This is a genomic window from Erythrobacter colymbi (assembly GCF_002155685.1).
In the GTDB taxonomy this organism is placed as follows: domain Bacteria; phylum Pseudomonadota; class Alphaproteobacteria; order Sphingomonadales; family Sphingomonadaceae; genus Erythrobacter; species Erythrobacter colymbi.
On record NZ_MUYK01000001.1, the window covers coordinates 1 to 111602 of the forward strand.

A 111602-nucleotide genomic window follows, 5' to 3' on the forward strand; every position below is an offset into this window, starting at 1 on the left:
CCGCCCCCGAATCGCTAGTGCGCCGCTTCCGTCCGGAGCGTAAGCCCCGGGGAGGCTCGGCCCGATGGCGGAGTGGTGACGCAGCGGACTGCAAATCCGTATACGCCGGTTCGATTCCGGCTCGGGCCTCCACCTTTTTGCGATTGCGAACAAACGCCGCAAGGCCTAGGTCGCACTTGTCGGATTGCCGCTTTAGCTCAGTCGGTAGAGCACATCATTCGTAATGATGGGGTCACGTGTTCGAGTCACGTAAGCGGCACCACACGCCTCATCGCGCGGGGCGGATGTCCGGGGCAGTGGGCCAGGGTGCGCGATTTAACCTTTTTCCGTTAGCGTTATCCCAAGCTTAGGAGGACAGGTCACTTGCAGGTATCGCAGCCATATCCGAGCTCCTGCGAGCTGTCGGTCGTCATTCCGGTCTACAACGAGGAGGCCGGTCTCGACGCGCTGATCGAGCGCGTGACCGCCGCCGCCCATGCGATCTTCGCCGACCGTTACGAGCTGATCCTCGTGAATGACGGATCGAAGGACGGCAGCTGGAATGCGATCTGCCAGCATGCCGACCGCGATCCGCGCATCGTCGCGATCAACCTGTCGCGCAACCACGGCCACCAGCTGGCGCTGACCGCGGGCCTCCATCACGTGCGCGGGCAGCTCGTCTTCGTGCTCGATGCCGACCTGCAGGACCCGCCCGAACTGCTCGGCCCGATGCTGGAGCGGGTGCGCGAAGGCTATGACGTGGTCTATGGCCAGCGCATCAAGCGCCACGGCGAGACCGCCTTCAAGCGCGGCACCGCGGCGATGTTCTACCGCACGCTGGCGAGCATGGTCGACACCCACATCCCGCGCGACACCGGCGATTTCCGCCTGATGACCCGGCGCGTGGTCGACCAATTGAATGCCATGCCCGAGCGCTATCGCTTCATCCGCGGGCTCGTGAGCTATATCGGCTTCAACCAGACCGCCTTCCCCTACGAGCGTGACGCGCGCTATGCGGGCGAGACCAACTATCCGCTGCGCAAGATGATCGCGCTGGCGGTGGATGCGATCACGAGCTTCTCGGTCGTGCCGCTGCGCTTTGCCTCGCATCTGGGCATGCTGTTCGGCCTCGCCGGGCTGGCCTCGCTGGTGTGGGTCGTGGGTGCATGGATGCAGGGCGGCGCGGTGCAGGGCTGGGCCAGCCTTGCCGCGCTGACGCTGATCCTCGGCTCGGTGCAGCTGCTGGTGCTGGGCGTGTTCGGCGAATATCTCGGCCGGATGTACATGGAGGGCAAACAGCGCCCGCTGTTCATCGTCTCCGAAGTGCGCCGCCACCCCGCCGCCGCCAACGAGGAACCCGAGCCGGCGCCCGTTGCCGAAAAGCGGAACGGTGCCAAGGTCAATGAGGCGATCCGTGTCGCAGGCTGAGTTCGACGCCTATGTCGATGAATATGATGCGCAGCACGCCGCCTCGGTCAAGCTGAGCGGCGAGGACCCGGATTTCTTCGCCGAGTACAAGGCGAAGGAAGCCGCGCGGGTGATGGCCGATGCCGGCCTCAGCCCGCGGCGGATGATGGATTTTGGCGCGGGGCGGGGCAATTGTGTCGCCCACCTCCAGCGCGAATTCCCCGATGCGGCGCTGACCGCGCTCGACGTGTCCTCGCGCTCGCTCACCCATTGCCAGGCGCGCGCGATCCGGCCGCTCGAGACGGTGTGCTATGACGGGCAGACCCTCCCCTTCGGCGAGGGCAGCTTCGACATGGTGTTCACGGCCTGCGTGTTCCACCACATCCCCGAAGAGGACCACATCCGCCTGCTGCGCGAGATCCGCCGCACACTGAGCCCGCAGGGGCGCTTCATCCTGTTCGAGCACAACCCGTGGAACCCGGCGACGCGCCATGCGGTGGCGACCTGCCCGTTCGATGCCAATGCAGTGCTGATCAGCGCGCCCGAGATGCGCCGCCGGTTTCGCGCGGCGGGCTTTACCGATGTCGCACTGCGCTGGACGCTGTTCTTCCCCGCGTTCCTCGCCCCCCTGCGCCCGCTCGAGCGCTGGCTCGGCTGGCTGCCGCTGGGCGCGCAGTACTGCCTCGTCGCGCGCTGATCCCATGCTGGCCCGGCTGCTGCGCTTCGGTCTGACGGGCCTTGCCAATTCGGCTGTCGGCTGGGCGGTGATCTTCGGCGGGCTGTGGGCCGGGATGAGCGGGCTGGCCGCCAATGCCGCGGGCTATGCCGTGGGGCTGCTCCTGTCCTTCACCCTCAACCGCCGCTTCGTGTTCGGGGTGACGGGCGCGGTGTCGGTGCGCGAGGTGGCCAAGTTCCTCGCCGCCTTCGCGGTGGCTTACGGCGTCAATGTCGCGGTGCTGATAGCGGCGCAATCGGTGCTCGGCGCGGATAGCGCGCTCGCGCAGCTGCCCGCGATCGGGGCCTATATCGTGATCTTCTTCCTCCTCTCGCAATTCTTCGTCTTCAAGCCCGCCACCTCCGAATGAACCTCTCGCACATCCACTCCGGTGCGCCGCAGGGCGGCTCGCCGCGCCTGTTCGGGCTGCTCGACCGCTGGCCCGCGATCCTGCTCGTGTGTCTTATCGCGATTGCCCCGCTGCTGGTGGTGGGGATCGCCCCGCTGACCGATCTCTACGGCCACCTCGGCCGCTACGCCGTGCAGACCGAGCTGGCGCAGCGCCCGGGCTTGCAGCCCTATTTCACCTACGACTGGAAGCTGATCGGCAACCTTGGCGGGGACATTCTGGTCGAGGTGCTGCACCCGCTGCTGGGGCTCGAGGGATCGGTCAGGGCAACGGTGATGATCACGCAATTGCTCGGCGCGCTCGGGCTGCTGCTGGTCAGCCGCGAGGTGCACGGGCGCGTCACCCCCTTCGCGGTCGCCGCGATCCCGATGATCTACGGCTTCCCGTTCAACTACGGCTTCATCAACTACGCCTTGAGCATGGCGCTGGCGCTGCTCGCCTATGCCGCGTGGCTGCGCATCCGCAAGCAGGGCCGCGAGGGTGCCGCGGCGCTGTGGCTGGCGGTAAGCGGCGCGGCGATCTGGGTCGCGCATACCTATGGCTGGGCCTTCCTCGGCCTGCTCGCCGGATCGACGATGCTGGCCGAAGTCTGGACGGCGCGAATGCATCCGGTGCGCGCGGTGCTGCGCATCCTGGCTGCGTGCTGGCCGCTGCTGCTGCCGGTCATCCCGATGGTGATCTGGCGCGCCGAGAGCTCGGGCGCGGCGATGTCGGGCTGGGCGTGGCAGTTCAAGCTCAACTGGGCGATGTCGCCGCTGCGCACCTATTGGCGCGACTTCGACATCGGCTCTGTGGTGGCGGTGCTGGTGCTGCTGCTGTGGGCGCTGTTCAGCCGCACCGTGAAGTTCGAGCGGGGCACGGGGATCGCGGCGCTGCTGTGCCTCGCCTTCTTCATCGCCCTGCCGTTCCGCGTGTTCGGATCGGCCTTCGCCGACATGCGCCTGCTGCCCTATGCGCTCGCCATCGCGCTGGTCGCGATCGCGCCACAGCGGACAAACGCGAAGGCGCTGCTGGTGGCGAGCGGGCTGGCGCTGGCCTTCTTCGGGGTGCGCATGGCCTCGACCACGCAGGCCTATATCAACCAGGACCGCATCGTGCAGGCCGCCCTGCCTGCGGTCGAGCGGATGCCTGAAGGCGCGCGTGTCGTGTTCCTTTCGGTGAAGCCGTGCCGCACCCGCTGGGCGCTCGCGCCGCTCGATCACCTCTCGGGCGCGGCGATGGCCCGCAAGAGCGCCTTCGTGAACGACCAGTGGCAGCAGCCGGGCGTGAACCCCCTCAAGGTCAGCTACCCCGCCGCCGAGCCCTTCGTGCGCGATCCCTCGCATCTGGTGGTGCGCGAGGATTGCAAGGAAAGCCGCAACCGCCCGCGCCTCTCGACTGCGCTCCGGCGCCTGCCGCGCGGGGTGTTCACCCATATCTGGATCGTCGGCGATTACCCCAAGGACATGCGCGCGCCCGAGGGCTATGAGGCGGTGCCGGGCGCGGGCAAGGGCCTGCTCTTCGCGGCCAAGCCCGCCTCCTGATCCGCCAGCAAGTTCGCCAGTTTACGCCGCGCCTCGTTGCGCGACAATGGCGTGACACGAGGCGGGAGAGCGGAACGATGGATCTGGGAATTGCCGGCCGCAGGGCGCTGGTCAACGGCGGCAGCGCGGGCATGGGCAGGGGTGCGGCGCTCGCTCTGGCGCGCGAGGGCTGCGAGGTGTTCATCTCGGCAAGGGGCGCCGAAAGGCTCGAGGCGACCTGCCGCGCCATCGCTGCCGAGACCGGGGCCAAGGTTCACCCGATCATCGCCGACCATGCCAGCGAGGAGGGACGCAACACGATCCTCGCCGCGATCCCCGATCCCGACATTCTGGTGGCCACCTGCGCCCCGCCGCCCTTCACCGGCGACTTCCGCTCGGTCTCGCGCGCGGATTTCGAGAAGGCGGTGGCGACCGCGCTGCTGAGCCCGATCGACTACATCAAGGCAGTGACCGGCCCGATGGTCGAGCGGCGCTGGGGCCGGATCGTCAACATCTCCACCGGCGCGGCCAAGTATCCTGCGGCGATGCGGGTGCTCTCCGGCCCGCCGCGCGCGGCGCTCGCCAATTATTGCCACGCGATCTCCAAGGAGCTTGCCCCGCATGGCGTGACGATCAATTCGGTGCTGCCGGGGATGCACCACACGCCCGGCGCCGAGGAAGCGCTCGGCCCGCGCGCCGCTGCCAAAGGCCGCACCTATGCCGAGGAGGCCGAGGCTTTCGTCAAGGCGATCCGCATCCCCGCCGGGCGCTTCGGCGATGCCGAGGATCTGGGCGCACTGGTGGCAATGTTCTGCTCGGCCCAGGCGAGCTACGTCACCGGGCAATCGCTGGTGGTCGACGGCGGGATCGGAACCTCTACCTTCTAGGCGGCGGCCCGGTATCCCGCGCCGCGCACCAGCTTGCCCGGCCGCGCGCCGGTGCTTTCGTCGAAGCGCCGGATGACCTCGCCGGCAACGATGGTCGCCTCGTAGCCGGTCGCGCGCTGGTGCAACCGGCGGCCGCCGGCGGGCAGATCGCGCACGACTTCGGGCAGGTGCAGGGTCAGGCCATCCAAATCGATCACGTTGAGGTCGGCCCGTCCGCCCACCGTCAGCGTGCCGCGGTCGGTGAAGCCCACCGCCCGCGCCGCCTTGGCGGACAGCATGTGCACCGCCTCGGCGAGGCCGAGTTGCAGCGGCCCCTGCTTCTGCACGAACTGGGTCAGCAGATAGGTCGAATAGCTCGCATCGCAGATCGCCCCGTAATGCGCCCCGCCATCGCCGAGACCGGGGACGCAGTGCGGGTGGCGCAGCATTTCGTGCGCGCTGTCGAGCGTGGCGTTCTCGTAATTGCCGAGCGCGGCGAGGAACAGGCCGCGGCCCTCGGTCTCCAGCAGGCGGTCATAGGCGACCTCCTGCGGCGTACACCCGCGCGCGGCGGCCTGGCCCGCCATGCTCATATGCGCAGGCGGAGCATAGTCGGGCGGGTTGTCGAGCGGGAACAGCCAGCGCCAGTTGCGGGCGAGCTCGTTGAAGGGGTGGCCGGGGGTGAAATCGTCGGTAATCAGCGCCGCGCGCAGGGCGGGATCGCGCATCGCGGCGACCTGTTCGGGAATCGAAAGGTGCGCGATCTTCTCCCACGAGGGGCACAGCACGAAGGGGTGCACCGTCAGCTCCAGCCCCGCGATCAGGCCGATGGGGCGCGGCATGATCTGCGCGTGGGCGACCCCGCCCTCGGCATTGGTGCGCTCGAGCATCTCCAGCACCCGCCGCCAGCGCGGGGGGCCTTCATTGCCCGAGGCGAGAGTGAAGGTCGCAGGTCGGCCCGAGGCGGCGATCACCCGCTCGATCACGCGGTATTCCTTGTCCCACCCGACGAAGGCGTCGAGCACCACCTGAAAGGTGCCCGCGCCCGCATCCTTCATGCCGCTGGTGATCGCTTCCAGCTCGGCGATGTCGGTGTCGAAGGTCGGGATCGCCTGCCCGTCGGCGGTCTTGTGGATCGACAGGCGCGAGGTCGCAAAGCCGAGCGCGCCCGCGCGCATCGCCTCGGCGGTGAGGCGGCGCATGAGGGCGAGATCGTCATCGGTGGCGACTTCGCGCGCCGCACCCCGCTCGCCCATCGCATAGACCCGCAAGGGCGAATGGGGGAGGTAGGCGGCGACATCGATATCGCGCTTTCCGGCGGCGACCGTGTCGAGATATTCGGGGAAGGTCTCCCAGTCCCACGGCAGGCCCTCGGTCATCACCACGCCGGGGATGTCCTCGACGCCCTCCATGACGTTGATGAGCATGTCGTGATCGCTCTTGCGGCAGGGCGCGAAGCCGACCCCGCAATTGCCCATCACCGCGGTCGTCACCCCGTGCGAGGAGGAGGGGGAGAGTTCCTCGGCCCAGATGCACTGGCCGTCATAATGGGTGTGGACGTCGATGAAGCCGGGGGTGACGATCTTGCCTTTGGCTTCGATCTCCTGCGCCCCGCGCCCGAGGCCCTTGTCGATGGCGGCAACCCGTCCGCCGGCGATGCCGACGTCGCCTTCGACGAGGTCGCCCCCCGTCCCGTCGGCGATGGTGCCGCCGCGGATCACCAGATCATAGTCTGCCATGGCTCAAGCCTCTCCTCTCCCGTCCGGGATGATGCGACGGGATGCTGGGCCGCGCAAGGGCGGGGCGGCAACTCGCACTTTTGCGCTTGGCCCAAGGGCGGGTTAGAGTGGGGAATGACCAGGGCCACTCCTACGCCGCGCCGCGTTGCTCTTGCGGGCGCGAGCGGCACCATCGGCGCGGCGGTGCTGCGGCGGCTCGAGGCCGAGGAGCACCATGTGACGGCGCTGTCGCGGGGCGATTGGGCCGATCCGGAGGCGCTGAAAGCCGTGCAGCCCGCGGTCGTGATCTCGTGCATCGCCTCGCGCTCGGGTGCGCCTAGGGATGCGCAGGCGGTTGATTATCAAGCCAATTCCGATCTCCTGAAGGCCGCGCAGGCGGCGGGGGCGGGGCATTTCATCCTGCTCTCGGCAATCTGCGTGCAGAAGCCGCTGCTCGCCTTCCAGCACGCCAAGCTCGCCTTCGAGGCCGAGCTGGCGGCGAGCGGAATGGACTATACCATCGTCCGCCCCACCGCCTTCTTCAAGTCATTGAGCGGACAGGTAAAAAGGGTGAAAGCGGGCAAGCCCTTCCTGATCTTCGGCGATGGCAATCTCACCCGCTGCAAGCCGATCAGCGACGATGATCTGGCGGCCTTCATCGTGGGATGCATCGACAATCCGGCCATGCGCGGCAAGGTGCTGCCCGTCGGCGGGCCGGGGCCTGCCATCTCTTTGAAAGAACAGGGAGAAATCCTGTTCCGTGCTGCCGGGAAGCCGCCGAAATTCAAGTCGGTCTCGCCCAAGATATTCACTGTCGCCGAGCGCATCCTTGCCCTCGGTGCGCCCTTTTCGGGGTGGTTTGCCGAGAAGGCCGAATATGCCCGCATCGCGCGCTATTACGCGACCGAGTCGATGCTGGTTCTCGATCCCGCGACCGGCACCTATTCCCCCGACCTCACCCCCGAATTCGGCGCGGAGACGCTGGAATCGCATTACAGGCGCCTGCTGGAGGGGGTCTAGAGGGGGTTTGGCGGGGTCTAGCGGGGGTTGAGATGCCAGCTGGCAGGGGGCAAGGTGGCCCCTAAATGGGGCACAAAAACCGGCTGCGCGGCATAATTGAATGTGAAAACATGGGCTTGCGTGCGCCGCACCCGGATTCCCTCGGGAAGATCGCGTAATTCGACGCCAGCCTCGGCGGCCATGCGCTCGACCAGCAGGGCGAGCAGCGCGCGGTCGGGCCAGATCGCGCAGTATCGGACGCCGTCCTTGTAGGAAACGACCGTGCGGCCCGCGGCGTCCACCAGTTCGGGCGCATCATCGCTGGCGACATCCTCGCGCCAGCGGGTGACGGCAAAGCTCTCCGCCGGTTCGGCCACCCCGTCCCGCAGACTCTCGACGCGGGTGACGGTCACGCCGGTCAGATCGCGCAAGGCCCCGGGCGCGAGGCCATCGGGGATGCAGAAGCTCGCCGTCTTGCTCCCTGACCGCGGGCCCAGAAGGACGGGGCCATCGAACGCTGCGAGCTTTTCCGCAAAGCCTTGCGGAACGATCGGCAGGGTCGGCACCACGAGCATGCGATAGCCCGACAGGTCGGCCGAGGGCGCGACGATATCGACGTCGAGGCCCTTCTGGCGCAGCGCAGAATAGGCCTCGAACACCAGCTCCAGATAGCGGAAGCTCTTGCCCTGCGGCTGGATGCCGACGACCCACGCGGCCTCGTAGGAGAACACCAGCGCGACCGGCGCTTTCGCGCAGGCCTGCGGGCCGATTTCTGCCAATACCTTCGCCGCCGTGCGCACCTCTTCCGCCGCTTCGGCCTCGGAGCTGTCGGGCCGCAGGAGCCCGGCGTGCATCTGCTCCTGCGCGAAAGGCGCCTGCCGCCAGCGGAAATAGCTGGTGAGCTCGGCCCCGTGGGCGCAGGCCTCGAGGGTCCACAGCGCGACCATCCCCGGCAGCGGCGCAGGGTTGAAGCGCGCCCAGTTCACCGGGCCGGGCTGCTGCTCCATCACCCCCCAGCGCCCGTTCGAACACCCGCGATAGAGATCGTGGTGGAAGGCGGCAATATCGGGGTGGCCCTGCCGCAGGTAGGCGCGCTTTTCTGCGTCCGAGAACCAGAACTGTTCGAGGAAGCCGAGCGGGTAGCTGTCCCACGTCGCCACATCGATATCGCGGCCGACGTCGTGGTGATCGAACTCGGTGAAGAAGCCCATGAAGTTGTGGGTGATGTCGACGCCGGGGGAGTGCGCGCGGATGATGTCCACCTGCTCGCGGTTGAAGCTCGCCACCTGATCGGAAGCGAAGCGGCGATAATCGAGCCAGTGCGCGGGGTTCGCTTCGGTGACGGTGAGGTGCGGCGGATCGATCTCGGCGAAGGAGCGATATTCCATGCTCCAGAACACGTTGCCCCATGCTTCGTTCAGCGCCTGCGGGGTGCCATAACGCGCCGCACACCAGCCGCGGAAGGCACTCGCGGCGGCATCCGAAAAGCTGAGCACCGTGTCGTGGCAGCCATATTCGTTATCGGTCTGCCACATGGCGAGCGCGGGGTGCTTGCCGTAACGCTCCGCCAAGGCGGTTACGATCCGGCGGCATTCGGCGCGATAACCCTCGTGGCTGAAGCAATAATGCCGCCGGGATCCGAAGCCGCGCGGGCGGCCCTGCTCGTCGATGGCGACCATGTCGGGCATCCGGTCGACCAGCCACTTGGGCGGGGTGGCGGTGGGGGTGCCGAGGATCACCTTGAGGCCCGCGCTCGCCAGTGTTTCGATCGCACGGTCGAGCCAGCCCCAGTCGTAATGGCCCGGCTCGGGCTCGATCCGGCTCCACGCGAATTCGCCGATGCGCACGAGCGAGAGGCCCATCTCCGCCATCCGCCGCGCGTCCTCGGCCCACCATTCCTCCGGCCAGTGTTCGGGATAGTAGCAGCAGCCGAGTTTCACGCGATTGTCTCCAGCGCGATGATCCACGCGGTTTCGGGGTGGGTGAGGGGGAGCGCAAGGCCGTGGGTCATCAGCGCCGCGCCCGAAAGGACAAGCCCCGCGCGCCATGCGTCGGGATCGCCGAGGTAGTGCCGCGCGCGCGGCGGCCACGGCTCGGGCAGGGTGACGCGGTAGCGCGCCTGCGGATCGAGGCCCGCGAGCCTGACGGGTGCGGCATCGAACACCGGCGAAAAGGCGGTCTGCGCGACGAGGGCGAGAGCCTTGTCCTCATGGGTCACCATCATGCCGGTGACGTTCGGATCGGGATGGGCAAGGTGATGCAGATCGCCCGCGTGCAGCACGGAGCGCCATTGCTTGTAGAGCGCGATATGGGCGGCAAGGCTCTCTCGCTCCTTGTCGGTCATGCGGGCGGGGTCAGCCTCGACCCCCATGTGCCCGAACACCGCCACCTTGGCGCGGAAGTCCATTGCGAGGCGCCGCCCGGTGATCGGATTGGGCGAGGGCCCGACATGGCTGCCGAGCACTTCGAGCGGCATGAACCGGCTCCATTCGCGCATGATCCGGATGCGCTCGATCGCGTCGTTGTTGTCGGAGGGCCAGAACCGCTCGATCCGTCCGAGCAGCCCCATGTCGATCCGCCCCCCGCCGCTCGAGCAGCTTTCGATCATGGTGTCGGGGAAGTCCGCGCGCAGCTGATACCACATCATGTCCAGCCGTCCGCTATGCGTCCCCAAAGCAGGCAGCGGGAACAGGCGGCGGTTGTGGTCCCACTTGAGGTAGGCGATGTCGTTCTCGCGCAGCAGCCTGGCGATGCATGCCTGGATGTGGTCGCCCACTTCCGGCCTGGTGAAATCGAGCACCAGCTGGTTGCGCTCCGTGGGGCGCGGCAGGCCGGGTTCGTGCAGGCACCAGTCGGGATGCGCGCGGTAGAGGTCGCTGTCGGGCGAGACCATCTCGGGCTCGACCCACAGGCCGAAATCCATGCCGAGCGCCTTCACATGCGCGATCAGCGGGCCGAGGCCGTTGGGGAAGCGGACCGGATCGGGTACCCAGTCGCCCAGCCCCGCGCGATCGGAGCTGCGGCCCTTGAACCAGCCGTCGTCGAGCACGAAGCGTTCGGCACCCAGCATCGCGGCGTCCTCGGCGAGGCGCATCAGGCGGGCCTCGTCGAAGTCGAAGGTGCAGGCTTCCCAGGTGTTGAAGTGGACGCGGCGCTCGCGCGGGGGATTGTGGGGATGGCGGGCCAGCCGCGCGCGGGCGTGGGTGTGAAAGGCGCGGGTGAGGGTGGCTGCGTCCGGCGCCCAGACGATCAGCGCTTCGGGCGTGTCGAATATCGACCTGCCCTCCACGCCGACCGGGGTCTCGGCGACCAGCACGGCGTCGCCATCGTCATTGCGCTCGATCCGCACCTCGTGATCGCCGGTCGCGGCGATGTGGAAGCCGAGCTGCGCGCCGGTCTCCGCGTCGTCGAAGGCCAGCCAGTCCCCGCCCGCGAAGCCCGACTTCCCCCCGCGCGAGGCCCATGAGAGGCCCGCGCGGGTGACGGGCAGGCGCTCGGCGCGCATATCGTCGGCCCAGCGTCCGGCGAAATGGGTCACGTGTCCGAACCCGCGCGGCAGGGGCAGCAGCAGCGAGGCGCAGCGGGTGGTCACAACCCCGCGCTCGTCGATGGCGCGCGGCCCGGTGTCGATGAATTGCGCGCGGGTGCGGATCACGTCGCCTGCGTCCATCGTCCAGCTGATCCGGAGGTGGGTCTCGAGCGCCTCGTCCTTCCAGTCTGCCCAGATCGTCCGGCGGTCGGGGGTGGTCTGGAGTGTCAGCTCCCTCCAGCGCGGCGTGACCGGCTGGCCGTGCAGATCGAACTCCGCCAGCAGCGGCCCGCGCCAGCCGGTGCGCGGATCGGGCAGGAGGCCGCCGGTGGGCGGCACATCGGGCTGGTTCTCGTGCCGGCCCCGTGCAGCGGCAGCGGCCAGCGCAACTAGATCTTCGTCATTGGGCAGGCGCGCGCCGAGGTGGAGCAGCGCCAGTGCATCCCCCCGCGCCATCCAGACCACGCTGGTGCGCTCGCCATCGAGCCGTGAAAACCGAGGACTGCCGTTCAATTCCCTCTCCCGCGCCGGGGACAATTATCGCCTGCAAGGCTTGTCCGGCCCCCGCCAATGCGCTGTAACCGCCGCGAGAGAGAGGGGAAAGCATACAATGTCGCAAGCCATAACCGGCGGGAGCATGGTCCAGATCGCGGTCTGTCTGGGGGTGACCGCGGCGATCGCACTCGTCACCTGGCTCACCATCAGGCGCGACCGGCACGACGGGTCGGACAAGGACGTCTATCTGGCGGGCAACAAACTGAGCTGGCTGTTCGTCGCGGGCGCGATCACGCTCACCAACCTCTCCACCGATCAGCTTGTCGGCATGAACGGCAACCAGATGCTGCTGCTCGCCTGGTGGGAGATCAGCGGGTTCGTGGGCCTGCTGATCCTCGCCTATGTGTTTGTGCCGATCTACTACCGCGCCAGAGTGACGACCGTGACCGAGCTGCTCGAACAGCGCTACAACGGGGGCGGCATCCGCACGCTGGTGTCGGCGCTGTTCCTGTTCGGGATGGTGCTGATCTACCTTCCCGCAGGGCTCTATTCGGGCGCGCTGTTCCTGAAGACCGCCGGGATCGACTTCGATCTGCGGGTGCTGGCGGGGGTGCTGGGGTTGATTGCAGCGGCCTACACCATGGCGGGGGGGCTGCGTGCGGTCGCGGTGATGGAGACCTATTCGGGCATCGGCGTGCTTGCAATCGCGGTGCTGGTGGTTGTGCTGGCGCTGAACGCGGTCGATTGGGACATCGCGCGCGGTGTTCCGGCAGAGCGGCTGACGATGGTGGGCGCGGCTGACAGCCCGATCCCGTTCCACACCCTGTTCACCGGCATGATCTTCATCCAGATCTTCTACTGGTCGACCAATCAGCCGATCACCCAGAAGGCGATGGCCGCGCCTTCGGTGAAGGAGGCGCAGAAGGGCGTGCTCGCCGCCGCGGTGGTGCGCATCCTGATCATCCCGGCGATTGTCGTGATCCCGGGCGTGGTCGCCTTCCAGCTGTTCGGCGACATCGACGATGCCGCCTATGGCAGGCTGGTGGGCGAGGTGCTCCCGCCGTGGCTCTCGGGCGTCTTCGCCGCTGCCATCGCGGCTGCCGTCATCGCCCACACCGCCGCAGTGATGAACGCGGCGGTGGGGCTCTATGCGGTCGACTTCCACGACAAGTTCATCCGCAAGGTTTCCGACCACCGGCAGCTGTCGCGCACGGTGACCGCGATCCTGACGGTCACCTCGGTCGCTCTGGTGCCGGTGTTCGACAACGCCAAGAGCATCATCAACCTGCTCCAGCAATTGAACGGCCTCTCTTCGATGCCGATCCTCTCGGCCTTCATCGTCGGGCTGCTGTTCACCGGCGTGGAGAGCCGCGCGGCCATCGTCGGCGTGGTGTGGGGCTTTGCGCTCTATGCGCTCTACAGCTTCGTGCTCGAGCCGGGCGGCATGATCGGGCTGCACTATATCGACTTCATGGTGGTGACGCTGGTGACGAGCGTGATCGCGGCGCTTGCCTTCAACCGCCTGGCGCTGGGCGGGCGGGTGCGCTTCGCCCCGCGCGAGGTGTTCGCGCAGCTGGCAAGGCCGCGGCCCGAGGAAGAGGTCTTCACATGACGCTCGACCTCGCCCGTCCGCACCGCCGCCATAACCCGCTAACGGGCGGCTGGGTGCAGGTCTCCCCGCAGCGCATGGGGCGGCCGTGGCAGGGCGAGACGAGCGAGCCCGATCCGCCGCCGCCCGCCTATGATCCGGCCTGCTACCTGTGCCCCGGCAACACCCGCGTCGGCGGCGAGGCGAACCCGGCTTACGAGGGCGTCTACGTCTTCGACAATGATTTCCCCGCGCTCGCCGACGAGGCGGGCGGGGAAGTCTCGCCCGATCCCCTGTTCCGCGCCGAAGCCTCGGGCGGCGTGTGCCGGGTGATCTGCTTCTCGCCCGATCACGGCAAGTCTCTGCCCCTGCTCACCCCCGCCCAGCTGCGCGCGGTGGTCGACACCTGGGCCAACCAGACCGCCGAGCTGGGCGAGCGTTTCGCCAGCGTGCAGGTGTTCGAGAACAAGGGCGGACAAATGGGGTGCTCGAACCCCCATCCCCACGGGCAGGTCTGGGCGACCGCGCATGTGCCGCAGGAAACCGCGACCGAGGACGCGACCCAGCGCGCATACCTTGCCGCGCACGGCCGCCCGCTGCTTATCGACGTTGCGGAGCGCGAGGCAGAGGGCGAGCGGGTGGTGGAGGCCAACGCCGACTGGCTCGCCATCGTCCCCTTCTGGGCGGCGTGGCCGTTCGAGACGTTGGTGTTGCCGCGCTTTGCCGTCCAGCGCCTGCCGGATCTCGCCGCCAGCCAGCGCGACAGCCTTGCCGCGATCCTCAAGGCGCTCACCACCCGTTACGACAACCTGTTCCGCACCAGCTTCCCCTATTCGATGGGCTGGCATCAGGCACCTTTCACGCAAGGGCCGACGGAGCACTGGCAGCTCCACGCGCATTTCTACCCGCCGCTGCTGCGCTCGGCCTCGGTGCGCAAGTTCATGGTCGGCTACGAGATGCTCGCCGAGCCGCAGCGCGATCTCACCCCGGAGCGCGCGGCAGAGATGTTGCGTTCTGTCAGCGGCCTGGTGCATTACCGGGATTAGAGCACTTTCCGACCAATGCGGGTCACCCTGACGGAGCCGATTTTGGCCCAGCGCAAGGAACGAGGAGCGAGCCATGCTGACGCATAGTGAGCGACGAGCGACGCCGCGCTGGGCCAAAATCGGCCCGCCCCTGCGGGGTCGCGTCAGGAAGCCCGCTGGCTTCGTCGTGACGCTTGCCCGGGGGCCGAAGGGCCCGCGCTGCGCGCCACTCCTGTCCAGCGGGCTTCCTGACGCGATCAGGGTGACCCGCATTGGTCGGAAAGTGCTCTAACCAAGGGACGTATTTCACATGGATCGCCGCGAGAGACTGATCGCCCGCGCCCGGCAGGGCTTCCGGCTGGCCTATGGCGTGGAGCCGACGCGCTTCTTCGCCGCGCCCGGGCGGGTCAACCTGATCGGCGAGCATGTCGACTACAACGAGGGCTATGTCCTGCCCTGCGCGATCGACCGCGAGACCATCGTCGCCGCCGGTCCGCCCGCGCCGCAATCGAAGGAAAAGCTGTTCGAAGCGGTCGCGCTCGACATGGGCGACATGGCCAGCGCGCGCGACAGCTTCGATCTGGTCGCGCCGATACGTCCGGGCGAGAACAACTGGCAGAACCATGTGCGCGGGGTGGTGCAGGCGCTGGGGCGCTATGGCCACCGGGTGCGCCCGATGCGGATCGCGGTGGCGGGCGACGTGCCGATCGGGGCGGGGCTGTCGTCCTCGGCCGCGTTCGGCGTGGCGGTGGCGCTGGCGTGCTCGGACTATTCGGGCCTCAGCCTCGCGCCCGAAACCCTCGCCAAGGTCGCGCAGCTGGCCGAGAACGATTTCGTCGGCTGCGCCTGCGGGATCATGGACCAGATGGCCTCGGCCGCGAGCGTCGCCGATCACGCGCTGCTGCTCGATTGCCGCAATCTCCAGACCCTGCCGATCCCGATCCACGCCAGCCTTGCGATAACGGTGATCGACACCGGCATCCGCCGCAGCCTCACCGAAAGCGCCTTCAACCAGCGCCGCGCCGAATGCGAGGCGGTGGCGGCGCATTTCGGGGTGAAGGCGCTGCGCGATCTCGACTGGGACACGCTGCTGCGCGCCGAGCCCGATATCGACCACACCCTGTTCCGCCGCGCGCGCCATGTGGTGACCGAGATGGACCGGGTCGAGCCCATCGCCATCGCGCTGGCGCAGGGCGATACCGCGCAGCTCGCCGAGGTGATGCGCGAGGCACATATCTCGCTGTCGCAGGACTTCGATGTCTCGCTGCCGCCGATCGACCGGCTGGCGCAGATGGTGTCCGAAGGGCTGGGCGATGCCGGGGGCGTGCGGCTGACGGGGGCGGGCTTCGGCGGGTGCCTCGTTGCGGTCAGCACCCACGAGGCCGCGGAGGCGATCGACGGCGCGGTGGCGCGCTACAACGCCGAAGCCGATCTTCCCGCCCGCGCGGAGGCCTATCGCCCGGCCGGCGGAGCCGCGCCGATCGCGGTCGGCTGAGCGGTTTCAACGCGCTGCCCGCGCTTGGGTGATTTACAGATATAAAAATATCTTTATATGCTCCTCGTCACAATGGTGCTCGAGGACATCTTCAAGGCGCTGGGCGATCCGACCCGGCTGCGCATTGCCCGCCTTCTGGGGGCGATGGAGCTTGCCGTGGGCGAACTCGCGCAGGTGCTCGGCCAGAGCCAGCCGCGCGTCTCGCGCCATGTCGGCATCCTGTGCGACGTCGGCCTTGCCGAACGCCGTCGCGAAGGCAGCTGGGTGTTTCTGCGCCAGAGCGAATCGGACAGCGCGGTGATCGCCGCGGTGCAGGACCTGCTCGCGCTCGCCGAAACCGCCGAACCTGACTTTGCCGCCCTGTGCGAGGCCGATCGCAAGAAGCTCGCCGCGATTCGCGATGCGCGCGAGGCCGCGGCCGAGACCTATTTCGCGCGCCACGCCGGCGAGTGGGACGAATTGCGCGCGCTCCACAGCGCCGATGCCGAGGTCGAACGCCGCCTCGCCGAAGCCCTCGCCGATGCGCCGCTGGGCGCGCTGCTCGACATCGGCACGGGCACGGGCCGCATGGCCGAGCTCTTCGCCGAGCAGGCCGACCGCGTGGTCGCGCTCGACAAGAACCTCGAAATGCTGCGCGTCGCCCGCGCCAAGCTCCAGCACCTGCCCGCCAGCCGGATCGAGCTGGTGCAGGGCGATTTCGCCGACCTGCCCTTTGCCGATGCCGGGTTCGACACGGTGATCCTGCATCAGGTGCTCCACTTCGCGCCCGATCCCGCCCCCGTGCTGGCGGAGGCTGCGCGGGTGCTGCGCGGCGGCGGGCGGATCGCGATCGTCGACTTCGCCAGCCATGACCGCGAGGAGCTGCGCACCCGCCACCAGCACGTGCGGCTCGGCTTCTCCGACCGGCAGATGGCCGAACTGCTCAAGGCCGCCGGCTTCACCGCCAGTCCGCCCACCGCGCTCGAAGGTGGCTCGCTCGTCGTCAAGATCTGGACGGCCAAGCGCCGCGCCGCCGCCCCCTCCTCCAAGTCCCCCGCTCTGGAAACCGCGAAATGACCCCCACGCTGAACCAGCTCCACGAATACCGCACCGCCACCGACACGCCGCTCTTCTCCGGCCTGCCGGGCGATGTCGCGGTGAGCTTCGAATTCTTCCCGCCCAAGAGCGAGAAGATGGAAGAGCAGCTGTGGGATGCGGTGACGCAGCTGAAGCCCTTGGGGCCGAGCTTCGTCTCGGTCACCTATGGCGCGGGCGGATCGACCCGCGAGCGCACCCATGCGACGGTCGCGCGCATCATAGCGGAAGGCAAGCTGCCCGCCGCCGCGCACCTCACCTGCGTCGCAGCGAGCAAGGCCGAGATTCACGAGGTGGCTGAGCAGTACTGGGAAGCGGGCGTGCGCCACATCGTCGCGCTGCGCGGTGACGCGGGCGAGCCGGGCGCGCCCTTCACCCCGCACCCCGAAGGCTATGCCAGCGCCGCCGATCTGGTCGCGGGTCTCAAGGCCATCGCCCCGTTCGAGATCTCGGTTGCCGCCTATCCCGAGACGCACCCTGATGCGCTTTCGCCCGAGGCCGACATCGACAACCTCAAGCGCAAGATCGACGCCGGGGCGACCCGCGCGATCAGCCAGTTCTTCTTCTCGGCCGAAACCTTCTTCGCCTTCCGCGACAAGTGCGCGGCCGCCGGGATCGACGCGCCGATCCTGCCGGGCATCCTCCCCGTCACCAATGTCGCGCAGGCGCGGAAATTCGCGAGCGCCTGCGGGGCGGCGATCCCGGCGTGGATGGATGGCCTGTTCGAAGGTCTCGACGAAAAGCCCGCCGCGCGCCAGCTGGTCGCAGCGACGGTCGCCGCCGAGCTGTGCCGCCGCCTCTATGCGGGCGGGGTGCGCGACTTCCACTTCTACACTCTCAATCGCCCCGAGCTCGCCTATGCGATCTGCCACATGCTCGGGAAGCGCCCCGTTTCGGAGAACGTCGCATGAGCGCCCGCGCACAACTCCAGGCCGCGGCGAAAGACCGCGTGCTGATCTTCGACGGCGCTTTCGGAACGCAGATCCAGCTGCGCAAGCTCTCCGAGGAGGATTACGCCGGATCGCTCGGACTGCCCGCCGACCAGAAGGGCAACAACGACATCCTCGCGCTCACCCGCCCCGATGTGATTGCGGACATCACCCGCGCCTATTTCGACGCGGGTTCGGATATCGTCTCGACCAACACCTTCTCGGCGAACCGCATCAGCCAGGCCGATTACGCCGCCGAGGCGCTGGTGCGCGACATCAACCTCGCCTCCGGCAAGATCGCGCGCGAGCTGGCGGATGAATATGCCGCCAAGGACGGCAAGCCCCGCTTCGTCGCGGGCGCGATCGGGCCGACCAACAAGACCCTCTCATTGAGCCCCGACGTCGAGGATCCGGGCTACCGCGAGATCGACTTCGACGAACTGGTCGCGGTCTACAAGGAACAGGCCGCCGCGCTGGTCGAGGGCGGGGTGGATTTCATCCTGATCGAGACGGTGTTCGATACATTGAACGCCAAGGCCGGGATCATGGCGGTCAAGCAGCTCGAGCGCGATCTGGGGCGCGAGGTGCCGCTGATGATCTCGATGACGCTGACCGACCTGTCGGGCCGCAACCTCTCCGGGCACACCGTGGAGGCGTTCTGGTACGCGGTGAGGCACGCAAAGCCCGTCACCATCGGCCTCAATTGCAGCTTCGGCGCCGAGCAGCTGCGCCCGCACGTCAAGGTGCTCTCGCAGATCGCCGATACGCTGCTGCTGATCTATCCCAACGCGGGGCTTCCCAACGAGCTCGGCGAATATGACGAGCTGCCGGACACGACCGCGGGGCTGGTGAAGGACTGGGCGGATCACTGCCAGGTCAACATCCTCGGCGGGTGCTGCGGTTCCTCGCCGGCGCATATCGCCGCCATCGCCAAGGCGGTGGCGAACAGCGAGCCGCGCGCCGTGCCCTCGCCCGAACCGGCGATGAAGCTGGCGGGGCTGGAAGCCTTCATCGCCGCCTGACCTCACCCTCCCCCGTCATCCCCGCGCAGGCGGGGATCCAGCTTACCTCCGACCGACAAGCTGGACCCCCGCCTACGCGGGGGTGACGAGAAAAGCGAAAAGACCATGACCCAACCCTCCTCCTCCCGCTTCATCAATATCGGCGAGCGCACCAACGTCACCGGCTCCGCGGCGTTCAAGAAGCTCATCATGGCGGGCGACTACCCCGCCGCCGTGGAAGTCGCGCGCCAGCAGGTCGAGAACGGCGCGCAGGTGATCGACGTCAACATGGACGAGGGCCTGCTCGATGCGGTCCACGCGATGACGACCTTCCTGAAGCTGATCGCCGCCGAGCCCGACATCGCCCGCGTGCCGGTGATGATCGACTCATCGAAGTTCGAGGTGATCGAGGCGGGGCTCAAGTGCGTCAGCGGCAAGCCGATCGTCAATTCGATCAGCATGAAGGAGGGCGAGGAGGCCTTCCTCCACCACGCGCGCATCTGCATGGATTACGGCGCGGCGGTGGTGGTCATGGCCTTCGACGAGACCGGACAGGCCGACACCAAGCAGCGCAAGGTCGAGATCTGCAAGCGCGCCTACGACCTGCTCGTCGCCGAGGGCTTCCCCCCTGAGGACATCATCTTCGATCCCAACATCTTCGCGGTGGCGACAGGGATCGAGGAGCACAACAATTACGGCGTCGATTTCATCGAAGCAGTGAAGGAACTGCGCGAATTGTGCCCGCACGCGCATTACTCGGGCGGTCTCTCCAACCTCTCCTTCAGCTTCCGCGGCAACGAGCCGGTGCGCCGCGCGATGCACTCGGTGTTCCTCTACCACGCCATTCCCGCGGGCCTCGACATGGCGATCGTCAACGCGGGCCAGCTCGACGTCTACGACCAGATCGACCCCGCGCTGCGCGAGGCCTGCGAGGACGTGATCCTCAACCGCGACCCGGACGCCACGGAGCGCCTCATCGCCCTCGCCGAAAGCTTCAAGGGCAAGTCGGTCGCGGATGAAAAGGCCGCCGAGGAATGGCGCGGCTGGCCGGTCGCCAAGCGGCTCGAACACGCGCTGGTCAAGGGCATCGACGCCCATATCGTCGAGGACACCGAAGAGGCCCGCCAGTCCGCCACGCGCCCCATCGAAGTGATCGAAGGCCCGCTGATGGACGGGATGAACGTCGTCGGCGACCTGTTCGGCTCGGGCAAGATGTTCCTACCGCAGGTGGTGAAGTCCGCGCGCGTGATGAAGAAGGCGGTCGCCCACCTCATCCCCTTCATCGAGGCCGAGAAGGACCTCCTCCCCGAGGAGGAGCGCAAGGCCAAGGGCAAGATCATCATGGCGACGGTGAAGGGCGATGTTCACGACATCGGCAAGAACATCGTCGGCGTCGTGCTCCAGTGCAACGGCTACGAGGTGATCGACCTTGGCGTCATGGTGCCCTGGCCGACGATCCTCGCCGCGGCGAACGACAACAAGGCCGACATGATCGGGCTCTCGGGCCTCATCACCCCCTCGCTGGATGAGATGGTCACGGTCGCCGAGGAAATGCAGCGCGCCGGCATGACCATGCCGCTGCTGATCGGCGGGGCGACCACTTCGAAGGTCCACACCGCGCTGAAGATCGACCCTGCCTATGAAGGCCCGGTGATCCACGTGCTCGACGCGAGCCGCGCGGTGGGGGTGGCCTCCAAGCTCCTCTCCGACACCCAGCGCGACGATTACGTCAGCGAAGTCGCCGACGAATACACCCACGTCCGCGATGCGCGCGCGGGCAAGAGCGCGAGCGTGCTGCTCAGCATCGACGAGGCGCGGGCGAATTTCTACGACGCCTTCCTTTCGGACAAGCCCGCCCCGCCCGAACAGCCGGGCCTCCACGTCTTCCCCGACTGGGACTTGGCGCACCTCAGGGACTTCATCGACTGGACGCCGTTCTTCCGCGCCTGGGAACTCCACGGCAACTACCCCGCGATCCTCAAGGACGAGGTGGTGGGCGAGACCGCGACCCAGCTCTTCGCCGATGCCAATGCGATGCTCGACCAGCTGATCGCCGAAAAGTGGCTCACCGCGCGCGGCGTCGCGGGCCTGTGGCCCTGTGCGCGCGACGGGGACGATGTGACGATCCACCTCCCCGAAACCGAGGAGCACGTCCGCCTCCCCTTCCTGCGCCAGCAGGTCAAGAAGAGCCGCGACCGGGCGAACATGTGCCTTGCCGACTTCATCGACCCGGCAGGCGACTGGATCGGCGGCTTCGCGGTCGGGATCCACGGGATCGACAGCCACTCGGCGCGCTTCCAGGCCGACAAGGACGACTATTCGGACATCCTCCTGAAGGCGCTCGCCGATCGCTTCGCCGAGGCCTTTGCCGAAGCGCTGCACCAGCACGTGCGCACCACGCTGTGGGGCTATGCCCCCAACGAGCAGCTCACCAACGAGGCGCTGATCAAGGAAGAATATCGCGGCATCCGTCCGGCGCCGGGCTATCCGGCCTGCCCCGATCACAGCCTCAAGCCGATCCTGTTCGACCTGCTCGATGCGCCCGCCAATGCCGGGCTGACCCTCACCGAAAGCTTCGCCATGTGGCCGACTGCCGCCGTCAGCGGCTTCTATTTCGGCCACCCCGAAGCTGAATATTTCGGCGTCGCCCGCGTCGGCCGCGACCAGCTCGAAGACTATGCCGCCCGCCGCGGGGTGAGCGTCGAGCAGGCCGAGCGCTGGCTGCGGCCCAATCTCGACTAGGCTGGCGAGGACGCGGGGACGCGCCCCGCGCCGTCAGGACGGGGTGTAGGTGCCCTGCGTCCAACCCGTCTCGGGATCGCCGCACCATTCGGTGGTTTTGTCCGCGATGGTGCAATAGACCCGCAGGTGGGTGCCGTCGCTCGCGTTCCAGACGGTCGCCGAAACCTGGCTTCCGGGGGCGGAAAACTGCCCCGTCACCCAGCCATTGCCATCGTTGCAGCGTTCGGTGACGGTGTAGCCGTCGGTCGAATAGACGCGGATATGCAGTTGGCCTGCGGTGTCGAACCAGCTGACGGTGGCCGTGCTGATCGGGAAGTTCGGATTGTCGCTCATCGTTCTATCCCCCTGATTTTGGCGAATCTTGCCAAGGGGTTGGAGGATGACGCATCGTTGCAGGGCTGACAACAGGCGGGGCTTCGGGGACCAGCGGGGCGCGATTGATCGCGGGGGCTTTTGCAGGGATAAGGCAGGGATGATCCGCCGCCTCCTCGCCGCTCTGGCTCTCGTTGCCGCCCCCGCCGCCGCGCAGGAAACGCCGGCGCCACCCGCGAGCGTCGTAGTGGCCTTCGACCGCGAGACGATCCGCCCGCTGATCGTCGAAGGGCTGGCGAGCAAGGAAACGGGCCGCAAGCTCGAGGCCAATGATCCGGTGCGGATCGCCTCGATCTCCAAGCTGATCATGGCGCTGACCGCGCTCAGGCTGGCGGACGAGGGCAAGGTCGATCTTGATCGCGATGTCTCGGACTATCTCGGGTGGAAGGTGCGCTCGCCCTACTTCCCCGATGTGCCGGTGACGCTCGGCCAGCTGATGTCGCACCGCGCAGCGCTTTCGGGCACGGCGGATTACATCATTCCCTTGGGCGAGAGCCTCGAAGCGAAATTCGCTGACCCTGCCTCGTGGCGCGAGGGCGTGCGGCCGGGCGGGCGCAATGATCCCCTGCGCCGGCCCGATCCGCTGGAGTTCCTCTATTCCAACCTCGGCGCACCGCTGGTGGCGACCGTGCTCGAAGCGGCTTCGGGCGAGCGCTATGACCGGCTGGTCGAGCGCCTGGTGTTCGCGCCGCTGGGGGTGAAGGCCTGCCTCAACTGGATCGGCTGCGATGCCGACATGGCGGCACGCGCGGTGACGCTCTACCGCGACACCGGCGAGGTGGCGAAGGATGGCCCCGCCGACCTGCCGCCCGCCTGCACGATCCCCGTGGCGGAAGGGCAGGCGTGTGACCTCGACGCCTATGTGCCCGGCACCAATGCCTCGATCTTCAGCCCGCAGGGCGGGGTGCGGATCGGGATGATGGACCTCGCGAAGATCGGGCAGGCTATTCTTTTCAAGGACGGGTACTGGCCAGCCAGCGCCGACAATGTGCTGAATGACGTCACCGAACGCGGTGAGACGAAAGGGCAGGAATTCTTCTGCCATTACTGGATGGGCGTTCAGTACATCAATCGCTTCCCCGGGCGCTGCAAGGACGGTCTGTTCGACAGGACCGACGTTCCCGAGACCGACGCTGTCGGCCATTCGGGCGAAGCCTATGGGTTGCAATCGGGCCTGTGGCTGTTGGCTGGCGGCGAGACAGGGCTGGTCTACTTCACCACGCAGGTCCCGCCTCCAGCGGGCGGCGAGGATACCGGCGGCTTTACGGACCGGGAAAAGGCGCTGATGGCGCGGGCGTCTATGGTGCCGTTCGACAAATAGAACTGTTCGTGCTGAGCTTGTCGAAGCACCGCCCTTCTTGATCCTCTCGTGGTCCTCGAAGGAAAAGTGCGGCCCTTCGACAAGCTCAGGGCGAACGGACGTTTTTCTAGGCCTCCGCCTTCACCCTTGCGTCCAGCCGCTTCAGCAGCGGGGTGACCATCGGCACGGTCAGCGTCGTGCTCGTCACCGCCATCAGCAGCAGCGCGGTGAAGGCTTCGTTCGAGATGATGCCCTTGTCGAGAAGCACATTGGCAAAGATGATCTCGATCAGCGCCTTGGTCTGGAGCAGCCAGCCGATCACGCTCGCCTCGCCCGGACGCCAGCCGAGCAGCTTGCCCGCGATCTGGACGCCGAGCAGCTTGCCGCTGACCGATGCGGCGAGCAGCAGTGCGGCCGCGCCGAACACGGCGAGCCCGCCCACGTCCCACTGGGTCCTGAGGCCGGTCGAGAGGAAGAACACCGGCATGATCGTCAGCAGCACGGTGTTGCGGAAGCGGTCCATCGCCTCGTGCCCGAACCACTTGGCGTCGAGCACCACGCCCGCGAGGAACGCGCCGACCATGTAGTGCAGGCCCGACCAGTCCGCGCCGAAACCGACGACGGCGAGCCAGATCAGCCCGACATACCAGCGGTCGTCCTCCTTGAGGCGCACCATCAGCTTGCGGATCAGGTAGGCGGCGATTGCGAAGCCGACGAGGAAGATGCCCTGCCGCTCGATCCGCGCCCAATCGAGCAGGATCAGCGCGAGCACGCCCCAGATCGCGACATCGTCGAGGCTGGCATAGCGCAGGATGCGCTGGCCGAGCGGCTCGCGCAGGATGCCGAGCTTCTCCATCAGCAGGGCGAGGATGGGGAGCGCGGTGACCGCGCAGGCCATGCCGATGCCGAGGATGATCTGCCAGGTCGAACCCTTGGGGCCGATCCAGCCCGGCCCGCTCGCGAGCAGGATCGCCGCCGCCGCGCAGCCCAGCGCCATCGGGAACAGCAGCGCGCAGGCCGCCGTGACGCTGCTTTCCGCGCGGCGCTCCCAGGCGAGCTTGAGGTCGAGTTCGAGCCCCGCGACCCACACGAACAGCATCACCGCCCACCAGGCGACGCCGTTGAGCGCGCCGATCACCTCGGGCTTGAAGACGAAGGCGTAGTATTCGGGATAGGCAGCGCCCAGTACCCCCGGGCCGAGCAGGATGCCGCCCACGATCTGGACCACGACGAGCGGCATCCAGTATTCGGTGTTGAGCAAACGCCATACCAGCCACGGAGCGGCGAAGATGATCGTCAGCGCGATCAGATAGACTTCCGTGGTATTCATCCCGCGTTCACCCATAAAACCGCGCGTTTCCGCCCGCAATTGCGTTTTCCACACGGCAAACCGGCGTTCGCCCGATTGACGCGATGCAGCAATTCGGACAGGGCAGGGGCGTCTTCCGCGGCAGGAGTGATTCTGGCGCGGGCAGGCGAGCGGGAGAGCCCGATGCCTCTGTCAAAGGGGGCAAAGGCGCCGAAGGAGCAACCGCCCCGGAAACTCTCAGGCCACCGGACCGCTCGGCTGCATGACACTCTGGAAAGCGCTGCGGGCTTCGGCTTGCGGCCACCGAAGGGGAGGCGGGCCATCGAAGAAGGCCCCGCCGAAGCTCTCAGGTCACCCGACAGAGGGGGCAGTATCAGGGCGGCGCGTTTGCGCTGCCGGACTGCCGTATTCTGCCGGGGATTTTCCGAGTGAGCGACCACGACACCGAAGACCATCTCGAAGACATCCCGCTGGAGGCGCTGCCTCTGGATGCCTGGCACCGTGCGCGCGGTGCGCGGTTGGTGCCCTTCGCGGGCTACGAGATGCCGATCCAGTACGAAGGGATCGTCGCCGAGCATAACTGGACGCGCGAGAGCGCGGGGCTGTTCGACGTGTCGCACATGGGCCAGCTGGTGCTGTCCGGCCCCGGGCTCGACGAAGCGGTCGAGGCGGTGTTGCCGATCGACCTTTCGACGCTGAAGCTCGGCCAGCAGCGCTATTCGCTGCTGCTCGATGAAGAGGGTGGGGTGCTCGATGACCTGATGGTCTCGCGCTGGCCCGAGGCGCTCTATCTGGTGGTCAACGGCGCGACCAAGTGGGACGACATGGGGACGCTGCGCGAGGCACTGCCCGACGACATCACCATGAACTACCTCGACGAGCGCGCGCTGCTCGCGCTGCAAGGCCCCAAGGCGGCGGATGCGCTCGCCCGCCATGCGACGGGCGAATATCCGCTCTCGGCGCTGACCTTCATGAAGTTCGGTCGCTTCCGGATCGCAGGCCACGACGTCACCATCGCCCGTGCGGGCTATACCGGCGAGGACGGGTTCGAGATTTCGCTCCCCGCCGAAGCTGCCGCCGAGATTGCCGACCTGCTCTGCGGCGAGCCGGAAGTGAAGCCCATCGGCCTCGGCGCGCGGGACTCCCTGCGGCTCGAGGCAGGCCTGCCGCTCTACGGCCATGATCTTTCGCCCGAAACCTCGCCGATCGAGGCGGGCCTTACCTTCGGCATCAACAAGCGCCGCCGCACCGAAGGTGGCTATCCCGGGGCCGAGCGGATCAACCGCGAGATCGTGGAGGGCACAGCGCGCAAGTGGGTCGGCCTCAAGATCGAAGGCCGTCTGCCCGCCCGTGAAGGTGCGGAAGTGTTCAGCGGCGCGGAGAAGATCGGCACCGTTACCTCCGGCGGCTTCTCGCCCACGCTCGGCGCGCCCATCGCCATGGCCTATGTCGCCAGCGAGCACGCCGCCATCGGCACCCAGCTCGAGGTGGAAGTGCGCGGCAAGCGCCTCGCCGCCACCGTCTCGCCCACACCTTTTGTCCCGCACCGCTACCACAGGGGGAACTGACTCATGCGTTACTACACTGACGAACACGAATGGATCGAAGTCGAAGGCGACATCGCGACTGTCGGCATCACCGACTACGCGCAGGGCCAGCTTGGCGACATCGTCTTTGTCGAACTGCCCGAAGTCGGCGCGATGATCGAGCAGGGCAAGGACGCGGCCGTGGTCGAGAGCGTCAAGGCCGCCTCGGACGTCTACGCCCCGATCACCGGCGAAATCACCGAAGTGAACCCCGCGCTCGAGGAAGACCCGGCGCTGGTGAACAGCGCGCCCGAAGACGGCGGCTGGTTCTTCAAGATGACCATCGCGGACGCCGGCGAGCTCGACGGCCTGATGGATGAAGACGGCTACAAGGCCTTCCTCGAAGGGCTCTGATCCCCCTCGCAACCTCTCCCAACCGAGGCTGAACACCCATGCGCTACCTTCCTCTCACCGACACCGACCGGCAGGACATGCTGGCGAAAATCGGCGCTTCGACCATCGACGACCTGTTTGTCGACGTGCCCGAAGTCGCCCGTCTCGACGGCCCGATCCGCGGGTTGCCGATGCACGCGAGCGAGATGGCGGTCGAACGCCACATGAAGGCGCTCGCCGCCAAGAACCTGGTGGCGGGCGAAGTGCCGTTCTTCCTCGGCGCGGGGGCCTACCGCCACCACGTGCCCGCGAGCGTCGATACCATCATCCAGCGCGGCGAGTTCCTGACCGCCTACACGCCCTACCAGCCGGAAATCGCGCAGGGCACGCTGCAGATGCTGTTCGAGTTCCAGACGCAGGTCGCGCGGCTCTATGGCTGCGCGGTGGCGAACGCTTCGCTCTATGACGGCTCGACCGCCTGCTGGGAGGCCGTCGCGATGGCGACCCGTGTCACCAAGCGCAAGCGCGCGGTGCTCTCGGGCGCGCTCCACCCGCATTATGCGCAGGTGGTGAAGACGATGGCGCACTTCACCGGCGACACCATCGCCGACGCGCTACCTTCGATCACCTCCGATCCCGAGCTCACTGGCCTGATCGGGCGGATCGACGAGGAGACCGCCTGCGTCGTGGTGCAATATCCCGACATCCTCGGCCGCATCGCTGACCTCGCCCCGATCGCCGAAGCCGCCCACGCCAAGGGCGCGCTGCTGGTGGTGGTGAACACCGAACCCGTGGCGCTGGGGGCGATCAAGGCGCCGGGCGAGATGGGCGCGGATATCGTGGTGGGCGAAGGGCAATCGCTCGGCGTCGGCCTGCAATTCGGCGGGCCCTACCTCGGCCTCTTCGCCGTGCGCGATCCCAAGCACGTGCGCCAGATGCCCGGCCGCCTGTGCGGCGAGACCACCGATGCCGAGGGCAAGCGCGCCTTCGTGCTCACCCTCTCGACCCGCGAGCAGCACATCCGCCGCGAGAAAGCGACCAGCAACATCTGCACCAACTCGGGGCTGTGCGCGCTCGCCTTCACCGTCCACATGACGCTGCTGGGCGAGAAGGGCCTGCGCGAGCTGGCGGCGGAGAACCACCGCCTCGCCTGCCTCGCCGCCGACCGGCTGGCCAAGGTGCCGGGCGTGGAAGTGCTCAACAACGCCTTCTTCAACGAGTTCACCCTGATGCTGGGCGGCAAGCCCGCGCGTGAAATCATCCGCGACCTCGCGGACCGCGGCGTGCTCGGCGGGGTGTCGCTCGGCCGGCTCTATCCGGGGGTCGAGGCGCTGGAGCACGCGCTGCTCGTCGCCGTGACCGAGACCACCACCGAAGAGGATATCGAACGCCTCGCCACAGAGCTCGAAGCCGCCATCAAGGAGACCGTGTGATGAACGCCCCCAACAAGAGCGGCTGGAAGCCCGAAATGCAGGTCGCGGAGAGCGGCTTTCTCGGCGGCCCCGTCACGACCACCGGCAACCGCGGGCTTATGCTCGAGGAGCCGCTGCTGTTCGAGATCGGGCGCGCGGATGTGACCGGCGTCGATCTTCCGGAAGTGGACGCCAGCGCGCCGACCCGTCTCGGCGGGCTGGAGCGCTCGGACGCGATCGGCCTCGTCGGCCTGACCGAGCCCGAGACCGTGCGCCACTACACCCGCCTCAGCCGCCAGAACTACGGGATCGACCTCGGCTTCTTCCCGCTTGGCTCGTGCACGATGAAGCACAATCCGCGTTTGAACGAGAAGATGGCGCGGCTGCCGGGCTTTGCCGACATCCACCCGCTCGCGCCGCAGTCGAGTGTTCAGGGCGCGCTGGAGGTGATCCATCAGCTCGGCCACTGGCTGTGCACCCTCACGGGAATGCCCGCCGTCGCCATGAGCCCCAAGGCGGGCGCGCACGGCGAGCTTTGCGGCATCCTCGCGATCCGCGCCGCGCACGAGGCCCGCGGTGACGCGCGCGAGGTGGTGCTGGTGCCCGAAAGCGCCCACGGCACCAATCCCGCGACCGCCGCCTTCGCGGGCTACCGCGTCGAGGACATTCCCGCGACCCCCGAAGGCCGCGTCGATGTCGCCGCGCTGAAGGCCCGCCTCGGGCCGGACGTTGCGGGGGTGATGATCACCAACCCCAACACCTGCGGCCTGTTCGAGAAGGACTTCCGCGAGATCGCCGATGCGGTCCACGCGGCGGGCGGCTACGTCTATTGCGACGGGGCGAACTTCAACGCCATCGTCGGCAAGGTGCGCCCGGGCGACCTTGGCGTCGATGCGATGCACATCAACCTCCACAAGACCTTCTCGACCCCGCACGGCGGCGGCGGGCCGGGTTCGGGGCCGGTGGTGCTCTCCGAAGCCCTCGCGCCCTTCGCTCCGCTGCCCTTCATCCGCCAGGGCGAGAGCGGCGAGTTCTACCTCGTCGAGGAAGAGAACCGCGAGGAACGCGGCCCCAGCTTTGGCCGCATGACCGCCTTCCACGGCCAGATGGGCATGTTCACCCGCGCGCTGACCTACATCCTCAGCCACGGCGCGGACGGCCTCAAGCAGGTGGCCGAAGACGCGGTGCTCAACGCGAACTACATCCTGCGCAGCATGGAGGACATCCTCGATGCGCCCTTCGCGGGCAGCGGCCCCTGCATGCACGAGGCGCTGTTCTCGGACAGCAACTTCGCCGCCGGGCTTTCGACGCTTGACGTGGCCAAGGGTCTGATCGACGAGGGCTATCACCCGATGACGGTGTACTTCCCGCTGGTGGTTCACGGCGCGATGCTGGTCGAGCCGACCGAGACCGAGAGCAAGGCCGCGATCGACCAGTTCATCGCCGCCTTCCGCGGCGTCGCGGAGCGCGCGCTGGCGGGTGACGAGGCGTTGAAGCAGGCCCCCTACTACTCGCCCCGCCGCCGGCTGGACGAGGCGGCTGCCGCGAGGAAGCCGAAGCTCGCTTACGAGGGGTAAGCTCTTTTCCCCTCCCCTCGGGGAGGGGGTAAGGGGTGGGGGCTCGACGCCAGCATGGACGCGAGGCCTTACGGCCTCGCTCCCCCATCCCCGACCCTTCCCCGAGGGGAAGGGAGAATCTGGCGAGGTTCTAGTTCTTAGGAGGGGCGGGCAATGTGTCCGCCCCTTCTGCGTCCGGCTCCACCACCAGGCGGAACTGCCTGAGGTTCACGATCGCCACGTAGAACCCGACCACCGCGAGCAGGCTCGATCCCAGCACCGCGAAGCCTGCACCCTGCGCGCCCTTCCAGTCGATCGCCATCTCGAGCATCAGCAGCGCGAGTATCGTCGGGAACAGGCGCGCGAGGAAGGCGACATGCGCCTTGCCCGCCGAGATCAGCAGGCTTTCAAGGCTCGCGCCGACCAGCTCGACCGCGCCCGCGATGGAGAGAATGATCATCGCCCAGTAGAAGCCGGTGAACTTCTCGCCCGCGATCAGCGCAAGACCCGGGCGGCCGAACAGGATCGCGGTCACCACCGCGGCCGTTCCGGCAATCGCGGCGATGTTGGCCATGCGCCGCGCGATCTCCACCGCCCCGTCGCGCGATTGCACCAGCTCGGGCAGGATTGCCTTGGAGATCGTCTGCGCGAGCGCAATCAGCGCCACGCCGAGCTGGTTGGCGATCCGGAAACCGCCCGCGAGCGAGGCCCCGCCGAAGGTGCCGACCAAGAGGATCATCACCTGCTTGCCCGCCACAGCAAGGCTGCTCAACAGGTTGGTCGAGACGACGAAGCGCCACACCCCGCCATAGCGCGCGGGGATCGCCTTGAGGCTGACCGAGGCAAGGCTCACCGGCTGCACCCGCACCGCGACGAACCACAGGGCGAGCGCCGTGCCGACTTCGGAGGCGGCGAAGGCGAGGATGAAGCCGGTGACGGTCGGCATCAGCCACCACGCCAGCGCCGCGCCGCCAGCACGGATGATCGGCTGCACCGCCTCGGCCCAGGTCGCGCGGCCATATTCGTCGTGCAGGCGCAGCATCCCCGTCGGCGTGGTCCGGATCGTCAGCACCGAGATCACGCAATACCAGAAGGTCAGCCACATGAGGTCGGGCGGCACGTCGAGCCACAGCGGCGAGGTCACCACCAAGAGGGCCGAGGCGGCGGTGCCGATCACCATCGAGAGCAGGTCGAGCGCCACGGCAAAGCCCGTCGCCTCGCGCGCGCGTTCGATATCGACGCCGGGGTTCTCCGGGTCCGCGCCCCAGCGGACGATGAACTGCCAGGTCTGGAAACTGGAGAAGCCGGTGATCGCCTGACCCAGCGCGATGATCAGCGCCATGTAGCCGAAGCCCTCGGTGCCGAGCGTGCGCGCGGCGATGGCGAGGTAGACGAGGCTGAGCACCGCGTTGAACCCGCGCCCGCCCAAGAGCCAGCCCATGTTGGCAAAGACCCGCTTCATGATGGGACCGGCGCGGCTTTCAGCTTACGGCCGTTGCGCGCGCGGCGGGCAGGGGCGGGTTGGGCATGGGCGCGGCCTTAGCCGCAAAGCGGGCCTCTCGCCAAGTGCGGATCGCGAATCGCTCGCAAGCCTTGCGGCGAGCCGTTGACGGTGGGCTCAGGCGGGGCAGCGCCGGCGGGGCAAGATGATCCCGGTGGAGCGCGGCGCTTCATCCTGATCGTAGCGCACAAGCAGCCCCGCATCGGCCCCTTCACCATCGAGGGATAGCTCCATCCGCTGGGTCCAGGTGTCGCCTTCGCCCTCCATCGCGAGGTCGATGTCGATGGTGCCGGGCGCGCTCTGGGTTGCCGCCGTCACGGTGCCGCGGCTCTCGTAGAAGGTGATGGCCCGCGGCCCGATCTCCATCCGCATGTCGGACGCCGGATCGCAGGTGCCGGTCCCGGCATCCCACACGCCGTGGAAGGCTGCGGGGATCGTGCCGGGCTCGGTTGCCTCGGCGGGAGGCTCGGTGACGGCGACCTCGGTGGCGGCAGGTTCCGGCGCCGGTGCGGTTTCCTCCTCAGTCTCCTTGCCGCCGCACGCAGCAAGGACGAGCAGGAAAGGGGCAAGCGTCAGGCTTGGAGCAAGTCTCGTCACTTCGTTTCCTCCGGCTTCACCAGCACATTGCGCTCGAACAGCAGGCTCATCACCTCGGTGCCCATCCAGAACGGGGCGTAGGGCGGCGGAACCCCGCGTTCCCACGCCATCATGCCGGTGAGCGTACCCGAGGTGTGCGGCACGATCGGCATGGCGGCGGCAAGCTCGGCGTCGGCATAGGCTTCGTCGGCGGTGATGATCGTCCAGCCGTCCTTGCGCAGTTCGGCGACGAGATCGGTGATGAACAGCGCGGAGAGATCGGTCTCGTGCAGCAGCATGACGTGCGGCGGCGAGCGGCCGAGGGTGCGGCGGGCGAGGGCATCGTGATAGGCGATCCCAGACATCTGCGATTGCAGGTAGAGCTTGCGGAGTGCGGCCATGTCCATCGCGCGGCCCGCGTTCTTGGCGTCGATGGTCAGCTGTTCGAGATGCCAGTCCGACCCGTCGGCGGTGACATAGCCGTTCCTGAGGCCCCGCGCCGCCAGACCCGCGCGCACCGCATCGCGCTTCGCCGCATCGCGCCCGCCCTCGTCGAGGAAGGGGAAGCGGAACCACGGGCGGTATCCCGGGCGACCCTTGAGCCACGCGGCGGCCCGGTCGAGATCGGCGAGGTAATCGGCGGCCTCGGTCTGGTTGAGGTGCCAGTGCGAATGGCTGTGGTTGGCGATGACATGCCCGGCCGCGACATAGGCCGCGATCCGGCGCTCGCCCCCCGCGCCGTCGGGCGTGTCGAGATTGCCGGTGGTGACGAAGAACGCCGCTTGGCGAACGCCCGCCTCGCTCAGGGCCGCGATCAGGCGCTTCGAGCGCTCGTCAGGGGTGAAGAAGGCCCCAGCCCCGCGCGGCACATCGTCGAAGGTGAGCGCGATGCGCTTAGCCTGCGCTTGCAGCGGGGCGGCCAGCACCAGAAGGGCGGCCCACAGCATCAGGATCAGCGCACGCAAGCGCCTCACCCCATCGTCGGGATGACGAAGGCGTTGCTGCCATCCCCGCCGCCGTCGGGCCAGCGCTGGGTGATCTTCTTGTTCTTGGTCCAGAACCTCAGGCCCTCGACGCCGTACTGGTCGATGTCCCCGAAGCCCGAACGCTTCCACCCGCCGAAGCTGTGGTAGGCGACCGGCACAGGGATCGGCACATTGATGCCCACCATGCCGACATTCACCCGCGCGGCGAATTCGCGCGCCGCGTGGCCATTGCGCGTGAAGATCGCGACGCCGTTGCCATACTGGTGCTCGGAGGGCAGGCGCACGGCCTCCTCGAAGTCCTTGGCGCGCACGATCTGGAGCACGGGGCCGAAGATCTCCTCCTGATAGGAGCGCATCTGCGGGGTGACGTGGTCGATCAGCGTCGGGCCGACGAAGAAGCCCTTTTCGTGGCCCTGCAGGCTGAACCCGCGCCCGTCGACGACGATTTCGGCGCCCTCTTCCTCGGCGGTGGTGATCCACTGCTCGATGCGGGCCTTGTGCTCGGGGGTGACGACGGGGCCGTAGTCCGCGTCCGGATCGGTCGAGACGCCGATGCGCAACTTGGCGATCGAGGTGAGGAGCTTTTCCTTCAGGCGCTCCGCCGTGTCCTCGCCCACTGGCACCACGACGGGAAGCGCCATGCAGCGCTCGCCCGCCGAGCCAAAGGCCGCGCCGGTAAGGTCGGTGACGACCTGGTCGAGGTCCGCATCGGGCAGCACGATCCCGTGGTTCTTGGCGCCGCCGAAGGCCTGCACGCGCTTGTTGTTCGCCGAACCGCGCGCGTAGATGTACTGCGCGATGTCGGAAGAGCCGACGAAGCTGATCGCGGCGATATCGGGGTGGTCGATGATCGCGTCGACCATCTCCTTGTCGCCGTGGATGACCTGCAGCAGCCCTTCGGGCGCGCCCGCTTCGAGGAACAGCTCGGCGAGGCGCACCGGCACCGAGGGGTCACGCTCGGAAGGCTTCAAGATGAAGGCATTGCCCGCCGCGCAGGCCATGCCGAACATCCACATCGGGATCATCGCCGGGAAGTTGAACGGGGTGATCCCCGCCCCGATGCCGAGCGGCTGGCGCATCGAATAGACGTCGATCCCCGGCCCCGCGCCATGGGTGTATTCGCCCTTCATGATCTGCGGCAGACCGCAGGCATATTCGATCACTTCGAGCCCGCGCTGCACGTCGCCGCGCGCGTCGGGCACGGTCTTGCCGTGCTCGCTCGCCAGCATTTCGGCGAGGCTCTGCATGTTTTTCTCGACCAGTTCCTTGAAGGCGAACATGATCCGTGCGCGGCGCTGCGGGTTGGTCGCCGCCCAGCCGGGCTGGACGCGCTTGGCGGTCTCCACCGCACGGGCGAGCAGCGCGGCATCGCCCAGCGCGACCTCGGCCTGGACCTCGCCGGTCGAGGGGTTCCAGATGGCGTGCTTGCGGGTGGGGGCGGGGGTCTCGCCGACGATGAAGTGGTCGATCTGACGCATGGGAAAGTGTCTCCTGTCTGGCGCCTCCCATGCCCCCCGAGGCCAGCGCTTGCAAGCCTTGCGGCTCCCCTCAAAAGTGCTGGCATCCGTGCGTGCGGCGAGGCACTGTCGCGCCGCGACGAGACGAGCGAAGGGGTGCATGATGGGCAGGGCAATGCGGTGGATGGCAGGCGCGGCGGCGGTGCTGATGGCAAGCGGCGCGCCCGCGCATGAGGGGCACGCGGTGCCCGATTGCCCGATCCCGCGCATCGTCGAGGGCAGCCTCGAGACCATCGGCACCGGCTACACCTTCACCGAAGGCCCGGCGTGGGACGGGACGCGGCTGATCTTCAGCGATATCCCGGGCGACACGGTCTATGCCTATACCCCGGGTGAGGATGCGCCCGAGGTGCTCTACACGCCTTCCGCGATGGCGAACGGCCACACCTTCGACCGCGAGGGACGCCTGCTCAATGCCGAGCACGGCAGCGGCGCGCTCACCCGCTGGACGCCTGAGGGCGGGCGGCAGGTGGTGGTCGAGGCGTTCGAGGGGAAGCATTTGAACAGCCCCAACGACATCGCGGTGCGTAGCGACGGGGTCATCGTCTTCACCGATCCGCCCTACGGCCTTCAGGCGGGCTATCAGGGCGTCAAGCGTCCCGACGAACTGGGCTTCTCGGGCGTCTATGCGCTCGACGAGGCGAAGGGGCGGATGGTGCTGATCGACGGCACGCTCGAGCGACCCAACGGCGCGGCCTTCTCGCCCGACGAAAAGACGCTCTACGTCACCGATTCCGCCACCCAGAAGGTCTGGGCCTACTCCATCGCCGCCGACGGCAGCGGGTCGCGCAAGCGGCTGGTGATCGACGTGACCGACGAGACCAAGCAGGGCCGCGTCGATGGCGTGCGGGTGGACAAGGACGGGCTGGTCTATGTCACCTGTCCGGGCGGGATCTGCGTGGTCGATCCGAAGATGGGCACCGTCATCGACCGGCTCGAGACCCCGAAGCGCGCGACCAACCTCGCTTGGGGCGGTCCGGAGCTGTCCGACCTCTACATCACCGCGCAGAGCGACGTGTACCGCGTGAAGACCCGCGCCCACGGGATCGGCTCGTCGAGCCGGCGCTGACCTGACTCCCCTCCCGCTTGCGGGAGGGGGTGGGGGTGGGGCGAGGCCGCCGGCCTCGCACGTGGCCGCTGGCATGGAGCCCTCGGCTGCGCCTTCGGGCCCCACCCCCGGCCCCTCCCTGAAGGGAGGGGAGATCTACTCCGAAGGGATCAGCGTGATCGCGGTCTGGCGGCCGTCGATGAAGCGCACGCTCGCGCCGTCGAAGAAGGCGTCCTCCTCGGTGCGGAAATCGACCTTCTGGCCGCCCCATTCGGGCACCTTGGCGTAAGACGTGAGCTCGATCGACCATGCGGTGTTCGGCCGGATCGGGCCGCTCCCGCGCGTGTCGGCCTTCTGGTTGTCCCAGAAGCCGATGCTCGGACCCGCGCCGTGACCGTGATAGCCGATGGGGTGCGAATAGATCGACGGGTCGAGCCCCGCCGCGATCGATTTCTCGCGCGCTTCGGCCAACGCCTCGTTGCCCGAGCGGCCCGGCTTGAAGGCAGCGCGCAGGAAATCCTGCACCTTGTTCGAGTTCGCCAGCCCCGCCCGCAGCCCCGCAGGCGCCTCGGTCTCGCCGGGCTTCAGCACATAGGCAAGGTGCTGGGTATCGGTGTTGAGCCGAAGGTAGGTGATGCCGAAATCGGTCCAGAGCAGATCGCCCGGCTGGATCACTTCGTCGCCCTCGATCATCCCCTCGCGCCCCTGCCGCTGGATTGCGATTGAAGGGTGGAACCACGGGGTGAGGCCGAGCTGCATCAGCCGGTCGCGATACCACCACTGCACTTCCTCGGCGGTGGTGACGCCGGGGGTGATGACCTTCCTCGAAAACGCCTCGCCGATCACCGCGTGGGCGATGCGGACCACGGTGGGGTAGATGTCCATCTCGGCGGGCGTGCGGGTTTCGAGCCAGCGGATCGCCAGCCCCTCGCCGCTGGTGACGCGCTCGTGCAGGGCGGGCGGGAGCGCAGCCATGAACTTGTCGTACTGGCTCAGTGTCATGCCGTCGGCGAACTGGTAGAGGTCGGAGGAGTTGATCGCGATCTTCTGCGGGTTCCGCGCGGCGATGATCTCCGCGACTGCCTTCCACTGGTCGGGCTGCTGGTCGGGGTTCCACGCCGGGGCGAACAGCCCGCCGAGGCCGTAGCGGCTGACGGTGAGGCGCTCGACCGGCTTGCCCTCGCCCGGATCGTGGAAGATCAGGATCGTCCGCCGCCGCGCGTGCATGTTTTCCGCGTCGAGCATGGTGGCGACCACCGGCTCCTCGAAATATTCGCGCGCGACCAGCAGCCACAGGTCGATCCCCTCCGCGCGCATGATCTGCGGGATGATCGTATCGAGCCGCTCGGCGAGGATGCGGTTCTCCAGCGCCGCGCGCTCGCGGGGGGCGAGGATCGCGGGGAGGGCAGGGGCGGCCTGCTCGGTCTCGGTAAGCGGCAGGGGCGCGTCAGCCAGCGCGGGCGAGGCCGCGAGCGCTGCCGCCAATACGAAAAGATGCCGTCCTGTCATGCTGTCGCCCCTCGTCCTCATGCGCCGACAGTGGCGGAGGGGTGGCGCGGGATCAAGCCTCGGCAGGCTCGCTTCCGTCGTCGAAACCGATGCGTTCGGCCGCCGCGCCCGACATGATGAAGCCGATGGGCCGCTCGGTCTCTTCCTGAAGGTGGGCGATCAGGCTCGCGGTGCGGGCGAGGAGCGAGATGCCCTTTAATGCCGCGAGCGGGAAGCCCGCGTCGAGCATCACGGCAGGGATCGCGCCGTTGACGTTGATCGGCAGCGCGCGGCCGATCGCCTCGGGCAAGACCTGCTCGATGGTGCGCAGCATGGCGATGTGCTTGCCCTCCATGCCATGCTCCTTTGCCAGCGCCAGCAGCCGGTGCGCGCGCGGATCGCCGCCCGAGTGCTGGGGGTGGCCGAAGCCGGGGATCGCCTTCTTCTGGCTGCGCAGTTCCTTGAGCGCAGCGATGGCGGTGGCGGCCGCGTCCTGCCCTTCGGCGTCGGCGACGACCTGCGCGTAGAACTTGCCGGCGACCTCGGCGCTGCCCAGCACCACGCTGCCGCAGCCCAAGAGCCCCGCGGCGACCGCGCCGTGGAAGGCTTCCGGAGCCGCGGCATAGGTCATGCGGGTGGCGACGACAGAGGGTACAAGGCCATGCTCGGCAATCGCGCAGAGCACCGCATCGGCGAGCGCCTTCTGCGGCGGGCTGGGCATGGTGCCGGTCACCAGCAGCCAGAAATAGGAGGTGAAGTCGACATGGCCGATCACCTCGCTACACAGGTCGAGCCCGCGCACGGTGATGCTCGTCGCATCCGAAGTGCAGATCGAGGTCACCGCGTTATCCTGCTTGCCGATGCGCATGGGGTCTGGCCTTTTCGTTATTCGAAGTTGATTTCGATATGCGAAGAATATAGTGTCACATCCATACCAAGGCAAGCAGATGGGATCAGAGCGATGACAGCAAGGCCGCTCGCAGGCGTTACCGTGATCGAAATGGGCACCTTCATCACCGGCCCTGCCGCCGGGATGCTGCTCGCCGATCTCGGCGCGGACGTCATCAAGGTCGAGCAGCCGGGGACGGGCGATCCCTTCCGCAGCTTCAAGGGCGAGCTCTACTCGCCGCACTTCCAGACCTACAATCGCAACAAGCGCTCGGTCACGATCGATCCCAAGAACCCCGAAGACCTCGCTGTGCTCGACCGGCTGGTCGAGGATGCGGACGTCTTCATCCAGAACTTCCGTCCTGGCGTGGCGGATCGGCTCAAGGTCGATGCGGCGCGGCTCCAGGCGATCAATCCGGCGCTGGTCTATGCCTCGATCTCGGGCTTCGGCAGCGAAGGCCCGGAGCGGGACCGCCCCGCCTTCGATACGGTCGCGCAGGCGGCGAGCGGCTTCCTGCGGCTGCTGGTCAATCCCGAGCACCCGCGCGTCGTCGGCCCGGCCATCGCCGATGCCATGACCGGCTTCTACACCGCATTGGGCATCCTTGCCGCGCTCAACGAGCGGCACATGACGGGCAAGGGCCGCGTGGTCGAAACCTCGATGTTCGAGGCGATGTGCCACTTCAACCTCGACGATTTCACGCACCTGTTCTCGGCCGATCAGGTCATGGGGCCCTATTCGCGCCCGCATGTCAGCCAGAGCTACGTCTTCCAGTGTGCGGACGGCAAGTGGCTCGCGCTGCACATGTCCTCGCCGCCGAAGTTCTGGGAGAACCTTGCCATCGCGGTCGGCCAGCCGGACATGCTCTCCCTCCCCGCCTTCGAAAGCCGCGACGCGCGCATCGCGCATTACGAGGACGTGGTCGCCTTCCTCGCTCCGATCTTCGCGGGCCAGCCGCGCGATCACTGGACGGCCGAGCTGACTCGCCTCGAAGTGCCCAACTCGCCCGTCTACGACACCACCGAGGTTCTCGCGACCGAGCAGGCCAAGGTGCTGGGCATCGAGGTGAGCGATCCGGACGGGCCCAAGGGCACCTTCCGCACCATCCGCTTCCCTGTGTCCTTCGACGGCGCACGGATGGACAGCGTCACCGCGCCGCCCCTATTGGGGGCCGACGACGCGGCGATCCGCCGCTCCATCGAAAGGCCGGTGCATGGGATCCGCAGGGGCTGAACAGGTAGCCAAAGACCCGGAGTTCCTCTCGACGCTCGAGCGGGGCTTGCGGGTGTTGAAGGCCTTCGACGAGGATCATCCCGAGATGACCCTCTCCGAAGTCGCCGCGCGCACGGGCCTGCCTCCCGCCGTCGCGCGGCGCTGTCTGATCACGCTGGTCGAGCTCGGCTATGTCGGCCAGCACGAGCGCAAGTTCCTGCTGCGCCCGGCGGTGCTGACGATCGGGTCGGCCTTCCTTGCCTCGATGCAGATCGAGCAGGTGGTGCTGCCGCCTTTGCAGGCCTTGCGCGACCAGACCGGGGACAGCGCCAGCCTCGCCGTGCTGTCGGGCACGGACATTCTCTACGTCGCCCATGTCTCGACCGACCGGCGATTTCGCGTGGCGGCGGGGGTGGGGACGCGCTTTCCGTTCCACGCGACCTCGCTCGGCAAGGCGATTGCCGCGCACCTGCCGGAGGGCGAGCGCGCAGACCTGCTCGCCGGCGCGCCCTACCAGCGCTTCACCGAACGCACCGTGACCGAAGGCGCAGCGCTTGCCGAAAGGCTCGCCCTGATCGCCGAGCGCGGCTACGATTCCGCGCTGGACGAGCTCGATTACGGGATCGTCTCGGTCGCGGTGCCGATCTTCGGCCAGGGCAGGCGCGTGATCGCGAGCATCAACTGCTCCACCTCCACCACCCGCATTTCGCAGGATGAACTGGTCCGCACGCGCCTCCCCCTGCTGCGCCGCGCAGCGGGCGAGATCGAGGCTGCGCTCAAACGCTGGCCCGCGCTTGAGGCGAGCCTGCGACCCTGAGGCACGCACCCGCCGCTCTGGTTAACCCGGCCGCCTTCAATGTTATCCCCAACTGGTAAGCACGTATTGGTCACGTGCTTGCAATAAAGCCCGCGCGGTCTAGGTTCCCTCCCCTCAGGGCCGCAGGGGCAGCGGATAGGGGTGCGTTTTTGCTGCGAATTCTGGTGAGATGGGTCGGGTTGCTGATCGCGCTGGGGGCCGGTCTGGGCGCGGTGTCCGCGCGTGCCCAGGTGCTCGTCCCCTCGGTCGTCGAGGAGCTCCGGCTGGTCACCGCCGATGACGGCGCGGCCACCTTCATCCTGCGCTTTTCGCCCGCAGAGCCGCGCTTTGCCACCATCGACCGCAACCCCACCCGCCCCGAACTGGTGATGGCCACCACGCTCAAGACCGGGCGCGTTCCCAACCGGCAGAGCTTCCGCGGGCTGGTGCGCTCGCTGCTGTTCGTGACCGAGGGCAGCAGCCTCGTCCTGCGGTTCGACACCGCGCGGCCCGCGACCATCAAGGCCGAGAAGGTCGGCAACAATTCGGTGCAGGTGCGCATCCAGCAGGTGCCCGAGGACGAGACCATCGGCGCCCGCCCGATCGGCTCGACCGGAGAGGAAGTTCTCCCCCAGCAGCAGCTCTCGCAGGTCCCGCAGGACAGCTACGCGCCGGGCGATTCCTACGAGATGGTGTTCCTCAAATATGCCGATGTCTCGGAAGTCATCGGGCTGCTGGCCGAAGGCATCGAGATCGCGCCCAACGACGTTTTCATCCGGCGCGAACCCGGGTTCGGCTCGCCCGGCAGCAACCAGCAGGGCAGCTTCATCGGCGTGCCGCAGCAGCCCGCGAGCGAGCAGGTGCCGCTGGGCAAGAATTTCGGCAACGGCCTGTCCGTCGACCGCCGGCTCAACGCGATCTGGGTCACCGGCTCGCCCGAGCGGATCGAGCGCGTGAAGCGCCAGATCGCGCTGATCGACGTGCCGGTCGACAGCGTGATCCTCGAGACCCAGTTCGTCGAGCTGACCGAGACCGGCGCGCGCAACCTCGGGATCGATTTCGCCAACCAGAACGGCGAGATCGCCGTGGGCGATCTGACCACGGGGTCGTTCCTCCCCTTCGGGATCAACCCGACCGACATCCTGCCCTCGGCACGGTTGCAGGCGGCGATCCTCGCCCAGATCCAGAAGGGCGAGGGCCGGATCGTCTCGCGCCCGCGGATCGCTGCGCAGAGCGGGTCGACCGCCAAGATCATCACCGGCGATGCCCTGCCGATCCTGACCTCGATCCAGCTCTCGGGGGTCAACGGCGTGTCGCAACAGGTGCAATACGTGAACGTCGGCGTGACGCTCCAGATCGCGCCGCGCATCAGCAGCGATGGCTACATCACCTCGAAGATCTACGGCGTGGTCTCGAGCGTCACCGGCTTTTCACAGGGCTTTCCCACCATCAGCCAGCGCGAGGCGGAGACCAGCGCCTCGGTGCGCGACGGCGAGACCTTCGTGATCGGCGGGCTGACGCAGGAGAACGTCCTGACCACCAAGTCAAAGGTGCCGCTGCTCGGCGACGTGCCGGTGCTGGGCAATCTGTTCCGCAACGAACGCTCGACCACGTCGAAGACCGAGCTCTACATCGTCATCACGCCGCGGATCGTGCGGCACCGCCGGTTCGATCCCGACAGCACTGCGGCGGAAACGAAGCCGGAGGTTCCGGCAGAGTAAAGGCGCGCCTTACCACGGCTGTTCACCAGAGCAGCGCAGAAAGCCGGACGATGGCTGTCGGGAGCGCGCCCGAAAGTCCTGGCGCATGGCCGCGCGATCTTAAGTAATGTCCGGTTATCTAACGATAATTCCGCAAAATTTCCTATCGACATTCCCGTTTGCGCTGATACCAATCAGGAGTCGGTTACTACCCGGGGGGGCAGTGATCGGGGCACTCTAGTATGGAGAGATCACACATGAAGAAGACAGCCATGGCCGCGATCATCGCGTTGCCGTTCATTGCGCTCGCCGCGCCCGCGCAGGCGCAGCAGGCCGGCGAGAAGATCGCCGGAAGCTACATCTGCGTGTTCGACAACAGCAAGGTGTCGCGCGGCAACGTCAATGCCGAGGCGCAGCGCTCCGCGCAGGCCGCACAGGGGCAGGTCAAGCACGTCTACAGCGTCGCGGTCCGCGGCTTCGCGGTCAACGCGGCCCCGCAGGCGATCGAGAACATGCGCAAGAACAACCCCAACATCGCCTATTGCGAGCAGGATCAGGTCGTCACCCAGATCCAGACGCGCGGCGGCGGCGGTGGCGGCACCACCACCCAGCCTCCGCAGGAAACGCCCTGGGGCATCGCCCGCGTCAACGGCGGGCGCGCCGGCAGCTTCGCGACGGCCTGGGTGATCGACGGCGGCATCCAGCTCGACCACCCCGATCTCAACGTCGATGTCGCGCGCTCGCGCAACTTCACCGGCCGCGGCACCGCGGCTGACGAGAACGGCCACGGCACCCATGTCGCCGGCACCATCGCCGCGCGCGACAACGGCATCGGCGTGATCGGCGTCGCGCCGGGCGCACCGGTGGTGGCGGTCCGCGTGCTCGACCGGCGCGGTTCGGGCTCGGTTTCGGGCGTTGTCGCCGGGGTCGACTATGTCGCGCAGTTCGGCCGTCCGGGCGATGTCGCCAACATGAGCCTCGGCGGCGGTGCCAGCACCACGCTCGACAATGCGGTGATCAACGCTGCGGCGGGCGGCGTGCGCTTCGTGCTGGCGGCAGGCAACGAATCCACCAACGCTGCCAACTCCTCGCCGGCGCGCGCCAACGGGCCGAACATCTTCACCATCTCGTCCTTCGCGATCGGTGACAACTGGTCGAGCTTCTCGAACTTCGGCAACCCGCCGATCGACTATGCGGAGCCCGGCTCGGCGATCAAGTCGACCTGGATCGGCAGCGGCTACAACACCATCTCGGGCACCTCGATGGCGACCCCGCACTTCGCCGGGATCCTGCTGCAGGGCGCCCCGGGCAATGGCGGCCGGGTCAACGGCGACCCCGATGGCAACCCGGACACGATCGGCGTCGTGCCCTGACCATCCGCACACCGGAATGACATGGACAAGGGGTCGGCGCGAGCCGGCCCCTTTTTCTTCGCCCGCCCGCAGCATCGCGGCCCCGTGTCCCCGCCGCCACACTCCCGGAGTTTCGCATATCGAAGTTGACTTCGCATTGCGAATTCCATAACCAACCAGTCAGGGAGGGGTCGCCATAAAAGCGGCGCGTAATCGCGCGCACAGGGGAGAGACGTATGAAGTTTTCGGGCCTGAACCGCGCGGGTAGCGCGCTCGCGAGCACCACCGCCATCGCTGTCGCCGCGCTCGCCGCCGCGCCGCTTGCCGCGCAGGATACCGCCGCCGAACCCGCCGCCGAGACGAGCGAGGAAATCGTCGTCACCTCGCTGCGTCGCACCACCGTGCTGCAGGACACCCCCGCCGCGGTCACCGCCTTCGATTCGCAGGCGATCAGCAATGCCGGGATCGAGCGTCCGGCCGACTTCATCGCGCTGACCCCCAACGTCAACATCGTCGAGACCCAGAACGCGGGCAACGCCTTCGTCATCATCCGCGGCATCACCCAGAACCGCAACTCTGAGCCTTCAGTCGCGGTGATCGTCGACGGCGTGCAGCAGGTGAACCCGGCACAGTTCAACCAGGACCTGTTCGACATCGAGCAGATCGAAGTGCTCAAGGGCCCGCAGGGCGGTCTCTACGGCCGCAACGCCATCGGCGGCGCGATCATCATCACCACCAAGAAGCCGACCGACGAAGTTTCGGGCAACATCACCGCCGGGATCGACAACGGCTTCGGCTATTTCGTGCGCGGCGGCATCAGCGGCCCGCTGGCCGACGGCGTCAAGCTGCGCGTGGCCGGTTCGTGGTATGACACCGACGGTTTCATCCCCAACACCTTCCTCGGCGAGGATGCCGATCCGGTGCAGGATTTCTCGCTGCGCGCGAACCTGCTGGTCGATGCCAGCGACCGCCTGACCTTCGACCTGCGCGGCAGCGTCAACCAGCTGCGCACGCAGGGCTTCTACTACAACATCGTCAACGACGTGAACACGGTCGCCCCGGTGCGGGTGAACAACGCCGGGCAGGACGACCGCGACATCTACAACATCGCGCTCAAGGTCGAATACAAGGGCGACAATGCAGTCCTCACCTCGGTCTCGTCCTACGACACGCTGAGCGAAATCGTTACCGGCGATGCGTTCAACTTCCTGCCGATCCCGGAATCGCTGCTGTTCCAGTTCTTCGGCTTCGACATCAACCAGAGCCAGTATCTGAACGTGAAGGCCTTCAGCCAGGAAGTCCGGCTGGCCTCGCCCGACGATGACCGCAAGTTCAACTGGATGGTCGGCGGCTATCTGATCGACACCACCCGCTACATCTCGACCGGGAACCTGATCGACCGCGGCTTCGGCGTCACCCCGGTGTTCCGCAGCCCCTCGACCAACCCCAACAACCCGCAGCTGACCTTCCTGGCCGACGGGCAGGAGAACTTCGCCTGGGCGCTGTTCGCCAATGCGGGCTACGAGTTCAACGACCAGCTGCGCATCGACGCCTCGCTGCGTTACGACCGTGACCGCCGCCAGCAGACCACGCTCACCCCGCAGCGCTTCCTGCCGGTGGTGCCGGGCGTGCCGGTCGCGCAGAGCGGCGAGGTCCGCAAGGTCGTGTTCGACGACTGGCAGCCCAAGATCACGCTGACCTACGAGCCGAGCCCCGATCTCACCATCTACGGCGGCTATTCGCGCGGCTTCCGTTCGGGCGGCTTCAACCAGACCGGCGTCGGTGCCGAGGCGCGGCGCGCCGGGATCGTCGGCGTGGGCGACATCTTCCAGGCCGAAACCGCCGACACCTTCGAAGTGGGCGCCAAGGCCCATCTCGGCCCGGTCCGCCTCGCGGCGGCGGCCTACACCACCAAGTCGAAGAACGGCTATTTCTTCGTTTTCCTCGCCGACAGCTCGACCCAGAACCTCGGCAACATCCCCGAGACCCGGATCAACGGCTTTGAACTGGAAGCGACCGCGGAGATCGTCCCCCACCTCGATGTCAACGCCGCGCTCGGCTACACCGACAGCGAGATCAAGGCCTTCCCCGATGCGAGCGTGATCGGCAACGAGGCGCCGCAGATCTCGCGCTATACGCTGAACCTCGGCGCGCAATATGCCGGGCCGATCAGCGACACGGTCGATGGCCTGCTGCGGATCGATTACCGCCGCACCGGCAAGACCTGGTGGGAGCCGTTCAACACCACCGTGCGCCAGCCGGTCGATATCGTCGATGCGCGCGCAGGGATCACGCTCGATAGCGGTGTCTCGGTCACGGCCTTCGCCAGCAACCTCTTCAACGAGATCTACAACGCCGAATTCTCGCCCGGCGGCTTCGTGTTCCGCGCGCGTCCGCGGCGCTACGGGATCGAATTCGGCTACAAGTTCTAAGGAATCACAACGATGACCAAGGTGCTGGTGCTCTACTATTCGAGCTATGGCCATATCGAGGCGATGGCGGCGGCCGTCGCCGAGGGGGCGGCCTCCGTCCCCGGCACCGAGGTTGCCGTGAAGCGCGTTCCCGAATTGGTGTCCGATGAGGTCGCCAAGGGTGCCGGGATGAAGACAGACCAGCAGGCTCCGATTGCGACCCCGGATGAACTTGCTGGTTATGACGCTACCATCTTCGGCACCCCCACCCGTTTCGGCAACATGGCCGCCCAGATGCGCAACTTCCTCGACCAGACCGGGGGGCTGTGGTTCCAGAAGGCGCTGGTGGGCAAGGTCGGCAGCGTGTTCGTCTCCACCGCCAGCCAGCACGGCGGGCAGGAGACGACCATCACCTCGTTCCACACCACGCTGCTGCATCACGGCATGGTGATCGTCGGCCTGCCCTATACCTTCGCGGGCAATTCCGAGATGGGCGAGATCAGCGGCGGCACCCCCTATGGCGCATCGACGCTCGCTGGTAATGATGGCAGCCGCATGCCGAGCGACAACGAGCTTGCCGGCGCGCGTTTCCAGGGGGCTCACGTGGCGCAGATCGCCGCCAAGCTCGCCGCTTGATTATTGGGGAATGAGGGAAACCACACGATGACGAAGATTCTGGCCAACCGCCTGCACCACACCGCCTATGTCACCAAGGACCTCGAGGCCACGCGGGCCTTCTACGAAGACGTGCTCGGCTTCCCGCTGATGGCGACCTACTGCGAGAAAGACGAACTGTTCGGCAAGGAGCGCACCTATTGCCACGTGTTCTTCGAGCTGGCCGATGGCAGCGCGCTCGCCTTCTTCCAGTTCGCCGATCCCGAGGACCAGGCCGAATTCGGCCCCGACATCCCCTCGAGCCCCTTCATCCACATCGCGCTCCACGTCGATGCCGAAGGCCAGGCCGCGCTGGCCAAGCGGATCGCCGATGCCGGGATCGTCGAGCCGCAGACCTATGTGCTCGAGCACGGCTATTGCCGCTCGCTCTATGTCACCGATCCCAACGGGATGATCCTCGAATTCACCCATGACGACGAGCGCGCCGCACCGCTGGACGCCGAGCGCCGCGCTTCGGCCCATGCGGAACTGAAGCGCTGGCTGGCGGGCGATCACCACAACAACAACCCGTTCCGCGCCGCCGAAGCGGCATGACGAACGGGGGGCGTGTGCGAGGGCGAGATGCTGGCCGCGCGCACCCCTGATCCGGGCTCCCTGTGGCATGGGGAGGTGGCCGTGGCAGGCGGCCGCCTCCCCATTGCCATGTCGGGAGAGGGCCCGCCGCTGATCCTGCTCCACGGCTGGACGCTGGATCACCGCATGTGGCGCCCGCAGGTCGAGGCGCTGGGCCAGAGCCACTTCCTCGTCATGCCAGACCGCCGCGGGCAGGGCCGCGCCAGCGCCCCGCCCGATCTGGCGCGCGAGGCGGAGGACGTGATCGCGATTGCCGATTTCCTCGGGTTCGAACGCTTTGCCCTGCTCGGCCTGTCGCGCGGGGCGGTGGTCGCGCTCGATGTCGCGCGCAAGCACGCCTCGCGGCTCACCGGCCTCGTCGTCTCGGGCGCGCCGCTCCCGGCGCTGGTGCCGCGCGAGGAGGTGCTCGACCTTGACCGCTACCGCAGCCAAGTGCGGAGCGGCGATATCGCGGGCTTCCGCAGCGAATGGGCGCGCCATCCCCTGATGCGCACCCACAACCCCGATGCCGCCGCGCTCGCCGCCGAAATGCTTGGCCGTTATGACGGGCGCGATCTGCTGCTCGGAGGGGGAGAGGCCCCGGGCCTCCCGCGCGAGGCGCTGGCGATGCTGCCGATGCCGGTTCTCGCCATGACCGGCGCGCACGACACCCCCTGGCGCCGCGCCTGCGCCCGCGCGCTCGCTACGGTCGCGCCGCGCGCGCGCCACGTCGAAATTCCGCAGGCAGGCCACCTCGCCAATGCCGACAACCCGGCCGCCTTCAACGCGGCTGTCGCCTCCTTCCTGCGCGCCTGCGCGTCGAGCCCACGCTAACGTTTCGAAAGAGAGAGAACCATGCTGCTACCGACCTCGCTCGTGGGCTCCTACGCCCAACCCGACTGGCTGATCGACAAGGAAAAGCTCAAGGGCCGCTTCCCCCCGCGCGCGCGCGCGACCGAGCTGTGGCGGGTCGATCCGGCCTGGCTCGAAGAAGCCTTCGACGATGCCACCCTGCTGGCGATCCGCGATCAGGAACGCGCCGGGCTAGACATCATCACCGATGGCGAGATGCGGCGCGAAAGCTACTCGAACCGCTTTGCCACCGCGCTCGAAGGGGTCGATCTCGACAATCCCGGCGTGGCGCTCGACCGCAGCGGCGAGCCCAACCCGGTCCCGCGCGTGACCGGCAAGATCCGGCGCAAGCACGCCGTGGAGACCCGCGACGTCGAATTCCTGCGCGCAAACACCGACCGGATGATCAAGATCACCGTGCCCGGCCCGTTCACGATGGCCCAGCAGGCGCAGAACGATTTCTACAAGCACGAAGCCGAAATGGCGCAGGACTACGCGGTCGCGGTCAATGCCGAGATCAAGGACCTGTTCGCCGCCGGGGCCGATATCGTCCAGATCGACGAGCCCTACATGCAGGCGCGGCCCGAAAAGGCGCGCGAATACGGCCTCGCCGCGCTCGAGACCGCGTTCGACGGGGTCGAGGGGCGCACGGCGCTGCACATCTGCTTCGGCTACGCCGCGCTGATCCACGAGCGTCCACAGGGCTACAACTTCCTGCCGGAACTGGCCGGCTCGCCGGTGCAGCAGATTTCCATCGAGACCGCGCAGTCCAATCTCGATTGCAGCGTGCTCGAAAGCCTGACCGGCAAGACGGTGATCCTCGGCGTGCTCGACCTGTCGACGCATGATATCGAGACCCCCGAGGAGGTCGCCGCGCGCATTCGCCGCGCGCTGCCGCATATCGCGCCCGAACGGCTGGTGATCGCGCCCGATTGCGGGCTGAAATATCTGCCGCGCGAGGTCGCTTTCGGGAAGATGAAGGCGATGGCCGATGGCGCCGCTATCGTGCGCGGGGAACTGGCATGAGCCGCTTCCTCACCACCCATGTCGGCAGCCTGCCGCGCCCCGAGGCGCTGCTCGATCTCGTCTTCGCGCGCGAGGGCGGCGAGGCGGTGTCGGAAGAGGCCTTCGACGCCGCGGTCGAGAAGGCGACCGCCTATGTCATCAAGCGCCAGATCGAGGCGGGCATCTCCATCGTCAATGATGGCGAACAGTCCAAGCCCTCCTACGCCACCTATATCAAGCACCGCCTGTCCGGCTTCGGCGGCGAGGCGGGGCAGTATGAATTCGCCGACCTCGAAGCCTTTCCCGGCGCCAAGGCGCAGGTGTTCGGCAACAAGGGCCGCGCGCGGCGCTCGGCTCCGGCCTGCACCGCGCCCATCACCGTGATCGACATGGAAGCGCCGCGGATCGACGCCGAGCGCCTCAAGCGCCTCGCGAACGGCCACGCCACCTTCATGTCCGCCGCCAGCCCCGGCGTGACCGCGCTGTTCTTCCCCAACCAGTACTACGCCAGTGACGAGGAATATGTCTTCGCCCTCGCCGAAGGCCTGCGCCACGAATACGAGACCATCGCCGCCGCCGGCATCACCCTGCAAGTCGATTGCCCCGATCTCGCCATGAGTCGCCACGTGCAGTTCACCGACCTTTCGACCGAGGATTTCCGCAAGCGCATCGGCATGAACATCGCCGCATTGAACCATGCGGTGCAGAACATCCCCGCCGAACAGCTGCGCATGCACCTGTGCTGGGGCAACTATCCCGGGCCGCACCATTGCGACGTGGCGCTCGACGAGATCGCCGACATCGTGTGGAGCGCCAAGCCTCAGACCGTGCTGCTCGAAGGTGCGAACCCGCGCCACGCGCACGAATTCGCCTTCTTCGAAAAGCACCCGCTGCCCGAAGGCAAGATCCTGTGCCCCGGCATGGTCGAGCCGCAGAGCCCCTATATCGAGCACCCCGAACTCATCGCCCAGCGCATCGGGCGCTATGCCGATCTGCTCGGCGCCGACCGCGTGATGGCAGGGGTCGATTGCGGCTTCTCGGTCCACGCGGGCAGCAATGCGCTCGATCCCGAGATCGTCTGGGCCAAGCTTGCCGCACTCGCGGAAGGCGCGGAAATCGCCAGCAAGAAGTATTTCTGAAAAAGCCCACCTTGCCCGACACGCGCGGGCAGGGCTAACACCGGCGGCGATGGACGCGACAACCCGCCCGATCGCCGTGCAGGCGTTGCTGGTGCAGGGCGGAACCGTGTCCGAAATCGGCCCCGGCGACGTCGCGAATTTTGCCGGGCCGGGCTTCGTCTGGCTCCACTGCGAAGGCATCGGCCACGGCGAGAACATGGACGTGCCCGATTACGTCCCGCCGATGGCCGCCAATGCTCTTGTCGCGAGCGAGACCCGCCCGCGCTGCGACGAGGTCGATGACGCGGTGCTGATCAACCTGCGCGGCACGGCCTTCGACACGATGCAGGATTCGGACGGGCTCGTCTCGATCCGCCTGTGGGTCGAGGGCAAGCGCGTCACCTCCGTCAGCCGCCACCGCCTCGCCGCGCTCGGCAAGGTCGAGAACGCGGTGCGAGCGGGCCGCATTACCGACGGGGGCGATTTCGTCTCGGCGCTGGCGCAGGCCATATCCGTGCAGCTCGATCCGCAGGTGGCCGACCTGGGCGACGAGCTCGACGATTGCGAGGGGATGCTCGACGGCGGCAATGTCTACGAACTGCGCCGCAAGATCGCGTGGATCCGCTCGCAGGCGATCGTGCTGCGGCGCTTCGTCGCGCCCGATCGCGATGCACTCGGGCAGATGGCGCAGCTCGAATTCGACTGGATAAGCAAGGAAGACCGGATGCATCTGCGCGAGGCGGCGGACCGCTTCGCGCGCATGGCCGAGGAGCTGGAAGCCGTGCGCGAGCGCGCCGCGCTGCTCCACGAACAGCTGACCGACCTGCGCGCCGAGATGATCGACCAGCGCAGCCTCGCCATCGCGGTGGTCGCCTTCATCTTCCTGCCGCTGACCTTCATCACCGGCCTGCTCGGCATGAATGTCGAGGGCATCCCGGGCGCGAAGGAGCCCTGGGCCTTCTGGGGCGTGGTCGCCTTCTGCGTGCTGATCGGCGCGGGCGTCTCGGCGTGGTTCGCCTGGAAGCACTGGCTCGACGGGTAGGCGCTGCCGGTTACTTCAGGATCAGAGGGGCGAGCACCGGGGCCATCAGCATCTCGAATTCGAGATTGGTGGCCGAGACGATGTTCTCGACGATGCGCCCATCCCTGAGCCGTGCGACGTGGGTCTCGTCGAACAGGATGACGCGATTGGTGGGCTCGATCCCGAAATAGGCACCGGCGTGGCGCTGGCGCGAATGGAAGCGGGTGACGACCCGGTCTCCGGCGGCGAACTGGTCGATGATTTCGACCGGGCTTTCGGCGGGGAAGGCGGCGACGAAGCCGGTGATGGTGGCCTTGTACTCCTCCGCCCCGTCGATCGGGCCGGTGGGCTTGAGGCCGGTGATCCCCTGCACATCGGGCGCGAGGGTGGCGTCCGCCGCGGCCAGATCGGCGGTGCCGAGGAATTCGGTGATGAAGCGGGTGACGGTGGCGAGATTGGCGGCTTCGGTGGCGGTGGGGGCGAGGGTGTCGGGCATGGCTGTGCTCCTTGGCGAGGCTCTCCTGCGCGCCGCTGGGGCGGATGCGGGGAAGGGGGCAAGGCTGGCCGATAGCAGAGCATTGTGACCGTGACGCGACACGGGAGGCTCGGTATCGGCAGGGTGCCCGACACGCAGCTTCGCGCAGACCCCCCCCTAGACCCCCGCCAGACCCCCTCCAGCCTCGCCTCGCTACCGTCTAGCGCGGTCTCGCCCCCTGCCAGCCTGCCACTCGCACGGCCGTTTCACGTGAAACACCACTCCCGGCAGGACCGGCGCAGGAATCGGATATTGACCGCCCGCCCGGAATCATGGCAAGCGCCGCCCACCGCAGAACGCGGGTGTAGCTCAATGGTAGAGCAGAAGCTTCCCAAGCTTACGACGAGGGTTCGATTCCCTTCACCCGCTCCATTCCCCTACGGGTCATTCCGCGGCTTCCGGTTCCGTTGTCCTCGCTGCGCTCGTTCAGCGTCGCGCTGCGCGCGGCGCTTCCACCCGCTCCAACTTCCGACATTGCAGGCAAGTAGGCTAAGCGTCAGCACCCCAGCTGGTCGGCGAGGTTGGTGAGGCTTGTTGCGGACCATTCCCAAGCCTGTTCGTGGTGCGCATCGGGGGCGGGGGCGCCGCCGTATTCGTCGGGGCGGTCGACATAGGCGCACAGCAATCCGCACGCCCGCGCGCCGGCAAGGTCGCCGTGATGCGCAGCGACGAGGCACAGCTCTTCCGGCGCCAGGCCAAGCACTTCGGCGGTGTGGAGATAGGCGCGGCGGTCAGGCTTGTAGGCTCCGCTGACCTCGGCGCCGAGGATCGCGTCCCACGGCAGGCCGGCGCGGCGGGCCATTTCCAACAGCAGCGCGATGTTGCCGTTGGACAGGGTCACGATCGGGAAGCGCGTCTTGAGGCGGGTCAGCCCCGCGAGAGTATCGGGCCAGGGATCGAGCCGGTGCCACGCGCGGTTCCACTCGGAAAGCAGGCCCTCGTCCAGCCCCGCCGGGTCGGCGCCCCATTCGCGCAAGGTGGTCTCGAGCATCTCGCGGTGGAGCACGTCCAGCGGCACGAAGGCGCGGCCCGATTTCCGCATCCCGATCATCGCCGCGATATACTGCGCCCGCCAGGCATCGGCGAAGGCGGCGGGATCGCGCTCGCCGAGGCCGATCTCCTTGAGAAACAAGGCCGATTCGCGGGTGATGCTGGTGCGCCAGTCGACCACCGTGCCGAACACGTCGAAGGCGAGCGCCTTGGGCAGCATCACTCGGCGATCCGCTTGGGCTTGCCGATCGCCTCGGCCGCGATCGCCTTGGCGGTGAAGGGCAGGCGGTGCCACTGCTTGGCCGAATAGGCGCGGGTCTGGTCGTAGGCGTGGGGTGAGGCCGGGTCGGTCGATTGCGAATAGCTCAGGATCGCGTCGGCGACCGGGCCCTTCTCGTCGAAGCCGACGATCTGGATGTAGCTCGTCCCGTGGCGCGGGATCAGCTTGCCGTTCGCGGCGCGGTCGGACTCCTGCATGTTGAGGATGCCGAGCCAGCCCGGGCCGTCGTGGATCGGGATCGCCTCGTTGCCCGCCATCACCAGCTGTTCGTCGCCCCAGCGCGAATCGAGCGCCATGCCCTGCTGTTCCATGGTCGTGACCACCGATTCCAGCGCGGCGAGCAGCTGCGCGGCATTGTCGCCCCCCGTGCCGAGATCGCGCGGGGTGCCCACCGGATCGGCCGGATCGAAGGGCACGGCCCACAGCCCCTTGATCCCGCCGATCGCCTGCCAATAGGCACGGAACAGGCGCGCGCCGCGGCTGTCGGCTTCGAAGCGGCGGTCCCACTTGGCGAGCACCGCACAGCCCCTTGCGGCGGCGCCCTCGGCTTTGTCGCACAGGGTGAGCAGTTCGGGGAGGACCAGCTCCGCCGCGAGGCTCTTGTTGGCAAAGGCGTGCGCCTCGGCCCGGGCGTGGTCGATCTTGCCGCCTGCCACCAGCGCCGCGGTTTCCGTGAAGTTGGAACGGGTGCGCAAGGACCGTGCGGTCGCATACTTGCCGAGGATCGGCGACAATTCGCGGTGCGGGAAGGCGGGGTTGCTGATCCAGTAACTGTCGTTCGAATTGGTAAGCCAGCTCTTCACCACGGTCGCCGCCTGATCGCTCGCGGGCATCAGGCCGGGGACAGGCGTGCCGGCGGCGGCGTCCCAGTCGCAAGCGGCCTTGCTGCCATCGAGCAGGATCGCGAATTCGGCAAACAGCCCGGCGATGGGCGTGGCGCAGGTCTTGGCTTTCGCCGCCGAGACATTGGGGACCGCGGTCACATCGGCGTGGAGCGCGTCGCCGTAGCGGTCGGCGGCGATGGTGTTGACCCAGGGGATACCGAGCGTCTCGCTGACGGCGGCCTTGATCTCGCCGACGTTCTTCGCTTCGCCGATGCGCAGCCAGGTCTCGATCCCGCGCTGGTTGCCGCGGTTGGCGTCCTTGAGGGCGAAGGCGGTCTGCTTGCTCCAGGTGATCCCGCGGTCGGGCACGATGAAGACCGGGCCCCAGCGGGTGGAATACAGCGTGCGGGTCACGGGCGCCGCGCCGCCGGGCATGGGGACGGTGACGGTCTGCGCCGCCATGGCCTCGCTCTTGCCGTCGACCATGTAGCGGGTGGGATCGGCCGGATCGATCGCCAGCTGGTAGAGCGTGAAATGCCGCGCCTCGGTGACGGTGTGGGTCCAGGCGACATCCTTGTTGAAGCCCAATGTCGGCATGGGCGTTCCGGCCAGCCCGACGCCCATCACCTCGTAGCCATCGGGGCCCTTGACGTGCATCTGCCAGAAGCGGCTCGGGCCCTTCCACGGGAAGTGCGGGTTGCCGATCACCATGCCGCGCCCATTGGCGGTGACATCGCTGCCGAAGGCCCAGCCATTGCTGCCAATGCCGAGCTCCTTGGGATCGGGCATATTGATCGCGACCTTGGGCGCGGGGGTGCCCGGAGGGGCGGCATTGGCGATCGCGGGGGCGAGGTTCAGCGAGCTCGCCAGCAGCATCTGCTTCTCGTTGAGGCGCAGCATGTCGTCGGTCGTGATCGGGCGCACCCAGTCCTTGCCCCGGCACGCGGCGGGGATGCCGTCCGCCCCCGCATCGCGCAGGAAGCGGTTGTAGCCTGCGACATAGCCCGCCATCAGGTCCTGCACCCGCGGTGTCAGGCTTTTGGCGCCTGCGCGCAAGGCGTCGAGATCGATCACCGAGCGGAAGAACACGTCGGAGGAGAGGTTGTCGACCTCCTCGAAGCCGAGCACGGCCTTGCCGTCCGGGCCCCAGAACCGCGACCTGTCGCCCGCCACGGTGGCGAACTCCTCGGCCAGCATGCACAGGTTGTCCTCGGCATAGGCATAGGCGACCCCGTAGCCGACGCCGCGCCAGTCGCGTGCTTCGATATGCGGGATGCCGAAGGTGGTGCGGGTGATAGTCGCCGCATAGCGCTTGCCCGCAAGGGCTTCGCTCGCCGGGGCCACCACAAGCGCCGCGGCCGTCGCCGCCCAAACCGCCATCCGCTTCATTGTCTCTCTCCCGTCACCCGCTTCGGGTTGCGACGGGAAACCTATCGGGCAGGCGCGCAAAAGGAAAGGGGCGCCCCGCCGCGCTGGCAGGACGCCCCTTCCTTGTCGTCAGAGCCGGATCAGAACGATGCGGTGACCGAGAACACCACGGTCGCATCCGAGATCGAGTTGCCCGCCAGCGTCGCGAAGTTCGGACGGATGGTGGCCGCTTCGGCTTCCGAGATGTCGGTGTCGACATAGGCGGCCGACAGGGTCAGGCCCGAGATCGGCACGATGTCGATGCCGAGCAGCCAGTCCCAGTAGGTCCCGGTCGGCGCGACGCTGGTGCCGTTGGGGCCGAGGCCGGGGTTGCCGTCCGAATAGCCGATGTGGGCCTTGAGGGTCACCGGCGCGCCGTCGATGGCGTAGGTGGCATCACCCGCGAGGTAGAGGTTGTCTTCCTTGTCGCCCGGATCGACGGTGGGGCCGACGGGGTCCCAGTTGCCCAGCGCTTCCTGGGAGGGCGCGTAGGCGACGGTGCCGGTCAGGCCGATCGGGCCCACAGTGCCCGAAAGCTTGGCGTAGAGTTCGGCGAAGTCGGTGTTGTCTGCGCCGCTCGGGTACATGTACCAGGTCAGGCCCGCATCGAGCGTGCCTTCGCCGACCGGCAGCTTGAAGCCGGCGACCAGGTCGAGCTCCATGTTGGCGCCGCCGAAGGTGCCCCAGCCCGCGAGGTTCGAACCCCAGGTGCTGACATAGAAGCCGCTTTCGTGGGCGATGGTGAAGCCGCCCTGCACGGCAAAGCCTTCATCCGACTGCGAGACACCGCGGAAGCGGTAGTCCGACACGATCGCGGCCGAGCCCGAGATGGTGATAGCGGGGGTGTCTTCTTCCTGACCGGTGGCTTCGGCAAGGTTGATCGGCGCGATGGCCGGGGTGCCGAGGGCGGTTTCGGAAACGGTGATTTCGGTTTCGGTTTCAGCGGCCGGGCCGACGTTGGCGGCGGTTGCCTCACCAGCGAAAGCGGGCGTGGCAAAGCAAGCGGCGAGAGCGACAGCCGAGGCGGCCGATGCGAAACGAATGGACATAAGGAACGCTCCATGAAGAGGTTTGGATCGTTCCACCTGCGCGGCGTGCAGGACTTTTTTTCCGAAAGACTCGGGTTCCCGTCACGTCGCTGACATAATCCTCCATGCTGCACCTGCGCACAAAGGTTATGTGAAAGGCGTATCTGATATTAGGTTGTTGCGTGGCTTTCGTGCCACACCTTGGAATATACCTAAGGCGGGGGCGGGGCGGGGTCGATACGTCAAGCATCCACCCCCGCCGCGCGCCGTTCCGCTGCGGGCCTAGGCGCTCTCGCGCAGGCTCTCCATGTCGATCACGAAGCGGTATTTCACGTCGCTCGCCTCCATCCGGTCATAGGCGGTCTCGATGTCCTGCATCCGGATCACCTCGATATCGGGGAGGATGTTCTTCTCGGCGCAGAAATCGAGCATTTCCTGCGTCTCGGCGAGCCCTCCGATGCCGCTGCCGGTGAGGATCTTGCGCCCCAGCAGCACGCCGGTGTGGATTTCCGGCATCGGCCCGATCAGCCCGACCAGCACCTGCACCCCGTCGATCCGCAGCAGGTGGAGATAGGGCACGACATCGTGGCGTACGGGAATGGTGTTCAGCACCATGTCGAAATAGCCGCGCTTGGCCTTCATCGCGGCCTTGTCCTCGGTGTTGAGGAAGGCGTGGGCACCCAGCTTCTCGGCATCGGCGCGCTTGCTTTCCGAGCGGCTGAGCACGGTCACTTCCGCCCCCATTGCAGCGGCGAGCTTCACTCCCATGTGCCCGAGGCCGCCGAGCCCGGCGACCGCGACCTTGCTACCCGGCCCGACCTTCCAGGTGCGCAAGGGGGAGTAGGTGGTGATCCCCGCGCACAGCAGCGGAGCGGCCTCGGCCATCGGCAGGCTGTCGGGCACCTTGAGAACGAATTCCTCTCTGGCCACGATCCGCTCGGAATAGCCGCCGAAGGTCAGGCTGCCGTCGCGCCGGTCCTTGCCGTTGTAGGTGCCGGTGTTCCCGCCATTGAGGCAGTATTGTTCGAGGTCCGCCTCGCAATGCGCGCATTCGAGGCAGGAATCGACCATGCAGCCGATCGCCACCCGGTCGCCGACCTTGTGGCGGGTCACGCCTTCGCCGACGGCGGTGACGGTGCCGACGATCTCGTGCCCGGGGACGATGGGGTAGGTGGTGAACCCCCAGTCGTTCCTCGCCGAGTGGAGGTCGGAATGGCAGATGCCGCAATGGCTGATCTCGATCAGCACATCGTCGTGGCGCAGGCCCCGGCGGGTGATTGCCATAGGCCCCACGCCGCTATCTGGCGCGGTCGCGCCATAGGCTTTGGTGGGGTATTCGTTGGTCGCGGTGGCCATTGGAATTTCTCCTCGTCATTGCGAGCGGAGCGGCAGCGAAGCTGGCCTATGGGCCAACCAATCCATGGACCTTACCGACTTCGTGCTTGGAAAGGTCCATCGATGGATTGCCACGTCGCCTTCGGCTCCTCGCAAAGACGACGTGGGGAGAGGTTGAACTACTTCGGCGGCATCCGGATCGCCCCGTCGAGCCGGAACTGGTGGCCGTTGATGTAGCTGTTGCGCGCGATCTCGAGCACCAGCGAAGCGAATTCCTCGGGCTCGCCCAGGCGCTTGGGGAAGGGGACGGAGGCGTTGAGCTGCGCCCACATCGGCGGGTTCCTGTCCTTCATCCCCAACATCAGCGGGGTGGCGAAAATGCCCGGCATGACCGAATTCACGCGGATGCCGAGGTCCATCAGATCGCGCGCCATCGGCAGGACGAGGCCGTTCACCCCCGCCTTGCAGCTGCCATAGATCACCTGCCCGATCTGCCCGTCCTGCGCCGCGACGCTGGCGGTGAGAATGATGCACCCGCGCTCGCCGTCGTCGTTCACCGGATCGGCGTTGGCCATGCCCAGCGCCGAGATGCTGGCAATGCGGTAGCTGGCGACGAGAATGCCTTGCGCGCCGAAGGCATAATCCTCGGTCGAGAGGCGCTTGTAGGCCCCGCTTTCCTTGTCCCACCCGAGGGTCTTCCCCCGGCGGCTCGCCATCGCGCAGTGGAGCGTCACGCGTTCCTGCCCGTGGGCGGCGCGGGCGGCGGCAAAGCCTGCCTCGACGCTGGCCTCATCCATGATGTCGACATGGTGGAAGGTGCCGCCGATCGCCTTGGCGTGGGCCTCGCCCGCCTCGCCGTTGATGTCGAAGATCGCGACCTTGAGGCCCGCATCGGCAAAGGCCTGCGCGCTCGCCTTGCCGAGGCCGCTCGCCCCGCCGGTGACGACCACGGCCATGCCCGGTTCGAGTTTCATGCTGCTGTCTCTCCCTTGTGTGTTTTGCCTGTGGCTAGGCCTTTCGCGGCCCCCGCGCTAGCTCTCCAATTGCAGCATCGCACGGTCGCCTGATTGTCATGGAAGCGATTTACGGGACGGCCCAGACTGACCGAGGGGCCTTCCACATGATCCGATCATTTCACGCCGCCACGCTGCTCGCCGCCGCCGGGATGCTGACCGCCTGCGCCACCGTTCCCGCCATCACCGGCGACCCCGCCGTCACCGTCACAGCGCGGGCCGAGACCCCGCCCGTAGGCACGGCGCGCGAGGATGCGGCGGACGATCCGGCGATCTGGCGCAATCCGGCGAACCCGGCGGCGAGCCTCGTGGTGGGCACCGACAAGAAGGGCGGGCTCTACGTCTATGATCTCAAGGGCGCGCAGAAGCACTTCATCCCTGCGCCCGGCCTCAACAATGCCGACCTGATCGAGCTGTCTGACGGCCGCGTGCTGGTGGCGGCGAGCGACCGCAGTGACCTGACGAAGGTGCAGTTGTTCCTCGCCCTGCTCGACACGGCGAGCGGCACGCTGAAGCCAGCGGGTAGGATCGTGGTCGGCCCGGGCGAGGGCTACGGCATCTGCATGGTCAAGCCTGCGGGGGCGGGCGGCATCGTCGCCTTCAGCGCGCCCAAGGGCGGGACGATCTACAAGACCGTCATCACCGGGGCGAACGGGGCCTTCGTGGGCACCACCACCACCCTCGCGCAGATCCCGACCCAGACCGAAGGCTGCATCGCCGACCCGCGCACCGGTACGCTCTATATCGGGGAGGAAGACGCAGGCATCTGGGCGATAGACACCGCGACCGGCGCCAAGCGGATGGTCGCGCCTGTCGACAACAGGATGCTGGTCGCCGATGTCGAAGGTCTCGCCATCGCGCCCGAGGGCACGAGTGGCGGCTATCTCGTCGCCTCCAGCCAAGGCGACAATGCCTACGCCGTCTTCCGCCTGCCCGAGGTGACGCCGGTGGGCCGCTTCCGCATCGCGGCGGGCACTTTCGGCAGCGTCGAGGAGACCGACGGGATCGAGCTCGACAACCGCGATTTCGGGCCGGACTTCGCAGGCGGGCTGTTCATCGCGCAGGACGGGCAGAACGCGCCCAAGGCGCAGAACTTCAAGTTCGTGCGCTGGGACGAAGTTCTTGCTGCCCTTGGCGAGCGGAAGTAACCCCCTGCCATGACTCTCCCGATCGCTTCGTCCGACCGCCGCGGCTTCCTCGGCGCCACCGCCTCCGCCTTTGCTGCCCTCGCCGCGAGCGGGTGCATGAGCCGCACGGCCGGCACCCCCGCCACTTCTGCGGCGCGGCCGGCGGCCGGCGGCTTTGCCGGGTACGGCGCGCTCAAGCCAGATCCGGCCGGCTTCCTCGATCTGCCGGAAGGTTTCTCTTACCGCGTCATCTCTCGCCTGGGTGACAGGATGGACGACGGCGGCACCGTGCCCGACCGCGCGGACGGCATGGGGTGCTTCGACCTCGGGCCAGATGAAAACGGAAACCCCGAGATCGCGCTGGTGCGCAATCACGAATTGCAGCCCAAGCATGACGCGGGCGGGCCTATCGCCAAGGGCTATGGCAAGCGCGAGGGCGCCTTCGTCCCGGGCGGTACCACCACCATCGTGCTCGACGCGAAGACGCTTGCCGTGAAGCGCCAGTTCCGCAGCCTTGGCGGCACGATCCGCAACTGTTCGGGCGGGGTGACGCCGTGGGGCAGCTGGCTCACCTGCGAGGAAGCGCCGACCGGCCCCGGCCAGCCCTATGGCGATGGGCTCGAGCAGAACCACGGCTGGGTCTTCGAAGTCCCCGCCGCCGCGAAGGGCCTCGTCGATCCGGTGCCCCTCAAGGCGATGGGCCGCTTCAACCACGAGGCCGCGAGCGTCGATCCGGCGACCGGCATCGTCTATCTGACCGAGGACCGCGACGACGGGGTGCTCTACCGCTTCCTCCCCAAGACCCCCGGCCGGCTCGCCGAGGGTGGTCGTCTGCAGGCGATGGCGGTCGAGGGGATCGCCGATACCCGCAACTGGAACAGCCCGGCGATGGCGGTGGGCAAGCCCTACCGCGTGAGCTGGGTCGATCTCGACGAGGTCGAGGCACCCAAGGACGACCTGCGCCAGCGTGCGGTCGCCAAGGGGGCGGCGCTGGTGGCGCGGGGCGAGGGTCTGCACATGGGCGTGAAGCGCGGGCAGTCCGAAGTCTTTGCCTGCTGCACTAGCGGCGGGGCGAAGCAGCTCGGCCAGATCCTCAAGCTGACGATCGGCGGCGCAGGCCAGCCCGATACGGTCACGCTGTTCTTCGAGAGCGAGAGCACCGAACAGTTCAACTTCGGCGACAACCTCACCGTCGCCCCCTCTGGCCACCTGATCGTGTGCGAGGACCAGTACACCGACGTTGTCGACAACCACATCCGCGGCATCACCCCCGATGGCCGCGCCTACAACCTCGCCAAGCTGCACGCGCAGACCGAGCTCGCCGGCGCGTGCTTCTCGCCCGACGGGCGTACGCTGTTCGTCAACGCCTATGGCCCGGCGGCGACGCTGGCGATCTCGGGGCCCTGGGCGGCGTAAGCACGGCAGGTGGACGGTTTTCTTCTGGCACTGCTGCTGGTCTTCGCGCTCGCTTGCGGCGGGCGTGACCAGCGGATGGTGGCGCAGTGGGCCGATACGCTGGGGCAGAGCATGCAGCTGCTCACTGTGGCGGTGCTCTCCGCCTGCGTGAGCGCGGGCGTCATGGCCTATGTCGGTGCGGAATTCGCCGCGATGCTCCCCCGCAAGGCCGCGCAGATGCTGGTCGCCTTCGCGCTCGCCATCGCCGCAGCCGAGCTGGCGCTGCCGGTGCGGCAGAAACCCGCGAAGGAGCCGACCCGTTCGCTCGCCGCGCTCGGCATCGTGCTGCTCGCAAGGCAGATCGGGGACGGGGCGCGCTTCGCCGTCTTCGCGCTCGCGGCGTGGGCTGCGCTGCCGCTGACCGCCGGTCTCGGCGGGGCGCTCGGCGGCGCGGCGGCTGTGTCGCTGGGCTGGGGCGCGGGCAGCGCTGCCCTCGCGCGGCTACCCCTGCGCGCCATCCGCCTCGCGCTCGCCCTGTGCCTCGGCATCGCGGCGCTCTTTATCGGCATGGATGCCCGTTTCGCCGCGTCCTGATCGCCTGAAGCGATTACCGTCCCCAAGCTTTTGCCGAAACCTGATCCATGTTCGCGCATTGCTTTAACGACCATATAGGCGGCGTAACTGCTGCTTCCCCTCCAGCAAAGGAGCCACACATGGCCAATACCAAGGACAATTCGAAAGCCGCGCTTGTCGCGGAGCTCAACGGCCTCCTCGCCGATCACTTCGCGCTCTACATCAAGACCAAGAACTTCCACTGGCACGTCAAAGGCCCGCGCTTCCACGATCTGCACTTGCTGTTCGATGCGCAGGCGACCGCGGTGCAGGGCCAGATCGACGTGATCGCCGAGCGCGTGCGCAAGCTCGATGCCGATACGCTGACCTCGGTCGGCAGCGTGGCAAAGGCGAGCGCGATCAAGGATCAGGACAAGACCTCGCTTTCGGCCGAAGAGATGATCGCCGAGCTGATGGCCGACAACCAGGCCGTGGTCGCGCGCCTCAAGGCGATGAAGGACCTGACCGAAGAGGCCGGCGACAATGCCACCGACGGCCTCGTCGACGACTGGACCGACATGGCCGAGGAACGCGTGTGGTTCCTGCGATCGCTGCTCGCCTAAGCGCACCGCCCGCATAGCTATCCATGAAAGGGCCGTCCCCATTGCCGGGGGCGGCCCTTTTGCTATCAGGGCAGGCATGGGTGACATCACGATCTTCGAAGGCGCGAACCGCACGGCGGTGGCCGGCTGGCTGCTGGGGCGGCTGAGCGAACAATCCAGCGGGGGCGGCGCGATCACCATTCCGGGCGGCTCGACCCCCTTCCCGATCATCGCCGCGATGATCGAATATGGCGGGATCGACTGGGCGGACTGGGAGGTGTGGCCGAACGACGACCGCATCGTGCCCGAGGATCACGAGGCCTCGAACACCGGCAAGATCCGCGAGATGCTCGCTCCCGCCGGCGCGCGGATCGTGGCACTGGCCGAGGACGCCGCTCCGCCGCATTTCGCGCTGACCTGGCTCGGCATGGGGCCGGACGGGCACATCGCCTCGCTCTTCCCCAACACCGACCCGCAGGTGGACGACGCGCAGGTGGTGCGCCGCCTGACCCCCGATCCCCTGCCGCCCCATGCGCCGTTCGACCGGATCACGCTGACTATCCCCGCTCTGCTCGCGACCGACGCGATCCTGTTCACCCTCGGCGGCGCTGCGGACAAGCGCGCGGTGTTCGACGCAGCGGCGCGGGGCGAGCATGACCTTCCCGTCGCCCGCCTGCTCGCCGCGGCCCGCGCGCGCGGCATCCCGGTCACGGTCTTCGCCTGAGCCGATGCAGAACCTCCTCCCCGCCCCGCTCCACCGTGCGCTGATGCCGATCGCCAATTGGGTGCGGCACCATTGGCGGCGCTGGCGCAGGACACCGCTGGCGGGGGTGAGCGTGATCGTCACCAATCTTGCGGGCGATGTGCTGCTGCTCAAGCATTCCTATGGCCCTGCGGTGTGGAGCCTGCCGGGCGGCGGGCTCGGCCGGGGCGAGGATCCGCTCGAGGCCGCCCGCCGCGAGGTGCGCGAGGAACTCGGCGTGGAACTGGCGCGGATCGAGCCGGTCGGCGTGATCGAGGAGGAGCTGTCCGGCTCGCCCCACACCGCGCACATCTTCGCAGGCGTCTGCGATCGCCAGCCCCGACCCGACCGCCGCGAGGTACTGGAGGCGCGGTTCTTCCCCTCTCACTCGCTCCCCGAGCCACTGGGCCGCACCACCCGCAACCGCATCTCGGTGTGGCGGGCGAGGGGCGTGGGTTGATCCTAATCTCCCCTCCTCTTCAGAGGAGGGGCTGGGGGTGGTGGCGCGGCGCGTCAGCGTCGCGCGTGCCATACGGCACCACCCCGCTGCGACTAGCGAGCAAGCTCGCAAGTCTCGCGACCCTCCTCTAAAGAGGAGGGCGAAACCGGGCTCACAGCAGCCGAAGCTGCGCTTCATCCCTGGCCGGCTTGTCGTCCTCCGCGCCCTCCAGCCCCGACAGCGTCAGCCCCATCAGCCGGATCGGCCCGCGCAAGGGTAACTCGGCCTCCAGTAGCGCGCGGGCGAGCCGGGCGAACTCCTCGCGCCCGTTCACGTAATCCGGCAGCGAGGTCGCGCGGGTCATGATCTGGAAATCGGTGAACTTCATCTTGAGCGTCACCGTCCGCCCCCGCGCCTGCGCCGCCTCGATGCGCTCCCACACGATGGCGATGATGTTCTCGAGCGTCTCGCGCAAGGCGGCGCCGCTGCCGATGTCCTCCGAGAACGTCCGCTCTCCGCCGACCGATTTACGGATGCGATGCGCGGCGACCGGGCGCAGGTCGATGCCTCTCGCCGCGCGGAACAGGTAGTCCGCCATGCTGCCGAAATGCTGGCGCAGGAAGGCGATGTCCTTGGCTGCGAGGTCCGCGCCGGTCGCGATGCCGAGCTTCTGCATCCGCTCCTCGGCCTTGGGGCCGACCCCGTGGAACCGCCGGATCGGCAGCCCCGCGACGAACTGCGCCCCCTCGCCCGGGCGGATCACGCACAGGCCATCGGGCTTGTTCTGGTCGCTCGCGAGCTTGGCGAGGAACTTGTTGTAGCTCACCCCCGCGCTCGCGGTCAGCCGGGTCTTGGCGCGGATTTCCTGCCGGATCAGCTCGGCGATCCGGGTCGCGCTGCCGATGCCGAGGCGGTCGTCGGTGACGTCGAGATAGGCTTCGTCGAGGCTCAGCGGCTCGATCACCGGGGTGTAGTGCTCGAACACCCGGCGGATCTGGCGGCTCGCCTCCTTGTAGGCATCGAAGCGCGGGCGCACGAAGATCAGCTCGGGGCACAGGCGCTGCGCCGTGACCGAGGGCATGGCGCTCCTCACCCCAAACTTGCGCGCCTCGTAGCTCGCCGCCGCGACCACCCCGCGCCCGCCCGCTCCGCCGACCGCGACGGGCTTGCCCTTCAATTCCGGATTGTCGCGCTGTTCGACGCTGGCGAAGAAGGCATCCATGTCGACATGGATGATCTTGCGCAGCCCCAGCTCGCCCGCGCGCGCATCATCGCCGGTATCTGACGGAGCCCGATCACTCATGCCTTGCAAATAGAACCTTGCATCGCCTGAAGGAACTGTTGCTGGAACCATTCACTCCAGATGCCATTTTGTGCAGATGCGAAAAGAACAGTGGTCTTCCGGCGAGCCGATGGGCAAGGGGCCCGCGATGGCAACCTCTCTCGCCTCCCCTCCTGCCGCGAATCCGTCCGCCCGCAAGGCGCTGGGTGAGCGCGAGCTGATGTGGATGATGGCGATGCTGATGGCGCTCAATGCCTTCGGGATCGACGCGATTCTCCCCGCGCTCGATTCGCTCGCCGCCGATCTTGCGGTGCCGGGCAACGACCGGCAGTTCGTGATCGGCGTGTTCCTGCTCACCGGCGGCATCGGCTCGCTGGTGCCGGGCGCGCTGGCCGACCGCTTCGGACGGCGGCCGATCCTGCTGGGCTCGGTCGCGATCTACATCGTCCTCTCGCTGCTCTGCGCGCTCGCGCCGAGCTATGACGCGCTGATCGCGGTGCGCGCGGTGCAGGGCTTCTTCGCCGCCGGGATCGTCGCCCTGCCGCCCGCGATCATCCGCGACCGCGTGGGCGGCGACAAGATGGCGCGGATGATGAGCCTCATCTTCGTGATCTTCCTGATGGTCCCCGCGATTGCGCCCACCATCGGCGAGGGCATCCTCCAGACCTTCGGCAGCTGGCGCGCGATCTTCGCCGCGATGGTGGGTCTCGGCCTGCTGATGGGCACCTGGGTCTTCATCCGCCTGCCTGAAAGCCTGACCGAGGCGAACCGCCAGCCGATCGAGGTGCGCCGCATCGCCCGCAACATGGGCCGCGCGCTCACTCTGCCGAGCACCTTCGGCTACGTGATCGGTTCCGCATTGGTGTTCGGCGCGCTGTTCGGCTTCATCAATTCCTCGCAGCAGCTCATCACCGAGACCTTCGGCGCGGGCGACATCTTCCCCAAGGTCTTCGCGATCTGCGCCGGATCGATGGCGCTGGCCAGCTGGTCGAACTCGCGCATCGTCGAGCGGTTCGGCGCGCGGCGGGTGAGCCACACCGCTCTGTTCGGTTTCATCGCCGTGAGCGCGGCACAGGTGATGTTCGCCTTCCAGCCCGAAGAGAGCCTGTGGCAGTTCGTGCCCCTGATGGCGATCAACATGGCGCTGCTCGGCTTCATCGGCAGCAATTTCGGCGCGATCGCGATGAACCCCTTCTTCGAGACCGCCGGTGCGGCAAGCAGCGCGCACGGCTTCGTGCGCATGACCATGGCCTCGCTGCTGGGCGGGGCGATCGGCTACGCCTTCGACGGCACCGCGCGCCCGCTGGCGCTCGCGCTGCTGGCAAGCGGCCTTGCCTGCCTTGCTCTGGTGCTGTGGAGCGAGAAGGGCAAGCTGTTCGGTCCGTCGGATGCGGAGCTTTCGCGCTAAGCCCCTTGCTCGTCATTGCGAGGAGCGATGCGACGCGGCAATCCATCGTCCGCCGTCACCCGGCCGCACCATCGGTTCATGAATTGCTTCGCCGGCGGCTCGCAATGACGAAGTCTAGGCGTCCACCCCAAGCCTCCGCCACGCCAGCCCCGCGAACTCGCATAGCAGTGGTCGCGTATCGCGCGGGTCGATGATGTCCTCGACATTGAAGCGCTCGGCGCTGCGGAAGGGCGAGGTTACCTTCGCCAGCCTTGCGCGGATTTCTTCCAGCAGCGCTTCGGGATCGTCTGCGGCTTCCAACTCCGACTTGTAGGCGACTTCCAAGCCGCCCGCGATTGGGAGCGAGCCCCAGTCGCCGCTCGGCCAGCAATAGCGGTATTGATACCGCTCGGCATTGCTCATGGCGCTCCCGGCGATACCATAGGCCCGGCGCAGGACGACGCTGGCGAGCGGCACCGTCGCCCGGTAGATCGCGTTCATCGCATTGACGCCGTAGCGGATCGTCCCCGCCATTTCCGCCTCGCGCCCGATCATGAAGCCGGGGTTGTCGACGAGGTGGACGATCGGCAGGCGGAACTGGTCGGCGAGCCTTACGAACCGCTCGACCTTCTCGGACGTCTTGGCCTCCCACGATCCGCCGAGGTAGCTGGGGTCGGAGGCGATGACGAAGACCGGCCAGCCATCGAGCCGCGCCAATGCGGTGATCGCCGCGCGGCCCCAGTGCTTGCCGATCTCGAACACGGTGCCGTGGTCGAAGACATGATCGAGACAGCGGCGCATCGAATAGACCTGCTTCTCCTCGCGCGGGACGAGGGAGAGCAGTGCTTCCTCGCGCCGGTCGGCAGGGTCGCCGGTTTCGATGCGGCGGGCGGGCTGGCCGACATATTCGGGCATGAAGCTCAGGAAATGCCGCGCCCGGGCGAAGGCCTCGGCTTCGCTGGCGACCTCGTCATCGACCACGCCGTTGCGGGTGTGGATCGCGCTGCCGCCGAGGGCCTCCTTGGCCTCCTCATGATTGGCCGCGCCGCCCTTGTAGGCGTCCCCCAGCCCGTCGACCACCGCAGGCCCCGCCGCGAAGATCTGCGAGAGGCCCTTCACCATGACCGAATAGTGGCTCGCGACCGTCCGCGCCGCGCCGAGACCTGCCGTGGGGCCAAGCGCTAGCGCCACCACCGGCACGGTGTCGAGATTGGTCACCACTTCGCCCCAGCCGGGCACCGCGGGGATATAGGTCGCGCCGATCTGCTCGAGCGTCTTGACCGAGCCGCCGCCGCCCGTCCCGTCGATCATGCGGACGATGGGCATCTTGAGCTGGTGCGCCATCATCTCGGCCTGCACCATCTTGCGCGCGATCCCCGCGTCCGCCGCGCCGCCGCGGATGGTGAAATCGTCGGCGGTCGCGACCACGGGGCGGCCATTGATCAGCGCCTTGCCGAAGAGGAAGGGGGCGGGGGTGACGCCTTGCAGATCACCGTTGGCGTCATACTTGGCGCTGCCTGCGATCTTGCCGATCTCGCGGAAGGAGCCCTCGTCCACCAGCGCCGCGAGCCGCGCGCGGGCATCCATCTTACCCCGCCCATGCTGGCGCGCCACCTTGTCCGCGCCGCCCATCTGCTCGGCCAGCGCCTCGCGGCGGCGCAGTTCTTCGAGTTCCTTGGCCCAGGTCATTCCCTCTCCCCAACCCTCGTCATTGCGAGGCGCCGCAGGCGACGCGGCAATCCATCTCCGGACGGTGCGCCCTGTAGTGAGGTCAGGTGATGGATTGCTTCGCTCACGCTCGCAATGACGAAAAGAGGGTGACCCCTATCGTCATCCCAGCGGAAGCTGGGACCTAGGGCCTCGTGGTGCTGCGCTTGCTGCCCTAGGCCCCAGCTTTCGCTGGGGTGACGGGTTATTCCGAAGCAGGCACCACCCGGCACAGCACCGCCTCGACCTGCACCTGCCCGCCCGCGCTGACGGCCAGCCCCTCGACCACCCCGTCGAAGGGCGCGGCAAGAGCGTGTTCCATCTTCATCGCCTCGAGCACCATGAGCCGCTGCCCGGCGGTGACCGTCTGCCCCTCGGCGACATCGACCGCGATGACCTTGCCCGGCATTGGAGCGATGATGGCGCCGTCGGCGGCGGAGGCTGCTCCCGACCCTCGAATATCCTTCCGAAATTCGAAGTAGAGGCCCTCGTCAAATATGGCGACAGTCTCACCGGTGACGTAATGCAGAACTGCGTTGTCACGCTTGAAACTCTTGCGATCAATCAGCTTGCTTTCCGAGCCGTGGTAGAGAACCACGGTCTCACGCGACGGCGCGTTTAACCGCAGGCCCGTTCCCATCCCTTCGCGTTCCGTGTCGTCAACTCCGTCGAGATAAAGCCGCGCAGCCATTTCCCAATGGGCATCCGCAGGCTCCATCTTCGGAATGAGGGCATCCTCATTGTCCTGAATGAAGGATGTCGTGAGCTTGGCGTCATAGAAATCGTCATGCTCAAGCGCGTTGCCGAGGAACGGGGCGTTCGAACGAACCGGCCAGATTTCGGTCAGCCGCGTCAGTGAAGCCAAATTCTCGATAGCGATTTCACGCGTGCTGCCATGCGCCACCAGCTTTGCGATCATCGGATCGTAGAAGGGCGAGACGGTGTCACCTTGCTCGACACCCGTTTCGATCCTGATCTTTGCATCGGGCCAGAGATCGAGGTGGTCTTGATTGAGGTCCAGCCACTCCAACCGCCCCGTGCTCGGCAAGAACCCCTTCGCCGGGTCCTCCGCATAGAGCCGCGCCTCGATCGCGTGGCCGTTGATCTTGAGGTCTTCCTGCTTGAGCGGGATCGGCTCTCCGCTCGCGACGCGCAGTTGCCATTCGACCAGATCGACTCCGGTGATCTCCTCGGTGACGGGGTGCTCCACCTGAAGCCGGGTGTTCATCTCCATGAAGAAGATGCGGTCGGCGCGCAGGCCCTCGCTGGCATCGGCGATGAATTCGATCGTGCCTGCGCCCTCGTAATCGACCGCCTTGGCCGCGCGCACGGCGGCGGCGCAGATCGCTTCGCGGGTCGCTTCGTCCATGCCGGGGGCGGGGGCTTCCTCGATCACCTTCTGGTGGCGCCGCTGCAATGAGCAGTCGCGCTCGAACAGGTGGACGACGTTGCCGTGGCTGTCGCCGAAGACCTGTACCTCGATATGGCGTGGCGAGGTGATCCACTTTTCCAGCAGCACCTCATCATTGCCGAAGCTGGCCTTGGCCTCGCGGCGGCAGGATTCCAGAGCAGCCACGAAATCCTCGGGCGCATCGACCTTGCGCATCCCCTTGCCGCCGCCGCCCGCGACGGCCTTGATAAGCACGGGGTAGCCGATCGCCCCGGCCTCCTTGGTGAGGCGCTCGACCGACTGGTCCGAACCGTCATAGCCCGGCGTCACCGGCACGCCCGCCGCGCGCATCAGCTGCTTGGCCGCGTCCTTCAGACCCATCGCGCGGATGCTCGAGGGCTTGGGGCCGACCCAGATCAGGCCTGCATCCAGCACGGCCTGTGCGAAGTCGGCGTTCTCCGAGAGGAAGCCGTAACCGGGGTGGATCGCATCCGCCCCGGTCTGCTTGGCTGCCGCGATGATCTTCGCGCCCACCAGATAGCTTTCGGCCGCGGGCGAGGGGCCGATGTGCACCGCCTCGTCGGCGCTGCGCACATGCAGCGCCTTGGCGTCGGCGTCGGAATAGACCGCGACCGTCGCCACGCCCATCGCGCGCGCGGTGCGCATGATCCGGCAGGCGATCTCGCCGCGGTTGGCGATCAGGAGCTTGGTGATCATTGTGCCGGTGCCTCCGGCGCGCCGAGGCGCTCGCATTCGCTGGCGGGCTCCATCGTGAAGCTGGTGTTGGCGACTTTCCACACACCCTCGCGCTTCACGAGGCTGAGCGAGTCGATCCCGCAATGCGTGGTCTTGCCCCCCGCCATGAAGCGATACGGCCCCCACACCTGCGCCATGTCGCCATCGACCAGCACGGTTGAGTAGACCATCCCCTCCCACAATCCGGGCGGGGACTTGAGCCAGTTCTGAAGGTGCTGCGCGACCGGAACGACGATCACCTCGGGCGCGGCGGGGTCCATCCGGTCGTGGATGTAGATCATGCCGGCCGGGTCCATCGTCGCGGCGAGCGCGGTCTTGTCGGGACTGGCGAGCGCGGTGAAGAACGCCTCGGCGGCGGCGATGACGTCGGCCTGTTCCTTGGCGGTGTCCTGTGCGGCGAGCGGCGCGGCGGCGAGGGAGGCGGCGGCTGTGAGAAGGATTTTCATACCGCCTCGCTAGCCCACATTCTTCGTCATTGCGAGCCGCAGGCGAAGCAATCCATCGACTAACCTCGCGTCCCGCACGACCGCAATGTCGTGGATTGCCGCGTCGCCTTCGGCTCCTCGCATTGACGAGGTTTAGCCCTTAGGCCGGTAATCCGCGATGCCCCAGTGGATCCCGCCCTCGGGCATCTTCTCGCGGTTGAGCACAGCCGAAAGGAACGCCCGCACGCCGTAGAGCGCCTTCTCGCCGCGGGGCACATAGGTGCGGCTGTTCCACGCCTCGGGCCCGCGGGCGCGGACCTTGCGGCCGATCGCGCCGTAGATGCGCGCGGCCGAGAGCACCGCCCAGCGGCTGCGGAAGGGGAGCTTGGCCGCGCCCACCCGCGCCGCCGCCTCGTGCTTCTCCACCAGAGCCACCAGCCGTGCGGCCATTTCGGCGAGTTCCTTGCGGTGATGCGGCTTGGTGTGCTGGCCGGGCTCGATGTCCTGCTCGACCAGCCACTCGACCGGCAGATAGCAGCGCCCGGCCGCGTCATCCTCGACGATGTCGCGGGCGATGTTGGAAAGCTGGAAGGCGAGGCCGAGATCGTTCGCGCGGTCGAGCGTCTCCTGATCCTGCGGCGAGACGCCCATCACCACCGCCATCATCACGCCGACCGCCCCCGCGACATGGTAGCAGTAGCGCAGCATGTCGGCCTCGGTGCGCGGGCGCCAGTCTTCGGCGTCCAATTGGAATCCGGCGATTACGTCCTCGGCCATCTGCGGGGTGAGGCCGACTTCGGCCGCGACCACGCCGAGCGCGTCGAAGGCCGGATCGCCCGTCGGCTGGCCTTCGAAGGCGAGGGCGGTGAGGCGGCGGATGTGGGCGAGGCGGTCGGCGAGATCGCTCTGGTCGCCCAGTTCGCCGCCCAGTTCCTGGTTGTCGGCGATGTCGTCGGCGCGGCGGCACCAGGCGTAGAGCAGCCAGGCGCGCTCGCGGGTCTCCTTGTCGAACAGCCGCGCGGCCGCCGAGAAGCTCTGCGAGCCGTGCTTGATCGTCAGCCGCGCATGCTCGACCAGCGCGGCGCGGGTGGCTGCATCGACCGCCATGCGCGTGCCTACAGCTCCTCGGCCTTCATGCGGAAGATCGGGGTGTGGGGCACATAGGCGGCCATCTTCTCCAAGAGATCGGGGCAGGTCTCGGCCGCGATCAGGATGTTCTGGTGCGCAGGGCGCACGAAGCCGACCTCGGCCATCTTGGCGTTGAAGGCGAGCAGGTGGTCGTAGAAGCCGAAAGCATTGAGCAGGCCCACGGGCTTGGAGTGGTAGCCCAGCTGCGACCAGCTCATCGCCTCCCACAGCTCGTCCATCGTGCCCACCCCGCCGGGGATGGTGACGAAGCCGTCCGACAGGTCGGTGAAGCGCTGCTTGCGCTCGTGCATGCCCGAGACGGTGACGAGTTCGTCGCAATCGTGGTTGGCGACTTCGGCCTTCACCAGATGCTCGGGGATGATGCCGATCACCTCGCCGCCATTGTCCTTGGCACCCTTGGCGACCGCGCCCATCAGGCCAAGCTTGCCCCCGCCATAGACGAGGCCGATGCCCCGGCGGGCAAGCTCCGCGCCGACATCATGGGCGAGCTGGATGTAACGCGGATCCTCGGGCGAGGCCGAGCCGCAATAGACAGCGAGGCGTTTCATGCTTGATCCTCCCCTGCAAGGAGAGGGGGACCATGCGGAGCATGGTGGAGGGGCGAGCAGGCCATCGTCTTCATTCTTTCATCGCAGATTTGCACCAGCCGCCTAACCACAGCCTCGATATCTTCAAGCACAAGTTTCGCCGGAATGCGCGTGGTGGCAATTCCGTTGTCCCGAAGGAACTGCGAGCGGGCGGCGTCCTTGGCGATCACCGGGGCACTGTCGTGCGCTCTGCCATCCACTTCGATCGCCAGTCGCGCCTTGGAGCAGAAGAAATCGAGTACGTAGATCCCGGCAGGGTGCTGTCGGCGGAACTTGTGGCCGCCCGGGCGCGTACGCAAGGCTTGCCAAAGGGCGATTTCTGGCGGGGTCATTTCAGCGCGGAGCTTGCGGGCGAGTTTGACGGTGTCCTTCTGGCCTCTGATCATAGCTCGCCCCTCCACCACCTTCGGTGGTCCCCCTCCCCTGAAGGGGAGGATTACCGTACCGCCAAGTCCTCCAGCATCAGCCCCGCGGTCGCCTTCGCGCTGCCGACCACGCCGGGAATCCCTGCGCCCGGGTGCGTGCCCGCGCCGACGAGGTAGTAATTGTCGATCACGTCGTCGCGGTTGTGGCCGCGCAGCCAGGCGCTCTGCCACAGCACCGGCTCGAGGCTGAAGGCGCTGCCCATATGGGCGTTGAGGTCCTGCTTGAAGTCCTTGGGTGCGTAGCTGAACTTGGTGACGATCCGCGAGTGGATGTCGGGGATCAGGCGCCGTTCCAGCTCGTCGAGGATCATCTTTTCGAGACGCGGGCCGACCTGGTCCCAGTCGAGCGGCATCTTGCCCATGTGGCTGACGGGGACGAGCGCGTAGAAGGTGCTCTTGCCCTCGGGCGCCATGCTCGGGTCGCTGACGGTGGGGTGGTGGAGGTAGATCGCGAAGTCCTCGGGCACCACGCCGTTCTTGTAGATGTCGTCGAGCAGGCCCTTGTAGCGCTTGGCGAACAGGATCATGTGGTGCGGGATGCCGGGCCAGGTGCCCTCCAGCCCGAAGTGCACCACAAAGAGGCTGGGCGAGAAGCTCTTGCGGCCGAGGCTCTTGGCCATCTGCTTGCCGCGCGCGCTCTGCGACATCAGGTCCTTGTAGGAATGCATGATGTCGGCGTTGCTGGCGACGGCGTCGAAGCGCTGGCGGAAGCCGCTCTTGGTCTCGACCTCGGTAGCCTTGGTGCCGAGCGTGTGGACCTGCATCACCGGATCGCCGATGCGGACCTTGCCGCCCAGGCGCTCGAAGTGGCGCACCATCCCCGCGATCAGGCGGTTGGTGCCGCCGCGCGCCCACCACACGCCGCCGTCCTTTTCCAACTTGTGGATCAGGGCGTAGATCGAGGAGGTGTTCATCGGGTTGCCGCCGACCAGCAGCGTGTGGAAGCTCAGCGCCTCGCGCAGCTTCTCGTTCTCGACATAGCTCGAGACCATCGAATAAACAGAACGCCACGCCTGTTCCTTGATCAGCGCAGGGGCGGCCTTGAGCATCGACTTGAAATCGAGGAACGGCTTGGTCCCGAGCTTGAGGTAGCCTTCCTTGTAAACCCGCTCGGAATATTCGAGGAAGCGCGCATAGCCCGCGACATCGGCGGGGTTGAGCTTGGCGATCTCGGCGTTGAGCTGCGCCTCGTCGTTCGAATAGTCGAAGTTGGTGCCATCGGGCCAGTTGAGGCGGTAGAAGGGCATGACCTTCATCAGCTCGACATCATCGGCGATGTCGTGGCCGGTGAGGCCCCAGAGTTCCTTGAGGCAATCGGGATCGGTAATGACCGTCGGCCCGGCGTCGAAGGTGAAGCCGTCCTGCTCCCAGAAATAGGCGCGCCCGCCCGGCTTGTCGCGGCTTTCGATCACCGTGGTCGCGATGCCGGCCGATTGCAGCCGGATCGCCAGCGCGAGGCCGCCGAAGCCAGCGCCGATCACGCAGGCGGTGCGGCCTTCGTAGCGCTGCGCGATGGCAGGGTTCACGCCCTTGCCGGGCGTAAGGTTGAGCTTCGCATCGGCGTTCATGCCGGGGTCTCCATGTTGAGAGGCTTGCCTGAGGAAAACAGCGCGCGGATGGCGCGGGGGATAGCTACGGGCGGCTTGCCCGTCAGGATGCGCAGCCGGTCGGGCCAGGTCGAGCGGCCGGCGTAGAAGCGCTCCACGAGATTGCCTTTCAGTGCGTAGAAGTGTTCGAAAACGACCACGCGCTTGCCCGGTTCCGCGGCCTCGAACAGCATGCGGCTGAGCATCCGGTAATAGGCGGTGGCGCGCCAGTGGCGCTTGGCACGGCGCGCGCAGAAGGCGGCGAGCTCTGCGCCCGTCAGCTGCGGGCGGCGCGCGATCAGGCGCGCGATGGCGAGCGCATTGTCGACCGCGAAGGGCAGGGTGTAGCTGGTCAGCGGATGCGAGAAGCCCCCGCGCGCGCCCGCCAGCGCGACGCCGGGGATCGCGACCTCGGCGGTGGCGGCAGCGAAGTCTCCGCCAGAGATCACGGGCAGGATTCCCGCCTCCTGATCGATCACTTCGCCCTGCCACCCGTTGCGGTGGGCATATTCGGCGACCCGGCCCTTGAGAATGTCGGCGTCCATCTTCGGCTGGTCGGCATAATAGGTGTCCTCGATGAACACCTCGTCTTCGCTGAGCGGCAGGACATAGACGAAGCGGTAGGCCTCGCCATTGCCGTGAGGAGCCACCTGATCGACGCTCGCATCCATGATGACGGGGCGGGTGAGGCCGTGCGGCTTGGCGCACTTGAAGTGCTGGCCGAGGAACACCTGCCAGCCCCCGGCGAGCGCCTTGGAAGACTTGAACGGGCGGCAATCGATCACGCGCTTTGCCGCGACGCGGGTGCCGTCCGAGAGCGTGACGCCGTCCGCATCGAGGCTGGCGGCCTTGGTCTCCAGCATGACGCGCTCCGCCGGAAGCTCGGCGACCAGCGCGCGGTGGAACTCGGCGCTGGCGAGCGAGCGGTAGGAGGTCGGCAGGGTGCGGCCATAGGCGGGGAAGGTGATGTCATAGCCCTCGTCCCAGCCGTTGAGGGCAAAGCCTGCCATCAGCGCGCGTTCGCGTTCGGGAATGTCGGTTTCGAACCAGCTCCAGCGGTGGTGCCCGCCAAGTGTCCGCCCCGCCTCGATCACCACGAAGCGGCAATCCGGCGCATGGCGATGGAGCGCCAGCGCGATCAGCCCGCCTGCCAGTCCGCCGCCGACGATCACGACGTCATGCGGGGCAGCGTCAGGGGTGCCGGGGCTTTGCGGGGAATCGACCATCGTCCCCCGCCCTAGGGCAGGTGTGCCCGATGGGCAATCGAATGCCACGATTGCGATGTTGCAACATTACGCGGAAACATTAGAGCGGCCCTGCGTTTCGCCCCCGAATTCACTTGCCCGAGGATCGCACCCCATGAACCCCCGCACCCTTGTCGCTCCGCTGGCGCTCGCCACCGGTCTTGTCGCCGCGCCTGCCTTTGCCGGGGAGGCTGAAGCCGAGGCCGAGGCCGAGGCCGTCGTTGCCGCCGAGGAAGCCCAGCCCGCCGCGCCCGCCCCTGCCGCGCCGCCGCCCTTCGCTTTCGCCAAGCCGGTGTTCGACAAGACCTGGGCAACCATCGGCCTCGGGGTCGGGATGGTGCCGAGCTATGCGGGCTCCGACGATTACATCGCCTTCCCCCTGCCGCTGATCGCGGGCCGCGTCGGCGGGGTGGGGATCGCACCCAATGGCCCGGGCTTCGTGCTCGACCTCAATTCGCCCAAGCCCGCGATGGGGCCGAGGAAGGGCGCGCGCATCGCCTTTGGCCCGGCCTTCCGCTTCCGCAACGATCGCAACAACCGCATCTCCGACGAGGTGGTCGCGCGCGCGGGCAAGCTCGATGCAGCGCTCGAGGTGGGCGGCAATCTCGCGGTCAACATCCCCAACGTGGTCAAGCCTTTCGACCAGCTCGGCATCGGCGTGCAGGCGCGCCGCGACGTGCTGGGCGCGCATGGCGGCTGGGTGATCGAGCCGCAGGTCAGCTATCGCGCGCTGCTGGGCAAGGGCTTCACGCTGCAAGCCCAGGCAAGCGCCGAGTTCGTCGACGACAGCTTTGCCGATTACTACTTCACCGTCAGCCCCGCGCAGGCCGCCGCGACGGGCCTCGCGCAATACCGCGCCGACGGGGGATTGAACCGCGTCGGCACCACCGCGATCCTCGCCTATGATCTCGACCGCAATCCGCTGAACGGCGGGTGGAGCCTTAACGGCGTGGGCGGCTATTCGCGGCTGATCGGCGATAGCGCCGACACGCCCTACACCTCGGTCAGGGGCGACGCGAACCAGTTCATCCTCGGTCTCGGGGTCGCCTACACCTTCTGAGGGCGCGCACTCTTGCCTTGGGTCCCTCCTCGCGCCATCACGCTAGGCCGAGACCCAAGGGGAGAGACCGCATGAATACGATCCGCAAGGCGCTGGCCGCCGGCACCGCTCTGGCCGCCACGCTGCTCGCCGCCGCGCCGGCGCTGGCCGAGACCGTCGCGATCCGCGCCGGGAGCGTCATCACCGATGCCGCCGCCGAGGCGAGCGGCCCGGCGACGATCCTTGTCGAGGACGGCAAGATCGTCTCGATCACCCCCGGCCACAGCGTAAAGGCCGACCGCGAGATCGACCTCAAGGGCAAGACCGTGCTGCCCGGCCTGATCGATCTCCACACCCACCTCACCGGCGATCCGGGCGGGGACTTCTGGAAGGAAGCGGTCGAGCCCGAGGAATGGGGCGTGGTCGTCGGCGCCAAGAACGCGCGCATCACCGCGCTTGCGGGCTTCACCACCGTGCGCGAAGCGGGAAGCGGGCAGGAGACCGCCTTCTCGCTGCGCCGCGGCACCGCGGAGGGCCTGATCCCCGGCCCGCGCATCGTCGCCGCCGGCCCTGCGCTCTCGATCATCGGCGGGCACGGCGATACCAACGGCTTCACCCCCGAGGTGAATGCGCTGCTCGACACCGGCTTCAACTGCACCGGCGTGGTCGAATGTGCGGCCAAGGTGCGCCTCGCCAGCCAGAACGGCTCGGACGTCATCAAGATCACCGCGACCGGCGGTGTGCTGAGCCAGCAAGGCCGCGGGCTCGAGGCGCATTTCACCTTCGACGAGATGAAGGCGATCGCCGACACCGCGCATTCGCTCGGCCTCAAGGTCATGGCCCACGCCCACGGCGCACGCGGGATCGAGCAGGCGGCACGGGCCGGGATCGATTCGATCGAGCACGGCACCTATCTCGATGAAGCCGCCGCCAAGGTGATGCGCGAGAAGGGCGTGGTGCTGGTGCCGACGCTGATGGCGCTGGAGGGCGTCAGCGAGGGGCTGGGCAAGGGCGTCTATACCCCCGTGGTCGAGGCCAAGATCCGCGCAGTGCAGCCGCTGATGAACTCGCTCGTTTCCCGCGCGCGGCAGTACGGCGTCACGGTCGTCTTCGGCACCGATGCGGGCGTCTACCAGCACGGCCGCAATGCCGAGGAGCTGGGCCTGATGCGCAAGCAGGGCATGACCGACCGCGAAGTGCTCGCCAGCGCCACCACCGGCGCTGCCAAGGTGCTCGGCATGGAAAGCCAGATCGGCCGCCTCGCGCCGGGCTATTCGGCCGACATCATCGCGGTGAGCGGCGATCCGCTCAAGGACGTGACCGTGCTCGAGAAGGTCGATTTCGTGATGGTGCGCGGCCGGGTGATTGAATGAGCGCTGGCGCCCTCATCCCCGACCGGCGCACGATCCTCGTCGCGCTCGGCATCACGATTGTCACCGTCGCCATCCTGCTCGCCATGGGCCGCACGCCGATCTGCGAATGCGGCTATGTCAGCCTGTGGCACGGGCAGATCAACGATGCCGGCAACAGCCAGCACATCGCCGACTGGTACACGCCGAGCCACATCATCCACGGCATGATCTTCTACGCCCTGGGCTGGTGGCTGTTCGTGAAGCGCGGTCTGGGCGGGGCGAACGGTGTGCGCTGGGGCTTCCCGCTCGCGGTGCTGCTCGAGGCGGCGTGGGAGGTGCTGGAAAACACCCCGATGGTCATCAACCGCTTCCGCGCGGTGACCGCCAATTTCGGCTATTCAGGCGATAGCGTGCTGAACTCTGCCGCCGATATCGGCTGGATGAGCTTAGGCTTCTGGCTCGCCCTGCGCCTGCCGGTGCGGGTGACGGTGACGCTGGCGATCATCGGCGAGCTGTTGGCGGGCTATGTGGTGCGCGACAACCTGACGCTCAATGTCATCATGCTGCTGTTCCCGCTCGATGCGATTGCCGACTGGCAGGCTGCGGGCGGGGTCGCCTAGCCGCTAGCGCGCCTTCATCGCGGCGAGCTCGGGCCGCGCGGCAATCGCTGCGATGGTGTGCTGGCGCGCGGCTTCGGCGACGCTCGCGCCCAGATGCCAGTCGAGGATCTGCATCCCTTCCGGGATCGGCGGGATCAACAGCGCATCGGCCTTGGCAAGCGCGCCGCCGACACCCGCTTCCGAGCCGACCACCATCGCGCGGCTCATGATCTCGACGAGGCTGGGGAAGGGCCGCGCGGGCTTGCGGCGCAGCACAAGGTCGCGAAACAGCTCCCACGGCGTGCGCACATCGCCATAGCGCGCCTCGATCCGCCATGCCGCCCCGGCATTGGCGTGGAGCGCGACCACCACGTTGGGCCCTGCTTTCGCCGCGCGCATGATCTCCACCGGCACATTGTCGAGCACGCCGCCGTCGATCAGCACATCGCCCTCGGGCGTGACGAAAGGCGGGAGGATCGTCGGCAGGCTGCCCGAGGCGCGCACCGCCTCCCACAGCGCCCCGCGGCGGTGGACATGGACGCGGTTGGTCGAAAGATTGGTCGAGACCGCGAAGTAATTGAACGGCAGGTCGGCAATGTCGGTCTCGCCGTAGCGCATCCTCAGTTGCGCATCGAACACCCGCGGATCGAGCAGCGAGTGCACCGGGATCGTCACCCGCCGCATCGCGCGCTGGGTGATGAACATCTCCTGCAATTGCACGAGCGTTTCCTGCGCAGTGAGGCCCTTGGCGAGCGCGCCGGCCATCGCCGCGCCCGCGCTGGTGCCGCCGTAGAAATCGATCGGTACGCCTTCCTCGATCAGCGCCTGCATCACGCCGATATGCGCGCAGCCGAGCGCGCCGCCGCCCGCCAGCACCACGCCATTGGCGCGCCCCGCGATGAACCGCGCGACGCGGGCGAGGCTCGCGGGGGCATCCAATGCGATGTGGTGGTGGAGCTTGACCCCGCGCGCATCGAGCCACCGGCCCGAGCCGCTGATCGCCGCGTTCTCGCGCTCGCGCCACAGCACCAGCGTGCGGTCGTCCGGGCGGAAGCGGGGGGGGGCATAGTCCTCGAGCGGAGAGAGCGCCGCCTCGCCGCCCGCCAGCGGGGCGATGAGCAGCAGATCGTCGGCATTGCGGGCGATGGCGCGGTTCCAAGCCTCGTCCGCGCCGCCGAGCAGCAGGATCCGCGCGCCGGAGGCTTCGAGCTGCGCGATCCAGCCGCCGAAGGCCTCGCCCGCGAAGTCGAGCCCCGCGGGCGCATCGGCGGGGACGATCAGGCGCACGGCTTCATAGCGGGCGAGCTCTGCGGCGAGGCGCTGCGGGAGGCCATCGGGAATGGCGCTCGCCCCGGCAGGCAGCAGCGCCACGACCCGCCCGGGCTTTGCTGCCAGCGCGGCGGACTGCGCAGTGGTGCGCGCCAGCCGCCGGGCGATCTCGGCGAGGATCGCATCGGCGACCTCGCGGTGGCTGTCGGTGACCGCACGCCAGCTCTCGCGGGTGAGGGCATAGACCGTGCTGTCGCGCGCCGCGCGGACATCGGCGGTTCGGGTGCCCCCGGCGAAGAAGGCGAGTTCGCCCACCGGTTCGCCCGCCTCGATCTCGGCCACCACGCGCTCGCCCGCGTCGGCCGCCGCGATCAGCACGTGGAAGCGCCCGGTGGCGACGATGTAGAGCGTGTCGGCCTCCTCGCCGCGCCGCACCAGCAGCTCGCCGCCGCGCACGCTCACCAGATGCGCACTCGCCGCGAGCGCCGCGCGCGCGGCTTCGGGGAGACCGGCGAAGGCCTCGACCTGAGCCAGAACCTCTCCGGCCTGCCTGCCCCCGGCTGCGCTCACTTGCGGCAATCCCCCTTGTTCCCCCGCGAATCCGCGGGTCCTGCGCGAGCCTAGCCGAAAGCCCAAGCGACGCAATTGGCGCGCCGCGGGCCGATCAGGCGGGTTTTGCGAAAGGATGCGCGGGCAGGGCCCTGTAACCTCGCACGGCGTGGCAGCGAACCGGAGCGGTCACGCTTTCTGCCGAACGGGGTCTCTCATGGAATTCACGCAAGCCCGCACCATCCGCGCGATCGCCGCGCTGCTGATCGTCGCCACCATCACCCAGAGCGTCTACACCGCGCTCTATGTCGCCAAGCTGGATGTGCCGCGCCAGCTGCTGTGGGGCACCGAGGGCGTGCTGTTCCCGCTGCTCGCCGCACTGGCCGCCTCGGCGATGGCGCGCGGCGGGCGGCTTGGCCTGGCCTTCGCCGCCATCGCCTTTGCCGCGGTGCTCAACCTCGTGCAGGTGGGCGTCGGGCTGACGCTGTTCTTCCCCTTCGGCGATGCCGCCAAGGCCGATCCGGCGCTCGCCCCGCTGGCGGGTGCGGTCGTCGCCTTCGCCTTCCTGGTCTATAACGCCGCCAAGCTGCTGCTGGGGCTGGCGGCGCTGCTGACGGGCCTTGCGCGCGTGTCGCAGGGCGGCAAGCTGCTGGGCGGCGCGACCGCGCTCGTCGGAGGCCTCGCGATGCTGGCCAATGGCGCGACCATCGCTGCGGGCAGCAAGGTCTTTGGCGAGCTCCCGCTCGCAGGCGGCACCGGCGTGCTGGCGACGCTGCTGCTCGCCCTGTGCCTGCCCGCCGCAACGCGCGAGACCTGACAGGCCCCCCGCCTCTGGCCACACGTCCGCCGATGGCCTATCGTCCCCGCCAAGGCCCGGCGCATCACGACCGGGCCGCAAGGGGAGGGGCATATGCTGACCGAGCGCAGGCGCGCCCTGCTGGTCTTCAACGGGATCGGCCTGATCGCCACCGCCGTGCTGGCGGGTTGGCTCTATTTCTTCTTCACGCTGGGCGCGATCGACCTGTGGCCCTTCGTCACCGACGTGCCCGTGGCGATCCCGGGTGACCGGCGCGCGTGGAACATGGCGCACCTCGAAGGCATCACCAACGGCACCATGCTGATCGCCATCGGTGCGGCGGGCGGATATCTGAGGCTGGGCGACCGGGCGCAGGGCGTGCTGTTCTGGGCGGCGCTCGCTTTCGGCTGGCTGTTCACCCTGCCCGCCATCGCCAACGCCCTGTTCGGCACCCGCGGGCTGGAGTTCGGCGGTGGGCCGTTCGCGGGCGACGTCACCATCAACAACATCATCTTCCTCGCTGGATGGCCCGCGATGATCGGCGTGCATCTCGCGGTCGCCCTGCTGCTGTGGGGCGCCTGGCAGCATCACCGCCACGGGAGCGGGCAATGACCGCGCCGATCCTCGTGCGCCGCATCCCCTTCGCCTTCGACGAGGGCATCGCCCCGGTCTGGCACACGCAGCGGCCCGAATGGAGCCACATGGTCAACGGCGCCTCGCTCGCCATGCCCTATCTCGAGCCCTTCCTGATCAGGACCGTCACCGAGGCGCTGAAGCAGGTCGACGATCCCGCCCTCAAGGCCGACGTCCACGGCTTCATCGGGCAGGAGGGCGTCCACTTCCAGAGTCACCGCCGCTACAACGAGATATTGAAGCGCCACTACCCCGAGCTTGAGCAGGTCGAGGCCGCGATGGAGGCCGATTACCGCCGCTTCCAGAAGCGCAGTCTGAAGTGGCGGCTGGCCTATACCGCCGGGTTCGAGACCATGACGATGGGCATCACCGAATGGCTGATCCGTTCGCGCCGCCAGCTGTTCGCGGGCGCCGACAGCGCGATCGCCTCGCTGGTGCTGTGGCACATGGTCGAGGAGACCGAGCACAAGAATGTCGCCTGGGATCTCTACAACCACCTCTACGGCGACTGGCGCGGCCGCGCATGGGGGCTGGTGTGCGGGACGGTGCATGTCGCGCTCGCCAGCCGCAAGGGCTATGCCGCGATGCTGAAGCGCGACGGGCTGTGGCGCAATCCGGCGAGCCGCCTGCGGCTGTGGGCGATGGTCGCGCGCTTCCTGATCCACGCCTCGCCCGCGATGCTGCGCTCGCTGATGCCGGGCTACCACCCCGCCAAGGTGCGCGATCCGGCCTGGGTGGCGCATTGGGCCAGCGCCTATGCGGGCTTGCCCGAGGGCAGCATCCCGCTGCTCGACACCGCCGATCCGGAGATACCGGCGCGCCTTGCGTGAGGGGGCGGGGCAGAAAGGTCTTTCTTATACCAGGTTAGCGTGCAATCTTTCCCGCCATGGGGCGCATCTTTCAGACCTTCGCTTTTATCCTGTTGGCCGCCGGAATGCCTGCTTTTGCAGCGGTTAAGGGCGAGCCGTTACCGGGTCGGAAGCCTGCTGCCGAACAGCAAAACAGCCAGCCGTCTGCGACAACAGAGCAAAGGTTGGAGCGACTGGAGAAGGAACTGGCCGACGCACGGTACCAGCGGGACATCGCGCAAATTCACGCCGATCTGATCGACCGACAGACCAGCTGGTTTGAACTTTTGATTGCTGGATTTGCAGCCGTTATCTCGGTTGTCGTGATCTACTTTTCATTTCGGTTCAGTAAAGCTGCAGTCGCTGAGGCCAAGCAAGAGGTCATTGAGTATAAAGAAAAATTGGACTAACGGGTCGAAAGCGTCAAAGCCTTGGCCAAGAACGTTGAAGCGATCGCCGCGGAGGCAGAAACCAAGCTGGAAGCGCTGCGAGGTCATGAACAAACTGCCAAGCAGATTGTGGCCAATTTACCCCCCAATGAAACGCCCGCTGACGAAAAAGATCGCCAGACTCTGCGCGACATAGCGCGCGAAGCATTGGCGAAGCCGCGCGGTGAACGGTCGGTGGATGATTACCGAGCGCTCGTAATGGTTGCGATGTTGGATAAAGACTGGGAGGCCATGGAACGTCGTGCCGGCGCGATGACCTATATCTTCGAGGATGCCGACCCAGAGAGCTTGGCTTTTGCATATTTCCGGCGCGCCCATGCACTAAGCGAACTCGGTCGAGATGCTGAGCTGCTCCAAGCTCTTGATGACTTTGTTGCTCGCTTTGGCGATAGCTCGCTACCTGATCTGCAAAGGCAAGTCGCCATAGCGTTGTTTAACAAGGGCGTCACGCTTAGCCAACTCGACAGGTCAGAGGATGCCATTGCAACCTTCGACGATGTTCTGTCCCGATTTGAGGGCAGCTCTCTACCTGTGCTACAGGAGCAAGTGGCCAAGACCTTCTTGAACAAAGGTGTCACACTCGGCCAACTCAACCGGCCGGAGGATGAAGTTTCCGTTTACGACGAGTTACTCACCCGCTTCGGGGACAGCGCCCTGCCTGCGCTTCAGGAGCAAGTGGCCAAGGCGCTGGTCAACAAAGGTATCACTCTCGGCCAGCTTGACCGGTCGGAAGATGAAATTGCTGTTTACGAAGAATTACTCACCCGCTTCGGGGATAGCGCCCTGCCTGCGCTTCAGGAGCAAGTGGCCAAAGCACTGATTAGCAAGGGCATCTCGCTCGGCCAGCTTGACCGGGCCGAGGATGAGATTGCTGTTTATGACGAGTTACTCACCCGCTTCGGGGACAGCGTCCAGCCTTCGCTTCAGGAGCATGTGGCCAAAGCACTGGTCAACAAAGGCGTCACTCTCGGGGAGCTTGAGCGGTCCGAAAATGCAATTGCTGTTTATGACGAGGTGCTAGCCCGATTCGGGAAAAGTACATTGCCGGCGGTTCAGGAATGGGTGGCTGTAGCGCTGATCAATAAGGGAAGCAGGCTTGCTAAGCTTGATCAGTTCGAAAACGAGATTGCTGCCTACGATGAAGTAGTAGTTCGGTTTAGTAATAATCCTTTGCCTGTGCTCCAAGAACGCGTTGCCATGGCGTTAGTCAACAAAGGAGTGACGCAGGATCAGCATGATCGACCAGATCATGCGATTGCTACCTATGACCAAGTGCTAGCCCGATTTGGAGGCAGCGCGTTGCCAGTGCTTCATGATTGGGTGGCCACGGCGCTGATATACAAGGGAGTTGCATTAGGCAATCTTAAGCAGTTCGAAGATGAGATTGCTTTATATGACGATGTTGTAAACCGTTTTGGAGATAGCAAACTGCCGACAGTGCAGGAGAAGGTGGCCATGGCGCAGGTCTACAAGGGGGTCACGCTAGGCCAGCTTGAACGATCCACAGATTCCATTGCGTCTTTTGACAGTGTTTTGACCCGTTTTGGAAGCAGCGAACTGCCTGAGTTGCAGGAATGGGTGGCTAAGGCGCACTATAACAAGGCGTGCGTCTTTGGAAGGGGAGCCGATCTAGCAAATTGCATCGCGGCACTGGATCAATGGCGCATTTACGTTGGCAGATTGGATTGCGATAAAATTGCGAAGGATACCGATTTCGATCGTGTGCGTGACGATCCGCAGTTCATCGCCTTCCTTGCAGAAAATGGTTGCGCCCCTCCGCCCAAGCCCAAGCGTCAACGCAAGCCTCGTAAGCCCAGTGCCTAGTCGGCACCCGCCTCTCGACACCCCATCCGAATCCCTCTAATCCCTCGCCCATCCCCGGGGAGCACGCTTGTGCTGAGAGGGGCGGTTAGCATCGCCCGACCCGTCGAACCTGAACCGATTAGCATCGGCGGAGGGAGTGGGCTGGTCGCTTGAACCATGGGCCCGCGCTCTATCCGCCATGAGGAGAGAGAGCATCATGGCCGACATCAACAGCCCCGTCGAAATCGGCGTCACCACCGGGCCTATCCGTGGCAGCCGCAAGGTTTACGTGGGCGCGCGCACCGGCTCCGGCATCCGCGTCGCCATGCGCGAGATCGATCTCGAGGGCGGCGAGCCGAGCGTGCGGGTCTACGACACCTCGGGCCCTTATACCGACCCCGCCGCCACCATCGACATCAGCGCCGGGCTTGCCCCGCTGCGCCGCGACTGGATTCTCGCGCGCGGTGACGTGGAGGACTATGACGGCCGCGAAGTGAAGCCGGAGGACAATGGCCGCCTCGGCCCCGACCGTTCGGGTGGCGTCCCGCAATATCCCAACGCGATCAAGCGGCCTCTTCGGGCCAAGGCGGGGATGAACGTCAGCCAGATGCACTACGCCCGCCGCGGCATCATCACCCCCGAGATGGAATATGTCGCCGAGCGCGAGAACCTCGGGCGCGAAATCGCTGCCGACCTGATCCGCGACGGCGAGAGCTGGGGTGCGGAGATCCCCGATGTCATCACCCCCGAATTCGTCCGCAGCGAAGTCGCGCGCGGCCGCGCGATCATCCCCTCCAACATCAACCACCCCGAAAGCGAGCCGATGGCGATCGGGCGCAACTTCCTCGTCAAGATCAACGCCAACATCGGCAACTCCGCCGTGGCGAGCGATGTGGCGAGCGAAGTCGACAAGATGGTCTGGGCGACCCGCTGGGGCGCGGACACGATCATGGACCTCTCAACCGGGCGCAACATCCACGACACCCGCGAATGGATCATCCGCAACTCGCCCGTGCCGATCGGCACCGTGCCGATCTATCAGGCGCTTGAGAAGGTCGGCGGCATCGCGGAAGAACTCACCTGGGAAATCTTCCGCGACACGCTGATCGAGCAGGCCGAACAGGGCGTCGACTACTTCACCATCCATGCGGGCGTGCGCCTCCCCTACATCCCGCTCACCGCCAAGCGCGTCACCGGGATCGTCAGCCGCGGCGGCTCGATCATGGCCAAGTGGTGCCTCGCGCACCACAAGGAGAGCTTCCTCTACGAGCATTTCGACGAGATCACCGAGATCATGAAGGCCTATGACATCGCCTATTCGCTGGGCGATGGCCTGCGCCCCGGCTCGATCCGCGATGCCAATGACGAAGCCCAGTTCGCCGAGCTCTACACCCTGGGCGAGCTCACCAAGCGCGCCTGGGAACAGGACGTGCAGGTGATGATCGAAGGCCCCGGCCACGTGCCGATGCACAAGATCAAGCAGAACATGGAAAAGCAGCTCGAGGCCTGTGGCGAGGCGCCGTTCTACACCCTCGGGCCGCTCGTCACCGACATCGCGCCGGGCTATGACCACATCACCAGCGGCATCGGCGCGGCGCAGATCGGGTGGTACGGCACGGCGATGCTCTGCTACGTCACCCCCAAGGAGCACTTGGGCCTGCCCGACCGCGACGATGTGAAGGTCGGCGTGGTCACCTACAAGCTCGCCGCCCACGCCGCGGACCTCGCCAAGGGGCACCCCGCCGCACAGGTGCGCGACGATGCACTGAGCAAAGCTCGCTTCGAGTTCCGCTGGCGCGACCAGTTCAACCTCAGCCTCGACCCCGAAACCGCCGAGCAATATCACGACCAGACCCTCCCCGCCGAGGGCGCGAAGTCGGCGCATTTCTGCTCGATGTGCGGGCCGAAATTCTGCTCGATGAAGATCACGCAGGAAGTCCGCGACTTCGCCGCCAAGCAGAACGCCGGGATCGAAACCTTCGTCGCCAGCGAGGAAGAAGCCGAGAAGGGCATGGCCGAAATGAGCGAGAAGTTCCGCGAAGTCGGCAACCAGCTCTACGTCGGCGCCGGCGACCGCGAGCACGACTGAGGCCTCCTTTCCCCCTCCCCCCGGGGAGGGGGTACGGGGGTGGGGGCTCCACTGTGCGAGGGAGGGGCAAGGGATCGGACGCCGAGCCCCCATCCCCAACCCCTTCCCCCAAGGGAAGGGGCTTGATAGGTTCCTCTTTGAAGGGGGAGGGAAGCCACCATGCACCACGCACACATCACCCGCGCCGCTGCCGCTCTGGCGCTCGCGCTGGCCGCCACTGCCGCCCATGCCGGCGAGCCCAAGCAGGCCATCATGCCCGAGAACGCAGAGGCCCGCGCCTTCCAGGAGGCGGTGGGCTTCTCCGACGCGGTGATCCACGGCGACACCATCTACCTTTCGGGCGTGGTCGCCGCACCGCGCGAGGGCGAGACCAGCCTCGTCCCCGCCTACGAACGCGCCTTCGCCCGCCTCGACGCGACCCTCAAGCGCCTCGGCGCGAGCTGGGACGACGTGCTGGTGTTCGACACCTTCCACGCGGGAAAAATGAGCGCGCAGCTCGACGATCTGGTGACGGTCAAGAACCGCTACATCAAAGCCCCCTTCCCGGCCTGGACCGCGGTGGGCGTGACCGAGTTGTACGAGCCGACCGCGGTGACGGAGATCAAGCTGACGGTGAGGAAGCCGGGGTGAGACTTTTGATGCGTTTGGATCGTTGCACTTTCGAGCAAAATCGAGCAGGCTAACATGGTCCCCCTTGTCTGAAGGCGTTTATGCAGATCGAAGCCAAAACAGTTCGTCCTGAGCAGCTTCTGCTTGATCCGAATAATTATCGATTCCATGATTTGAATGGCTATAGACCAGTTAGTCGTGCCAGATATGCTGAACAGGGCGTGCAAGATCGCGCACTTCAATTTCTGAGAGATACGGCATCATTCGATCTTAATGCACTTCGAGACTCTATTATTTCAAATGGATTTGTCCCATTTGAACAAATTGTAGTCGAGACTTATGATGGCGAGGGTGATAATGCTCGTTACGTGGTAGTTGAGGGTAATCGGCGCACGGCTGCAATCAAAACTATCTTGGCTGACTGCAATGGTGGTGGATTGGATCTTTCCAAAGATGTTGTTGATACGCTACAGCAATTCACAGTCATTGAAATTGTCGGCACTGATGCTGAGCGGGCTAATTACCAAAAAACCCTCATGGCAATACGGCACGTTGCGGGTATTCGTGAATGGGGCCCCTATCAGCAAGCGCGACTTGTTGTTGAAATGTACGACAAAGAAGAGGGGGCATTCGGTCCAGTCGCGCAGCGCATAGGGATCAATGCTAGAGAAGTGGCTCGCCGATATCGTGCTTCAAAAGCGCTAGAGCAGATGGAGAAAGACGATGAGTATGGCGATCGAGCTGATCCGAAATTATATGCATTCTTTCATGAGGCGGTGTCGCAGCCGAAAGTCAGAGAGTGGTTGAAGTTCTCCGATGAAACGTACGCTGCTGAAGATGCAGAAGCGCGAAAGTTGTTTTATGAACTTCTGACCCCTCGCGAGATTGATGGAGCGAAGCTGCCTCCAAAGCTCCAGAGTGCCAACCCGCAGGTCCGGCAGTTGAAAGATATTGTCGACAAACCAGTTCCATTGAAGGTTCTTGCTGATCCTGAGCGAACTTTTCATGATGCACTGAAGTCGGCTGAAGCTGAAACTTCCTCCGATGAAACAGGTCTACTTGAGCACGCTATTGGCGTCGCACTTAACTCCCTAAAGCAGCCTAGTATCGATGCCTGGCTTAGCCCTGATGAGGATGCCAAAGCTCTCTGGACCGAGTTCGTGGCTTTGGTCGATAAGGTTCGTGCCTTTATGCAACAGCAAGCATGAAGCTTCCATTAGTTGTAGCTAGTCTGGAGGAAGAGATCGGCCTTAATGGCGGCCCACGAGACTTGCAGCGTGCAATCGAAGCAGTCTTGGTGTCTAAGCATGGACTTCCACCAATTCAATCTGCGGAGCATGCTGATCGTCTGAAGGACCGAATTGCAAGCTTCATTTCCGAACGTGAGGCTACAACTCTCGATGCGGGTGGAAGCCCAGTACTTCGAGTTATAGGTTCTGTTAGTACCTTAGTGGCAGGGTTTTGCTATCCATTGCCTGGCGAGGACCCAGAATTAAACTTAATGAGAGCAAGGCGAGCTCACGTCAGCGCTATTTTCGACCGCATGAGGGCATTGAGTTTCGCGGAATTCGAGAAGTTCGGCGCTCGCTTTCTGCGGGAACTCGGTGCAAGAATCGGACGCGTTACCCCTCAGAGTAATGATCAGGGAATCGATTTTTATGGAGAATTCTCACTCAGGCAAGTGCATGCGGCGCCGGAGCCTTTCCTTGTCTTAGCCAAAGAGGTGCGCTTATTGTTTGCGGGTCAAGCAAAACACTATCCAAACAGATCGATAGGACCATCCGAAATAAGAGAGTTAATTGGTGCCTTGACTCTTGCTAGGACAAAGACCCACTCCTCCGATGGGGTTGATATTTTCAAAGATCTATCTATTAGACCATTTACACCCGTAATGGCGCTAATTTTTACTACAGGAGAGCTGACAAGTGGGGCTGTGAGATTGTCAGAAGCTGCTGGAATTATCGCAAAGACTGGACTTCAGCTTGCTGTTTTCCTCGCGGATAGGGGTGTCGGGTTAGTAGGGGGCGAAGGAAACCAGAATTTTGATGAGCACGCGTTTCTAGATTGGCTTCACGCTGACGCTTGATTGCGCACCGAAACGCAAAGCGACGAGCTCAATTATTGGCGCACGCCCCCCTTTCCTACACCCCCCTTGCGAGTCATCCTCCCCCGATGACCCGCGCTTCCTCCCCCCGCTCGCCCCGGTCTGCAACCCGCAGCGCTCTGCGTGCTGTGCCGGACGCCCGCTCCGGCTCCGCCGATCCGCCATCGCGCCACGACAGCTGGCCGCTCGATCTGCAAGCCGCGTTCCTGCGCGCGCTCTCGGCGACGCACTCGGTCTCCGAGGCGGCAAAGTCGGTCGGGCGGTCGCGGCAGTCGGCGTACCGGCTGCGCTCGCGGCTGAAAGGCCAGCCCTTCGATCTCGCGTGGGAGGTGGCGTTCCACCATTCCTATGACGTGCTCGCCCATGCGGCGCTCGACCGGGCGCTGAACGGGGTCGAGGTGCCGGTCTATTACAAGGGCGAGCTGGTCGACACCTATCGCCGCTTCGACGAGCGGCTGACGGTGGCGCTGCTCGGGCGCTTCACCCTGGGCGGCAATCCGGGGTTCGGGCGGCTGGGACCGATGGCCGAGCGCCATGCGCGCGATTTCGAGAGCCTGCTGGCGAAGGTCGCGGCCGGCGAGGCGGTGGAGACGGGGGCGCGCTCTCCCGAGGAGCCGGGCGAGATCGAGGCGATGCACCGCTTCGTGCCCGGATCGCATTCCCGCGCCGATCCCCACTGTCCGTCCGGCTGGTCGGACGAGGAAATTATGAAGACATTACAGGAGAATGGCTGGACAGAGTGAGGCGGACACGGTGTCCGCTTTGTCCGCTTCGCTGTCTTTGTATTGCGACCCTGCCTCCGCAGGGTCGTCCTCGGCGCTGTTCCCTTCGCTCCGCTACGGGGCGCCTGCGGCTCGGCCGCGTGGCCTCGCGGTCGCTGGCGCGACCGGTGGTGTTGGTTTTGCGACCCTGCCTCCGCAGGGTCGTCCTCGGTGCGTTTCGATCCCTGCGGGATCGAGCACCTGCGGCTCGCGCGCGTGCGATCGCGGTCGCTGCGCGACCGAGATGGTTCGCGTTGCAGCTCGCTGCGGGTGGTGTCGTGGTGGGGAACCCCGGTTGGTGCTCTGGTTTAGTGCGCGCAGGCCCGGTCGTCGCACACTCTCTTCTCCCCTACACGAGGAGAGACAGCATGACCGATCGTGATCCGATACCGCCCGGCACCCAGCGCTCCGGCGTGCGGCCCGAGGGCGTCAGTGCGGCCGAGGACGCCCGCAACCGCGCCAACCAGGATGCGGCGCGCCGGCCGGGGGTCGATGCGAACAACGCGCTCGATCACCGCGGGCACATGACCGCGACCCCGCACGAGGGCAGCGCCTACCAGCCCCTGCGCGTAGGCTCGGGCGAGCAGCGCCAGCGGGACGAGGACAGCGCCTATGTGCTCGATCAGGGCGCGGATGCGGATGATGGCGAAGGGGTCAGCCGGCGCGGGCCGGGGCGCACGCATGGCGATGCACGGCGCGAGACGGAGTCGGCCCCCGGCGGCGGGAGCGTCTACCGCCCGCTCGCCGATGATCCGAGCAATCTCGAGGAGCGCGAGGACAGGCCACGCGACAATCCGGCGGTGCCGGTCCGGCAGGGCACGGGTGACAGCGGCCCGGGCGAACAGATCAGCGAGCGCCCCGAACACAACGACCCGCGCGGCATGCCGGGTGAGACGGGACGGGGGTAGCGGGTGGCTGATCTTGAACGCCACTCGGCGCGTAGCGCTGCAAGCCCGAACGGGCGCCCGCAGCGACGCGTCCGCAGGGCGTGTGAGCGAGAATTTCGCGCGCCGGATGGCGTGCGGAACACCAGTTACGCTGCGCGCTCGATCCGGTTCCGCCCGCCCTGCTTGGCGGCGTAGAGCGCGAGGTCGGCGCGGGTGATCAGCCGGTCGGCGGCCTCGTCCGCGCGCCGTCCGGCGAGGCCGAAGCTGGCGGTGAGGCGGTAGGGGCCGGCGGGCGTGATCAGCGGGGTGTCGGCAACGGCCACCCGCAGCGCCTCGATCCGGGCGGCGAAGGTGGCAAGGTCGCCGGTCTGCGCGGCGATCAGGAACTCCTCGCCCCCGATCCGGGCGACGAGCCAGTCGGCGGGGAGCATGCGGCGCAGCATGGCGGCGAAGTGGACGAGGCTCGCGTCCCCGCCGTCATGGCCGAGGCGGTCGTTGACGCGCTTGAAGTAGTCGATGTCGGCAATGGCGAGCGCGATCTCGCCCCCGCCGAGCGACCACTCGGCAAGCCGAGCCATCGCGGCGCGGCGGTTGGCAAGCCCGGTGAGCGCGTCCTGCAGGGCGAGCTGCTCGAGCGCGCGGCGGGAGCTCTCGAGCCGGAGGGTGAGCGAGGCGATCCAGCCGAAGGCAAGGCTCGCCACCACCAGCGGGATGAGGACCGCGAAGAACATGGTGCCGGCGTAGTCGACCGTGCCGAACAGGGTGAAGGAGAGGTGCGCAAAGCAGGCCGAGGCGAACACCGATCCGCCCACGACCAGCGCTCCCGTGCGCCACAGGCGGCGGCGCAGGGCAGGCGGAGCGCCGGTGGCGGCGCGCAAGGCGTGGGGCGGTTGCATCGCGGACGGCAGGATATCGCAGAGCCCTCGCGATAGTCTTAACGCGTCCTTGCGGTGGGCCGATTAGGTGAATGGGGGAAGACGTGCTATATCCTCTCCCGCTGACGTCGAAATTTGCGACGGACTTCGAAATTTGCGCTCCGCCGCCTGGGCTTCTGCCCCCCGGCGTAAACCAGACGACGACTTCCTTTCATCGGACGATACGACGCACGATCCCCTCGCATGTCGCGGGCGGGAAACCATTGTTCTTGAAAGGAACACGCCATGAGCAAGACCGGAACCGTGAAGTTCTTCAACACCGAAAAGGGTTACGGCTTCATCCAGCCCGACGATGGTTCGTCGGACAGCTTCGTCCACATCACTGCCGTGCAGGCAGCGGGCATGAACTCGCTCGATAAGGACCAGCGTCTGAACTACGAACTCGAGCGCGGCCGCAACGGCAAGGAAAGCGCCGTCAACCTTTCGGCTGCCTGAGGCACCGATCCGGAGCGGGGCGCGCCGAGTCGCGCTCCGCTCCCTGCTGCCCGCTACGCCTACCGAATCCCGCCTCCCCCCTCCCGTGGCAGGAACCCCCGATGGCCCAGACCTACGAATTCTACTGCGAGCGTGCCGACGAGGCCGCCGCCCACGCCGCCAAGGCGACCCTCGAGAATGTCCGCGAGCGCGAGTTGCGCTCGGAAAAGACCTGGCGCGGCCTTGCCGAACATGCCCGCAAGACGATCGAGGAGCGCGAGAAGGCCGAAGTTGCCCGTGCCGCGCGCCGGGCGGGCGAGGACCTTGCCGACTGAACGGCTCGCCGGATAGCGCTGGAAAGCGGCCATGCGGCTCCCCATATTCTCTTTGGGCAACAGGACACTGAAGCCAAAGGAGACGATGCCATGAGCACGATGCAGTTCCAGTTCAACACCGACAGTTCGGTGATGGGAACCCGGGATGTGGCCCAGCGAATCGAGGCGCAGGTGCGCCAGCGCCTCGCGCGCTTTGCCGACCGCCTGAGCCGGGTGGAGGTGCACGTCTCCGACGTCAACGGCCGCAAGCATGGCGCGGACGACAAGCATTGCACGATCGAGGCCCGCCCCCGCGGCAGTCGCCCGATCGGCGTGACCGGCAAGGCGGCCGATGTCGATGCCGCCGCGCGGATCGCCGCGAGCACGATGGCCGAGCGGCTCGAGCGCATTTTCGGCAAGAGCGCGCGGCACCGCCGCGACCCTTCGCCCGACAAGCAGATCTGATCGCGAACCGGCGGGCGCGGGGGGCTGGCTAGAGCCCCTTGCGCCCGAACACCTGCGCCCGCAGCCCGCGCCCGCTGACGCTCGGCAGGCCGGGCTGGCTCGGCGTCGGCGCGATCACCGGCGGCGGAGGGGGCGGCGGCGGCGGGGTCATATCGTCCTCGCGGCGCTGGCGCACCTCGAACGTGCCGCCGATCCCCTCGGCCAGCTTGCGCTTTTCGGCCCATTCATTGGCGAGCGCCATCTTGGCGTCCTGGTCCTCGGGCATGATGGCGGCGGGGAAGGCACGATCCTCGAAGACATTGGCGTCGGGCACATGATCGGGCGCGACATAGCTGTGCGCGAGGTGCTTGAGCGGCACGAGCTCGTAGAACGGCATGTCACGCGGCTCGCCGTCGCCGATGTCCGCGCCCTTCTCGTGATGCAGCACCCGGTAGGAGAGGCTGCGATCCTCGGGGCCGAAGGTGTCGCCGTCGGGGATGACGTAGCCGTTCGGCATGGTCGCCACCCGCAGGAAGGCGAAGATCGTCTCGAAGTTTGCGGCCCAGGGCAGGACGTTGGGCTGGATGATGATCTCGCGCCCCAGCCAGTGCCGCGCGCCGAAGGTGCGGATGCCGACCAGCGCGTCCTCGCCGGGCGCGGGGCGGGGACCATAGAGGTAGGGGTGGATGTGCAGCGGGCCGGGGGCTTCGCTGTCCTCGGCCATGCGGTCGAACAACTCGCCGCCCATCAGCATGTCGGACTGCGTCCAGTGCACCGCGACCGGCATGGCGTGTTCGGTCACGATCCGCGCCATCAGCGCGAGAACCGAGAGCCGCCGCGCGAACTGCGCCTGGGTCGCACCCTCGCGCCGCTGGCCGATCGCCTCGAACATCGCGGCAAACTTGGGATCCTCGTCGACCCCGGCGAGCACCCCGTGCGAGACTTCGATCAGGATGTGGCTGTAGCTGCGGGCGATCCGGTCGCGGATGTCGGGTGTGGCGATGCCGGTGAAGGCTGAGGACAGCGCCGGACGGAACAGGTCCGCGTTGCAGGGGCGATCCAGATATTCGAAGGTCACCATCAGCTCCTCCGCGCCGTTGAACAGGCGGTAGAAGCGGCCCGGATTTGCCTCGGGAATGTTGAACTGCGCGCCGCTGCGCATCCCCTCGATCCGGGTATAGGCGCGCATCATCGCTTCGAGATCGGCGATCGGCCGGTCGAACATCAGCGCGGCCTGGATGCGGTTGGGATAGAGCATGGCGGGAAGGGGCCCGGGGCAGTGGATGGATGCTCGGAGCCTTAGGCGAACAGGGTTAAGACCGGGTTGAGATCAGCCCCGTGCGCCGGTGATCCCGCATTCCGCCAGCAGGCTCTCGGCCGCCTTGCCGACTGCGAAGAACCCCGCCTTGGCGAGCGGCCAGGTGGCGCGGTCGAGATCGCCGAGGAGGGTTACGACGCGGCCTTCGGCGGCAAGCGGGGCGAGATCGGGCCACAGCGCGTCGCGGGTCCATCCGGCGGGGAGATAGGGCAGGGCTATGCGCTCCACCCCCGCCTCGGCCAGCAGCGGGGCGAGCGGCTCGCCCGCACGCCATTCGACGGCGGTGCAGGCGAAGGCGGCGGCGGCTTCGGTGAGGCCGTGGGTGAGCGCGCCTTGCGCGAAGGCCTTTGCATGATCCCCAAGCGCACCCGGAGAGCGGGCCTCGGGCCGGGCGGCGCCGATCACCAGCGCAGGCGCGGCAGGCAGGGCGAGCGGGGCATGATGCGCGGCCTCGTCATGCAGCAGCAACGCGAAGGGCCGGGCGAGGTCGGCTGCGGTGACGGGACGGGGCAGATCGAGCTTCTGGCGTCCGTATTCCTGCGGCTCGTCCAGCGACTGGGCCTCGTCGCCCGCCAGCCCGGGCGCGTCGAGCGCGCCTCCCGGGCGGCCGGCGGTGTAGCGCGCGATGTTGTCGGCGCGGGCGAGGTAGTGCTTGCCCTTGGTATGCAGCCCCGCGACCCAGCGCCACGACAGCGTGTTCGAGGCGGCGTCGGCGTCCATCAGGTGCCGCAGGAAGAAGTCCGACCCCAAGCGCCAGTCGAGTTTCAGGGTGAAGATCCAGATGCTCGCGAACCACATCCGCGCGTGGTTGTGGAGGTAGCCCGTTTCCACCAGCTCCATGGCCCAGACGTCGAAGGCCTCGATCCCGGTGCGGCCCTCGGTCGCTTGCGTATAGGCCTTGCGCAGGCCCGCATTGGCTTCGAGCGCGGCGAGGGCACTGTCGCGTCCCTTGCGATAGTCGTCCCAGATCGCGGGGCGCTGTTCGAGATAGCCCTTGAAGTAGATCCGCCAGAACACCTCGGCGATGAACTTCTCGGCAGCGCGGGGGCTGTGCTGGGCAAGCACCGCATCCAGCACCTCGGGCTCCCCGATCAGGCCCGCGTGAAGCCAGGGCGAAAGCTGGCTGACATTGCCGCGCCCGCCCTCGCGCGGGCCGTCATCGGCATTGCGGGTTTCGGCATAGCGGCGGCCGGCGGCGGGGAGAAATCGGGCGAGGCGGGCAAGCGCGGCCTCGCGGGAAGGGGTAAAGTCCATGGGCGGGCAATGCCTTGGCGCGCAGCCGGTTCCGGCCTATTCTTGCAACCGAGGAGAGAACCGATGCAACCCCGCCACCTGCCGCTCGCCATGCTCGGCCTCGCGCTTGCGGCCTGCACTCCTGCCAAGGACGACGGGATCGACCCCAAGGGCAAGGCCTTCGATGCGGTCGCCCCCGAGGAGGCGGTGACGATGCTCGGCACCGAGCCGTTCTGGAACCTCGCGATCAAGGGCGAGGAAGGCGTGTGGACCACCCCCGACAACCAGACCGGCACCGGCTTTGCCGTGAAACGCTTCGCCGGGAACGGGGGGCTGGGCTTCTCGGGCGAGGTCGCCGGCAAGCCGCTCACCGCCACGCTCACCCCCGGCGATTGCAGCGACGGGATGAGCGACCGGCGCTTCCCCTTTGTCGCCACTATCGCTTTGGGCGGGGAGACATTCGCAGGCTGCGGCTATACGGACAGGCAGCCGTTCAGCGGCCCGGCAGCCCCCTAGGCTGCACGGCAACAGGGGAGAGACAAGCGATGACCAGCACGGGGACCATGACCGGAGGCTGCCTGTGCGGCGCGGTGCGCTACACTTGCGAGAGCGACCCGCTGCTGTGCGTCACCTGCCACTGCAAGAACTGCCAGAAGCAGGCGGGCAGCGCGCTTTCGGTGATCGTCGGCGTGCCCGAGGCGGCGGTCAGCTTCGAAGGAACGCTCAAAACCTACAACGACACCGGCGACAGCGGGGCGACCGTGCGGCGGCAGTTCTGCCCCGAATGCGGATCGCCTGTCTTCACCCGCGTCGACACCCCGCCGGGGATGATGTTCATCAAGGCCGGGACGCTGGACGATACCAGCATCCTCAAGCCCGCCTTCCACTGCTACGCCAAGAGCAAGCAGGACTGGGTCGACCTGGGCGACACGCCCGCCTTCGAGACGGTGCCGCAGGGGCTGTGAGGCCCCCGCAGCCCTCTTAGAACAGCCCCGGCAGCTCGTGCTGGGCCGGCCCCGGCCGCCGCGGCTGGAGCGGTTCGCGCTCGGGCAGGTCGGCGCCGGCGAACTTGCTGTCGCTCTGCGTCGGCCCGGCGACCGTGTTAGCCGTGCGGCTGCCGGAAATCGCCGTGCATCCGCGCCCGCCGAGGAAGTTGAGCGCCGCCGCGATCGACGCCTCGCGCGGATCGCCGAGCGGGAAGCCGATGTCGTCCCCCGCGCGGCAAGTGTTGGGCATCACGCTGGCAAGGCCGGTGTAGTAGTCGCCCTGGCCGTTGGCATTGACCGTCCGGAACGCCACCGCCCGCACGCGCAGGTCGCAGGAGGCAAGGTCGAAGCCGAACTGGCCGACCGGCTTGCCGAAGGAATTGGCCCCGACCAGCGCGAGATTGTTGCCGACATAGGGGATCAGCGAGTTGGCGACGAGCTCGCTCGCCGAGGCGCTCGATCCGGTGGTGATCACCGCGACCTTGGTGGGGGTGATGGCGTTCGCCTCGGTGCGGAACTGGCGGGTGCTGTTCTCCGATGCCTTGGACGGGCGCAGCTCCTCGCGGCTCCACACCTGTCCGACGCGGCCCGCGCCCATCAGGTCGCCGAAGGTGTCCGCCACGCTGACCAGCCCGCCGCCGTTGTAGCGCAGGTCGATGATCAGCTCGGTCACGCCTTGTGCGGCGAACTGGCCGAAGGCGGTGCGCAGCTGATTGGCAGCGTCCGAGATGATGAAGGTCCGCAGGTTGATATAGCCGACCCGCTTGCCGCCATCGTTGAGGATCAGCGCGCCATAGCGGTCGGATATCGGATCGAGCGCGAAGTCGGTCTTGGTGACGCTGCGTTCCTGCACCGCGCCGCCTGGCTGGACGAAGCGCAGCACGCGGGTGAGGCCCGCGGTCGACGGGCCGAGCGCATCGGCCACGGCCTGCGCCCCGCCGCTCGCGAACAGGCTCGAGACCGACACCAGCGTCGTCGCCGAGGTGCCGATCGCGGTGATCTCCGTCCCGCGGTCGAGCCCGGCGGCAAGGCCGTTCGCGCCTTCATAGGCCTCGACCACGAACAGGCGGCGGTTTGTGGTGTCGTAGGACAGGCGGATGCCGAAGCCGGCCGAGGAGCCCGAGTTGATCAGCGCGTTCTCTTCCGCGATCGAGGTCGAGAAGGTGAAGAACCGGTCACGCCCGGCCGCGCGGGCCGGGGCGACGCGGGCGTCGAGATAGTCGTCGAGATTGGTGAAGGAGGCCGGGTTCGCCGTCGCCAGCAGATCGGGGAAAAGATACCACTCGTTGAGCACCTGGTCGGCGAAATCCTGCCGCGCGCGCAGCGAGCAGGCCGCGGTGGTCGGCGTCGGGGTGGGGGTGACCCCGCCGGTCGGCGGCCCGGAGGACGATCCGCCCCCGCCGCCGCAGGCGGCGAGCTGGAGTGCCAGGACGAGGCTGAGAGCGGTGCGTGCGGGCTTCATAAGTGGGTGCAACTCCGGGGGTTTATGGCCGGGTCACGGTGCGACCCGGAAGCGCAGGGATGCCTCGGAGACGGGCCAAGAGCAATCCGCCCCCGTAAAAATCCCCAAGAGTCGCTCGAAAAGCGTGACCTTTTTGCCTGCATTTGCAGGGTTTTCCGCAGAAACAGCGAAAAACCCCCCTGCGCAGTCTCGTATCGCGTCTCCGAACGCACTAGCACGAGGGCAAGGACCTGACAGAATCATGACGGATTTCCCCGCCTGGCTCGCACCCCATGTGCCCGCCCCTGCCCGCCATCCCGGCCTCGCGATCGCGAAGCTGGGGTCGGCGCAGTTTGTCGCGCGCGGCGGCTTTGCGCTGACCAGCCCCGCGTTCCGCAGCGGGGAAGAGCTCGACGCGAGCTTCACCGCGGCCGAGGAAGATGCCGTCGCCCCGCCGCTCGAATGGAGCGCGCCGCCGCCGGGCACGCAGGAACTGGTGCTGGTGGTCGAGGATGCGACTGCGCCGGGCGCCGAGCCTGCCTGCCACTGGCTTGTCTGGGGCCTCGCAGGCCAGCGCGGCAAGCTGCTCGAAGGCGAAACCCCGCCGCGCACCGGCAAGAACGCCGTCGGCAATTCCGAATGGCTGCTGCCGTCCCCGCCCGAGGGCGAGACGCGCCACTACCTGTTTCAACTTTTCGCGACCGAACTGCCGCTGGTGCTGATGCCCGGCGCGGGACGGGCGGAACTGCTCGCATCGCTGCAAGGGTCGGTCACGGCCTGCGCGGTGCTCCACGCCACTTTCACCGGGGGCGGGGAAGATGACGATGCGGACTGGGAAGACGATGATTTCTGATCAACCTGCCACTGACATAAGGGAGTAGAAGATGGCTGGAACGACCAACGCACTGCAGAAGCCGGTTACGCTTTCGGGTGATCTCGAAGCGGTGATCGGCAAGGGCCCGATGACCCGCGCCGAAGTCACCTCGAAGGTGTGGGAATACATCAAGGCCAACGGCCTGCAGGACAAGACCGACAAGCGCCAGATCAATCCCGATGCCAAGCTCGGCGCGGTGATCGGCAAGGACCAGATCTCGATGTTCAAGATGACCGCTGCGGTCTCGAAGCACCTGAGCTGAGCCTGACGGCATAGGGGCTCCGGCCCCGCATCAGCGGCGCGCGATCCGGTAGGGTCCGCGCCGCTTTTGTTTTGTCTCGCCCTTCCACGAGAGGGCGATGGTGCCCTGTTCGAGCAGCGCGTCGGCGGCGGCGTGAACCGCGTCCATCTCCGCCCGCCAGTCGCCCTGCGACCCGGCAAGGCGGCGCGCGGCCTCGCTCGGGCAGATGGTCCCGCCCTCGGCCCGTTCGCCGAGCAGCGCGAGGATCGCCTCGGCCGGCGTCATGCCTCGGGCGCGCGGCCGCGCAGCGGCAGGCACTCGCCCACCCACAGCGCGAGCCCAATGATCACCGGCTGCGCGAACATCCGCGGGATGTGGTAGCCAAGCCCGAGCCCGCCGTCGTAGCGGGCCAAGTCGATCAGCATGTGGTTGATGTTGGCGGGCCACACGCACAGCGCATAGAGCGCCAGCCCCCACCCTGCCGCACGGCGCAGCGGCTTGGAGACAGGCTGCACCAGTCCGATGCTTCCGAGGATCTCCGCCACCCCCGTCCACAGCACCACCGCCTCGGGAAAGGGCACGCCCGGCGGCATGATGGTAAGGAACGGCGCGGGCAGGGCGATATGGATCACCCCGGCGGCGAAGTAGAACGCCGCCAGCAGCCAGCGCAGGACGGCGCGGATCATTCGCCCGGTTCCCAGCCCGGAGGCGCCAGCACGAAGCCCGCAAAGTCGAAGCCCGGCACCACCACGCAGGAGACGAGGCTGTAGCCGTGCGTGCCCTCGCCATAGGGCCGCGCCGCCTGCCATTCGCCCGGTGCCACGAGGCCCTGCAACCGCTGGCCCGCGGCGATATCGCTGCCGAGGATCACCGAGCGGGGCGGGCCTGCATCGGTGGCCGAGAGCCGCAGCTCGACCGGGTCGCCAGCCTGCCAGATCCACAGCTCGGCCGCATCGACCGTGTGCCAGTGCGATGCTTCGCCGGTGCGCAGCAGGAAGATGATCGCGGTCCCTTGCGCGCGGCCATCCGGCCCCGCCTCGCCGCGCCACGTCTCGCGATACCACCCGCCTTCGGGATGCGCCGCAAGGCCCAATTGTTCGATCAGCTTGCCCGCGCTATCCATGCCCTAGTCCTTGCCTGTTTCGTCACCTGCCGGTGCAGGCGCTCTAGCTTCGGGAGCTTCCCCCATGCAACTCTCCGCGCCCTCCCGCCTCGCGATCATCGCGGCCCTGATGCTGGCGAGCCCGCTCGCCGCGCAGAAGGCCAAGGCCCCGCCGCCGATCGATGATGCCACCGCGACCGCCACCGCCAATGCCGCGCTCGAAGCCGCGCCGGTGTTCGACGGGCACAACGACGTGCCCAACCAGCTGCGCGACCGCGTGGCGAACCAGATCAACGCCTTCGATTTCGAGGACACCTCGGACACCGGCCCGACCAACCCCGATGGCCGCGCGATGCAGACCGATCTCGCGCGGCTGAGGCAGGGCAAGGTCGGCGCGCAGTTCTGGTCGGTCTACGTCCCCTCCAACCCCGACGAGCCCGAGGCGGTGCAGCAGGTGATCGAGCAGATCGACGTCACCAAGCGGCTGATCGCGAAGAATCCGCAGGCCCTGCGCTATGCCGTCAACGCCGATCAGGTCGAGCGCGCGATGGCGGACGGCAAGGTCGCGTCCTTGCTCGGTATGGAGGGCGGCCACTCGATCGGCTCGAGCCTCGCCGTGCTGCGCCAGCTCTATGCGCTCGGCGCGCGCTACATGACCCTGACGCACAATTCGAACACCCCCTGGGCCGATGCGGCGGTCGATATGCCGAAGTTCGATGGTCTTTCCGATTTCGGCAAGGACGTGGTGCGCGAGATGAACCGGCTGGGGATGCTGGTCGATCTCAGCCATGTCAGCGAGGCGACGATGATGGACGCGCTCGACGTTGCCAAGGCGCCGGTGATCTTCAGCCACTCGGGCGCGCGGGGCGTGTCCGGGCATCCGCGCAATGTGCCCGACTCCGTGCTCGCGCGGCTGCCCGAGAACGGCGGGGTGGTGATGGTCGTCGCGCTCCCCGGCTTCCTCAACGAGGAGCGCCGCCAGTGGTTCGCGGTGCGATCGGGCGAGGAGGCGCGGCTGAAGGCGCTGTGGCAGGGGCAACCCGCGAAGGTGACCGAGGCGTTGGCGGCGTGGGACGCGGCCAACCCCGAGCCTGCCACGACGATCAAGCACATGGCCGACCACATCGACCACATCCGCAAGGTCGCAGGCGTCGAGCATATCGGCATCGGCGGGGACTTCGACGGGATGCCGAGCGGCCCCGTCGGCTTCGAGGACGTGCGCGGCTACCCGCTGCTCTTCGCCGAACTGGCGAAGCGCGGCTATTCGCAGGCCGAGCTCGAGATGATCGCGAGCCGCAACATCCTGCGCGTCATGCGCGCGGCCGAGGCCTATGCGGCGAGCGTCGCCGAACAGCCTCCGATCGAGACGCTGATCACGCCGCCCGCCGCGAAGGCGGAGTAGGGGCCTAGGCTCAGTGGTGGGCGTGGGCGAGGGCGGGTATGATCCAGACGAGGCTCATCGCGATCACCGCGAAGCCGAGGCTGAAGGCCAGCACATAGCGCAGCCCCGTGTTGGTCACCGCGCCGCGCGCGGCATCTTCGTCGATGCGGATGGTCTCGTTGCGATCAGCCATTAACGCTCTCCCCGTTATTGATTGACGTTAGGGAATATGTTTCCGTAACGTCAACCAATCGTCAAGAGGCGCAATCGTTCCCGAGAGGGCTGGTGCGGCGAAAGATTTCGAAAGTCAGCCCGCCGGTTTGAGTTCGCTGGCGAGCTTGAGCACCTCGTCGCCGTCGTCCTGTTCGATCAGGTAGGCGGGGTTTTCCTTGTCGCCGTTGCGGGTGATTTCGGAGCCTTTGATCTTGCGGGTGACCTTGCGTTCGTAGCGGTCGCGGATCGTGCCGGTCGCGGTGCCATCGCCCCACGACCAGCTGACCTTCTGCCCCTTGCGGAAGGTGTCGCTCATCGCTCGCCCGAGATCTTGGGCGCGCCGGCATCGGGATCGCCGGCGGTGATGCCATCGGTCGAACTGTCCGCGCCCACGCCCTGTTCGCGGACGGCCTCGTCGCGGCGCTCGACGTTCATCTGGCTCTCCACCGGGTCCTGTGTCAGCGCGCCGGTCACCCAGATCACGGTGAGCGCGATGATGGCGAGCGCGAGGCTGATCCCCAGCACCCAGCGCACCACGCCTTCATTGCTCCCCGCCTTGGCGTCAGTCTCGTCGAAACGGGGGCGGGGTTCGGGTTTCTGCATGAAGGTCTCCTGCTGCGATGGACAGGGACTATCCCGCGGCCGCGAAAATGGTTCGCCGCGCTATGTAAGGACGGGGCGGAAACGGGGCAGGACGAGGCCTGCCTCGGTTCAATCGCGCAGCAGTTCGTTGATGCCGGTCTTCGAGCGGGTCTGGGCGTCGACCGTCTTGACGATCACCGCGCAATAGAGGCTCGGCCCCGGCGTGCCATCGGGCAGGGGCTTGCCCGGCATCGAGCCGGGGACGACGACCGCATAGGGCGGCACGGCGCCCATGTGGACCTCGCCCGTCGCGCGGTCGACGATCTTGGTCGAGGCGCCGAGATAGACGCCCATCGACAGCACCGCGCCCTCGCCCACGCGCACGCCTTCGGCCACTTCCGCGCGCGCGCCGATGAAGGCGCCGTCGCCGATGATCACCGGCTCGGCCTGAAGCGGTTCGAGCACGCCGCCGACCCCCGCGCCGCCCGAGATGTGGACATTCGCCCCGATCTGCGCGCAGGAGCCTACGGTGGCCCAGGTATCGATCATGGTGTTCTCGCCGACGTAAGCGCCGATGTTCACGAAGGAGGGCATCAGCACCGCGCCCTTGGAGATATGCGCCCCGCGGCGAACGACCGCGCCGGGGACTACGCGAAAACCGGCTTCCTTGAAACGGTTGTCGCCCCAGCCGGCGAACTTCAGTGGCACCTTGTCATAGGCGGGGGCCCCTGCCGCGCCGCCATCCATCACGCGGTTGTCGTTGAGGCGGAAGGAGAGGAGCACCGCCTTCTTGAGCCACTGGTTGACCTGCCAGCCGCCATTGCCGTCAGGCTGGGCGACGCGCGCCTCGCCGCTGTCGAGCAGCGCGAGCGCGGCGTTGACGGCCTCGCCGACCGGGTGGCCCGGGGTGACCGAGGCGCGGTCTTCCCATGCGGCTTCGATGGCGGTGATCAGGTCAGCACTCATGCGCGGTCTCCAAAACGCCCGAATTCCGTTCGTCCTGAGCTTGTCGAAGGACCGTCTTTCCTTCGAGAGCAGCGCATGAAGAGAAAGTGCGGCCCTTCGACAAGCTCAGGGCGAACGGGAATGGGTCAGAAATCGGCCTCGCCGTAGCCGCGCGGCAGCCTCGCGGCAAGCGGAGGCTGCAAGACGAGGGGCGGCATACGTAAGCCGCCCCGACGCTCGTGCCTTATGCTGGCATACCTGCCGCTATGGCGAACTGGTACGCCCGCTCGGCGAGCGGCCGGACGCGGTCGCTCATCGCCTGGGCGTGGGCGGAGGAGGCGGTGCCGTCGATCACCCGCTTCTTGATGCCCTGCATGATCCCTGCGAGCCGGAACAGGTTGTAGGCGAAGTACCAGTCCATCGGCGGCACGGGGAAGCCGGTGCGTGCGACGTAGCGATCAACCGCTTCCTGCTGCGACGGGATGCCGAGCGCTTCCAGGTCCAGCCCCAGCAGCCCCGCGCGGCCATCCGCGGGGTTGTGCCAGTTGAGCATGAGGTAGCTGAAATCGGCGATCGGATCGCCCAGCGTCGAAAGCTCCCAGTCAAGCACCGCGATGATCTTCGGTTCGGTCTTGTGGAAGATCACGTTGTCGAGCCGGTAGTCGCCATGCACCACGCTCGAGCCATGCTGCGGCGGAATGGTCTGCGGGAGCCATTCGATGAGCGCTTCCATCTCGGGCATGTGCTCGGTCTCGGAGAGCTTGTACTGCTTGGTCCAGCGGGTGATCTGGCGCGCGCAGTAATCGGTCGGTTTGCCGTAGTCGCCCATCCCGATCTTGTCGGGCTCGCGCAGGTGGAGCTCGGCCATGGTGTCGATCAGCGCATGATAGATCGCGCGGCGCTCGTCCGGGCTCACACCGGGGAGCGCGCCGTTCCACAGCGAGCGGCCATCGGCCATGCTCATCACGAAGAACTTGGAGCCGAGAACTTCGGGATCTTCGCACAGACCGAACGTGCGAGGAACGGGGAAGCCTGTCGGGTAAAGCCCTGACATTGCTGCATATTCCCGGTCAACCGCATGGGCGCTGGGCAAAAGTTTGCCGAACGGCTGGCGGCGCAGCACGTAGCTCGTTCCGGGCGTGTCGATCCGGTAGGTCGGGTTCGACTGGCCGCCCTTGAACTTGGTGTAGCTGATCGGGCCTTCAAAGCCCTCGACGTTCGCCTCGAACCACGCGGTGAGCGAGGCCAGGTCGAGCGCGTCCTTCTCGGTCACTTCGACCGTGCCGACCATTTCCTTGTCGAAATCGATCTGGGGAGCGTCAGTCATCAGTCGAACACCACCACCGTGCGCGCGGAATGCCCCCCGCGCATCGTGTCAAAGCCTTCGTTCACCTGGTCGAGCGTGATCCGCTCGGCGATGATCGTGTCGAGATCGAGCAGCCCGCGCAGATAGAAATCGACGAGGCGCGGGAGGTCGACGGGGAAGTGGTTCATCCCCATGATCGCGCCCATCAGCTTCTTGCCGCTGAGGAGGTCGAAGGCGCCGAGCCCGACCTTGCAGTCCAAGGGCATCATGCCGAGGATCACCGCCGTGCCGCCGCGCTTCAGCGAAGCCACGGCAAGATCGGCCGAGGCCTGACGGCCCACCGCCTCGATCCCCCAGTCGACCCCGCCGCCGCTGATGGCGATGATCTGCTTGGCGGCGTCTTCGGCCAGCGCATCGACAGTGTGCGTCGCGCCCAGCACCTTGGCGAGCTCGCGCTTTTCGGCAAGCGGATCGGCGGCGATGATCTTGCCCGCGCCCGCGATCTTCGCGGCGTTGATCGCGGCAAGGCCCACCCCGCCGCAGCCGACCACCAGCACGGTCTCGCCCGGCGTCACCTTGCAGGCGTTGAAGATCGTCCCCGCGCCGGTCGTCACCGCGCAGCCGAGCAGCGCGGCACGGTCGAAGGGCATGGCCTTGTCGATCGCGACGCAGGCGTGCTCGTGGATCAGCATCTGCTCTGACAGGGCCGAGAGGTTGAGCATCTGGTTGACCGGCGCGCCATCGGCAAAGGCGATGCGCGAGGCCTCGCCCTTGGCGCGGCGGGTGTCGCCGCCGAGGCACAGCGCCATGCGGCCCGTGACGCAGAACTCGCAATGGCCGCAGAAGGCCGAGAGGCAGGAGACGACGTGGTCGCCCGGCTTCACGGTCTTCACCTCGGAGCCGACCGCGCGGACCACGCCTGCCGCCTCGTGCCCCGGGATGCAGGGCAGGGCGTGGGGATAGTGCCCGTCGATGAAGTGCAGGTCCGAATGGCACAGCCCGCAGGCCTTGGTGTCGATCAGGACTTCATGCGGGCCGGGCTCGGCATAGGTGACCTCGGCGATGCGCAGGCCCTGTCCGGGGGCTTCGAGAATGGCGGCTTTTGCCATGATAATTCCTCACCCCTCCCGCTTGCGGGAGGGGAGCGAGACTTGGGCTTGCCTCGCAAGTCCTAGTCGCAGCGGGGTGGGCCTTCCTCGCGGTTGGCCCGTGCCCACCCCCGCCCCCTCCCGCAAGCGGGAGGGGAGTTTAGTGTCAGCGCGCCACGCCCATGTCGCCCGAGCTGAAGCTCTGGCCGTCATTGGCAGCGCGCCCGTGGTTGCCGCGCAGGGCGTTGGCCGTCGGGCCGGCGACCGGCGCGTGCTTGGCGAACTCCATGTGGGCGATCGAGCGGGCGTGGACCTCGTCCGGGCCGTCCGCCAGACGCAGGGTGCGCTGGTGGGCATAGGCCGAGGCGAGGCCGTAGTCTTCCGACACCCCGCCGCCGCCATGCGCCTGGATCGCATCGTCGATGATCTTGAGCGCCATGTTGGGCGCCTGCACCTTGATCATCGCGATTTCCTGCTTGGCCGCCTTGTTGCCGACCTTGTCCATCATGTCGGCGGCCTTGAGGCAAAGGAGGCGGGTCATGTCGATATCGATGCGGGCACGCGCGACGCGCTCTTCCCAGACCGAGTGCTTGTAGACCGGCTTGCCGAAAGCCTCGCGCTCCTGCAGGCGGCGGCACATCTTGGCCAGCGCCTCTTCGGCGACGCCGATGGTGCGCATGCAGTGGTGGATGCGGCCCGGCCCGAGGCGGCCCTGCGCGATCTCGAAGCCGCGACCTTCGCCGAGCAGCATGTTCGACACGGGAACGCGCACGTTGACCATCTCGACTTCCATGTGGCCGTGCGGGGCATCGTCATAGCCGAAGACGGGGAGGTGGCGGATGATGTTCACCCCCGGCGCGTCGATCGGCATCAGCACCATCGACTGCTGCGCGTGGCGCTGGGCCGAAAGGTCGGTCTTGCCCATCACGATCGCGACCTTGCAGCGCGGATCGCCGAGGCCCGACGACCACCACTTGCGCCCGTTGATCACGTAGTGATCGCCGTCCCGCTCGATACGGGTCTCGATGTTCGTGGCGTCCGAGGAGGCCGTGTAGGGCTCGGTCATCAGGAAGGCCGAACGGATTTCGCCGTTCATCAGCGGACGCAGCCACTCTTCCTTCTGCTCGCGGGTGCCGTAGCGGTGGAAGACTTCCATGTTGCCGGTATCGGGCGCCGAGCAGTTGAACACCTCGCTCGCCCAGCCGATGCGGCCCATTTCCTCGGCGCACAGCGCGTATTCGAGGTTGGTGAGGCCCGGGCCGTCGAACTCGAAGGTCTCGTCCACATGGTGGTGGCTGTCGTTGCGCGGCGGCATGAACAGGTTCCAGATGCCCGCTTCCTTGGCGAGCTTCTTCTTGTCCTCGATGATCTGGATCACCTTCCAGCGCCCGCCCTCGGCGTCCTGCGCCTTGTAGACATCCATGTTGGGGCGCACGTGCTGCTCGATGAAATCGCGCACGCGATCGCGCCAATAGGCCTGGCGTTCGGTGGGTTCGAAATCCATGGGGGTGTTCCTCTCGTCCTTATTTGCAATCGAATCTGGATGCGACCGTGGCACGGGGCAGCGCCCCCGCCAAGCTCTCTTTTGTGGTGCGTCAGGCGCCGACCGAATGGCCCTCCGGATCGGCACGGGCGGCTTCGGCGAGCGGGTCGGGCTTCCTGCGATGGGCGAGCCGTTCGAGCCGTGCCTCGTGCTCCGCGCGGCTGATCGGGAAGCGGCCGAGCCAGAAGGCCGAGACCAGCGCCAGCCCCACGCCCGCCGCGCCGAAGCACAGGATCAGGCGCGCCAGCACCTCGTCAGGCACCGTGCCGGGGGCGGAATTGGTGGCAAGGCCGGCAAAGGCGATGATCTGTCCGGTGACGAAGATCCCCGCCCCCGTCGCGCACTTCTGCACCAGCCATCCGCCCGAGAAGAACGAGCCCTCCGCGCGCCTTCCCGTGCGCTCCTCGAAGGCCTCGACGATCTCGGCCATCATCGAGGTCGCCGAGACCAGCGAGACGACGCCCAGCGCATTGGCGATGAAGACGAAGGCATAGAAACCTGCGGTCGAGGCGTTGCTCCCCGCGGGCGGCCAAAGCCCGGCCAGCAGCAGGCCATAAGGCATGATCCCGATCACCGCCGCCGCCACCGCGCTCAGCGCCGCGCTGCCGTTCTTGCCCCAGCGCCGGTGCATCGGGCCGACGATCACGAACATCAGCACCACGCTCGCGAACAGAACCAGCGGGTAGAACACCAGCTGCGATCCCGACAGCTGCCACACGAACAGGTTTAGGTAGTTCGAGATCGAGAAGGTCATCCCCTGCGCCACATAGGCGGCGAGCCCCCCGGCGGCGAAGATCAGGAAGCTCTTCTCGGAGAAAGCCTCGACGATCTCGGCGAAAGCGCCCTTGAAGGTGAAGTGCTCCGGCTTGTGGTCGGGCAGGCGCGCGACCAGCGGGTGCAGGCCCGCCGCCGATCCGATCACCGAAGCCGCCATCAGCACCGCGCCGAAGATGCCGAAGGCCTGATAGCCCTCGAGCGAGAGCATCCCCTCCGGCCCCGGCATGAACACGGTATAGGCGAGGATCATCATCCCCAGCCCCCCGATCCACCCCGACAGGAAGCGGTAGCGGAACAGCGTCGTGCGCTCGTCATAGTCCTGCGTCAGTTCGGGGACGAGCGCGATCGAGGGCACCTCGCAGGCCGACAGCAGCACGCGCACCGCGATCGCGATGCCGACCAGCCCTGCGAAACTCGGGGCCGCGCCGCCGGGCGGGCTCCACAGCCAGACCCACAGCATCGCGAGCGGCACCGGCGCGGCATAGAGCCACGGCAGGCGGCGGCCCCAGCGGGTGTAGGTGCGGTCCGACAGGTTGCCGATCAGCGGATCGACCACCGCATCCACCAGCAGCGCGATCAGCAGCGCCAGGCTGACGAGCGCCGCGTCCATCCCCAACACCTGGTTGTAGAAGATCAGCAGGAAGAACGAGAAACCATTGTCCTTCACCCCGAAGGCGACCGAGCCGAACCCGGTGAGCACCTTCACCCGCATCGGCAGCTTTGCGGCAATCGGACCTCCGGCTACCGGCATGCGCGCGCGCCCTTGCTGGCGGAGTTCCGGCCCAAGTTTCTCTCCCACGGCTTGTCTGTTCTTGCGGTCAAGCTAGCCCCATTCCGCCCCGCGTCAATGGCCGCGGCAGGGTGACGTTACGGCATCGGGCGCAATGCCCCGAATGCGCGAAGGACGCTTGCAGGCAGGCGCAAATTGATCCTAACGTAAGCGTCAAGTGAGAGACACGAGAGAGGAGAGTCGGCATGGCCGATCTTGAGCAATTCCGCACCGAAACCCGCGCGTGGCTGGAGGCGAACTGCCCGCCCGAAATGCGCGAGCCCGTGCGCGGCGAGGACGACATCTATTGGGGCGGCCGCCGCGCGACCTTCAAGAACGACGCGCAGAAGGCGTGGCTCGAAGCCTGCATCGCCAAGGGCTATACCGTCCCGATGTGGCCCAAGGAATATGGCGGCGCTGGCCTTTCTGCGCCCGAAGCCAAGGTGCTGCGCGAGGAAATGGGCCGCATCAACGCCCGCCCGCCGCTCAGCAGCTTCGGCATCTGGATGCTCGGCCCGGCGCTGCTCCACTTCGGCACCGAAGGCCAGAAGCAGCGGTTCCTCAATGAAATCGCGCGCGGCGAAATCCGCTGGTGCCAGGGCTATTCAGAACCGGGCTCGGGCAGCGACCTCGTTTCGCTCCAGACCTTCGGCGAGGACAAGGGCGATCACTGGGTCGTCAACGGCCAGAAGATCTGGACCTCCTATGCCGATCACGCCGACTGGATTTTCTGCCTCGTCCGCACCGACAAGGAGAACAAGTACGGCGGCATCACCTTCATGCTGTTCGACATGGCAAGCGAAGGCGTCACCACCAAGCCGATCAAGCTGATCTCCGGCTCCTCGCCCTTCTGCGAGACCTTCTTCGACAACGTCGCCGTGCCCAAGTCCTACGGCGATGACGTGCCGGCTTATGTGGGCACCATCAACCGCGGCTGGGACGTCGCCAAGTATCTCCTCGGCCACGAGCGCGAGATGATCTCGGGCGCGGACGGCGGCGAGCGTCAGGCGGCGATCGGCGCGGCGATGAAGCGTCATGCGGCGAAGACCGGCGACGACATCGATCCCGTCCTGCGCGCGGAACTGGCGATGTTCGATGTCGATGCGCTCGCCTATGCCGCGATGGGCGAGAAGTTCCTCGACGAGATCAAGGTCGGCAAGGCGCACCCCGCGCAGCCGAACATGATGAAATACGCCGGGACCGAACTGAACAAGCGCCGCCACGAGCTGATGATGGCGGTCGGCGGCAGCCGCGCGCTCGAATGGGAGAGCGAGGCGACCGAGGGCGGCAAGCCTGCCAAGAACTGGCTGCGCACCAAGGCCAACTCGATCGAGGGCGGGACGAGCGAGGTGATGCTCAACGTCATCGCCAAGCGCATCCTCGACCTGCCGGGGGCTTGATTTAAAACAATAATGCATCGTCATCCCCGCGAAGGCGGGGATCCAGCTTGCTTGCGAAGATCGCTGGACCCCCGCCTGCGCGGGGGTGACGGGATAGGAGGAGGGAAAAATGCCCCTGTATCACAACGAAGATCAGGCGATGCTCGCCGATACCGCGCGCGGCTTCATCGCCGAGGAAGGCAATATCGCCAAGCAGCTGCGCCACTGGCGCGACCGCAACTGCAAGGACGGCTTCGGCCACGCCTTGTGGAAGCAGATGGCCGAGATGGGCTTCACCGGCATGCTGGTGGAGGAGGCCGACGGGGGCCTCGGCATGGGCCATGTCGAGGCGGGGATCGTGCTGGAAGAGATTGGCCGCAACCTCACGCCCTCGCCGTTCCTGACCTCCTCCGTGCTGGCCGCGACCGCGCTGAAGCACGGCTCGGCCGACCTCAAGGGCCGCTACCTGCCGGGGCTGATCGCGGGCGATTCCGTGTTCGCCGTCGCCATCGACGAGACCGCCAAGCACCGGCCCGAGCGCATCACCACCCGTGCCGAAAAGTCGGGCAACGGCTTCAAGCTGTCGGGTGCCAAGAGCTTCGTCATCCAGGGCGCGAGCGCGGACATGATCGTGGTCGCGGCGCGCACCAGCGGCGCTGACGATGATGCGGACGGGATCACGCTCTTCGCCGTCCCCAAGGACGCGGCGGGCATGAGCCATGACAGCGTGCGTCTGGTGGACTCGTCGATGGCGACCCACACCAGGTTCGACGGCGTCGAATTGGACGGCGATGCCGTGATCGGCGAGATCGACGGCGGGCGCGCCGTGCTCGATGCGATGCTGCTCGCAGGCCGCGTCGGCGCGGCGGCCGAAGGCGTCGGCGTTGCGCGCGGGGCGATGGACATGACGGTCGACTACCTCAAGCAGAGGAAGCAGTTCGGCAAGCTGATCGGCGAGTTCCAGGCGCTCCAGCACCGCGCCAGCCACCTCTATTCAGAGGTCGAGATCGCCCGCGCGGTCACGATCAAGGCGCAGCAACTGCTCGACGGCGGCTCGACCCATGCCGAGCTGATGGCGAGTGTCGCCAAGGCCAAGGTCGCCAAGACCGCACGCCTCGCGGTGCAGGAAGGCGTGCAGATGCACGGCGGCATCGGCATGACCGACGAATACGACATCGGCCTCTACATGAAGCGCGACCGCGCGCTGGCGGAGTTCCTCGGCGATGCCTTCTACCACGCCAACCGCGTGGCGGAGCTGAGCGGATACTAGGCCAACATCGTCTCCCCGGACTTGATCCGGGGCCCCGCTTCCTTCCTGCGGCGGGGACAAAGTAAGCGGGATCCCGGGTCAAGCCCGGGAAGACGGAGAGATTCTAAATGGACATTCAATCACTTTTCAGCCTCGAAGGCCGCATCGCCCTCGTCACCGGGGGCAGCCGCGGGATCGGCAAGATGTTCGTCGAGGGGCTCCTCGCGGCGGGCTGCGCGCGGGTCTATATCTCGGCGCGCAAGGTCGAGCAGATGCAGGCGACCATTGACGAATTTGGCTCCGAATTCGGCGCGGATCGCGTCATCGGCATCCCCGCCGACCTCTCGCAGATGGACGGCATGGTCGCCCTCGCCAACGAGCTGAAGGCGCGCGAGAGCCATCTCGACATCCTCATCAACAACGCGGGTGCGGCCTGGGGCCAGCCCTATCTCGAGTTTTCCGAGGCCGGCTGGCACCGGACGATGGACCTCAACGTCAAGACCCCGTTCTTCCTCACCCAGAAGCTCCATGATCTGCTGGTCGCGGGCGGCAAGCAGGGGCATCCGGCCAAGGTGATCCACGTCTCCTCGATCGACGGGCAGCGGATCAACCCGTGGGAGACCTACGCCTACCAGGCTTCGAAGGCAGGCGTGATCCAGCTCACCAGGCGCATGGCCGCGCGGCTGATCCAGGACAATATCGTGGTGACCTCGATCGCGCCGGGCGCGTTCCCGTCCGAGATGAACCGCGCCGCCAAGGACGCGCCCGACGCCTCGGCCTCGGGCATCCCCGCCAAGCGCATCGGCACCGCCGAGGACATGGCGGCCGCCGCGATCTACCTGTGCAGCCGCGCGGGCGACTATGTGGTGGGCGAGACGCTGACGGTCGACGGCGGCGTGGTCAACGCGCACCTGCCCAACCACTTCGCCGACCCGAGCGGCGGCGGGCACTGAGCCTTCCAGCGCTGACAGGCAAGGGGCCGGGAGAGCGATCTTCCGGCCCCTTTCGCATGCGCCAGCGGCCCAAGCGGCCCG

104 protein-coding genes, 3 tRNA genes and 2 riboswitches are annotated in these 111602 nt (G+C 67.1%); of the genes, 65 read left to right on the forward strand and 42 right to left on the reverse strand.

Annotation, left to right across the window (positions count from 1 at the left end):
* Positions 1-58: 58 nt before the first annotated feature.
* From BZF57_RS00005 to BZF57_RS00035, 7 genes are all read left to right on the forward strand, one after another.
* Positions 59-132 (forward strand) — tRNA-Cys (locus BZF57_RS00005).
* A 54-nt stretch (positions 133-186) separates the two neighbouring features.
* Positions 187-262: transfer RNA gene (locus BZF57_RS00010), tRNA-Thr, on the forward strand.
* A 101-nt stretch (positions 263-363) separates the two neighbouring features.
* A complete protein-coding gene (locus BZF57_RS00015) occupies positions 364-1407 on the forward strand; it encodes a glycosyltransferase family 2 protein (protein WP_086733325.1) in 1044 nt (347 codons plus the stop codon).
* Complete coding sequence (locus BZF57_RS00020; RefSeq protein WP_086733327.1) at positions 1394-2083, forward strand: class I SAM-dependent methyltransferase; 690 nt, start codon at positions 1394-1396, stop codon at positions 2081-2083. The genes BZF57_RS00015 and BZF57_RS00020 overlap by 14 nt, the downstream gene beginning before the upstream one ends.
* 4 nt (positions 2084-2087) lie before the next feature.
* Positions 2088-2471 carry a GtrA family protein gene (locus BZF57_RS00025; RefSeq protein ID WP_162290922.1) on the forward strand — a complete coding sequence of 128 codons (384 nt, stop codon included), beginning with the start codon at positions 2088-2090 and terminating at the stop codon, positions 2469-2471.
* Positions 2468-4033 (forward strand): hypothetical protein, encoded by a 1566-nt coding sequence (locus BZF57_RS00030; RefSeq protein WP_086733331.1) that lies wholly within the window; start codon positions 2468-2470, stop codon positions 4031-4033. The genes BZF57_RS00025 and BZF57_RS00030 overlap by 4 nt, the downstream gene beginning before the upstream one ends.
* A 77-nt stretch (positions 4034-4110) precedes the next feature.
* Positions 4111-4899 (forward strand): SDR family oxidoreductase, encoded by a 789-nt coding sequence (locus BZF57_RS00035; protein WP_086733333.1) that lies wholly within the window; start codon positions 4111-4113, stop codon positions 4897-4899.
* Here BZF57_RS00035 and BZF57_RS00040 read toward each other — a convergent pair.
* Complete coding sequence (locus BZF57_RS00040) at positions 4896-6617, reverse strand: N-acyl-D-amino-acid deacylase family protein (RefSeq protein ID WP_086733335.1); 1722 nt, start codon at positions 6615-6617, stop codon at positions 4896-4898. The two genes, BZF57_RS00035 and BZF57_RS00040, sit on opposite strands and share 4 nt — an antisense overlap.
* Positions 6618-6731: 114 nt before the next feature.
* On the opposite strand from BZF57_RS00040, the gene BZF57_RS00045 reads away from it, so the two are divergent.
* Positions 6732-7616, forward strand: a complete 885-nt coding sequence (locus BZF57_RS00045; protein ID WP_086733337.1) for an NAD(P)H-binding protein — start codon at positions 6732-6734, stop codon at positions 7614-7616.
* A gap of 17 nt (positions 7617-7633) precedes the next feature.
* On the opposite strand, the gene BZF57_RS00050 is transcribed toward BZF57_RS00045, so the two are convergent.
* Both BZF57_RS00050 and BZF57_RS00055 read right to left on the reverse strand, forming a co-directional pair.
* Positions 7634-9535, reverse strand: a complete 1902-nt coding sequence (locus tag BZF57_RS00050) for a beta-galactosidase (RefSeq protein WP_086733339.1) — start codon at positions 9533-9535, stop codon at positions 7634-7636.
* The gene (locus BZF57_RS00055; RefSeq protein ID WP_143738263.1) at positions 9532-11637 is read right to left on the reverse strand and encodes an alpha-galactosidase; all 2106 of its coding nucleotides are present in this window, start codon (positions 11635-11637) and stop codon (positions 9532-9534) included. The genes BZF57_RS00050 and BZF57_RS00055 overlap by 4 nt, the downstream gene beginning before the upstream one ends.
* A gap of 97 nt (positions 11638-11734) precedes the next feature.
* Between BZF57_RS00055 and BZF57_RS00060 the strand changes: the two genes are divergently transcribed.
* From BZF57_RS00060 to metH, 7 genes are all read left to right on the forward strand, one after another.
* On the forward strand, positions 11735-13231 hold the full coding sequence (locus BZF57_RS00060) for a sodium:solute symporter family transporter (protein ID WP_240505795.1): 1497 nt from the start codon (positions 11735-11737) through the stop codon (positions 13229-13231).
* Positions 13228-14253, forward strand: coding sequence for a UDP-glucose--hexose-1-phosphate uridylyltransferase (locus BZF57_RS00065; protein ID WP_086733346.1), 1026 nt, complete (start codon positions 13228-13230; stop codon positions 14251-14253). The genes BZF57_RS00060 and BZF57_RS00065 overlap by 4 nt, the downstream gene beginning before the upstream one ends.
* Positions 14254-14542: 289 nt before the next feature.
* Entirely contained in the window at positions 14543-15727 is a 1185-nt protein-coding gene (gene galK, locus BZF57_RS00070; RefSeq protein ID WP_086733348.1) for a galactokinase, read from the forward strand.
* Between the two features lie 72 nt (positions 15728-15799).
* Positions 15800-16783, forward strand: a complete 984-nt coding sequence (locus BZF57_RS00075; RefSeq protein ID WP_086734538.1) for an ArsR/SmtB family transcription factor — start codon at positions 15800-15802, stop codon at positions 16781-16783.
* Complete coding sequence (gene metF, locus BZF57_RS00080) at positions 16780-17712, forward strand: methylenetetrahydrofolate reductase [NAD(P)H] (protein ID WP_086733350.1); 933 nt, start codon at positions 16780-16782, stop codon at positions 17710-17712. Before BZF57_RS00075 ends, metF begins: the two co-directional genes overlap by 4 nt.
* Positions 17709-18752, forward strand: coding sequence for a homocysteine S-methyltransferase family protein (locus BZF57_RS00085; protein ID WP_086733352.1), 1044 nt, complete (start codon positions 17709-17711; stop codon positions 18750-18752). The genes metF and BZF57_RS00085 overlap by 4 nt, the downstream gene beginning before the upstream one ends.
* A gap of 105 nt (positions 18753-18857) precedes the next feature.
* Positions 18858-21473 (forward strand): methionine synthase, encoded by a 2616-nt coding sequence (gene metH, locus BZF57_RS00090; protein WP_086733354.1) that lies wholly within the window; start codon positions 18858-18860, stop codon positions 21471-21473.
* Positions 21474-21506: 33 nt separating this feature from the next.
* Here metH and BZF57_RS00095 read toward each other — a convergent pair whose 3' ends face one another.
* The gene (locus BZF57_RS00095; RefSeq protein WP_086733355.1) at positions 21507-21806 is read right to left on the reverse strand and encodes a fucose-binding lectin; all 300 of its coding nucleotides are present in this window, start codon (positions 21804-21806) and stop codon (positions 21507-21509) included.
* A gap of 139 nt (positions 21807-21945) precedes the next feature.
* On the opposite strand from BZF57_RS00095, the gene BZF57_RS00100 reads away from it, so the two are divergent.
* On the forward strand, positions 21946-23166 hold the full coding sequence (locus tag BZF57_RS00100) for a serine hydrolase domain-containing protein (protein ID WP_162290923.1): 1221 nt from the start codon (positions 21946-21948) through the stop codon (positions 23164-23166).
* 106 nt (positions 23167-23272) lie between these two features.
* On the opposite strand, the gene BZF57_RS00105 is transcribed toward BZF57_RS00100, so the two are convergent.
* Positions 23273-24475: a cation:proton antiporter gene (locus BZF57_RS00105; protein WP_086734540.1), complete on the reverse strand. Its 1203-nt coding sequence runs from the start codon at positions 24473-24475 to the stop codon at positions 23273-23275.
* 140 nt (positions 24476-24615) lie between these two features.
* A riboswitch (glycine riboswitch) is annotated at positions 24616-24717 on the forward strand.
* Between the two features lie 165 nt (positions 24718-24882).
* On the opposite strand from BZF57_RS00105, the gene gcvT reads away from it, so the two are divergent.
* From gcvT to gcvPB, 4 genes are read left to right on the forward strand one after another with little or no spacing between them, the layout of a single operon-like run.
* The gene (gcvT, locus tag BZF57_RS00110; protein WP_086733359.1) at positions 24883-26022 is read left to right on the forward strand and encodes a glycine cleavage system aminomethyltransferase GcvT; all 1140 of its coding nucleotides are present in this window, start codon (positions 24883-24885) and stop codon (positions 26020-26022) included.
* Positions 26023-26025: 3 nt separating this feature from the next.
* Positions 26026-26394 (forward strand): glycine cleavage system protein GcvH, encoded by a 369-nt coding sequence (gene gcvH / locus BZF57_RS00115; RefSeq protein ID WP_086733361.1) that lies wholly within the window; start codon positions 26026-26028, stop codon positions 26392-26394.
* Between the two features lie 38 nt (positions 26395-26432).
* A complete protein-coding gene (gcvPA, locus tag BZF57_RS00120; RefSeq protein WP_086733364.1) occupies positions 26433-27806 on the forward strand; it encodes an aminomethyl-transferring glycine dehydrogenase subunit GcvPA in 1374 nt (457 codons plus the stop codon).
* Positions 27806-29362 (forward strand): aminomethyl-transferring glycine dehydrogenase subunit GcvPB, encoded by a 1557-nt coding sequence (gene gcvPB / locus BZF57_RS00125; RefSeq protein WP_086733366.1) that lies wholly within the window; start codon positions 27806-27808, stop codon positions 29360-29362. The genes gcvPA and gcvPB overlap by 1 nt, the downstream gene beginning before the upstream one ends.
* 130 nt (positions 29363-29492) lie before the next feature.
* Here gcvPB and BZF57_RS00130 read toward each other — a convergent pair whose 3' ends face one another.
* From BZF57_RS00130 to BZF57_RS00145, 4 genes are all read right to left on the reverse strand, one after another.
* The gene (locus tag BZF57_RS00130; protein ID WP_086733368.1) at positions 29493-30803 is read right to left on the reverse strand and encodes a lipopolysaccharide biosynthesis protein; all 1311 of its coding nucleotides are present in this window, start codon (positions 30801-30803) and stop codon (positions 29493-29495) included.
* Between the two features lie 156 nt (positions 30804-30959).
* Positions 30960-31439, reverse strand: coding sequence for a hypothetical protein (locus BZF57_RS00135; RefSeq protein WP_086733370.1), 480 nt, complete (start codon positions 31437-31439; stop codon positions 30960-30962).
* Positions 31436-32383: a polysaccharide deacetylase family protein gene (locus BZF57_RS00140; RefSeq protein WP_086733372.1), complete on the reverse strand. Its 948-nt coding sequence runs from the start codon at positions 32381-32383 to the stop codon at positions 31436-31438. The genes BZF57_RS00135 and BZF57_RS00140 overlap by 4 nt, the downstream gene beginning before the upstream one ends.
* Positions 32384-32388: 5 nt before the next feature.
* The gene (locus BZF57_RS00145) at positions 32389-33882 is read right to left on the reverse strand and encodes a CoA-acylating methylmalonate-semialdehyde dehydrogenase (RefSeq protein ID WP_086733374.1); all 1494 of its coding nucleotides are present in this window, start codon (positions 33880-33882) and stop codon (positions 32389-32391) included.
* A 139-nt stretch (positions 33883-34021) separates the two neighbouring features.
* On the opposite strand from BZF57_RS00145, the gene BZF57_RS00150 reads away from it, so the two are divergent.
* Positions 34022-34990 carry an SMP-30/gluconolactonase/LRE family protein gene (locus BZF57_RS00150; protein ID WP_162290924.1) on the forward strand — a complete coding sequence of 323 codons (969 nt, stop codon included), beginning with the start codon at positions 34022-34024 and terminating at the stop codon, positions 34988-34990.
* 135 nt (positions 34991-35125) lie between these two features.
* Here BZF57_RS00150 and BZF57_RS00155 read toward each other — a convergent pair whose 3' ends face one another.
* Positions 35126-36478, reverse strand: a complete 1353-nt coding sequence (locus BZF57_RS00155; RefSeq protein ID WP_086733377.1) for a M24 family metallopeptidase — start codon at positions 36476-36478, stop codon at positions 35126-35128.
* A 52-nt stretch (positions 36479-36530) separates the two neighbouring features.
* Positions 36531-37325, reverse strand: a complete 795-nt coding sequence (locus tag BZF57_RS00160; protein WP_086733379.1) for a citryl-CoA lyase — start codon at positions 37323-37325, stop codon at positions 36531-36533.
* A 93-nt stretch (positions 37326-37418) separates the two neighbouring features.
* Here BZF57_RS00160 and BZF57_RS00165 point away from each other — a divergent pair, with 93 nt between their 5' ends.
* The 11 genes from BZF57_RS00165 to BZF57_RS00215 all read left to right on the forward strand — a co-directional run bounded on the left by BZF57_RS00165 (position 37419) and on the right by BZF57_RS00215 (position 50061).
* On the forward strand, positions 37419-38579 hold the full coding sequence (locus tag BZF57_RS00165) for a CaiB/BaiF CoA transferase family protein (protein ID WP_086733380.1): 1161 nt from the start codon (positions 37419-37421) through the stop codon (positions 38577-38579).
* Positions 38560-39375 (forward strand): IclR family transcriptional regulator domain-containing protein, encoded by an 816-nt coding sequence (locus tag BZF57_RS00170; protein ID WP_086733382.1) that lies wholly within the window; start codon positions 38560-38562, stop codon positions 39373-39375. The genes BZF57_RS00165 and BZF57_RS00170 overlap by 20 nt, the downstream gene beginning before the upstream one ends.
* Before the next feature lie 149 nt (positions 39376-39524).
* Entirely contained in the window at positions 39525-41075 is a 1551-nt protein-coding gene (locus BZF57_RS00175) for a type II secretion system protein GspD (RefSeq protein WP_143738265.1), read from the forward strand.
* Positions 41076-41311: 236 nt separating this feature from the next.
* Entirely contained in the window at positions 41312-42427 is a 1116-nt protein-coding gene (locus BZF57_RS00180; protein ID WP_240505796.1) for a S8 family serine peptidase, read from the forward strand.
* Positions 42428-42642: 215 nt separating this feature from the next.
* The gene (locus BZF57_RS00185) at positions 42643-44838 is read left to right on the forward strand and encodes a TonB-dependent receptor (protein ID WP_086733388.1); all 2196 of its coding nucleotides are present in this window, start codon (positions 42643-42645) and stop codon (positions 44836-44838) included.
* A gap of 12 nt (positions 44839-44850) precedes the next feature.
* Complete coding sequence (gene wrbA / locus BZF57_RS00190) at positions 44851-45453, forward strand: NAD(P)H:quinone oxidoreductase (protein ID WP_086733390.1); 603 nt, start codon at positions 44851-44853, stop codon at positions 45451-45453.
* A gap of 27 nt (positions 45454-45480) precedes the next feature.
* Entirely contained in the window at positions 45481-46026 is a 546-nt protein-coding gene (locus BZF57_RS00195; protein ID WP_086733392.1) for a VOC family protein, read from the forward strand.
* A gap of 81 nt (positions 46027-46107) precedes the next feature.
* Positions 46108-46878, forward strand: coding sequence for an alpha/beta fold hydrolase (locus BZF57_RS00200; protein ID WP_162290925.1), 771 nt, complete (start codon positions 46108-46110; stop codon positions 46876-46878).
* A gap of 21 nt (positions 46879-46899) precedes the next feature.
* Positions 46900-47922 carry a 5-methyltetrahydropteroyltriglutamate--homocysteine methyltransferase gene (locus BZF57_RS00205; protein ID WP_086733396.1) on the forward strand — a complete coding sequence of 341 codons (1023 nt, stop codon included), beginning with the start codon at positions 46900-46902 and terminating at the stop codon, positions 47920-47922.
* Positions 47919-49040, forward strand: coding sequence for a cobalamin-independent methionine synthase II family protein (locus tag BZF57_RS00210; protein ID WP_086733398.1), 1122 nt, complete (start codon positions 47919-47921; stop codon positions 49038-49040). The genes BZF57_RS00205 and BZF57_RS00210 overlap by 4 nt, the downstream gene beginning before the upstream one ends.
* 49 nt (positions 49041-49089) lie before the next feature.
* Positions 49090-50061: a zinc transporter ZntB gene (locus tag BZF57_RS00215; RefSeq protein ID WP_086733400.1), complete on the forward strand. Its 972-nt coding sequence runs from the start codon at positions 49090-49092 to the stop codon at positions 50059-50061.
* Positions 50062-50071: 10 nt separating this feature from the next.
* Here BZF57_RS00215 and BZF57_RS00220 read toward each other — a convergent pair whose 3' ends face one another.
* A complete protein-coding gene (locus BZF57_RS00220; protein ID WP_086733402.1) occupies positions 50072-50536 on the reverse strand; it encodes an ester cyclase in 465 nt (154 codons plus the stop codon).
* 337 nt (positions 50537-50873) lie between these two features.
* Here BZF57_RS00220 and BZF57_RS00225 point away from each other — a divergent pair.
* A tRNA-Gly gene (locus tag BZF57_RS00225) sits at positions 50874-50947 on the forward strand.
* A 124-nt stretch (positions 50948-51071) separates the two neighbouring features.
* On the opposite strand, the gene BZF57_RS00230 is transcribed toward BZF57_RS00225, so the two are convergent.
* The 5 genes from BZF57_RS00230 to BZF57_RS00250 form a co-directional block, all read right to left on the reverse strand.
* On the reverse strand, positions 51072-51785 hold the full coding sequence (locus tag BZF57_RS00230) for a haloacid dehalogenase type II (RefSeq protein ID WP_086733404.1): 714 nt from the start codon (positions 51783-51785) through the stop codon (positions 51072-51074).
* Entirely contained in the window at positions 51785-54058 is a 2274-nt protein-coding gene (locus tag BZF57_RS00235; protein ID WP_086733407.1) for a penicillin acylase family protein, read from the reverse strand. Before BZF57_RS00235 ends, BZF57_RS00230 begins: the two co-directional genes overlap by 1 nt.
* 119 nt (positions 54059-54177) lie before the next feature.
* On the reverse strand, positions 54178-55125 hold the full coding sequence (locus tag BZF57_RS00240; protein WP_086733409.1) for a TorF family putative porin: 948 nt from the start codon (positions 55123-55125) through the stop codon (positions 54178-54180).
* Between the two features lie 261 nt (positions 55126-55386).
* On the reverse strand, positions 55387-56460 hold the full coding sequence (locus BZF57_RS00245; protein ID WP_086733411.1) for an NAD(P)-dependent alcohol dehydrogenase: 1074 nt from the start codon (positions 56458-56460) through the stop codon (positions 55387-55389).
* Between the two features lie 158 nt (positions 56461-56618).
* On the reverse strand, positions 56619-57413 hold the full coding sequence (locus BZF57_RS00250) for an SDR family oxidoreductase (protein WP_086733413.1): 795 nt from the start codon (positions 57411-57413) through the stop codon (positions 56619-56621).
* A 146-nt stretch (positions 57414-57559) separates the two neighbouring features.
* Here BZF57_RS00250 and BZF57_RS00255 point away from each other — a divergent pair, with 146 nt between their 5' ends.
* The 6 genes from BZF57_RS00255 to BZF57_RS00280 all read left to right on the forward strand — a co-directional run bounded on the left by BZF57_RS00255 (position 57560) and on the right by BZF57_RS00280 (position 62330).
* Entirely contained in the window at positions 57560-58600 is a 1041-nt protein-coding gene (locus BZF57_RS00255; RefSeq protein WP_086733414.1) for a phytase, read from the forward strand.
* A 9-nt stretch (positions 58601-58609) separates the two neighbouring features.
* A complete protein-coding gene (locus BZF57_RS00260) occupies positions 58610-59995 on the forward strand; it encodes an alkaline phosphatase PhoX (RefSeq protein ID WP_086733415.1) in 1386 nt (461 codons plus the stop codon).
* A gap of 9 nt (positions 59996-60004) precedes the next feature.
* Positions 60005-60568, forward strand: coding sequence for a hypothetical protein (locus BZF57_RS00265; protein ID WP_086733417.1), 564 nt, complete (start codon positions 60005-60007; stop codon positions 60566-60568).
* Between the two features lie 119 nt (positions 60569-60687).
* Positions 60688-61149, forward strand: a complete 462-nt coding sequence (locus BZF57_RS00270; RefSeq protein WP_086733419.1) for a Dps family protein — start codon at positions 60688-60690, stop codon at positions 61147-61149.
* A 76-nt stretch (positions 61150-61225) separates the two neighbouring features.
* A complete protein-coding gene (locus BZF57_RS00275) occupies positions 61226-61852 on the forward strand; it encodes a 6-phosphogluconolactonase (RefSeq protein ID WP_086733421.1) in 627 nt (208 codons plus the stop codon).
* Positions 61853-61856: 4 nt separating this feature from the next.
* Entirely contained in the window at positions 61857-62330 is a 474-nt protein-coding gene (locus BZF57_RS00280; protein ID WP_086733423.1) for an NUDIX hydrolase, read from the forward strand.
* A 151-nt stretch (positions 62331-62481) separates the two neighbouring features.
* Here BZF57_RS00280 and dinB read toward each other — a convergent pair whose 3' ends face one another.
* Positions 62482-63612: a DNA polymerase IV gene (gene dinB, locus BZF57_RS00285; RefSeq protein ID WP_086733426.1), complete on the reverse strand. Its 1131-nt coding sequence runs from the start codon at positions 63610-63612 to the stop codon at positions 62482-62484.
* A gap of 127 nt (positions 63613-63739) precedes the next feature.
* Here dinB and BZF57_RS00290 point away from each other — a divergent pair, with 127 nt between their 5' ends.
* Positions 63740-64999, forward strand: coding sequence for a multidrug effflux MFS transporter (locus BZF57_RS00290; protein ID WP_240505797.1), 1260 nt, complete (start codon positions 63740-63742; stop codon positions 64997-64999).
* A 114-nt stretch (positions 65000-65113) separates the two neighbouring features.
* Here the strand turns inward: BZF57_RS00290 and BZF57_RS00295 are convergent, their stop codons facing one another.
* From BZF57_RS00295 to crtY, 8 genes are all read right to left on the reverse strand, one after another.
* On the reverse strand, positions 65114-66667 hold the full coding sequence (locus tag BZF57_RS00295; RefSeq protein WP_086733430.1) for an acyl-CoA carboxylase subunit beta: 1554 nt from the start codon (positions 66665-66667) through the stop codon (positions 65114-65116).
* Between the two features lie 223 nt (positions 66668-66890).
* Positions 66891-68792, reverse strand: a complete 1902-nt coding sequence (locus BZF57_RS00300) for an acetyl/propionyl/methylcrotonyl-CoA carboxylase subunit alpha (protein WP_086733432.1) — start codon at positions 68790-68792, stop codon at positions 66891-66893.
* Positions 68789-69277 (reverse strand): nuclear transport factor 2 family protein, encoded by a 489-nt coding sequence (locus tag BZF57_RS00305; RefSeq protein WP_086733434.1) that lies wholly within the window; start codon positions 69275-69277, stop codon positions 68789-68791. Before BZF57_RS00305 ends, BZF57_RS00300 begins: the two co-directional genes overlap by 4 nt.
* A 132-nt stretch (positions 69278-69409) precedes the next feature.
* Positions 69410-70363 carry a phytoene/squalene synthase family protein gene (locus BZF57_RS00310; protein WP_086733436.1) on the reverse strand — a complete coding sequence of 318 codons (954 nt, stop codon included), beginning with the start codon at positions 70361-70363 and terminating at the stop codon, positions 69410-69412.
* An 8-nt stretch (positions 70364-70371) separates the two neighbouring features.
* Positions 70372-70953 carry an LOG family protein gene (locus tag BZF57_RS00315; protein WP_086733437.1) on the reverse strand — a complete coding sequence of 194 codons (582 nt, stop codon included), beginning with the start codon at positions 70951-70953 and terminating at the stop codon, positions 70372-70374.
* On the reverse strand, positions 70950-71378 hold the full coding sequence (locus BZF57_RS00320) for an endonuclease domain-containing protein (protein WP_086733439.1): 429 nt from the start codon (positions 71376-71378) through the stop codon (positions 70950-70952). The genes BZF57_RS00315 and BZF57_RS00320 overlap by 4 nt, the downstream gene beginning before the upstream one ends.
* A 50-nt stretch (positions 71379-71428) precedes the next feature.
* Positions 71429-72985, reverse strand: coding sequence for a phytoene desaturase (locus tag BZF57_RS00325; protein ID WP_240505798.1), 1557 nt, complete (start codon positions 72983-72985; stop codon positions 71429-71431).
* Positions 72982-74229 carry a lycopene beta-cyclase CrtY gene (gene crtY / locus BZF57_RS00330; RefSeq protein WP_086733441.1) on the reverse strand — a complete coding sequence of 416 codons (1248 nt, stop codon included), beginning with the start codon at positions 74227-74229 and terminating at the stop codon, positions 72982-72984. Before crtY ends, BZF57_RS00325 begins: the two co-directional genes overlap by 4 nt.
* 133 nt (positions 74230-74362) lie before the next feature.
* Here crtY and BZF57_RS00335 point away from each other — a divergent pair, with 133 nt between their 5' ends.
* The 3 genes from BZF57_RS00335 to BZF57_RS00345 all read left to right on the forward strand — a co-directional run bounded on the left by BZF57_RS00335 (position 74363) and on the right by BZF57_RS00345 (position 77258).
* The gene (locus tag BZF57_RS00335; protein WP_162290926.1) at positions 74363-75307 is read left to right on the forward strand and encodes a MipA/OmpV family protein; all 945 of its coding nucleotides are present in this window, start codon (positions 74363-74365) and stop codon (positions 75305-75307) included.
* Between the two features lie 71 nt (positions 75308-75378).
* Positions 75379-76659, forward strand: coding sequence for a metal-dependent hydrolase family protein (locus tag BZF57_RS00340; protein ID WP_086733445.1), 1281 nt, complete (start codon positions 75379-75381; stop codon positions 76657-76659).
* Positions 76656-77258 (forward strand): DUF2585 family protein, encoded by a 603-nt coding sequence (locus BZF57_RS00345; RefSeq protein WP_086733447.1) that lies wholly within the window; start codon positions 76656-76658, stop codon positions 77256-77258. The genes BZF57_RS00340 and BZF57_RS00345 overlap by 4 nt, the downstream gene beginning before the upstream one ends.
* A gap of 3 nt (positions 77259-77261) precedes the next feature.
* On the opposite strand, the gene BZF57_RS00350 is transcribed toward BZF57_RS00345, so the two are convergent.
* Entirely contained in the window at positions 77262-79076 is a 1815-nt protein-coding gene (locus BZF57_RS00350; RefSeq protein ID WP_143738267.1) for a patatin-like phospholipase family protein, read from the reverse strand.
* 196 nt (positions 79077-79272) lie between these two features.
* Between BZF57_RS00350 and BZF57_RS00355 the strand changes: the two genes are divergently transcribed.
* From BZF57_RS00355 to BZF57_RS00405, 11 genes are all read left to right on the forward strand, one after another.
* On the forward strand, positions 79273-79872 hold the full coding sequence (locus tag BZF57_RS00355; RefSeq protein ID WP_086733451.1) for a thiamine biosynthesis protein ThiC: 600 nt from the start codon (positions 79273-79275) through the stop codon (positions 79870-79872).
* Positions 79873-79965: 93 nt separating this feature from the next.
* The gene (locus BZF57_RS00360; protein WP_206073170.1) at positions 79966-80463 is read left to right on the forward strand and encodes a styrene oxide isomerase; all 498 of its coding nucleotides are present in this window, start codon (positions 79966-79968) and stop codon (positions 80461-80463) included.
* Entirely contained in the window at positions 80460-81314 is an 855-nt protein-coding gene (locus BZF57_RS00365) for a metal-dependent hydrolase (RefSeq protein WP_162290927.1), read from the forward strand. Before BZF57_RS00360 ends, BZF57_RS00365 begins: the two co-directional genes overlap by 4 nt.
* 56 nt (positions 81315-81370) lie before the next feature.
* Positions 81371-81742: a hypothetical protein gene (locus BZF57_RS00370; RefSeq protein WP_086733455.1), complete on the forward strand. Its 372-nt coding sequence runs from the start codon at positions 81371-81373 to the stop codon at positions 81740-81742.
* Between the two features lie 21 nt (positions 81743-81763).
* Complete coding sequence (locus BZF57_RS00375) at positions 81764-83605, forward strand: tetratricopeptide repeat protein (RefSeq protein WP_086733457.1); 1842 nt, start codon at positions 81764-81766, stop codon at positions 83603-83605.
* Between the two features lie 45 nt (positions 83606-83650).
* Positions 83651-83760, forward strand: a riboswitch (TPP riboswitch).
* 41 nt (positions 83761-83801) lie between these two features.
* Positions 83802-85673, forward strand: coding sequence for a phosphomethylpyrimidine synthase ThiC (gene thiC / locus BZF57_RS00380; RefSeq protein WP_086733459.1), 1872 nt, complete (start codon positions 83802-83804; stop codon positions 85671-85673).
* A gap of 159 nt (positions 85674-85832) precedes the next feature.
* On the forward strand, positions 85833-86303 hold the full coding sequence (locus tag BZF57_RS00385) for a Rid family hydrolase (protein ID WP_086733460.1): 471 nt from the start codon (positions 85833-85835) through the stop codon (positions 86301-86303).
* A gap of 80 nt (positions 86304-86383) precedes the next feature.
* Positions 86384-87490 (forward strand): hypothetical protein, encoded by a 1107-nt coding sequence (locus BZF57_RS20550; protein WP_143738269.1) that lies wholly within the window; start codon positions 86384-86386, stop codon positions 87488-87490.
* On the forward strand, positions 87487-88368 hold the full coding sequence (locus tag BZF57_RS00395; protein ID WP_086733464.1) for a restriction endonuclease: 882 nt from the start codon (positions 87487-87489) through the stop codon (positions 88366-88368). Before BZF57_RS20550 ends, BZF57_RS00395 begins: the two co-directional genes overlap by 4 nt.
* Positions 88369-88514: 146 nt before the next feature.
* On the forward strand, positions 88515-89129 hold the full coding sequence (locus tag BZF57_RS00400; RefSeq protein ID WP_086733466.1) for a hypothetical protein: 615 nt from the start codon (positions 88515-88517) through the stop codon (positions 89127-89129).
* A 386-nt stretch (positions 89130-89515) separates the two neighbouring features.
* Positions 89516-90055: a hypothetical protein gene (locus BZF57_RS00405; RefSeq protein WP_086733468.1), complete on the forward strand. Its 540-nt coding sequence runs from the start codon at positions 89516-89518 to the stop codon at positions 90053-90055.
* 125 nt (positions 90056-90180) lie between these two features.
* Here BZF57_RS00405 and BZF57_RS00410 read toward each other — a convergent pair whose 3' ends face one another.
* Positions 90181-90930, reverse strand: a complete 750-nt coding sequence (locus BZF57_RS00410; RefSeq protein WP_086733470.1) for a GGDEF domain-containing protein — start codon at positions 90928-90930, stop codon at positions 90181-90183.
* A 264-nt stretch (positions 90931-91194) separates the two neighbouring features.
* Here BZF57_RS00410 and BZF57_RS00415 point away from each other — a divergent pair, with 264 nt between their 5' ends.
* The 3 genes from BZF57_RS00415 (at position 91195) to BZF57_RS00425 (ending at position 92162) form a co-directional block, all read left to right on the forward strand.
* Positions 91195-91404, forward strand: a complete 210-nt coding sequence (locus BZF57_RS00415; RefSeq protein WP_086733472.1) for a cold-shock protein — start codon at positions 91195-91197, stop codon at positions 91402-91404.
* 101 nt (positions 91405-91505) lie between these two features.
* Positions 91506-91718 carry a hypothetical protein gene (locus BZF57_RS00420; RefSeq protein WP_086733474.1) on the forward strand — a complete coding sequence of 71 codons (213 nt, stop codon included), beginning with the start codon at positions 91506-91508 and terminating at the stop codon, positions 91716-91718.
* A 90-nt stretch (positions 91719-91808) separates the two neighbouring features.
* Positions 91809-92162, forward strand: coding sequence for an HPF/RaiA family ribosome-associated protein (locus BZF57_RS00425; RefSeq protein ID WP_240505799.1), 354 nt, complete (start codon positions 91809-91811; stop codon positions 92160-92162).
* Between the two features lie 28 nt (positions 92163-92190).
* On the opposite strand, the gene BZF57_RS00430 is transcribed toward BZF57_RS00425, so the two are convergent.
* A complete protein-coding gene (locus tag BZF57_RS00430) occupies positions 92191-93399 on the reverse strand; it encodes a hypothetical protein (RefSeq protein WP_086733476.1) in 1209 nt (402 codons plus the stop codon).
* Positions 93400-93471: 72 nt separating this feature from the next.
* Positions 93472-94713, reverse strand: coding sequence for an FAD-binding domain-containing protein (locus BZF57_RS00435; RefSeq protein ID WP_086733478.1), 1242 nt, complete (start codon positions 94711-94713; stop codon positions 93472-93474).
* Between the two features lie 63 nt (positions 94714-94776).
* On the opposite strand from BZF57_RS00435, the gene BZF57_RS00440 reads away from it, so the two are divergent.
* Positions 94777-95208: a COG3650 family protein gene (locus tag BZF57_RS00440; protein WP_086733480.1), complete on the forward strand. Its 432-nt coding sequence runs from the start codon at positions 94777-94779 to the stop codon at positions 95206-95208.
* A 29-nt stretch (positions 95209-95237) separates the two neighbouring features.
* Complete coding sequence (locus BZF57_RS00445) at positions 95238-95657, forward strand: GFA family protein (protein WP_086733482.1); 420 nt, start codon at positions 95238-95240, stop codon at positions 95655-95657.
* A 16-nt stretch (positions 95658-95673) separates the two neighbouring features.
* Here BZF57_RS00445 and BZF57_RS00450 read toward each other — a convergent pair whose 3' ends face one another.
* The gene (locus BZF57_RS00450) at positions 95674-97140 is read right to left on the reverse strand and encodes a S41 family peptidase (protein ID WP_086733484.1); all 1467 of its coding nucleotides are present in this window, start codon (positions 97138-97140) and stop codon (positions 95674-95676) included.
* Positions 97141-97381: 241 nt separating this feature from the next.
* On the opposite strand from BZF57_RS00450, the gene BZF57_RS00455 reads away from it, so the two are divergent.
* Both BZF57_RS00455 and BZF57_RS00460 read left to right on the forward strand, forming a co-directional pair.
* Positions 97382-97972, forward strand: coding sequence for a YbhB/YbcL family Raf kinase inhibitor-like protein (locus BZF57_RS00455; RefSeq protein WP_086733486.1), 591 nt, complete (start codon positions 97382-97384; stop codon positions 97970-97972).
* A gap of 31 nt (positions 97973-98003) precedes the next feature.
* A complete protein-coding gene (locus BZF57_RS00460) occupies positions 98004-98255 on the forward strand; it encodes an SWIB/MDM2 domain-containing protein (RefSeq protein WP_086733489.1) in 252 nt (83 codons plus the stop codon).
* A gap of 30 nt (positions 98256-98285) precedes the next feature.
* Here BZF57_RS00460 and BZF57_RS00465 read toward each other — a convergent pair whose 3' ends face one another.
* The 3 genes from BZF57_RS00465 to BZF57_RS00475 are packed head-to-tail and all read right to left on the reverse strand — an operon-like array spanning position 98286 to position 99357.
* A complete protein-coding gene (locus BZF57_RS00465; protein WP_086733491.1) occupies positions 98286-98519 on the reverse strand; it encodes a DUF3253 domain-containing protein in 234 nt (77 codons plus the stop codon).
* Positions 98516-98920 (reverse strand): DoxX family protein, encoded by a 405-nt coding sequence (locus BZF57_RS00470; protein ID WP_086733492.1) that lies wholly within the window; start codon positions 98918-98920, stop codon positions 98516-98518. Before BZF57_RS00470 ends, BZF57_RS00465 begins: the two co-directional genes overlap by 4 nt.
* A complete protein-coding gene (locus tag BZF57_RS00475; protein WP_086733494.1) occupies positions 98917-99357 on the reverse strand; it encodes a cupin domain-containing protein in 441 nt (146 codons plus the stop codon). The genes BZF57_RS00470 and BZF57_RS00475 overlap by 4 nt, the downstream gene beginning before the upstream one ends.
* Positions 99358-99421: 64 nt before the next feature.
* On the opposite strand from BZF57_RS00475, the gene BZF57_RS00480 reads away from it, so the two are divergent.
* Positions 99422-100738 (forward strand): dipeptidase, encoded by a 1317-nt coding sequence (locus BZF57_RS00480; RefSeq protein WP_086733496.1) that lies wholly within the window; start codon positions 99422-99424, stop codon positions 100736-100738.
* Between the two features lie 10 nt (positions 100739-100748).
* Here the strand turns inward: BZF57_RS00480 and BZF57_RS21040 are convergent, their stop codons facing one another.
* The 8 genes from BZF57_RS21040 to BZF57_RS00515 all read right to left on the reverse strand — a co-directional run bounded on the left by BZF57_RS21040 (position 100749) and on the right by BZF57_RS00515 (position 107922).
* Positions 100749-100910 carry a hypothetical protein gene (locus BZF57_RS21040; protein ID WP_156076218.1) on the reverse strand — a complete coding sequence of 54 codons (162 nt, stop codon included), beginning with the start codon at positions 100908-100910 and terminating at the stop codon, positions 100749-100751.
* A gap of 114 nt (positions 100911-101024) precedes the next feature.
* The gene (locus BZF57_RS00485) at positions 101025-101246 is read right to left on the reverse strand and encodes a hypervirulence associated TUDOR domain-containing protein (protein ID WP_086733498.1); all 222 of its coding nucleotides are present in this window, start codon (positions 101244-101246) and stop codon (positions 101025-101027) included.
* Positions 101243-101533: a hypothetical protein gene (locus tag BZF57_RS00490; RefSeq protein ID WP_086733500.1), complete on the reverse strand. Its 291-nt coding sequence runs from the start codon at positions 101531-101533 to the stop codon at positions 101243-101245. The genes BZF57_RS00485 and BZF57_RS00490 overlap by 4 nt, the downstream gene beginning before the upstream one ends.
* A 108-nt stretch (positions 101534-101641) precedes the next feature.
* Complete coding sequence (dapD, locus tag BZF57_RS00495) at positions 101642-102478, reverse strand: 2,3,4,5-tetrahydropyridine-2,6-dicarboxylate N-succinyltransferase (protein WP_086733502.1); 837 nt, start codon at positions 102476-102478, stop codon at positions 101642-101644.
* A gap of 223 nt (positions 102479-102701) precedes the next feature.
* Complete coding sequence (locus BZF57_RS00500) at positions 102702-103784, reverse strand: phosphotransferase family protein (RefSeq protein WP_086733504.1); 1083 nt, start codon at positions 103782-103784, stop codon at positions 102702-102704.
* A complete protein-coding gene (locus tag BZF57_RS00505) occupies positions 103784-104872 on the reverse strand; it encodes a Zn-dependent alcohol dehydrogenase (protein WP_086733506.1) in 1089 nt (362 codons plus the stop codon). The genes BZF57_RS00500 and BZF57_RS00505 overlap by 1 nt, the downstream gene beginning before the upstream one ends.
* 145 nt (positions 104873-105017) lie before the next feature.
* The gene (locus BZF57_RS00510) at positions 105018-106355 is read right to left on the reverse strand and encodes an acyl-CoA dehydrogenase family protein (protein WP_086733508.1); all 1338 of its coding nucleotides are present in this window, start codon (positions 106353-106355) and stop codon (positions 105018-105020) included.
* Positions 106356-106446: 91 nt separating this feature from the next.
* Positions 106447-107922 carry an MFS transporter gene (locus BZF57_RS00515; protein ID WP_086733510.1) on the reverse strand — a complete coding sequence of 492 codons (1476 nt, stop codon included), beginning with the start codon at positions 107920-107922 and terminating at the stop codon, positions 106447-106449.
* A gap of 224 nt (positions 107923-108146) precedes the next feature.
* Here BZF57_RS00515 and BZF57_RS00520 point away from each other — a divergent pair, with 224 nt between their 5' ends.
* From BZF57_RS00520 to BZF57_RS00530, 3 genes are all read left to right on the forward strand, one after another.
* A complete protein-coding gene (locus tag BZF57_RS00520; RefSeq protein ID WP_086733512.1) occupies positions 108147-109340 on the forward strand; it encodes an acyl-CoA dehydrogenase family protein in 1194 nt (397 codons plus the stop codon).
* Between the two features lie 109 nt (positions 109341-109449).
* Entirely contained in the window at positions 109450-110589 is a 1140-nt protein-coding gene (locus BZF57_RS00525; protein WP_086733514.1) for an acyl-CoA dehydrogenase family protein, read from the forward strand.
* Between the two features lie 107 nt (positions 110590-110696).
* Positions 110697-111521 carry an SDR family oxidoreductase gene (locus tag BZF57_RS00530; RefSeq protein ID WP_086733516.1) on the forward strand — a complete coding sequence of 275 codons (825 nt, stop codon included), beginning with the start codon at positions 110697-110699 and terminating at the stop codon, positions 111519-111521.
* The last annotated feature ends 81 nt before the right edge of the window (positions 111522-111602 follow it).

Bases quoted from the DNA above. Each gene is read 5' to 3' on its own strand.
- BZF57_RS00025 (WP_162290922.1), top strand. From the start codon at position 2,088: ATGCTGGCCCGGCTGCTGCGCTTCGGTCTGACGGGCCTTGCCAATTCG.
- BZF57_RS00030 (WP_086733331.1), top strand. From the start codon at position 2,468: ATGAACCTCTCGCACATCCACTCCGGTGCGCCGCAGGGCGGCTCGCCG.
- BZF57_RS00035 (WP_086733333.1), top strand. From the start codon at position 4,111: ATGGATCTGGGAATTGCCGGCCGCAGGGCGCTGGTCAACGGCGGCAGC.
- BZF57_RS00040 (WP_086733335.1), bottom strand. From the start codon at position 6,617: ATGGCAGACTATGATCTGGTGATCCGCGGCGGCACCATCGCCGACGGG.
- BZF57_RS00045 (WP_086733337.1), top strand. From the start codon at position 6,732: ATGACCAGGGCCACTCCTACGCCGCGCCGCGTTGCTCTTGCGGGCGCG.
- BZF57_RS00060 (WP_240505795.1), top strand. From the start codon at position 11,735: ATGTCGCAAGCCATAACCGGCGGGAGCATGGTCCAGATCGCGGTCTGT.
- BZF57_RS00065 (WP_086733346.1), top strand. From the start codon at position 13,228: ATGACGCTCGACCTCGCCCGTCCGCACCGCCGCCATAACCCGCTAACG.
- galK (WP_086733348.1), top strand. From the start codon at position 14,543: ATGGATCGCCGCGAGAGACTGATCGCCCGCGCCCGGCAGGGCTTCCGG.
- BZF57_RS00075 (WP_086734538.1), top strand. From the start codon at position 15,800: ATGGTGCTCGAGGACATCTTCAAGGCGCTGGGCGATCCGACCCGGCTG.
- metF (WP_086733350.1), top strand. From the start codon at position 16,780: ATGACCCCCACGCTGAACCAGCTCCACGAATACCGCACCGCCACCGAC.
- BZF57_RS00085 (WP_086733352.1), top strand. From the start codon at position 17,709: ATGAGCGCCCGCGCACAACTCCAGGCCGCGGCGAAAGACCGCGTGCTG.
- metH (WP_086733354.1), top strand. From the start codon at position 18,858: ATGACCCAACCCTCCTCCTCCCGCTTCATCAATATCGGCGAGCGCACC.
- BZF57_RS00095 (WP_086733355.1), bottom strand. From the start codon at position 21,806: ATGAGCGACAATCCGAACTTCCCGATCAGCACGGCCACCGTCAGCTGG.
- BZF57_RS00100 (WP_162290923.1), top strand. From the start codon at position 21,946: ATGATCCGCCGCCTCCTCGCCGCTCTGGCTCTCGTTGCCGCCCCCGCC.
- BZF57_RS00105 (WP_086734540.1), bottom strand. From the start codon at position 24,475: ATGAATACCACGGAAGTCTATCTGATCGCGCTGACGATCATCTTCGCC.
- gcvH (WP_086733361.1), top strand. From the start codon at position 26,026: ATGCGTTACTACACTGACGAACACGAATGGATCGAAGTCGAAGGCGAC.
- gcvPA (WP_086733364.1), top strand. From the start codon at position 26,433: ATGCGCTACCTTCCTCTCACCGACACCGACCGGCAGGACATGCTGGCG.
- gcvPB (WP_086733366.1), top strand. From the start codon at position 27,806: ATGAACGCCCCCAACAAGAGCGGCTGGAAGCCCGAAATGCAGGTCGCG.
- BZF57_RS00130 (WP_086733368.1), bottom strand. From the start codon at position 30,803: ATGAAGCGGGTCTTTGCCAACATGGGCTGGCTCTTGGGCGGGCGCGGG.
- BZF57_RS00145 (WP_086733374.1), bottom strand. From the start codon at position 33,882: ATGCGTCAGATCGACCACTTCATCGTCGGCGAGACCCCCGCCCCCACC.
- BZF57_RS00150 (WP_162290924.1), top strand. From the start codon at position 34,022: ATGATGGGCAGGGCAATGCGGTGGATGGCAGGCGCGGCGGCGGTGCTG.
- BZF57_RS00155 (WP_086733377.1), bottom strand. From the start codon at position 36,478: ATGACAGGACGGCATCTTTTCGTATTGGCGGCAGCGCTCGCGGCCTCG.
- BZF57_RS00160 (WP_086733379.1), bottom strand. From the start codon at position 37,325: ATGCGCATCGGCAAGCAGGATAACGCGGTGACCTCGATCTGCACTTCG.
- BZF57_RS00165 (WP_086733380.1), top strand. From the start codon at position 37,419: ATGACAGCAAGGCCGCTCGCAGGCGTTACCGTGATCGAAATGGGCACC.
- BZF57_RS00170 (WP_086733382.1), top strand. From the start codon at position 38,560: ATGGGATCCGCAGGGGCTGAACAGGTAGCCAAAGACCCGGAGTTCCTC.
- BZF57_RS00180 (WP_240505796.1), top strand. From the start codon at position 41,312: ATGAAGAAGACAGCCATGGCCGCGATCATCGCGTTGCCGTTCATTGCG.
- BZF57_RS00185 (WP_086733388.1), top strand. From the start codon at position 42,643: ATGAAGTTTTCGGGCCTGAACCGCGCGGGTAGCGCGCTCGCGAGCACC.
- wrbA (WP_086733390.1), top strand. From the start codon at position 44,851: ATGACCAAGGTGCTGGTGCTCTACTATTCGAGCTATGGCCATATCGAG.
- BZF57_RS00195 (WP_086733392.1), top strand. From the start codon at position 45,481: ATGACGAAGATTCTGGCCAACCGCCTGCACCACACCGCCTATGTCACC.
- BZF57_RS00205 (WP_086733396.1), top strand. From the start codon at position 46,900: ATGCTGCTACCGACCTCGCTCGTGGGCTCCTACGCCCAACCCGACTGG.
- BZF57_RS00210 (WP_086733398.1), top strand. From the start codon at position 47,919: ATGAGCCGCTTCCTCACCACCCATGTCGGCAGCCTGCCGCGCCCCGAG.
- BZF57_RS00215 (WP_086733400.1), top strand. From the start codon at position 49,090: ATGGACGCGACAACCCGCCCGATCGCCGTGCAGGCGTTGCTGGTGCAG.
- BZF57_RS00220 (WP_086733402.1), bottom strand. From the start codon at position 50,536: ATGCCCGACACCCTCGCCCCCACCGCCACCGAAGCCGCCAATCTCGCC.
- BZF57_RS00230 (WP_086733404.1), bottom strand. From the start codon at position 51,785: ATGCTGCCCAAGGCGCTCGCCTTCGACGTGTTCGGCACGGTGGTCGAC.
- BZF57_RS00235 (WP_086733407.1), bottom strand. From the start codon at position 54,058: ATGAAGCGGATGGCGGTTTGGGCGGCGACGGCCGCGGCGCTTGTGGTG.
- BZF57_RS00240 (WP_086733409.1), bottom strand. From the start codon at position 55,125: ATGTCCATTCGTTTCGCATCGGCCGCCTCGGCTGTCGCTCTCGCCGCT.
- BZF57_RS00245 (WP_086733411.1), bottom strand. From the start codon at position 56,460: ATGGCCACCGCGACCAACGAATACCCCACCAAAGCCTATGGCGCGACC.
- BZF57_RS00250 (WP_086733413.1), bottom strand. From the start codon at position 57,413: ATGAAACTCGAACCGGGCATGGCCGTGGTCGTCACCGGCGGGGCGAGC.
- BZF57_RS00255 (WP_086733414.1), top strand. From the start codon at position 57,560: ATGATCCGATCATTTCACGCCGCCACGCTGCTCGCCGCCGCCGGGATG.
- BZF57_RS00260 (WP_086733415.1), top strand. From the start codon at position 58,610: ATGACTCTCCCGATCGCTTCGTCCGACCGCCGCGGCTTCCTCGGCGCC.
- BZF57_RS00270 (WP_086733419.1), top strand. From the start codon at position 60,688: ATGGCCAATACCAAGGACAATTCGAAAGCCGCGCTTGTCGCGGAGCTC.
- BZF57_RS00275 (WP_086733421.1), top strand. From the start codon at position 61,226: ATGGGTGACATCACGATCTTCGAAGGCGCGAACCGCACGGCGGTGGCC.
- BZF57_RS00280 (WP_086733423.1), top strand. From the start codon at position 61,857: ATGCAGAACCTCCTCCCCGCCCCGCTCCACCGTGCGCTGATGCCGATC.
- dinB (WP_086733426.1), bottom strand. From the start codon at position 63,612: ATGAGTGATCGGGCTCCGTCAGATACCGGCGATGATGCGCGCGCGGGC.
- BZF57_RS00290 (WP_240505797.1), top strand. From the start codon at position 63,740: ATGGCAACCTCTCTCGCCTCCCCTCCTGCCGCGAATCCGTCCGCCCGC.
- BZF57_RS00295 (WP_086733430.1), bottom strand. From the start codon at position 66,667: ATGACCTGGGCCAAGGAACTCGAAGAACTGCGCCGCCGCGAGGCGCTG.
- BZF57_RS00300 (WP_086733432.1), bottom strand. From the start codon at position 68,792: ATGATCACCAAGCTCCTGATCGCCAACCGCGGCGAGATCGCCTGCCGG.
- BZF57_RS00305 (WP_086733434.1), bottom strand. From the start codon at position 69,277: ATGAAAATCCTTCTCACAGCCGCCGCCTCCCTCGCCGCCGCGCCGCTC.
- BZF57_RS00310 (WP_086733436.1), bottom strand. From the start codon at position 70,363: ATGGCGGTCGATGCAGCCACCCGCGCCGCGCTGGTCGAGCATGCGCGG.
- BZF57_RS00315 (WP_086733437.1), bottom strand. From the start codon at position 70,953: ATGAAACGCCTCGCTGTCTATTGCGGCTCGGCCTCGCCCGAGGATCCG.
- BZF57_RS00320 (WP_086733439.1), bottom strand. From the start codon at position 71,378: ATGATCAGAGGCCAGAAGGACACCGTCAAACTCGCCCGCAAGCTCCGC.
- BZF57_RS00325 (WP_240505798.1), bottom strand. From the start codon at position 72,985: ATGAACGCCGATGCGAAGCTCAACCTTACGCCCGGCAAGGGCGTGAAC.
- crtY (WP_086733441.1), bottom strand. From the start codon at position 74,229: ATGGTCGATTCCCCGCAAAGCCCCGGCACCCCTGACGCTGCCCCGCAT.
- BZF57_RS00335 (WP_162290926.1), top strand. From the start codon at position 74,363: ATGAACCCCCGCACCCTTGTCGCTCCGCTGGCGCTCGCCACCGGTCTT.
- BZF57_RS00340 (WP_086733445.1), top strand. From the start codon at position 75,379: ATGAATACGATCCGCAAGGCGCTGGCCGCCGGCACCGCTCTGGCCGCC.
- BZF57_RS00345 (WP_086733447.1), top strand. From the start codon at position 76,656: ATGAGCGCTGGCGCCCTCATCCCCGACCGGCGCACGATCCTCGTCGCG.
- BZF57_RS00355 (WP_086733451.1), top strand. From the start codon at position 79,273: ATGGAATTCACGCAAGCCCGCACCATCCGCGCGATCGCCGCGCTGCTG.
- BZF57_RS00360 (WP_206073170.1), top strand. From the start codon at position 79,966: ATGCTGACCGAGCGCAGGCGCGCCCTGCTGGTCTTCAACGGGATCGGC.
- BZF57_RS00365 (WP_162290927.1), top strand. From the start codon at position 80,460: ATGACCGCGCCGATCCTCGTGCGCCGCATCCCCTTCGCCTTCGACGAG.
- BZF57_RS00370 (WP_086733455.1), top strand. From the start codon at position 81,371: ATGGGGCGCATCTTTCAGACCTTCGCTTTTATCCTGTTGGCCGCCGGA.
- thiC (WP_086733459.1), top strand. From the start codon at position 83,802: ATGGCCGACATCAACAGCCCCGTCGAAATCGGCGTCACCACCGGGCCT.
- BZF57_RS00385 (WP_086733460.1), top strand. From the start codon at position 85,833: ATGCACCACGCACACATCACCCGCGCCGCTGCCGCTCTGGCGCTCGCG.
- BZF57_RS20550 (WP_143738269.1), top strand. From the start codon at position 86,384: ATGCAGATCGAAGCCAAAACAGTTCGTCCTGAGCAGCTTCTGCTTGAT.
- BZF57_RS00395 (WP_086733464.1), top strand. From the start codon at position 87,487: ATGAAGCTTCCATTAGTTGTAGCTAGTCTGGAGGAAGAGATCGGCCTT.
- BZF57_RS00405 (WP_086733468.1), top strand. From the start codon at position 89,516: ATGACCGATCGTGATCCGATACCGCCCGGCACCCAGCGCTCCGGCGTG.
- BZF57_RS00410 (WP_086733470.1), bottom strand. From the start codon at position 90,930: ATGCAACCGCCCCACGCCTTGCGCGCCGCCACCGGCGCTCCGCCTGCC.
- BZF57_RS00415 (WP_086733472.1), top strand. From the start codon at position 91,195: ATGAGCAAGACCGGAACCGTGAAGTTCTTCAACACCGAAAAGGGTTAC.
- BZF57_RS00420 (WP_086733474.1), top strand. From the start codon at position 91,506: ATGGCCCAGACCTACGAATTCTACTGCGAGCGTGCCGACGAGGCCGCC.
- BZF57_RS00425 (WP_240505799.1), top strand. From the start codon at position 91,809: ATGAGCACGATGCAGTTCCAGTTCAACACCGACAGTTCGGTGATGGGA.
- BZF57_RS00430 (WP_086733476.1), bottom strand. From the start codon at position 93,399: ATGCTCTATCCCAACCGCATCCAGGCCGCGCTGATGTTCGACCGGCCG.
- BZF57_RS00435 (WP_086733478.1), bottom strand. From the start codon at position 94,713: ATGGACTTTACCCCTTCCCGCGAGGCCGCGCTTGCCCGCCTCGCCCGA.
- BZF57_RS00440 (WP_086733480.1), top strand. From the start codon at position 94,777: ATGCAACCCCGCCACCTGCCGCTCGCCATGCTCGGCCTCGCGCTTGCG.
- BZF57_RS00445 (WP_086733482.1), top strand. From the start codon at position 95,238: ATGACCAGCACGGGGACCATGACCGGAGGCTGCCTGTGCGGCGCGGTG.
- BZF57_RS00450 (WP_086733484.1), bottom strand. From the start codon at position 97,140: ATGAAGCCCGCACGCACCGCTCTCAGCCTCGTCCTGGCACTCCAGCTC.
- BZF57_RS00455 (WP_086733486.1), top strand. From the start codon at position 97,382: ATGACGGATTTCCCCGCCTGGCTCGCACCCCATGTGCCCGCCCCTGCC.
- BZF57_RS00460 (WP_086733489.1), top strand. From the start codon at position 98,004: ATGGCTGGAACGACCAACGCACTGCAGAAGCCGGTTACGCTTTCGGGT.
- BZF57_RS00465 (WP_086733491.1), bottom strand. From the start codon at position 98,519: ATGACGCCGGCCGAGGCGATCCTCGCGCTGCTCGGCGAACGGGCCGAG.
- BZF57_RS00470 (WP_086733492.1), bottom strand. From the start codon at position 98,920: ATGATCCGCGCCGTCCTGCGCTGGCTGCTGGCGGCGTTCTACTTCGCC.
- BZF57_RS00475 (WP_086733494.1), bottom strand. From the start codon at position 99,357: ATGGATAGCGCGGGCAAGCTGATCGAACAATTGGGCCTTGCGGCGCAT.
- BZF57_RS00480 (WP_086733496.1), top strand. From the start codon at position 99,422: ATGCAACTCTCCGCGCCCTCCCGCCTCGCGATCATCGCGGCCCTGATG.
- BZF57_RS21040 (WP_156076218.1), bottom strand. From the start codon at position 100,910: ATGGCTGATCGCAACGAGACCATCCGCATCGACGAAGATGCCGCGCGC.
- BZF57_RS00485 (WP_086733498.1), bottom strand. From the start codon at position 101,246: ATGAGCGACACCTTCCGCAAGGGGCAGAAGGTCAGCTGGTCGTGGGGC.
- BZF57_RS00490 (WP_086733500.1), bottom strand. From the start codon at position 101,533: ATGCAGAAACCCGAACCCCGCCCCCGTTTCGACGAGACTGACGCCAAG.
- dapD (WP_086733502.1), bottom strand. From the start codon at position 102,478: ATGAGTGCTGACCTGATCACCGCCATCGAAGCCGCATGGGAAGACCGC.
- BZF57_RS00500 (WP_086733504.1), bottom strand. From the start codon at position 103,784: ATGACTGACGCTCCCCAGATCGATTTCGACAAGGAAATGGTCGGCACG.
- BZF57_RS00505 (WP_086733506.1), bottom strand. From the start codon at position 104,872: ATGGCAAAAGCCGCCATTCTCGAAGCCCCCGGACAGGGCCTGCGCATC.
- BZF57_RS00510 (WP_086733508.1), bottom strand. From the start codon at position 106,355: ATGGATTTCGAACCCACCGAACGCCAGGCCTATTGGCGCGATCGCGTG.
- BZF57_RS00515 (WP_086733510.1), bottom strand. From the start codon at position 107,922: ATGCCGGTAGCCGGAGGTCCGATTGCCGCAAAGCTGCCGATGCGGGTG.
- BZF57_RS00520 (WP_086733512.1), top strand. From the start codon at position 108,147: ATGGCCGATCTTGAGCAATTCCGCACCGAAACCCGCGCGTGGCTGGAG.
- BZF57_RS00525 (WP_086733514.1), top strand. From the start codon at position 109,450: ATGCCCCTGTATCACAACGAAGATCAGGCGATGCTCGCCGATACCGCG.
- BZF57_RS00530 (WP_086733516.1), top strand. From the start codon at position 110,697: ATGGACATTCAATCACTTTTCAGCCTCGAAGGCCGCATCGCCCTCGTC.